Annotated in this window: 112 protein-coding genes (1 of these 112 cut by a window edge); 58 read left to right on the forward strand and 54 right to left on the reverse strand. The window is 59.2% G+C overall.

Going from position 1 to position 112,099, the window contains the following annotated elements:
- Window positions 1-226 precede the first annotated feature (226 nt).
- A complete protein-coding gene (locus BW956_RS11795) occupies window positions 227-1,054 on the reverse strand; it encodes an HDOD domain-containing protein (RefSeq protein ID WP_076462927.1) in 828 nt (275 codons plus the stop codon).
- 90 nt (window positions 1,055-1,144) lie between these two features.
- Between BW956_RS11795 and BW956_RS11800 the strand changes: the two genes are divergently transcribed.
- On the forward strand, window positions 1,145-1,804 hold the full coding sequence (locus BW956_RS11800) for a tRNA-uridine aminocarboxypropyltransferase (RefSeq protein ID WP_076463172.1): 660 nt from the start codon (window positions 1,145-1,147) through the stop codon (window positions 1,802-1,804).
- Window positions 1,805-1,831: 27 nt separating this feature from the next.
- Here the strand turns inward: BW956_RS11800 and secB are convergent, their stop codons facing one another.
- Genes secB through BW956_RS11815 form a run of 3 tightly spaced genes read right to left on the reverse strand, consistent with a single transcriptional unit; the run spans window position 1,832 to window position 3,013 of the window.
- Complete coding sequence (gene secB / locus BW956_RS11805) at window positions 1,832-2,311, reverse strand: protein-export chaperone SecB (RefSeq protein ID WP_010325049.1); 480 nt, start codon at window positions 2,309-2,311, stop codon at window positions 1,832-1,834.
- Between the two features lie 28 nt (window positions 2,312-2,339).
- Entirely contained in the window at window positions 2,340-2,594 is a 255-nt protein-coding gene (gene grxC / locus BW956_RS11810; protein WP_010325048.1) for a glutaredoxin 3, read from the reverse strand.
- Window positions 2,595-2,599: 5 nt separating this feature from the next.
- The gene (locus tag BW956_RS11815) at window positions 2,600-3,013 is read right to left on the reverse strand and encodes a rhodanese-like domain-containing protein (protein WP_076462928.1); all 414 of its coding nucleotides are present in this window, start codon (window positions 3,011-3,013) and stop codon (window positions 2,600-2,602) included.
- A gap of 168 nt (window positions 3,014-3,181) precedes the next feature.
- Between BW956_RS11815 and gpmI the strand changes: the two genes are divergently transcribed.
- From gpmI to BW956_RS11830, 3 genes are read left to right on the forward strand one after another with little or no spacing between them, the layout of a single operon-like run.
- On the forward strand, window positions 3,182-4,732 hold the full coding sequence (gene gpmI, locus BW956_RS11820) for a 2,3-bisphosphoglycerate-independent phosphoglycerate mutase (RefSeq protein ID WP_076462929.1): 1,551 nt from the start codon (window positions 3,182-3,184) through the stop codon (window positions 4,730-4,732).
- A 2-nt stretch (window positions 4,733-4,734) separates the two neighbouring features.
- A complete protein-coding gene (locus tag BW956_RS11825) occupies window positions 4,735-5,868 on the forward strand; it encodes a murein hydrolase activator EnvC family protein (protein ID WP_076462930.1) in 1,134 nt (377 codons plus the stop codon).
- A gap of 23 nt (window positions 5,869-5,891) precedes the next feature.
- Entirely contained in the window at window positions 5,892-7,187 is a 1,296-nt protein-coding gene (locus tag BW956_RS11830; protein WP_010325044.1) for a S41 family peptidase, read from the forward strand.
- 79 nt (window positions 7,188-7,266) lie between these two features.
- Here the strand turns inward: BW956_RS11830 and slmA are convergent, their stop codons facing one another.
- Genes slmA through coaBC form a run of 5 tightly spaced genes read right to left on the reverse strand, consistent with a single transcriptional unit; the run spans window position 7,267 to window position 11,898 of the window.
- Window positions 7,267-7,866 carry a nucleoid occlusion factor SlmA gene (slmA, locus tag BW956_RS11835; protein WP_076462931.1) on the reverse strand — a complete coding sequence of 200 codons (600 nt, stop codon included), beginning with the start codon at window positions 7,864-7,866 and terminating at the stop codon, window positions 7,267-7,269.
- A complete protein-coding gene (gene argB / locus BW956_RS11840) occupies window positions 7,863-8,783 on the reverse strand; it encodes an acetylglutamate kinase (protein ID WP_076462932.1) in 921 nt (306 codons plus the stop codon). The genes slmA and argB overlap by 4 nt, the downstream gene beginning before the upstream one ends.
- A gap of 27 nt (window positions 8,784-8,810) precedes the next feature.
- Complete coding sequence (locus tag BW956_RS11845) at window positions 8,811-10,199, reverse strand: phosphomannomutase/phosphoglucomutase (protein ID WP_076462933.1); 1,389 nt, start codon at window positions 10,197-10,199, stop codon at window positions 8,811-8,813.
- A gap of 35 nt (window positions 10,200-10,234) precedes the next feature.
- Window positions 10,235-10,690, reverse strand: a complete 456-nt coding sequence (gene dut / locus BW956_RS11850; protein ID WP_010325040.1) for a dUTP diphosphatase — start codon at window positions 10,688-10,690, stop codon at window positions 10,235-10,237.
- A complete protein-coding gene (gene coaBC / locus BW956_RS11855; protein WP_010325039.1) occupies window positions 10,687-11,898 on the reverse strand; it encodes a bifunctional phosphopantothenoylcysteine decarboxylase/phosphopantothenate--cysteine ligase CoaBC in 1,212 nt (403 codons plus the stop codon). The genes dut and coaBC overlap by 4 nt, the downstream gene beginning before the upstream one ends.
- Window positions 11,899-12,012: 114 nt before the next feature.
- On the opposite strand from coaBC, the gene radC reads away from it, so the two are divergent.
- The 8 genes from radC to BW956_RS11895 all read left to right on the forward strand — a co-directional run bounded on the left by radC (window position 12,013) and on the right by BW956_RS11895 (window position 17,736).
- Window positions 12,013-12,687, forward strand: a complete 675-nt coding sequence (gene radC, locus BW956_RS11860) for a RadC family protein (RefSeq protein ID WP_076462934.1) — start codon at window positions 12,013-12,015, stop codon at window positions 12,685-12,687.
- 199 nt (window positions 12,688-12,886) lie between these two features.
- Entirely contained in the window at window positions 12,887-13,123 is a 237-nt protein-coding gene (gene rpmB / locus BW956_RS11865) for a 50S ribosomal protein L28 (RefSeq protein ID WP_010325037.1), read from the forward strand.
- A 12-nt stretch (window positions 13,124-13,135) separates the two neighbouring features.
- Window positions 13,136-13,306 carry a 50S ribosomal protein L33 gene (gene rpmG / locus BW956_RS11870; RefSeq protein WP_010325036.1) on the forward strand — a complete coding sequence of 57 codons (171 nt, stop codon included), beginning with the start codon at window positions 13,136-13,138 and terminating at the stop codon, window positions 13,304-13,306.
- Between the two features lie 114 nt (window positions 13,307-13,420).
- On the forward strand, window positions 13,421-14,311 hold the full coding sequence (locus tag BW956_RS11875; protein ID WP_076462935.1) for a DMT family transporter: 891 nt from the start codon (window positions 13,421-13,423) through the stop codon (window positions 14,309-14,311).
- A gap of 39 nt (window positions 14,312-14,350) precedes the next feature.
- Entirely contained in the window at window positions 14,351-15,163 is an 813-nt protein-coding gene (mutM, locus tag BW956_RS11880; protein WP_076462936.1) for a bifunctional DNA-formamidopyrimidine glycosylase/DNA-(apurinic or apyrimidinic site) lyase, read from the forward strand.
- A 23-nt stretch (window positions 15,164-15,186) separates the two neighbouring features.
- Window positions 15,187-16,089 (forward strand): alpha/beta fold hydrolase, encoded by a 903-nt coding sequence (locus BW956_RS11885; protein WP_076462937.1) that lies wholly within the window; start codon window positions 15,187-15,189, stop codon window positions 16,087-16,089.
- A gap of 73 nt (window positions 16,090-16,162) precedes the next feature.
- Window positions 16,163-16,693, forward strand: a complete 531-nt coding sequence (locus BW956_RS11890) for a phosphatase PAP2 family protein (protein WP_083703045.1) — start codon at window positions 16,163-16,165, stop codon at window positions 16,691-16,693.
- On the forward strand, window positions 16,693-17,736 hold the full coding sequence (locus BW956_RS11895; RefSeq protein ID WP_076462938.1) for an MJ1255/VC2487 family glycosyltransferase: 1,044 nt from the start codon (window positions 16,693-16,695) through the stop codon (window positions 17,734-17,736). The genes BW956_RS11890 and BW956_RS11895 overlap by 1 nt, the downstream gene beginning before the upstream one ends.
- A gap of 541 nt (window positions 17,737-18,277) precedes the next feature.
- Here the strand turns inward: BW956_RS11895 and elbB are convergent.
- The gene (gene elbB, locus BW956_RS11900; protein ID WP_010325030.1) at window positions 18,278-18,931 is read right to left on the reverse strand and encodes an isoprenoid biosynthesis glyoxalase ElbB; all 654 of its coding nucleotides are present in this window, start codon (window positions 18,929-18,931) and stop codon (window positions 18,278-18,280) included.
- Between the two features lie 190 nt (window positions 18,932-19,121).
- Here elbB and hemB point away from each other — a divergent pair, with 190 nt between their 5' ends.
- Window positions 19,122-20,132 (forward strand): porphobilinogen synthase, encoded by a 1,011-nt coding sequence (gene hemB / locus BW956_RS11905; RefSeq protein ID WP_175612005.1) that lies wholly within the window; start codon window positions 19,122-19,124, stop codon window positions 20,130-20,132.
- A 44-nt stretch (window positions 20,133-20,176) separates the two neighbouring features.
- Complete coding sequence (gene ppk1, locus BW956_RS11910) at window positions 20,177-22,366, forward strand: polyphosphate kinase 1 (RefSeq protein WP_076462939.1); 2,190 nt, start codon at window positions 20,177-20,179, stop codon at window positions 22,364-22,366.
- Here ppk1 and BW956_RS11915 read toward each other — a convergent pair whose 3' ends face one another.
- A complete protein-coding gene (locus BW956_RS11915) occupies window positions 22,367-23,200 on the reverse strand; it encodes an SDR family oxidoreductase (protein ID WP_076462940.1) in 834 nt (277 codons plus the stop codon).
- A gap of 49 nt (window positions 23,201-23,249) precedes the next feature.
- Here BW956_RS11915 and BW956_RS11920 point away from each other — a divergent pair, with 49 nt between their 5' ends.
- From BW956_RS11920 to BW956_RS11930, 3 genes are read left to right on the forward strand one after another with little or no spacing between them, the layout of a single operon-like run.
- Entirely contained in the window at window positions 23,250-24,167 is a 918-nt protein-coding gene (locus tag BW956_RS11920; RefSeq protein WP_010325026.1) for a hydrogen peroxide-inducible genes activator, read from the forward strand.
- Entirely contained in the window at window positions 24,154-26,232 is a 2,079-nt protein-coding gene (recG, locus tag BW956_RS11925; protein ID WP_076462941.1) for an ATP-dependent DNA helicase RecG, read from the forward strand. Before BW956_RS11920 ends, recG begins: the two co-directional genes overlap by 14 nt.
- Entirely contained in the window at window positions 26,219-26,755 is a 537-nt protein-coding gene (locus tag BW956_RS11930) for a DUF501 domain-containing protein (RefSeq protein ID WP_076462942.1), read from the forward strand. Before recG ends, BW956_RS11930 begins: the two co-directional genes overlap by 14 nt.
- Window positions 26,756-26,806: 51 nt before the next feature.
- Here the strand turns inward: BW956_RS11930 and BW956_RS11935 are convergent, their stop codons facing one another.
- Window positions 26,807-27,055 carry a YfhL family 4Fe-4S dicluster ferredoxin gene (locus BW956_RS11935; RefSeq protein WP_010325023.1) on the reverse strand — a complete coding sequence of 83 codons (249 nt, stop codon included), beginning with the start codon at window positions 27,053-27,055 and terminating at the stop codon, window positions 26,807-26,809.
- A gap of 32 nt (window positions 27,056-27,087) precedes the next feature.
- Window positions 27,088-27,570, reverse strand: coding sequence for a pantetheine-phosphate adenylyltransferase (gene coaD / locus BW956_RS11940; protein ID WP_010325022.1), 483 nt, complete (start codon window positions 27,568-27,570; stop codon window positions 27,088-27,090).
- Between the two features lie 269 nt (window positions 27,571-27,839).
- Here coaD and BW956_RS11945 point away from each other — a divergent pair, with 269 nt between their 5' ends.
- Entirely contained in the window at window positions 27,840-28,454 is a 615-nt protein-coding gene (locus BW956_RS11945) for a TetR family transcriptional regulator (RefSeq protein ID WP_076462943.1), read from the forward strand.
- Here BW956_RS11945 and rsmD read toward each other — a convergent pair.
- Window positions 28,425-29,057, reverse strand: a complete 633-nt coding sequence (gene rsmD / locus BW956_RS11950) for a 16S rRNA (guanine(966)-N(2))-methyltransferase RsmD (protein WP_175612006.1) — start codon at window positions 29,055-29,057, stop codon at window positions 28,425-28,427. The genes BW956_RS11945 and rsmD overlap by 30 nt on opposite strands.
- Window positions 29,041-30,213 carry a hypothetical protein gene (locus tag BW956_RS11955; RefSeq protein WP_076462944.1) on the reverse strand — a complete coding sequence of 391 codons (1,173 nt, stop codon included), beginning with the start codon at window positions 30,211-30,213 and terminating at the stop codon, window positions 29,041-29,043. The genes rsmD and BW956_RS11955 overlap by 17 nt, the downstream gene beginning before the upstream one ends.
- 653 nt (window positions 30,214-30,866) lie before the next feature.
- On the opposite strand from BW956_RS11955, the gene ftsY reads away from it, so the two are divergent.
- The 10 genes from ftsY to BW956_RS12005 all read left to right on the forward strand — a co-directional run bounded on the left by ftsY (window position 30,867) and on the right by BW956_RS12005 (window position 38,503).
- A complete protein-coding gene (gene ftsY, locus BW956_RS11960; protein ID WP_244894371.1) occupies window positions 30,867-32,195 on the forward strand; it encodes a signal recognition particle-docking protein FtsY in 1,329 nt (442 codons plus the stop codon).
- 14 nt (window positions 32,196-32,209) lie between these two features.
- The gene (ftsE, locus tag BW956_RS11965; protein ID WP_010324585.1) at window positions 32,210-32,875 is read left to right on the forward strand and encodes a cell division ATP-binding protein FtsE; all 666 of its coding nucleotides are present in this window, start codon (window positions 32,210-32,212) and stop codon (window positions 32,873-32,875) included.
- Window positions 32,868-33,860: a permease-like cell division protein FtsX gene (ftsX, locus tag BW956_RS11970; protein WP_076462945.1), complete on the forward strand. Its 993-nt coding sequence runs from the start codon at window positions 32,868-32,870 to the stop codon at window positions 33,858-33,860. The genes ftsE and ftsX overlap by 8 nt, the downstream gene beginning before the upstream one ends.
- 143 nt (window positions 33,861-34,003) lie before the next feature.
- The gene (rpoH, locus tag BW956_RS11975) at window positions 34,004-34,861 is read left to right on the forward strand and encodes an RNA polymerase sigma factor RpoH (RefSeq protein WP_010324583.1); all 858 of its coding nucleotides are present in this window, start codon (window positions 34,004-34,006) and stop codon (window positions 34,859-34,861) included.
- A gap of 93 nt (window positions 34,862-34,954) precedes the next feature.
- Window positions 34,955-35,356 carry a DUF423 domain-containing protein gene (locus BW956_RS11980; protein ID WP_076462946.1) on the forward strand — a complete coding sequence of 134 codons (402 nt, stop codon included), beginning with the start codon at window positions 34,955-34,957 and terminating at the stop codon, window positions 35,354-35,356.
- Window positions 35,334-35,534, forward strand: a complete 201-nt coding sequence (thiS, locus tag BW956_RS11985) for a sulfur carrier protein ThiS (protein WP_010324581.1) — start codon at window positions 35,334-35,336, stop codon at window positions 35,532-35,534. The genes BW956_RS11980 and thiS overlap by 23 nt, the downstream gene beginning before the upstream one ends.
- 55 nt (window positions 35,535-35,589) lie before the next feature.
- Entirely contained in the window at window positions 35,590-36,387 is a 798-nt protein-coding gene (locus BW956_RS11990; protein ID WP_076463177.1) for a thiazole synthase, read from the forward strand.
- Between the two features lie 45 nt (window positions 36,388-36,432).
- Window positions 36,433-37,125: a tRNA (guanosine(46)-N7)-methyltransferase TrmB gene (trmB, locus tag BW956_RS11995; protein WP_076462947.1), complete on the forward strand. Its 693-nt coding sequence runs from the start codon at window positions 36,433-36,435 to the stop codon at window positions 37,123-37,125.
- Between the two features lie 18 nt (window positions 37,126-37,143).
- Window positions 37,144-37,578 carry a heme-binding protein gene (locus BW956_RS12000; protein ID WP_076462948.1) on the forward strand — a complete coding sequence of 145 codons (435 nt, stop codon included), beginning with the start codon at window positions 37,144-37,146 and terminating at the stop codon, window positions 37,576-37,578.
- Window positions 37,579-37,585: 7 nt separating this feature from the next.
- Window positions 37,586-38,503, forward strand: coding sequence for a DMT family transporter (locus tag BW956_RS12005; protein WP_076462949.1), 918 nt, complete (start codon window positions 37,586-37,588; stop codon window positions 38,501-38,503).
- 7 nt (window positions 38,504-38,510) lie between these two features.
- On the opposite strand, the gene BW956_RS12010 is transcribed toward BW956_RS12005, so the two are convergent.
- Window positions 38,511-39,008, reverse strand: coding sequence for a Spy/CpxP family protein refolding chaperone (locus BW956_RS12010; protein WP_076462950.1), 498 nt, complete (start codon window positions 39,006-39,008; stop codon window positions 38,511-38,513).
- A gap of 136 nt (window positions 39,009-39,144) precedes the next feature.
- Between BW956_RS12010 and BW956_RS12015 the strand changes: the two genes are divergently transcribed.
- Window positions 39,145-39,876, forward strand: a complete 732-nt coding sequence (locus BW956_RS12015) for a response regulator transcription factor (protein ID WP_076462951.1) — start codon at window positions 39,145-39,147, stop codon at window positions 39,874-39,876.
- Entirely contained in the window at window positions 39,873-41,153 is a 1,281-nt protein-coding gene (locus tag BW956_RS12020; RefSeq protein ID WP_076462952.1) for a sensor histidine kinase, read from the forward strand. Before BW956_RS12015 ends, BW956_RS12020 begins: the two co-directional genes overlap by 4 nt.
- Here the strand turns inward: BW956_RS12020 and astA are convergent.
- Complete coding sequence (gene astA, locus BW956_RS12025; protein WP_076462953.1) at window positions 41,125-42,159, reverse strand: arginine N-succinyltransferase; 1,035 nt, start codon at window positions 42,157-42,159, stop codon at window positions 41,125-41,127. The two genes, BW956_RS12020 and astA, sit on opposite strands and share 29 nt — an antisense overlap.
- Window positions 42,160-42,272: 113 nt before the next feature.
- Between astA and BW956_RS12030 the strand changes: the two genes are divergently transcribed.
- Entirely contained in the window at window positions 42,273-42,425 is a 153-nt protein-coding gene (locus tag BW956_RS12030; protein WP_083703048.1) for an entericidin A/B family lipoprotein, read from the forward strand.
- Window positions 42,426-42,472: 47 nt separating this feature from the next.
- Here BW956_RS12030 and glnK (BW956_RS12035) read toward each other — a convergent pair whose 3' ends face one another.
- The 3 genes from glnK (BW956_RS12035) to glnK (BW956_RS12045) form a co-directional block, all read right to left on the reverse strand.
- Complete coding sequence (gene glnK / locus BW956_RS12035) at window positions 42,473-42,811, reverse strand: P-II family nitrogen regulator (protein WP_010324571.1); 339 nt, start codon at window positions 42,809-42,811, stop codon at window positions 42,473-42,475.
- A 138-nt stretch (window positions 42,812-42,949) separates the two neighbouring features.
- On the reverse strand, window positions 42,950-44,224 hold the full coding sequence (locus BW956_RS12040; RefSeq protein WP_010324570.1) for an ammonium transporter: 1,275 nt from the start codon (window positions 44,222-44,224) through the stop codon (window positions 42,950-42,952).
- Between the two features lie 45 nt (window positions 44,225-44,269).
- Window positions 44,270-44,608 (reverse strand): P-II family nitrogen regulator, encoded by a 339-nt coding sequence (gene glnK / locus BW956_RS12045; protein WP_010324569.1) that lies wholly within the window; start codon window positions 44,606-44,608, stop codon window positions 44,270-44,272.
- Window positions 44,609-44,890: 282 nt separating this feature from the next.
- On the opposite strand from glnK (BW956_RS12045), the gene BW956_RS12050 reads away from it, so the two are divergent.
- Complete coding sequence (locus tag BW956_RS12050) at window positions 44,891-45,172, forward strand: accessory factor UbiK family protein (protein WP_010324568.1); 282 nt, start codon at window positions 44,891-44,893, stop codon at window positions 45,170-45,172.
- Window positions 45,173-45,210: 38 nt separating this feature from the next.
- Window positions 45,211-46,725 (forward strand): YifB family Mg chelatase-like AAA ATPase, encoded by a 1,515-nt coding sequence (locus BW956_RS12055; protein WP_076462954.1) that lies wholly within the window; start codon window positions 45,211-45,213, stop codon window positions 46,723-46,725.
- Here the strand turns inward: BW956_RS12055 and BW956_RS12060 are convergent.
- Window positions 46,694-47,884, reverse strand: a complete 1,191-nt coding sequence (locus BW956_RS12060; RefSeq protein WP_076462955.1) for a putative bifunctional diguanylate cyclase/phosphodiesterase — start codon at window positions 47,882-47,884, stop codon at window positions 46,694-46,696. The two genes, BW956_RS12055 and BW956_RS12060, sit on opposite strands and share 32 nt — an antisense overlap.
- A 256-nt stretch (window positions 47,885-48,140) precedes the next feature.
- Here BW956_RS12060 and rep point away from each other — a divergent pair, with 256 nt between their 5' ends.
- Entirely contained in the window at window positions 48,141-50,156 is a 2,016-nt protein-coding gene (gene rep, locus BW956_RS12065) for a DNA helicase Rep (RefSeq protein WP_076462956.1), read from the forward strand.
- Here the strand turns inward: rep and BW956_RS12070 are convergent.
- The 5 genes from BW956_RS12070 to BW956_RS12090 all read right to left on the reverse strand — a co-directional run bounded on the left by BW956_RS12070 (window position 50,131) and on the right by BW956_RS12090 (window position 58,655).
- On the reverse strand, window positions 50,131-52,011 hold the full coding sequence (locus BW956_RS12070) for a sensor histidine kinase (protein WP_076462957.1): 1,881 nt from the start codon (window positions 52,009-52,011) through the stop codon (window positions 50,131-50,133). The genes rep and BW956_RS12070 overlap by 26 nt on opposite strands.
- A gap of 9 nt (window positions 52,012-52,020) precedes the next feature.
- Window positions 52,021-54,249, reverse strand: a complete 2,229-nt coding sequence (locus BW956_RS12075; protein WP_076462958.1) for an EAL domain-containing protein — start codon at window positions 54,247-54,249, stop codon at window positions 52,021-52,023.
- Between the two features lie 145 nt (window positions 54,250-54,394).
- Window positions 54,395-56,617, reverse strand: a complete 2,223-nt coding sequence (locus BW956_RS12080; RefSeq protein ID WP_076462959.1) for a bifunctional diguanylate cyclase/phosphodiesterase — start codon at window positions 56,615-56,617, stop codon at window positions 54,395-54,397.
- A gap of 110 nt (window positions 56,618-56,727) precedes the next feature.
- Window positions 56,728-58,107: a TRAP transporter large permease gene (locus BW956_RS12085; protein ID WP_076462960.1), complete on the reverse strand. Its 1,380-nt coding sequence runs from the start codon at window positions 58,105-58,107 to the stop codon at window positions 56,728-56,730.
- Complete coding sequence (locus BW956_RS12090; RefSeq protein WP_076462961.1) at window positions 58,104-58,655, reverse strand: TRAP transporter small permease subunit; 552 nt, start codon at window positions 58,653-58,655, stop codon at window positions 58,104-58,106. Before BW956_RS12090 ends, BW956_RS12085 begins: the two co-directional genes overlap by 4 nt.
- A 135-nt stretch (window positions 58,656-58,790) precedes the next feature.
- Here BW956_RS12090 and BW956_RS12095 point away from each other — a divergent pair, with 135 nt between their 5' ends.
- From BW956_RS12095 to BW956_RS12105, 3 genes are read left to right on the forward strand one after another with little or no spacing between them, the layout of a single operon-like run.
- Window positions 58,791-59,396 carry a YjaG family protein gene (locus BW956_RS12095; protein WP_076462962.1) on the forward strand — a complete coding sequence of 202 codons (606 nt, stop codon included), beginning with the start codon at window positions 58,791-58,793 and terminating at the stop codon, window positions 59,394-59,396.
- A 2-nt stretch (window positions 59,397-59,398) separates the two neighbouring features.
- A complete protein-coding gene (locus BW956_RS12100) occupies window positions 59,399-59,659 on the forward strand; it encodes a hypothetical protein (protein WP_010324558.1) in 261 nt (86 codons plus the stop codon).
- A 13-nt stretch (window positions 59,660-59,672) separates the two neighbouring features.
- Entirely contained in the window at window positions 59,673-60,173 is a 501-nt protein-coding gene (locus BW956_RS12105; RefSeq protein ID WP_076462963.1) for a hypothetical protein, read from the forward strand.
- Here the strand turns inward: BW956_RS12105 and BW956_RS12110 are convergent.
- Window positions 60,159-61,100: an NADP-dependent oxidoreductase gene (locus BW956_RS12110; RefSeq protein ID WP_076463179.1), complete on the reverse strand. Its 942-nt coding sequence runs from the start codon at window positions 61,098-61,100 to the stop codon at window positions 60,159-60,161. The genes BW956_RS12105 and BW956_RS12110 overlap by 15 nt on opposite strands.
- A gap of 115 nt (window positions 61,101-61,215) precedes the next feature.
- On the opposite strand from BW956_RS12110, the gene cysZ reads away from it, so the two are divergent.
- Window positions 61,216-61,974: a sulfate transporter CysZ gene (gene cysZ / locus BW956_RS12115; protein ID WP_076462964.1), complete on the forward strand. Its 759-nt coding sequence runs from the start codon at window positions 61,216-61,218 to the stop codon at window positions 61,972-61,974.
- Here the strand turns inward: cysZ and phoR are convergent.
- The 9 genes from phoR to BW956_RS12160 form a co-directional block, all read right to left on the reverse strand.
- A complete protein-coding gene (phoR, locus tag BW956_RS12120; protein WP_076462965.1) occupies window positions 61,971-63,272 on the reverse strand; it encodes a phosphate regulon sensor histidine kinase PhoR in 1,302 nt (433 codons plus the stop codon). The two genes, cysZ and phoR, sit on opposite strands and share 4 nt — an antisense overlap.
- A 41-nt stretch (window positions 63,273-63,313) precedes the next feature.
- Window positions 63,314-64,009 carry a phosphate regulon transcriptional regulator PhoB gene (gene phoB, locus BW956_RS12125; protein ID WP_010324553.1) on the reverse strand — a complete coding sequence of 232 codons (696 nt, stop codon included), beginning with the start codon at window positions 64,007-64,009 and terminating at the stop codon, window positions 63,314-63,316.
- Window positions 64,010-64,109: 100 nt separating this feature from the next.
- On the reverse strand, window positions 64,110-64,982 hold the full coding sequence (ubiA, locus tag BW956_RS12130; protein ID WP_083703070.1) for a 4-hydroxybenzoate octaprenyltransferase: 873 nt from the start codon (window positions 64,980-64,982) through the stop codon (window positions 64,110-64,112).
- A 28-nt stretch (window positions 64,983-65,010) separates the two neighbouring features.
- Entirely contained in the window at window positions 65,011-65,553 is a 543-nt protein-coding gene (locus BW956_RS12135) for a chorismate--pyruvate lyase family protein (RefSeq protein ID WP_076462967.1), read from the reverse strand.
- A gap of 585 nt (window positions 65,554-66,138) precedes the next feature.
- A complete protein-coding gene (gene phoU / locus BW956_RS12140; protein WP_076462968.1) occupies window positions 66,139-66,897 on the reverse strand; it encodes a phosphate signaling complex protein PhoU in 759 nt (252 codons plus the stop codon).
- Between the two features lie 29 nt (window positions 66,898-66,926).
- Window positions 66,927-67,760, reverse strand: a complete 834-nt coding sequence (pstB, locus tag BW956_RS12145) for a phosphate ABC transporter ATP-binding protein PstB (protein ID WP_010324549.1) — start codon at window positions 67,758-67,760, stop codon at window positions 66,927-66,929.
- 37 nt (window positions 67,761-67,797) lie between these two features.
- Window positions 67,798-69,483, reverse strand: coding sequence for a phosphate ABC transporter permease PstA (gene pstA, locus BW956_RS12150; protein WP_076462969.1), 1,686 nt, complete (start codon window positions 69,481-69,483; stop codon window positions 67,798-67,800).
- Window positions 69,484-69,507: 24 nt separating this feature from the next.
- Window positions 69,508-71,772, reverse strand: a complete 2,265-nt coding sequence (locus BW956_RS12155; RefSeq protein WP_076462970.1) for an ABC transporter permease subunit — start codon at window positions 71,770-71,772, stop codon at window positions 69,508-69,510.
- A gap of 140 nt (window positions 71,773-71,912) precedes the next feature.
- Window positions 71,913-72,881 (reverse strand): PstS family phosphate ABC transporter substrate-binding protein, encoded by a 969-nt coding sequence (locus tag BW956_RS12160; protein WP_076462971.1) that lies wholly within the window; start codon window positions 72,879-72,881, stop codon window positions 71,913-71,915.
- 238 nt (window positions 72,882-73,119) lie between these two features.
- On the opposite strand from BW956_RS12160, the gene BW956_RS12165 reads away from it, so the two are divergent.
- On the forward strand, window positions 73,120-73,521 hold the full coding sequence (locus tag BW956_RS12165) for an acyl-CoA thioesterase (protein ID WP_076462972.1): 402 nt from the start codon (window positions 73,120-73,122) through the stop codon (window positions 73,519-73,521).
- 48 nt (window positions 73,522-73,569) lie between these two features.
- On the opposite strand, the gene BW956_RS12170 is transcribed toward BW956_RS12165, so the two are convergent.
- Window positions 73,570-74,904, reverse strand: coding sequence for an SLC13 family permease (locus tag BW956_RS12170; RefSeq protein ID WP_076462973.1), 1,335 nt, complete (start codon window positions 74,902-74,904; stop codon window positions 73,570-73,572).
- A gap of 188 nt (window positions 74,905-75,092) precedes the next feature.
- On the reverse strand, window positions 75,093-76,925 hold the full coding sequence (ilvD, locus tag BW956_RS12175) for a dihydroxy-acid dehydratase (protein WP_076462974.1): 1,833 nt from the start codon (window positions 76,923-76,925) through the stop codon (window positions 75,093-75,095).
- Between the two features lie 135 nt (window positions 76,926-77,060).
- Here ilvD and ald point away from each other — a divergent pair, with 135 nt between their 5' ends.
- From ald to BW956_RS12205, 6 genes are all read left to right on the forward strand, one after another.
- A complete protein-coding gene (ald, locus tag BW956_RS12180; RefSeq protein WP_076462975.1) occupies window positions 77,061-78,182 on the forward strand; it encodes an alanine dehydrogenase in 1,122 nt (373 codons plus the stop codon).
- Between the two features lie 49 nt (window positions 78,183-78,231).
- Entirely contained in the window at window positions 78,232-78,465 is a 234-nt protein-coding gene (locus BW956_RS12185; RefSeq protein WP_010324541.1) for a hypothetical protein, read from the forward strand.
- Window positions 78,466-78,490: 25 nt separating this feature from the next.
- Complete coding sequence (locus BW956_RS12190; RefSeq protein ID WP_010324540.1) at window positions 78,491-78,682, forward strand: YgaP family membrane protein; 192 nt, start codon at window positions 78,491-78,493, stop codon at window positions 78,680-78,682.
- Between the two features lie 97 nt (window positions 78,683-78,779).
- Window positions 78,780-79,121: a PepSY domain-containing protein gene (locus BW956_RS12195; RefSeq protein WP_010324539.1), complete on the forward strand. Its 342-nt coding sequence runs from the start codon at window positions 78,780-78,782 to the stop codon at window positions 79,119-79,121.
- Window positions 79,118-79,798, forward strand: a complete 681-nt coding sequence (locus tag BW956_RS12200; RefSeq protein WP_076462976.1) for a response regulator transcription factor — start codon at window positions 79,118-79,120, stop codon at window positions 79,796-79,798. Before BW956_RS12195 ends, BW956_RS12200 begins: the two co-directional genes overlap by 4 nt.
- 2 nt (window positions 79,799-79,800) lie before the next feature.
- A complete protein-coding gene (locus BW956_RS12205) occupies window positions 79,801-81,183 on the forward strand; it encodes an ATP-binding protein (protein ID WP_076462977.1) in 1,383 nt (460 codons plus the stop codon).
- On the opposite strand, the gene argA is transcribed toward BW956_RS12205, so the two are convergent.
- The 3 genes from argA to BW956_RS12220 all read right to left on the reverse strand — a co-directional run bounded on the left by argA (window position 81,167) and on the right by BW956_RS12220 (window position 84,583).
- The gene (gene argA / locus BW956_RS12210; RefSeq protein ID WP_076462978.1) at window positions 81,167-82,549 is read right to left on the reverse strand and encodes an amino-acid N-acetyltransferase; all 1,383 of its coding nucleotides are present in this window, start codon (window positions 82,547-82,549) and stop codon (window positions 81,167-81,169) included. The two genes, BW956_RS12205 and argA, sit on opposite strands and share 17 nt — an antisense overlap.
- Before the next feature lie 66 nt (window positions 82,550-82,615).
- Window positions 82,616-83,881, reverse strand: a complete 1,266-nt coding sequence (locus BW956_RS12215) for an inorganic phosphate transporter (RefSeq protein WP_010324535.1) — start codon at window positions 83,879-83,881, stop codon at window positions 82,616-82,618.
- 24 nt (window positions 83,882-83,905) lie between these two features.
- Window positions 83,906-84,583, reverse strand: coding sequence for a TIGR00153 family protein (locus tag BW956_RS12220; RefSeq protein WP_010324534.1), 678 nt, complete (start codon window positions 84,581-84,583; stop codon window positions 83,906-83,908).
- Between the two features lie 157 nt (window positions 84,584-84,740).
- On the opposite strand from BW956_RS12220, the gene BW956_RS12225 reads away from it, so the two are divergent.
- Both BW956_RS12225 and glnE read left to right on the forward strand, forming a co-directional pair.
- Window positions 84,741-85,382, forward strand: a complete 642-nt coding sequence (locus BW956_RS12225) for a CYTH domain-containing protein (RefSeq protein WP_076462979.1) — start codon at window positions 84,741-84,743, stop codon at window positions 85,380-85,382.
- Window positions 85,379-88,288: a bifunctional [glutamate--ammonia ligase]-adenylyl-L-tyrosine phosphorylase/[glutamate--ammonia-ligase] adenylyltransferase gene (glnE, locus tag BW956_RS12230; RefSeq protein ID WP_076462980.1), complete on the forward strand. Its 2,910-nt coding sequence runs from the start codon at window positions 85,379-85,381 to the stop codon at window positions 88,286-88,288. Before BW956_RS12225 ends, glnE begins: the two co-directional genes overlap by 4 nt.
- A gap of 70 nt (window positions 88,289-88,358) precedes the next feature.
- On the opposite strand, the gene BW956_RS12235 is transcribed toward glnE, so the two are convergent.
- Window positions 88,359-89,354, reverse strand: coding sequence for a branched-chain amino acid aminotransferase (locus tag BW956_RS12235; protein ID WP_010324531.1), 996 nt, complete (start codon window positions 89,352-89,354; stop codon window positions 88,359-88,361).
- Window positions 89,355-89,558: 204 nt separating this feature from the next.
- On the opposite strand from BW956_RS12235, the gene BW956_RS12240 reads away from it, so the two are divergent.
- A complete protein-coding gene (locus tag BW956_RS12240; RefSeq protein WP_076462981.1) occupies window positions 89,559-90,467 on the forward strand; it encodes a mitochondrial fission ELM1 family protein in 909 nt (302 codons plus the stop codon).
- Here the strand turns inward: BW956_RS12240 and BW956_RS12245 are convergent.
- The 4 genes from BW956_RS12245 to BW956_RS12260 are packed head-to-tail and all read right to left on the reverse strand — an operon-like array spanning window position 90,464 to window position 94,442.
- Window positions 90,464-91,513: a glycosyltransferase gene (locus tag BW956_RS12245; protein WP_076462982.1), complete on the reverse strand. Its 1,050-nt coding sequence runs from the start codon at window positions 91,511-91,513 to the stop codon at window positions 90,464-90,466. The genes BW956_RS12240 and BW956_RS12245 overlap by 4 nt on opposite strands.
- Before the next feature lie 3 nt (window positions 91,514-91,516).
- The gene (locus BW956_RS12250; protein ID WP_076462983.1) at window positions 91,517-92,218 is read right to left on the reverse strand and encodes a YrbL family protein; all 702 of its coding nucleotides are present in this window, start codon (window positions 92,216-92,218) and stop codon (window positions 91,517-91,519) included.
- Window positions 92,215-93,261 (reverse strand): glycosyltransferase family protein, encoded by a 1,047-nt coding sequence (locus BW956_RS12255; RefSeq protein WP_076462984.1) that lies wholly within the window; start codon window positions 93,259-93,261, stop codon window positions 92,215-92,217. The genes BW956_RS12250 and BW956_RS12255 overlap by 4 nt, the downstream gene beginning before the upstream one ends.
- Before the next feature lie 56 nt (window positions 93,262-93,317).
- Window positions 93,318-94,442: a glycosyltransferase family 4 protein gene (locus tag BW956_RS12260; RefSeq protein ID WP_083703053.1), complete on the reverse strand. Its 1,125-nt coding sequence runs from the start codon at window positions 94,440-94,442 to the stop codon at window positions 93,318-93,320.
- Between the two features lie 85 nt (window positions 94,443-94,527).
- Here BW956_RS12260 and BW956_RS12265 point away from each other — a divergent pair, with 85 nt between their 5' ends.
- A complete protein-coding gene (locus BW956_RS12265) occupies window positions 94,528-95,367 on the forward strand; it encodes a polysaccharide pyruvyl transferase family protein (RefSeq protein ID WP_076462985.1) in 840 nt (279 codons plus the stop codon).
- A gap of 5 nt (window positions 95,368-95,372) precedes the next feature.
- Here the strand turns inward: BW956_RS12265 and BW956_RS12270 are convergent, their stop codons facing one another.
- Genes BW956_RS12270 through lpxL form a run of 6 tightly spaced genes read right to left on the reverse strand, consistent with a single transcriptional unit; the run spans window position 95,373 to window position 101,377 of the window.
- Window positions 95,373-96,293 (reverse strand): glycosyltransferase family 2 protein, encoded by a 921-nt coding sequence (locus tag BW956_RS12270; RefSeq protein WP_076462986.1) that lies wholly within the window; start codon window positions 96,291-96,293, stop codon window positions 95,373-95,375.
- Window positions 96,294-96,327: 34 nt separating this feature from the next.
- On the reverse strand, window positions 96,328-97,227 hold the full coding sequence (locus BW956_RS12275) for a GT-D fold domain-containing glycosyltransferase (RefSeq protein WP_076462987.1): 900 nt from the start codon (window positions 97,225-97,227) through the stop codon (window positions 96,328-96,330).
- A gap of 17 nt (window positions 97,228-97,244) precedes the next feature.
- On the reverse strand, window positions 97,245-98,237 hold the full coding sequence (locus BW956_RS12280; protein ID WP_076462988.1) for an NAD-dependent epimerase/dehydratase family protein: 993 nt from the start codon (window positions 98,235-98,237) through the stop codon (window positions 97,245-97,247).
- 23 nt (window positions 98,238-98,260) lie between these two features.
- Window positions 98,261-99,301, reverse strand: a complete 1,041-nt coding sequence (locus BW956_RS12285) for a glycosyltransferase (RefSeq protein WP_083703054.1) — start codon at window positions 99,299-99,301, stop codon at window positions 98,261-98,263.
- The gene (locus tag BW956_RS12290) at window positions 99,267-100,460 is read right to left on the reverse strand and encodes a hypothetical protein (RefSeq protein ID WP_076462989.1); all 1,194 of its coding nucleotides are present in this window, start codon (window positions 100,458-100,460) and stop codon (window positions 99,267-99,269) included. The genes BW956_RS12285 and BW956_RS12290 overlap by 35 nt, the downstream gene beginning before the upstream one ends.
- The gene (gene lpxL / locus BW956_RS12295) at window positions 100,457-101,377 is read right to left on the reverse strand and encodes an LpxL/LpxP family Kdo(2)-lipid IV(A) lauroyl/palmitoleoyl acyltransferase (protein WP_076462990.1); all 921 of its coding nucleotides are present in this window, start codon (window positions 101,375-101,377) and stop codon (window positions 100,457-100,459) included. Before lpxL ends, BW956_RS12290 begins: the two co-directional genes overlap by 4 nt.
- Window positions 101,378-101,550: 173 nt before the next feature.
- Between lpxL and BW956_RS12300 the strand changes: the two genes are divergently transcribed.
- Genes BW956_RS12300 through waaA form a run of 3 tightly spaced genes read left to right on the forward strand, consistent with a single transcriptional unit; the run spans window position 101,551 to window position 105,817 of the window.
- Complete coding sequence (locus BW956_RS12300; protein WP_076462991.1) at window positions 101,551-102,720, forward strand: nucleotide sugar dehydrogenase; 1,170 nt, start codon at window positions 101,551-101,553, stop codon at window positions 102,718-102,720.
- 33 nt (window positions 102,721-102,753) lie between these two features.
- The gene (msbA, locus tag BW956_RS12305; protein ID WP_010324990.1) at window positions 102,754-104,550 is read left to right on the forward strand and encodes a lipid A export permease/ATP-binding protein MsbA; all 1,797 of its coding nucleotides are present in this window, start codon (window positions 102,754-102,756) and stop codon (window positions 104,548-104,550) included.
- 4 nt (window positions 104,551-104,554) lie between these two features.
- Window positions 104,555-105,817, forward strand: a complete 1,263-nt coding sequence (waaA, locus tag BW956_RS12310; RefSeq protein WP_076462992.1) for a lipid IV(A) 3-deoxy-D-manno-octulosonic acid transferase — start codon at window positions 104,555-104,557, stop codon at window positions 105,815-105,817.
- A gap of 29 nt (window positions 105,818-105,846) precedes the next feature.
- Here the strand turns inward: waaA and cyaY are convergent, their stop codons facing one another.
- A complete protein-coding gene (gene cyaY, locus BW956_RS12315; RefSeq protein ID WP_010324988.1) occupies window positions 105,847-106,179 on the reverse strand; it encodes an iron donor protein CyaY in 333 nt (110 codons plus the stop codon).
- A 144-nt stretch (window positions 106,180-106,323) separates the two neighbouring features.
- Between cyaY and lptM the strand changes: the two genes are divergently transcribed.
- From lptM to BW956_RS12345, 6 genes are read left to right on the forward strand one after another with little or no spacing between them, the layout of a single operon-like run.
- Window positions 106,324-106,440: an LPS translocon maturation chaperone LptM gene (lptM, locus tag BW956_RS12320; protein WP_139327178.1), complete on the forward strand. Its 117-nt coding sequence runs from the start codon at window positions 106,324-106,326 to the stop codon at window positions 106,438-106,440.
- Between the two features lie 7 nt (window positions 106,441-106,447).
- Window positions 106,448-107,704, forward strand: coding sequence for a diaminopimelate decarboxylase (gene lysA, locus BW956_RS12325; protein ID WP_076462994.1), 1,257 nt, complete (start codon window positions 106,448-106,450; stop codon window positions 107,702-107,704).
- Between the two features lie 15 nt (window positions 107,705-107,719).
- Window positions 107,720-108,550, forward strand: a complete 831-nt coding sequence (gene dapF / locus BW956_RS12330) for a diaminopimelate epimerase (RefSeq protein ID WP_076462995.1) — start codon at window positions 107,720-107,722, stop codon at window positions 108,548-108,550.
- Complete coding sequence (locus BW956_RS12335) at window positions 108,547-109,245, forward strand: DUF484 family protein (RefSeq protein ID WP_076462996.1); 699 nt, start codon at window positions 108,547-108,549, stop codon at window positions 109,243-109,245. The genes dapF and BW956_RS12335 overlap by 4 nt, the downstream gene beginning before the upstream one ends.
- A 1-nt stretch (window position 109,246) precedes the next feature.
- Window positions 109,247-110,158: a tyrosine recombinase XerC gene (gene xerC, locus BW956_RS12340; RefSeq protein ID WP_076462997.1), complete on the forward strand. Its 912-nt coding sequence runs from the start codon at window positions 109,247-109,249 to the stop codon at window positions 110,156-110,158.
- Entirely contained in the window at window positions 110,151-110,885 is a 735-nt protein-coding gene (locus BW956_RS12345; protein WP_010324982.1) for an HAD family hydrolase, read from the forward strand. Before xerC ends, BW956_RS12345 begins: the two co-directional genes overlap by 8 nt.
- A gap of 65 nt (window positions 110,886-110,950) precedes the next feature.
- On the opposite strand, the gene BW956_RS12350 is transcribed toward BW956_RS12345, so the two are convergent.
- On the reverse strand, window positions 110,951-112,099 hold the 3' portion of the coding sequence (locus BW956_RS12350) for a methyl-accepting chemotaxis protein (RefSeq protein WP_076462998.1). It continues 708 nt past the right edge of the window; the window shows 1,149 of its 1,857 coding nt (coding positions 709-1,857); the start codon falls outside the window, past its right edge — the gene reads right to left on this strand; the stop codon is at window positions 110,951-110,953.

Genomic DNA, 112,099 nt, shown 5'->3' on the forward strand with positions numbered 1-112,099 from the left:
CGTCGGACCGCCCCCTGTGAGAGCCGCTCATCGCCATGCCAGGCATTGAATTAAGTGAAAACCCCGGTCTCGTTGAGATCGGGGTTTTTGCGTTATGGCGAACGGGAAAGCATAGGCAACAGCCTGCTTCTCTATACGTGAAGTCTGTCTGGACCGGTTACCGGGGAGTGTAGGCTTGGCTAGAGGACGGCTGGGCAATGGTGGGGGCTACCATTACCCTCAGAGGTCAGTTTAAAGCGTCGATCAACGACTCTTTGATATTGAGGTAGTCGTAATCGGTGAGGGCAAGGCAGGCCAGAGCCAGGTTGACGCGCGGTGCCAGGTCGCTGGGCTGGATACGCCAGTAATAGCGAAACTCGGCACTGATGTCCTGGGCCAGGGTGAGCAGGGCCAGCAGGTCACGGGTACGTTCATCGACCTTGATTCTGTCACTGAGTACTTCTTCCAGCTGTGGCTGGTGGCGAATGCTGTCCGCAATATACTGCGGCAGGAACCAGCGCTCGGCCATGCGGCTGCCAACCTGGTAGTGGCTGAAGCCATATACCTGCTGCTGCAGTACTTCCATCTCCCGTGCGTTATAACAGGGTGCTTTCCTGAGTGTGTCACGAAAATCAGGGAAGGCTTGCACCATCAGGGGCAGGCCACAGTCATGCAGCATCCCCAGCGTATGGATATCATCCCGACTTAACTTCAGGTTCATCCGTGTATGCAGACGCAGAGACAGGTCCGATACATCCTTGGCGGTATCCCAGAAGCGCTCCATACGCCCTGTCTTCTTCAGCGTATTGCGCATGATGGTCAGGCGGACAAGGTTGAACACCTGGCCTGTTCCGAGAAGGTTGATCGCGTGCTCGACGGACGTAACGGGTGCCTTCAGACCATAAAAAGGGCTGTTGATTGTCTTCAGGATGAGGGCGTAAAGCGCCACGTCCTGTTTGATCAGGGCACTGATCTTTTTGAGGTCAGGGTCTTTATGTCGGAACAGCTCAGCCAGCTTCAACAGGATTTCGGGCTGGGGGGGGATGAGTGAACGGAAATTATCTACGTTTGTCATGCAAGTAGGTCATCCAGAAGTGACTGGCTTGTTTGGCTACAGACGGAACAGTATAGTGCCGCCTTTATCGAGTTGCAGCAGGTCCTGGTCGTGAAAATCGAAAACCCTCCCCGTAAGCCGTTTGTTGCGCGTGGCTCAGGCGTCAAACGCTGTGATGACTGCCGCTTGCCGGAAGAGGTATGTATCTGTGAATGGCGGACTCAGGTGGATGCTGGCTGTCATTTCTGGCTGCTTACACATCGTTATGAGTTCTACAAACCGACCAATACCGGGCGCCTGATACAGGATACCATTAATTATACCCGGGTATTTGAATGGTCCCGTACCGAGCCCAGCCAGGAACTTCTGGATGCACTCGATGACAGCCGCTATGCCCCCTGTATCGTGTTTCCGGCAGGCGAGGACTATCAGGAGCGGATGCTGGATGACGTAAGCCGCACGGACGGCCGTATCCCGGTGTTTATCATTCTGGATGGTACCTGGCGTCAGGCCCGGCGCATGTTCCGTCATAGCCGCTTTCTGCAGCATCTGCCGGTAATAGAACCGAAGACGGACCGTTTGAGCCGCTACAAACTGAGACGTTCCAAAATAGACCATCATCTGTGTACGGCGGAGGTGGCGATTGCCTTGCTTGAGCAGGTTGGGGATCTGGATGCGGCGGCGCATCTGGAGGGGTATTTTGATCGCTTCAACGCCAATTACATTGCAACCCGTCGGCGTTGGGCAAAGCGGGAGTCGGACGAGTCCTGACCCCCGCTCAGGGCAATCAGAGGCGCCTTAGTGGGCTTCTGCGTTGCCTTCCTGAGCTGCACGCTGCTGCATCTGCTGAGCATAGAGCGCGTCAAAATTGACCGGAGCCAGCATCAGCGGAGGGAAGCTTGCCTTGGTGACAAAGTTGTCAACGGCTTCACGAGCGTATGGGAACAGCAGGTTCGGGCAGAATGCACCCAGAGTGTGATGCAGTTCCGGGCCTTCGATACCGGCGACCAGGAAGATGCCTGCCTGCTGAACTTCAACCAGGAATGCGGTCTCTTCAGCGTTTTTGGCAGTGACGGTCAGGGTCAGCACAACTTCGTGGTGGTTTTCGTCCAGCGCGTTGGTGCGGGTGTTCATTTCCAGGTTCACTTCCGGCTGCCAGGGCTGAGTGAAAGCCTTGGCGCCTGCCGGCGTTTCCAGAGATGCATCTTTCACGTATACGCGCTGCAGAGCGAACTGGGGCTGATTGGCTTGCTGGTTAGCGGTTTCAGTATCAGACATTGATAAATTCCTTGGGTTTTATTGTTTCTCAGGCGCTGAGCAGGGCATCAAGCTTGCCTTCACGTTCCAGTGCGAACAGCTCGTCGCAGCCACCGACATGTGTTTCGCCGATAAAAATCTGCGGCACGGTCCGGCGTTCACTGCGCGTCATCATCTCCTGACGCAGTGCCGGGTTGGCATCCACGTCGATGGCGGTGTACTCCACCTGCTTGCTGTCGAGCAGCGCAATGGCACGGGTGCAGAAAGGGCACCAGCGCGTCAGGTAAATAGTCGTATCAGCCATGGGGGTCACTTTACGATTGGCATGTTCTGGTTTTTCCACTCGGTCATGCCGCCGGAAAGGCGCACAACCTGCTCAAAACCGGCTGCCTTGAGTTTCTTGGTTGCGGTACCCGCAGCCTGGCCCAGGTTACACACCACGACGACAGGCTTGCTTTTGTACTTGTCCAGCTCATTGAGTCGGCGGTCAAGGTCGGCCAGCGGGATATGGTGCGCGCTGGTGATATGCCCGGTATCCCACTCCTTGCGAGTGCGAATATCCAGAACCACCCCGGACTCCTTGTTGATCATGCGGGTGGCTTCTGCCGGCGTTACGGACTTGCCGGATTTGCGTTTTTCGGTCGCCAGCAGGAGCAGAAGGGTCAGTACCCAGGCTCCGACCAGATAGTAATGCTGTATAGCGAATTCGATCAGGCGTTCCATAAGTGTTCCGATCAGGTGCACGGATATAAGAAGATAGCAAGTATACATGCCCACTGTGACAGCGATAAGAGCAGTGGGGCAAAACAGCGGCACAGTGTTAGCTAATCGACGGCCAGAGCGTTAAAATGGCTGCCTGTTTTTTAACCGACCCGGACAGATAAGCACACCATGACTGATGCTCGCGCAACCAAGGCACTGATTATTCTTGATGGCTTCGGCGTGGAGGTTACCCCCTCCTCGGCGGTGGAAGCGGCCCAGACCCCGACCTGGGATCGTCTGCTGGCTGAAAACCCCAACTCCCGTATCGAAACCTCCGGTATGGCCGTAGGCCTGCCTGAAGGGCAGATGGGCAACTCCGAAGTGGGTCACATGAATATCGGTGCCGGCCGCACCGTGTATCAAAACTTCACCCGTATCTCCAAGTCGATCGAGGATGGCGATTTCTTCGAAAACCCGGCTCTGTGCCAGGCGATGGATGCAGCCATTGCCGCTGATCGAGCGGTACATGTCATGGGCTTGCTGTCACCGGGCGGTGTGCACAGTCATGAAGAGCATATCTTCAGCCTGCTGGAAATGGCGGTCAAACGTGGTGCCAAGCAGGTCTACCTGCATGCGATTCTGGATGGCCGCGACATGCCGCCGCGCTCTGCAGAGCCTTCACTGAAGGCGGCTGAGGCGGTTTTCGAACGCCTGGGAACCGGTGGTATTGCCACGGTTGTTGGCCGTTACTTTGCGATGGACCGCGACAACCGCTGGGATCGCGTTGAGCAGGCCTACAACGCCATGACGCTGGGCCAGGCTGAAGTCACAGCGACCAGCGGGCCGGCAGCTCTGGAAGCGGCCTATGGTCGTGACGAAAACGACGAGTTTGTAAAAGCCACCGTAATCACGGATGCAGAGGGCCAGCCGCTGGCCAGCGTGCAGGACGGTGATGCCCTGATCTGTGCCAACTTCCGCCCGGACCGTGCCCGCGAGATCACCCGCTGCTTCGTCGAAGATGACTTTGACGGGTTTACGCGTCAGGCGCGCCCGGCACTGAGCGGCTACGTGATGATGACCGAGTATGCGGCCAGCATCCCGGCTCCGGTGGCCTACCCGCCGGAAGCGATTCACAACGACCTGGGTGAATACCTCTCATCTCTGGGCCGCACCCAGCTGCGTATTTCGGAGACCGAGAAGTACGCCCATGTCACCTTCTTCTTTAACGGTGGCCAGGAAGCGGTTTACCCAGGTGAAGACCGTATTCTGGTGCCTTCTCCTCAGGTAGCAACCTATGACCTGCAGCCGGAGATGAGTGCGCCTGAAGTCACCGAGAAACTCTGTGACGCTATCCGCAGCCGCAAATACGATCTCATTGTCTGTAACTATGCCAATGGTGACATGGTAGGTCACACTGGCAGCTTTGACGCTGCCGTGAAGGCGGTGGAAACCGTGGATCAGAGCCTGACTCAGGTGCTGGCAGCCCTGGCGGATGTTGATGGTGAAGTGCTGATCACAGCGGATCACGGCAATGTGGAAATGATGCAGGACCCGGAGAGCGGTCAGCCGCATACCGCGCACACCATCTGGCCTGTTGCCCTGATCTATGACGGCCCGCGTGCCGAAAGCCTGTCCCTCAAGAATGGTGCCCTCTGTGATCTGGCACCGACATTGCTGGATCTGATGGGGCTGGAAGCACCCGCCGAAATGACCGGCCACAGCCTGGTTGCGAAGGACTAAGGGTGCGGGCCCTGTGCCTGCTGCTTCTGTGCTGGCTGTTTGCTGGCACTGCCCTGGCAGCGCCGGATCCGGCTGCGACTGAACAGCAGCTGGAAGCAGTCAAGCAGCAGATCGGCAAACTGCAGAAGGCTCTGTCTCGACGTGAGCAGAAGCTGGTAGCGGCCGAGCGTGAACTGAAGCGCCATGACAAGCGTATCGGCGAAGTAAGGGCTCGCCTGCAGGAGTTGGGCTCTGAGCAGCAGAGCCTGGAAAGCCGGCGTGACACGCTGGGGCAGGATGAAGACCGTCTGTTGGCGGCGCTTCAGGCCCGCGAAAACCAGGTACGGGCGCTGCTGCGAGAGCAGTATCGCCTGGGTCGACAGCCCGCCATCAAGCTGTTGCTGTCTCAGGAAGATCCTCAGGAACTGTCGCGCATGCTGAAATATTACGATCAGCTTACAGCGACCCTGAATGAGGAACTGGTTGAATACCGTGAGGCATTGAATGCGCTCACCGAAACCCAGTCAGCCATCGCGCAAACGGATACCGCCTTGCTGGGGACGCGCGAGCAGCTCGAACAGCAGCGCCAGGAATTGGCCAAGGCACGTGAGGCCCAGGCGAAAACGCTGGCCAGCCTGCGCAAGCAGCAGAGCAGCGATCGCAGCCGTCTGGGCCAGCTGGAGCAGGATCAGGTGGAGCTGGCAGCGGTATTGAAGGAGATCCGTCGTTCGCTGGAAGAGGTTCGCCTGCAGCAGGACGGCCTCAAGTTTAATCAGCGCAAGGGCAAACTGGGCTGGCCGGTAACAGGGCGGGTCAAACGTGCTTTTGGCAGCCAGGTCGGCAATGTCGACTATGAAGGCCTGCTGATCGATGCTGCTGTCGGTACGGAAGTTAAAGCGGTTCACCACGGCCGAGTGGTGTTCGCGGATTGGCTGCGCGGCTATGGTCTGGTATTGATTATTGATCATGGAGGTGGTTACCTGAGCCTCTACGGACACAATGACAGCCTGCTGCGGGAACCGGGCGAGTGGATCGGCGCCGGAGAAACCCTGGCGCTGGCTGGCAACAGTGGCGGGAGTACCGAAACCGGGCTCTACTTTGCCATTCGTTACAAGGGCCGCTCAATCGACCCCATTGCCTGGTTGCAGCGACGCTAACCTACTTTGCAGGGAATCAGATCATGAAGTTTTTCAGTCGCACACCGCTCACCACTGCCTTGCTGGGTTGCGTCCTGGGGCTGTCAACGCCCATTCAGGCCCAGGAAGAGGCTGCTGTCGAAACCAAACCCTTGCCGCTGGCCGAGTTGCGCATGTTTGCCGATGTGTTTGATCGTATCAAGCAGGCCTATGTGGAGCCGGTGGATGACCGGGAACTGCTGGAAGATGCCATTCGCGGCATGCTGACCGGTTTGGATCCGCACTCGGCCTATCTGGAACCCGAAGCGTTTGAAAGCCTGCAGATTCACACCAGTGGCGAGTTTGGCGGCCTGGGCATCGAGGTGGGACTGGAAGACGGTTTTATCAAAGTGATCGCGCCCATCGATGACACTCCCGCCCAGCGCGCAGGCGTAAAGGCCGGCGACCTCATTATGCGGCTGGACGATACGCCGGTGCAGGGCATGGATCTGAGTGAAGCTATCGACCTCATGCGCGGTGAAGTGGGTACACCGATCCGCCTGACCATCATGCGTGAGGGCCGTGACCAGCCACTGGAGCTGGAGATCGTGCGCGATGTCATCAAGGTGCGCAGCGTGCGCCATGAACTGCTGGAGCCGGGCTATGGCTACCTGCGGGTGTCCCAGTTCCAGTCACACACCGGCGAAGATCTGGTCGAAGCGATTGCCGAGATGCAGCAGGACGAGGCGCTGAAGGGACTGGTACTGGATTTGCGTAACAATCCGGGGGGTGTGTTGCAGGCCGCCGTAGCGGTCAGTGATGCCTTCCTGGACGAAGGGACCATCGTCTATACCGAAGGACGTCTGCCCAACTCCGAACTGCGCTTTAACGCCAGTGCCGATACCGCAGCACCGGATACACCGCTGGTGGTGTTGATTAACGGCGGCAGTGCGTCGGCTTCGGAAATTGTGGCCGGTGCGTTGCAGGACCATCAGCGTGCGCTCGTAATGGGCACCGACAGTTTCGGCAAGGGCTCGGTACAAACCGTGCTGCCGCTGGGGCAGGAGCGAGCCATCAAGCTCACCACCGCACGCTATTTCACGCCGGGCGGCCGTTCCATACAGGCACAGGGCATCAAACCTGATCTTCATGTCGATGAAGCCAAACTGACCCTGTTGGCAGAAGACGGGCGCATCAAGGAACGGGACCTGGCCGGTCATCTGGAAAATGCAGCAGGTGAGGCAGCGCCTGAAGCCTTGCCCAGCGATGGCTTGTCCGCACGCGACTTCCAGCTGTTTGAAGCCCTGAACCTGCTCAAGGCGATGCAGATCCTGCAACGAACTTCAGCCGTGAGCGAATAAATGAAAGCCACGAGCGAATAAACAAAAAAGGGGCCATCAGGCCCCTTTTTAATGTCTTAATGCTGCTGTATCACCAAGCTCAGGCAGCTCTGAACAGGCCGCTGCCCAGGCGCGCCCATTGTTCGGGCCAGTGTTCGGTCGGGCGACGTTTGAACTCCGAGCGGACAAACTGGCGAATCCGGCCTTCAGCCGCGGCCAATGCCAGGTTGGCGGCAGAGCCGGCCGGAATCTCGGTACGCAGGCCTTCCTTCAATTCCGCTTCACGCATCACCTGCTTGAGCTGGGTTTCCAGGCGCTCAAACAGCTGGTTAATGCGAACCCGCAGACGGTCGGTTTCACCTGAGAGGGCGTCACCGGTGAGGATGCGGGCCATACCCGGATTCTTCTCCACAAATGCCAGCAGCAGGGTCAGAATCTGCTCACACTGGCGGGTCGCGGGGGTATCCGAGTTGATAATGCGCTTGATGCGGGAAAACAGGGTCTCCTCGATAAAGCCGATCAACCCTTCAAACATGCGCGCCTTGCTGGGAAAGTGTCGGTAAAGGGCGGCTTCTGACACGCCGACCTCCCGTGCCAGCGCAGCAGTGGTGATGCGCTGACCCGGGTTGTTCTCCAGCATGCGAGCCAACGCCTGCAGGATCTGCTCCCGCCGCGAGATTTTCTGCTCTTTATCGCTCATGCGGACGCATCTACTCCGATGTCATCGTTGCTGATCAGGGTACCCACGCCTTCGTCAGTGAAGATCTCCAGCATGCAGGCGTGCTCGACACGGCCATCGATGATGTGGGCGCTGCGCACGCCGCTCTTCACGGCACCAAGGGCACAATCGATCTTGGGCAGCATGCCGCCGTAGATGGTGCCATCGGCGATCAGCGCGTCCACCTGCTCAGTAGTGAGGCCGGTCAAAACCTGACCTTCCTTGTCCAGCAGGCCGGCGATATTGGTCAGCAGCATCAGCTTTTCTGCCTTGAGGACTTCGGCAACCTTGCCAGCGACCAGATCGGCGTTGATGTTGTAGGCGTGGCCGTCTTCCCCCACACCGATGGGCGCGATGACCGGGATGAAGTCGGAGTGGACCAGCATATCCAGCACCTGGACGTTAACACTTTCTACTTCGCCCACATGGCCGATATCGATGATTTCGGGGGCTTCCATCTCGGGCGTTTTGTGCTTCACCTTGAGCTTGCGGGCACGCAGCAGTTCACCGTCCTTGCCGGTAAGGCCGATCGCCTTGCCGCCGGCGGTGTTGATCAGGCCCACAATCTCCTTGTTGACCATGCCGCCCAGCACCATTTCCACCACATCCATGGTCTTGGAGTCGGTGACGCGCATGCCATTGATGAAGTGGGACTCGATCTTCAGCTGCTCAAGCAGGCTGCCGATCTGCGGGCCGCCGCCGTGCACGACAATCGGGTTGATGCCGATCAGTTTCATCATCACGATGTCACGGGCGAAACTGGCCTTGAGCTTTTCGTCGATCATGGCGTTGCCGCCGTACTTGATGACGACGGTTTTGCCAACAAAGCGCTGGATATAGGGCATGGCCACGGACAGCACATCGGCGGTCGACATGGCTTGGGTACGGGACAGAGGCATGATATCTCCTTGTATCGTGCTGGCGGTTCAGGCGTCTGGAATCAGCAGCGTGGAATCAATGGCGCTCAGACGCGACTGGAACTCGGACTTGATTCGGTTAAGGGCAGCCTGGCTTTCGGCTTCAAAGCGCAATACCAGCATAGGCGTGGTATTGGAGGCGCGCATCAGGCCCCAGCCGTCGGCGTAATCGACACGGACACCGTCGATATGGCTGACACTGCCACCCGGGAACTCGGCCTGTTGCAGGGCTTCGACCAGGGTGAATTTGTTGTCTTCACGCACTTCGATGTTGATCTCGGGCGTGCTGATGTCTTCCGGATAGGCGGTGAAAATGGCATCGGCATCTTCACTGCGGGCCGACAGGATCTCCAGCAGGCGTGCGGCACTGTAGAGGCCATCGTCAAAGCCGTACCAGCGCTCCTTGAAGAAGATGTGGCCACTCATTTCACCGGCCAGCAGGGCCCCTGAGGCCTTCATCTGGCGCTTGATCAGGGAGTGTCCGGTCTTCCACATGGTGGCCTTGCCGCCGGCCTGTTCAATCACCTGCGGCAGAAGGCGGGAGCACTTCACGTCGAACAGAATCTCGGCGCCCGGATTACGGCTCAGCACATCCTCGGCAAACAGCATCATCACCCGGTCGGGGTAGATGACATGGCCGCTGGGCGTGATCACCCCGACGCGGTCGCCATCGCCGTCAAAGGCCAGGCCCAGATCGGCCTGGTGCTCGGCTACAGCGGCGATCGCATCCTGCAGGTTTTTCAGCTTGCCCGGGTCGGGGTGATGGTTGGGGAAGGTACCGTCCACATCACAGAACAGCGGAATAACCTCGCAGCCCAGCTGTTCGATCAAGGCGGGGGCCAGGTTACCGGGAATGCCGTTACCGCAGTCCACCACGACCTTCATGCCACGCTTGAGTTTAACGTCACCCAGAATCTGCTGCAGATAGGCCTGTTCCACCTCGTGCGATGCCGACTGGCCCTGGCCGTCAACATAGTCGCTGCTCTCAATACGGTTGGCCAGCGCCTGAATCTGATCGCCGGACAGGGTCTCGCCGCCCAGCATCATCTTGAAACCGTTGTAGTCGGAGGGGTTGTGGCTGCCGGTAATCATGATGCCGGTCTGGTCGGCCTGCTGATGGGCCGCGAAGTAGAGTACCGGGGTGGGCACATAGCCGGTGTCCAGCACCTGGCAGCCGCTGTCGGTGAGGCCTGCAATCAGCAGTTCCTTAAGGCGCGGGCTGGACAGGCGACCATCGGCGGCTACCACCACCTGAGTGATGTTGCGTGCAGCGGCTTCGGCGGCAAAGGCACGGCCGATATGATACACGGTGGGCTCGGTCAGCGACTGGCCGACAATGCCGCGGATATCGTAGGCACGAAAGATATCGCGGTCGAACTGGTCAAGCGGATAAGGCATGAGCAGGCTTTCCTGTAGTCTGTAAGTACTTACAATCAGTGACGGCCGGAGGAGCCGAAGCCACCGGCTCCGCGCTCGGAATCACCAAATTCATTCACGATTTCGAACTCGGCCTGGACCACGGGTACCAGTACCATCTGGGCAATGCGCTCACCCGGCTCGACAGTAAAGGTGGTCTGGCCGCGGTTCCAGCAGGATACAAACAGCTGGCCCTGATAGTCGGAGTCGATCAGGCCGACCAGGTTGCCCAGTACGATACCGTGCTTATGGCCCAGACCCGAGCGCGGCAGGATCATGGCGCACAGGCCCGGATCTTCGATATGGATCGCCAGGCCGGTGGGGATCAACTCGGTCTGGCCCGGCTCCAGTGTCAGCGCCTCATCGAGGCAGGCGCGCAGGTCGAGGCCGGCGGAGCCGTCGGTGGCGTAGGCGGGCAGCGGAATGTCGCGGCCGATGCGGTCGTTCAGGATTTTGACTTGCAGTGCTTTCATTGCGTGCTCTGATGGTATTGCTGTGCGATCTGTTCAATCAGCTGGCGGGCCAGCTGACGCTTGGAAGTCTGGGGCAGGCTGATCTCGTCATCGGCACTGACCAGGGTGACGGCGTTGTCATCGCTGTTAAACCCGATCTCCGGGTTGGAGACGTCGTTGGCGACGATCAGGTCGAGCTGTTTGCGCGCCAGTTTGCTGCGGGCATAGCCCACCACATCCCGGGTCTCGGCGGCAAAGCCCACGGTGTAGGGGCGGTGTTCCTGCAGGCCGGCGACGGTGGCGACAATATCCGGGTTCTTGACCAGCCGCAGCTCCATGATCTCTTCGCTGCCTTTCTTGATCTTGTGCTCGGCAACGGACACCGGGCGGTAATCGGCAACGGCCGCGGCGGCGATAAACAGGTCACACTGGTCGATACCGTCCAGGCTGGCGGCCAGCATCTCCTCGGCGGTCTCCACGGACGTGACTTCTACACGCGCCGGAGCGGGCAGGTTCACCGGGCCGCTGATCAGGCGCACGCTGGCGCCGGCATCGGCGGCGGCTTCTGCCAGAGCGTAGCCCATCTTGCCGGAGCTGTGGTTGGAGATATAGCGCACCGGATCCAGCGGTTCGCGGGTCGGACCGGCGGTAATGCAGACACGTTTGCCGGCGAGTGCGCCGTGCTGGAACTGTTCGGCGGCCAGCTCAGCCAGCTCGCCCGGCTCCAGCATGCGACCGGGGCCGGTATCACCACAGGCCTGGGCACCGACACCGGGGCCAAACAGCTTGATGCCCTGGGAGGTGAGCTGGTGCACGTTGTCCTGAGTGCGCGGGTCGCGCCACATGGCCTGATTCATGGCCGGAGCCAGACAAATAGGCGCTTCAGTGGCCAGGCAGAGCGTGGTAAGCAGGTCGTCACCCATACCGGCACAGAAACGGGCCATGAAGTCGGCACTGGCAGGCGCGACCAGAATCATGTCGGCCCACTTGGCCAGTTCGATATGGCCCATGCCGGCTTCGGCTTCAGGGTCCAGCAGCTGCAGGTGCACCGGGTGGCCGGACAGCGCCTGCAGTGTCAGCGGCGTAATGAACTCGGTAGCCGCCGGGGTCATGACGATACGAATATCGGCGCCGGCACCCTTCAGCAGTCGGGTCAGCTCGGCACTCTTGTAGGCCGCGATTCCGCCGGTAATGCCGAGCAAAATGCGCCGGTTAGTAAGTCTATGCATACCCTGAGTATCCGGTTGTTTCTCATCTTGGGACAGGGCGCTAAGATACCACTTCGGCTGGCCAAAGCGTAGGGAGGTTCAGCCAACATACAGTCACTCACAGGGAGGTGAGACATGGCAATCAGGGATTGGCCGGCCGAGGAACGGCCGCGTGAAAAGCTGCTCGCGCGCGGTGCTCAGGCACTGTCGGATGCGGAATTACTGGCCATTTTTCTGCGTACCGGGGTGCAGGGTTGCAGTGCCGTGGATCTGGCACGACAGCTGTTGGAGCACTTTGGCGGCTTGCGACCACTGCTGGAATCCAGCGAACAGGATTTTTGTCTGGCGCACGGGCTGGGGCCGGCCAAGTATGTCCAGCTGCAGGCGGTGCTGGAAATGTCGCGCCGGCACCTGGAAGCGCAACTGGTGCGGGACTCGGCGCTGGAGAGCCCGACACAAGTGCGACGCTACCTGACCAGTCGGCTGCGTCATGAGCCGCGTGAGGTGTTTGCCTGCCTGCTGCTGGATAACCGCCACCGGGTAATCCGTTTCGAAGCCCTTTTCTACGGCACCATCAATGCCGCCAGTGTGCATCCGCGCGAGGTGGTCAAACTGGCGCTGGCGCACAATGCAGCGGCCCTGATTCTGGCGCATAACCACCCTTCCGGTGTGGCCGAGCCGTCTCAGGCAGACCGGCAGATTACCACGCGCCTGGTCGATGCCTTGGGATTGGTGGATATACGGGTGCTGGACCATATCGTCATTGGCGATGGCGAAGCCGTGTCCTTTGCCGAACGAGGCCTTATTTAAAAACTGGTGAAAAAAGCAACAATTTGCTGGCGCCGGTGTACAGGTGGCTGTATAATGCGCGGCCTTCTGTCCCTTAATGGTACGGTATTTTGTCCAGAGTACGTTTTTGGATTGGACGCTCCGCCTGAGGCTACGCCGGTTGCGCAGCCAATAAACATCGGACAGAGGTAACTTAACCCTGTAAAAAAGGTTTTTCACAATGTCTCGAGTTTGCATGGTAACGGGCAAAGGCCCGGTAACCGGTAACAACGTTTCCCACTCAAAGCGTAGAACGCGTCGTCGTTTCCTGCCGAACCTGCACTGGCACCGTTTCTGGGTAGAAAGCGAAAACCGTTTCGTACGTCTGCGTGTTTCCTCCAAGGGCATGCGTATCATCGACAAGAAGGGTATTGATGTGGTTCTGACCGAACTGCGTGCCCGTGGCGAGAAAGTCTGAGGAGATTGAATCATGGCAGCTAAGAGCGCTCGCGAGAAGATCCGTCTGGTATCCTCTGCTGGTACTGGTCACTTCTACACCACTGACAAAAACAAGCGTAACACTCCGGATAAGTTCGAATTCAAGAAATACGACCCGGTTGTTCGCAAGCACGTGATCTACAAGGAAGCCAAGATCAAGTAATTGATTCTGGACTGGAGATCCCGGAACCCCGCAATGCCTCGTGCGCTGCGGGGTTTTTTTATGCCTGCGCGCTGTTAGGATAACGGTCATTACACTCCTGTGAGGCCCAAGACCATGTCACTGCCCCCCGGCGTTATTCGTTTTGTCCCGCTGATCTTTGTACTGCTCTGGAGTACCGGTTTTATCGGTGCCCGCTTTGGCCTGCCCTATATCGAACCCTTTTATCTGCTGCTGATTCGCACCCTGATTACCCTGGGCGTGTTTCTGGGGCTGATTCTGATCTTTCGAGCCAAGTGGCCCGCACCACGTCAGGCCATGCACCAGATGGTGACGGGAGCGCTGGTGCATGGCTGCTATCTGGGCGGTGTCTTTGCTGCCATCAAATGGCAGCTGCCGGCCGGTGTCACCTCGATACTGGTGGGGTTGCAGCCGGTGCTGACTGCAGTGCTGGCCTGGGGCGTAATGGGCCAGGCGCTGCAGGGGCGTCAGTGGCTGGGGCTGCTGCTGGGGTTGTTGGGCGTGATGCTGGTGCTGGGCACAGGGCTGCAGCCCGGGCAGTTTGAACTGCGCCCGGAAGCCGTAATATCGGCCTGCATTGCCCTGTTTGGCATCTCCATCGGAACCCTGTATCAGAAGCGCTTTGGCGCGGGCACGGACCTGCTGACCGGGTCTTTCTATCAATACCTCTCCACCGGCCTGATGATGGCGGTACTGACGCTGGCTTTTGAGCAGCATCAGATCATCTGGCACCCCGAGTTGATCGGTGCGCTGGCCTGGCTGGTGTTTGGCCTGTCGGTCACGGCGATTCTGCTGCTGATGCTGATGATTCGGGAAGGGGAAGTGGCACGGGTTGCCAGCTATTTCTACCTGGTGCCGCCGGTAACCGCGCTGGAGGCCTGGCTGCTGTTTGACGAACAGCTGTCGCCGCTGGCGGTGGGCGGTATGGTACTGGCCGTCGCCGGGGTGTACCTGGTGCTGCGTGTGCGGACGCCGAGCGCGAAGTGAAGCTGATATACTGCGCTGAACGACATCCGAGGAGAATACATGCCCGAGTTGCCTGAAGTTGAAACGACCCGCCGCGGAATTGCCCCTCATGTGGAGCATAAACGCATTACCGAGTTGCAGGTTCGCCAGCCGCGCCTGCGCTGGCCGGTACCCGAGCAGCTGGGGCAGTGGATTCAGGGTGATCAGGTACAGTCGGTGGAGCGCCGGGCCAAATACCTGCTGCTGCGCTTTGCCCGTGGTACTCTGATTCTGCATCTGGGCATGTCCGGCAGCTTGCGGATCCAGCCAGCCGGCAGCCCGGCGGGCAAGCATGACCATGTGGATTTCATTCTTGAAAGCGGCCAGTTGCTCCGGCTGACCGACCCGCGTCGCTTCGGTGCCGTGCTCTGGCAGGAAAACGGTACCTTGCACCCGTTACTGGCGTCGCTGGGGCCGGAACCGCTGGATAATGCCTTTGATGCCGAGTATCTGCAGGCCTGTTGCAAGGGGCGCAAGACGGCCATCAAGTCGCTGATCATGAATGCCGAGGTGGTGGTGGGGGTTGGTAATATTTATGCCAACGAAGCCCTGTACCGTGCCGGCATCAATCCGCGCCGTGCGGCCGGGCGCATTGCCGCAGCTCGATTGGCGTCTCTGGTGGATGCGATCAAGGTGGTGCTGGCGCAGGCGATAGAGCAGGGTGGCACCACACTAAAGGATTTTGTTGGCGGCGACGGCAAGCCCGGCTACTTCAAACAGGAGCTGGCGGTTTATGGCCGGGCAGGTGAGCCCTGTCTGAGTTGTGGCGAACCCCTGAGTGAAGTAAAACTGGGTCAACGCAGTACGGTTTTCTGCCGTCAGTGTCAGCGCTAGGCGCATAAACAACCGGGGTGATCATGAACTGCAAGACCGATTTGGATACCGACCAGCACCGCCGTGTGCTGAGAGAGAAGCTGGGCATCAGTCACCTGCTGGCGCAGCGCCAGTGTGCCGACATTGGCGATGTGCCACTGCATACCGAATATTATTTCCATGCCGATGATGCTCCGTTACTGGTGTTTGTGCCGGGAATAGGGACGTACTCCGAGCTCTACGCGGATCTGCTCAGTCGCTTCTCGAAGCTGGGCTTCAATGTGGTGGGGCTGGATCTGCGTGGCCATGGCTACTCCGGCGGCCCTCGTGGGCTCTACACGGTGGAGCAGTCTGTCAGTGACATCCAGGCAGTCATTGATCATTACCAGGCGTCCCCGGAGCAGCCGGTCTATCTGTATGGCTACTCCATAGGCGCACTGCTGGCGGTTGCGGCAGCGGAGGCCGATGCGCGTATTCAGGCGGTGGTCTGTGGCACCTTGCTGGTACCAGCGCTGGCGCCGGATATGGTGCACCATCTGGGCTGGTCCTGGATCTGGGGCAGTGCCCTGTTGATGCCGGGGGTAGCCTTGCCCATGCAGAGCTTTATCGATTACGAGCAGCTGCTGGCCGGCCATCCGGCCGGTGAAGAGATCAACGCTGATCCTCGGGTCGTGTTTGATTATCCGTTGGGGACGCTCTCCAGCCTGTTTACCTGTCACCTGGGGTCGCTGACTCGGCGCTATCCGTTTCGGGGCTTGATTGTGCATGGTGATCGGGATGAGGTGCTGCCGCTGAGTTATTCCCAACGTGTGCAGGCGACATTGACCCAACCGTTCGAGCTGGAAGCGGTGCCCGGTGAGGGGCATATGCTGCCCTGGGACCGACCCGGCCTGCTGGCGCACCTGATCGCCGACTGGCTGCATGCCGGGGCTGTCACCAAAGCTTAAAGGCGCAGTAACCGGCCTGTCACCCGCCAGCGGTCACAATGCCATCCTGTAGAATAATGACAGGGTGACTGCCATGAACCGTCTGCAGAAGCTAAACGCCTTTGATGCCCGCGCCTTTTACTGGTTTAACGGGTATGGTCGTTCAATACCGGTCATGACCAGCAGTCGCTGGATCTCACGGCTGGGTGATGGCAGCCTGTACCTCCTGTTGGGAGTCGCGCTGGCACTCTGGGAGCCCGAAGACGGGCTGGCCTTTCTGCAGGCAGGTCTGACGGCTTATGCGCTGGAGCTGCCGCTGTATCTGTTGCTGAAAAATACCATCCGGCGCGACCGCCCCTGTCACCTCGATGATGGCTTCAAGGCTGCTATCGAACCCTCCGATAAATTCAGTTTTCCCTCGGGTCACGCTGCGGCAGCATTCGTGTTCGCCACCCTGTTGGCCGAGTTCTATCCTTCATTGGCGGCGCTGGGTTTTGTCATGGCGGCGCTGGTCGGTGGCTCACGCGTGATGCTGGGCGTGCACTATCCGACTGATATCCTGGCGGGTGCCTTGCTGGGCATGAGCGCAGCCTTGCTGGGCATCGGCTTGTGGGAGGCCTTTTGATGCGAATTCTGTATGGCGTACAAGCGACGGGTAACGGCCATATCACGCGGGCGCGAGTGCTGCTGCCGGCATTGCAGGCGGCGGGTGCCGAGGTGGATATGCTGTTCAGTGGTCGTGATCAGGCACGCCTGTTCAACATGGAGCCCTTCGGTGATTATGCCCACCGTGAAGGGCTGACGTTCGTGACCGATGCGGGCCGTGTCCAGCGCTGGCAGACATTGACCCATAACCGTCCGCTGCAACTGGTGAAGGATATCCGGGCGCTGGATCTCAATGGCTATGACCTGGTGCTGACTGACTTTGAACCGGTAACGGCCTGGGCGGCACGTCGCAGTGGTGTGCCTTCGGTCGGCATTGCGCATCAGTATGCCTTCCTGCACCGCATACCCGGCACTGGTTTCATGCCCTGGCTCAAGCCCTGCATACGCTTCTTTGCCCCGGCCGACGAGATGATCGGTCTGCACTGGCATGCCTTCAATGCGCCCATACTGCCACCGATGATTGAACCGGTGCAGGGTACGCTCAGTGAGGACGAAACCAAGGTATTGGTGTATCTGCCGTTTGAAGCTCTCGATGAGATCATCTACTGGCTGTCCGGCTTCTCCGATTTCCGCTTCCGCGTCTATGCCGGTGTCGATCAGCCACGCCGGATCGGCAATATCGAGCTGTGCCCCTTCAGTCGTGAAGGCTTTCAGCAGGATCTGTACAGCTGTCGTGGTGTGATTGCCAATGCCGGTTTTGGTCTTTGCAGCGAGGCCATTCAGGCGGGTAAAAGTCTGCTGGTGAAGCCCTTGCGAGGGCAGGTTGAGCAGATTTCCAATGCGGCCGTGCTGGAGCAGATGGGGCTGGCCTGGGTGATGCCGCGGTTCGGCCAGGAACCGATTGAGCGTTGGCTGGAGCTGCCTTCAGGCGCTCCCATGCCCTGGCCGGATGTGGCCGGTACTCTGGCCCGCTGGATTACCACGGGGCGTCAGGTGCCGCTGGATAATCTTGCCCGTGAACTCTGGCATCCCCGCCCTGATATGAGTGTGTCACCCGCCTAACAGGCTGTCGAAAATCTATCTGCGTTGTCGAATGCTTCGTTAAAAACAGGCTCAAAATGCTCATTTAGCCTACTAAACTGCGCTTTTTCGCCTGTTTTTGCCTAGCCTCGGCTGCCTCGATAACGTTTTTCAACAACCTGCTAAAGCACCCTGACGCCAGATCAGGAGGGGGTTAATCTTCAGCAACGAGAATCAGACATTTGAGGCTATATCGGGTTTCAAAGGCTGGTGTGTGTTTGATAGCAGGTGAAACGGAAGACAGGCGTTTACGTAACGCCGAACGAAGAAAGAAGGTGGGGGCCAAATATCAGGGACGGATAGGAAATGTGGGGGCCGGAGCGAAAGGAGTGCAAAGATCCATCAAAGCACTCCTTCCTCTGGCTTCCTATCCGTGCGGTTAAACAGCATCCTGCCGGTGGAATCCTTTCGTCCTGTACCGCTACTGGGCCATCCTTGTATTCGTTCCCTGAACAGGAGATCCACACTGCTTATTATGCGCATCAGGAAAAATCTGGATATAGGAATTTTTCCTAATTTAAGATCAGGCTAGACTGATTACCTCATCAACCAGCTTGTTAATGCCGGATGCCGCTTCTGAAATAGAGCCAGCCAGCATATATGCCGGCGTGGTTACCACTTTCTGTTCCTGGTCGATGACAATTTCTTCAACGCTGCACAGCTGGTGTTTGCCGCCCATGGCTTCAATCGCACCGGCAACCCCTTCGTCACTGCCGACGGTACACTGGATGCCGGTACCCAGCAGCTTCGGTGTCATGGCCGGGGCAATGCAGATCAATCCCACCGGTTTGCCGGCCTCGTGAATGGCGCGGGCAAAACGGACCAGGTCTTCATTCAGCGAACACTCGGGGCCATTGACGGCAAAGTCACTGAGGTTCTTGGCGGCGCCAAAACCGCCCGGGATGATCAACGCATCGAAGTCGCCGGCATCGGCATCGGCCAGATCCTTTACCTCGCCACGGGCCAGGCGTGCGGCTTCCACCAGTACATTGCGGGTTTCGCCTTCAGCAATTTCGCCTGTCAGGTGGTTGATCACATGCAGCTGCTCGACATTGGGGGCAAAGCACTGATATTGGACGCCATGGTGCTCCAGGCGCAAAAAGGTCAGGACGGACTCGTAGATCTCGGAACCATCGAAAACGCCGCTGCCGGACAGGATCACTGCAATCTTTTTCATGCTGGTATGACTCCTTGATAGGTGGGTCTGCAAAGTGAGTCGGAACGTCTTGATACGTGCCATGTCGAAGAGGCTCAAGAGTACGTTAAGATGTAAGGCATTACCAAATGCATTGCGGCGCGAACAGGCCCTCTGTCATCTCGCTGTCATCTTTTTGTCGTCAAATGCACCCAGCTATAAGGAAAGAACCGTGGCGTTTACCAATAGTCAGCGTTATTACCCGGAAACCCGCATGCGTCGTATGCGTGCGGATGACTTTTCCCGTCGCCTGATGCGAGAGAACACGCTCAGCACCGACGACCTCATCTATCCGGTATTTGTGCTGGAGGGTGATGGGCAGGTGGAAGATGTCCCCTCCATGCCGGGCGTCCGCCGTTACAGCATCGACCTGCTGGTGGAAAAGGCGCGCGAGTGGCATGCCCTGGGCATTCCTGCGCTGGCGCTGTTCCCGGTAACACCACCCAGCGCCAAGAGCGAGCTGGCAGAAGAAGCCTATAACCCTCAGGGACTGGTACAGCGCACGGTACGTGCTCTGAAAGCGGCTCTGCCGGACTTGGGGATCATGACCGACGTGGCGCTGGACCCGTTCACCACCCACGGTCAAGACGGCATCATCGATGAAGATGGCTATGTGCTGAACGACCGTACCGTCGATACCCTGGTCAAGCAGGCCCTGTCCCACGCCGAGGCCGGCGCCGACATTGTTGCGCCCAGTGACATGATGGATGGCCGCATTGGTGTCATTCGTGAAGAGCTGGAAAGCCACGGCCTGGTTAATACCCGCATCATGGCGTACTCCGCCAAATACGCCAGCGCCTACTATGGTCCTTTCCGCGATGCGGTGGGCTCTGCCGGTAACTTGGGCAAGAGCAACAAGAACAGCTATCAAATGGACCCGGCCAACTCTGATGAAGCCCTGCATGAGGTCGCTCTGGATCTGGCTGAAGGGGCCGACATGGTGATGGTCAAGCCGGGCATGCCGTACCTGGATATCGTCCGTCGCGTCAAAACCGAACTCAAGGCACCCACCTTTGCCTACCAGGTCAGCGGTGAATACGCCATGCACATGGCCGCCTTCCAGAACGGCTGGCTGGATGAAGAGTCCGTTATTATGGAAAGCCTGCTGAGCTTCAAGCGCGCCGGTGCCGACGGCATCCTGACCTACTTTGCAGTCAGGGCGGCCGAAATACTCAATCGCTAATACCCCAGAGCAGATGGACGTCAGCCTGGAACTAGGAGGTCAAGATGAACGACAGCGTACAGGTACTTGAGGAAGAGCAGCTGGCGCAGCCAGAGCAGCAGGAAGCCACCGCCGCGCTGGTGGAAAGCCGTGAAATACTGCCCACGATCGACCCGATCGAGGAAGTGCCGGTCGACCTCAAGGCCCCCGAGCTGTACATCAACCGGGAGCTGAGCCATCTGCAGTTTAACGTGCGTGTGCTGGAGCAGGCGCTGGATGAAAGCTATCCGCTGCTGGAACGGCTGATGTTCCTGCTGATCTTCTCCAGCAACCTGGATGAGTTCTTCGAAATCCGGGTGGCAGAGCAGTTGCGTCAGCTCAAGTATGGGCGTGAAGCGGTGGGGCCGGATGCCATGCATCCGCAGAAGGTGCTCGACCGCATCAGCGAGATCTGTGCCATCAACGTTGATCGTCAGTACAAGATCCTCAACGACATCATGTTCCCGGCGCTGGAAGCGGAGAATATCCGTTTCCTGCGCCGCGCCAACTGGACCGAGGCGCAGCGAGCCTGGGTACAGGAATACTTTGAAGACCAGGTGCTGCCGGTGATCAGCCCGATTGGTCTGGACCCGTCGCATCCGTTCCCGCGCCTGGTGAACAAGAGTCTCAACTTTATTGTTGAGCTGGACGGCAAGGATGCCTTTGGTCGTGAAACCGGCATGGCCATCATTCCGGCACCGCGCTCGCTGCCGCGTCTGATCAGGCTGCCGGATGAACTCTGCGAGGGCGGTGATAACCTGATCTTCCTGTCCTCCATCATCCACGAATTTGCCGAGGAGCTGTTTCCGGGCATGAAGGTGGATGGCTGCTTCCAGTTCCGTATCACCCGTAATGCCGACCTCAGCTTCGACTTCGAAGAGATCGAGGACCTGGCCCGCGCACTGCGTGGTGAACTGCATTCGCGCAAGTTTGGTGACGCCGTACGTCTGGAAGTGGACAGTCGTACCCCCTCGGAACTGATCCAGTTCCTGCAGGATGAATTCAAGCTGGCAGACAGCCACGTCTACCGCGTTAACGGCCCGGTCAACCTGACCCGTTTGATGGCGGTGCGAGACCTGGTGGAGCGCCCCGAGCTGCGTTGGAAGCCGTTCTCACCCGGTATGCCCAACAAGCTCAAGAACAATGAAGATATCTTTGCCGTGCTGCGCAAAAACGATCAGCTGCTGCAGCACCCGTTCCAGTCGTTCACTCCGGTGGTGGACCTGTTGCGTCAGGCGGCCAAGGACCCTCAGGTGGTGGCGATCAAGCAGACGCTCTACCGCACCGGTGTTAAGTCCGACATCGTCAATGCGCTGGTAGAAGCGGCCCGCAACGGCAAGGAAGTCACCGTGGTCATCGAACTGCGTGCCCGTTTTGATGAAGAGAGCAACCTGCAGCTGGCCTCCCGCCTGCAGGAAGCCGGCTGTCTGGTGGTGTACGGCGTGGTGGGCTACAAGACCCACGCCAAGATGATGCTGGTGGTACGTCGCGAAGGGCCGGATCTGGTGCGCTACAGCCACCTGGGTACCGGCAACTACCACTCGGGTACCGCGCGTCTCTACACCGACTACAGCTACATGACCGCCGACGATGAAGTGGGCGAGGATGTGCACAAGATCTTCCAGCAGCTGACCGGCATGGGCAAGATCCAGAAGCTGCAGAAACTCTACAACGCGCCGTTTACCCTGCATGCCAAGATGCTGGAGCTGATCCAGAACGAGATCCGCAACGTCAAGGCAGGCAAGAAAGGGCATATCATCATCAAGGTGAACGGTTTGACCGAGCCCAAGCTGATCCGCGCGCTCTATGAAGCCTCTCAGGCGGGTGTGCAGATCGATCTGGTGATTCGTGGCATGTGCCGTCTGCGTCCGGGGCTGGAAGGTGTATCGGATAATATCCGGGTGCGTTCCATCATTGGTCGCTTCCTTGAGCACACCCGTATCTACTGGTTTGCCAACGATGGCGGCAAGCCGGTGGTGATCGGGTCCAGTGCCGACTGGATGGAGCGCAACATGCTCAACCGTGTCGAGACCGGCTTTGAGCTGTTCGGCAAGCACGCCGAGCGCATTCGCAACGAGCTGGAATACTACCTGCGCGACAACGTACAGGCCTGGGAACTGCATTCTGACGGCAGTTACAGCCTGGTGCAGCCCAAGGAAGGCGAGGAGCGTTTCAGCGCCCAGCAGATGCTGCTGGACGATCTGGCCGTGTCCTGATCAACGTTGCAGCAGTGCCCGGTAGCCGCTCTGGTAATCCGGGTACTGAAAGCGATAACCGCTGGCGCGCAGTCGGCGGTTACTGCAACGTTTGCTGCCCCCGCGGCGGACCTGTTCACGACGGGTAATGGTCACGCCCAGCTGCTCCGCTATCCACTCCATCACTTCATGAATTGGTGTCGGTGCATCGTCACTGGCCAGATAGACCGGTTTGAGCGCATGCCCATCCTGATGCAGCCGCAACAGGTGACGTAATACCCCCACACAATCATCCCGATGGATCCGGTTGCTGTAATGCAGCGGCTCGGCGGGCGCGGCAATACCCTCCAGCACCCGGCGCTGAAGGTGGTCACGACCCGGGCCGTAGATGCCACTGAAGCGCACAATGGTGGCGGGAATACCCGAATGCAGCGCCAACTGTTCGCTCTCCAGCAGACAGCGACCGCTGTCCGTGGTCGGGTCGGTGGCGGACTGTTCATCTACCCAGTCGTGTTCGTGCTGGTGGTAGATACCGGTGCTGCCGGTGACGAACAAGTGTCGTGGCGGTGATGGCAGAGCGGCCAGCAGGTTGCGCAGTCCGTCCACATAAGTCTGTCGATACACGCCGGGTTCACGGCTTTTGGCCGCTGCGGTGAAGAACAGGTAATCGCATTCGGGCAGGTTGGCCAGGCTGGCGGGGTCGGCCATATCCGCCGCAATGCCGTGGATGCCGTCCGGAAGCTGGTTTATAGTACGGCGAAGCCCGAACACCTGCGCCCCCTCGGCCGCCAGTTTCAGCCCGAGCCGGGTCCCGATATCGCCACAGCCGGCGATGAGCACGCGTTGTTCCTGCATAATGACCCCTAAGATACGATTTGTTTCATCCTAACAGAGGTACGTCCTGATGACGCTGACGGAGCTGCGATACATTGTCACCCTGGCGCGGGAACAGCATTTCGGCCACGCCGCCGAGCGCTGTTATGTCAGCCAGCCGACGCTGTCGATCGCCGTCAAGAAGCTGGAAGAGGAACTGGGCGTCGCCCTGTTTGAGCGCAGCAAGAACGCCGTCCGCGTGACACCGGTGGGTGAGAAGGTCGTGCGCCAGGCCCAGACGGTACTGGAGCAGGCCGAGGCCGTGAAAGAGCTGGCCCGCGAAGGCAAGGACCAGCTGGCCAGCCCGCTGCGTATCGGTGCCATCTACACCATCGGACCCTATCTGTTTCCCCAGCTGATTCCGCAGATCCAGCGCCTGGCGCCGGACATGCCGCTCTACATTGAAGAAAACTTCACCGATAACCTGCGCACCAAGATCCGTAATGGTGAGCTGGACGCCATTATCATCGCGCTGCCGTTCCATGAAGCTGATGTGCTGACCCGTCCGCTGTATGACGAGCCCTTCATGATGGCGATCCCTAAGGGGCATGAGCTGGCACAGCAGGACGAAATCGACTCGCGGCAGATGAATGAAATTCGCATGCTGTTGCTGGGCGAAGGCCACTGCTTCCGCGATCAGGTTCTGGAGGCCTGTCCCACTCTGAATCAGTCTTTCCATGATCAACACACGGTCACCGAGGGCAGCTCGCTGGAAACCATTCGAATGATGGTCGCGTCCGGGCTGGGTACCAGCGTGTTGCCGCTGTCGGCGATTCAGAACCACCCGGCAACGGATCTGGTCGAGATTCGCCCGTTCAAGCAGCCACAACCCATGCGCACCGTGGCGGTGGCCTGGCGTGCCAGCTTCCCGCGCCCCAAGGCGATTGATGTGCTGGTGGAAGCCATTCAACACTGCCAGGTAAAGGCCGAGAGTGATGTCAGCTCCTGAAGCAGGGGTTCCGGTTACTGAACTGAAAGGGGTCGGAACGGCCCTGGCTCTGAAGCTTGAGCGCCTGGGCATTCATACGGTGCAGGATTTGCTGCTGCACCTGCCGCTACGCTATCAGGACCGCACCCGCGTCGTGCCGATCGGCAGCCTGAGGCCGGGCGACGAGGTAATGATCGAAGCCAGCGTACGCGCCGCCGATATCCTGCAGGGGCGCCGTCGCAGTCTTATGTGCCGGGTACAGGATGGCAGCGGCACCCTGAGCCTGAGGTTCTTCCATTTTCGGGCGGCACAGAAAAACAGCTTCCAGCCCGGTGCTCGTTTGCTCTGCTTTGGTGAGGCCCGTCCTGGCCCGGGTGGTCTGGAGATGGTGCATCCCGAATACAAGCTGCTGAAGGGCGAAGAACCGGCCGTCATGTCCGAGGAGCTGACGCCGGTATACCCGCTCACCGAGGGCCTGACCCAGGGGCGTATTCGCAGCCTCATAACCTTGGCGCTGGAATGGATGAAGACAGAAGGCTTCCAGGATCTGCTGCCAAAAACATTGCTTGAACAATGGTTAATGCCAAGCCTGCCGGATTCGCTGCTGTATCTGCATCACCCCCCGGTCGATGTGGATCAGGAACTGCTGCTGGAAGGTAAGCACCCGGCCCAGCGACGTCTGGCGATGGAGGAGCTTCTGGCGCATCACCTGTCGCTGCAGAAAGCACGTCAGCGTGTGCAGCAGCAGGGCGCACCGGCACTGAAAGCCAGTGGCGAGTTCAGTCGGCCGTTTCTACAGCAACTGCCCTTTGAACTGACGGCGGCCCAGCTGCGCGTGGCGCGGGAGGTGGCCCGGGATCTGCAGCAACCGCTGCCCATGCTGCGTCTGGTGCAGGGGGACGTGGGCTCAGGCAAGACGGTGGTGGCCGCGCTGGCGGCCTTGCAGGCGGTCGAGAACGGGCTGCAGGCGGCAGTCATGGCGCCGACCGAAATCCTCGCTGAACAGCACCATATCAACTTCACCCAATGGCTGGAGCCGCTGGGCATCAAGGTGGCCTGGCTGGCCGGCAAGGTGAAAGGCAAGGCCCGAGAGGCACAGCTTGAAGCAATACGCACAGGTGAGGCCCCTGTGGTGGTGGGCACCCACGCCCTGTTTCAGGATGAAGTGGTGTTTGCAGATCTGGGCGTTGTGGTGATCGACGAGCAGCATCGTTTCGGCGTGCATCAGCGCCTGAGCCTGAAAGAGAAGGGGCGTAATGGTGAACGCAGTCCGCATCAGCTGATCATGACGGCTACGCCCATTCCGCGCACCCTGACCATGAGTGCCTATGCGGATCTGGATTGTTCCATCATCGATGAACTGCCGCCGGGACGCACCCCGGTGCAGACGGTGGTGATTGCCGACTCGCGACGTGACCAGGTGGTAGAACGTGTACGTCAGGCCTGCGCCGAAGGGCGACAGGCATATTGGGTGTGTACCCTGATCGAAGAATCGGAAGCCCTGCAGTGCGAGGCGGCTGAAGTGACCGCCGAGCGACTCAAGGAACTGTTGCCCCAGTTGCGTATCGGGCTGGTCCACGGGCGCATGAAGCCCGCCGAAAAGGCGGATATTATGGCGCGCTTTAAGGCCGCCGAGCTGGATCTGCTGGTGGCGACCACGGTGATTGAGGTGGGTGTTGATGTGCCCAATGCCAGCCTGATGATCATCGAAAACCCCGAGCGGCTGGGGCTGGCGCAATTGCATCAGCTGCGCGGGCGTGTGGGGCGCGGCAGTGTCGAAAGCTACTGTGTCCTCATGTACCATGCGCCGCTGTCAAAGCAGGGGCGAGAACGCCTGGGCGTCATGCGTGAAACCACCGATGGTTTTCGCATCGCCGAGAAGGACCTTGAGCTGCGGGGCCCGGGTGAAGTACTGGGCACGCGTCAGACCGGCATGATGCAGTTTCGCATTGCCGACCTGCAACGGGATGCAGACCTGCTGCCACGCATCCATCAGGTGGCGGCAGATCTGGGAACTCAATCGGCTCTGAACGAAGCCCTGATCCGGCGCTGGCTGGGAACTGGAGATGTATATGCACAGGTTTGATACCCGCCGGCAGGTGCCGACACCGCAACAGCTGGAACTGATCGAGCAGCAGATAGGCCGCGAGCCCCGCGGTATTGAAGCGGTGGCCTGCGCCACCGATACGGGGCTGCCTCTGGTACTTCAGATGCGTACCCTGGTGGCTGACCAGCCGTTTCCGACTTTGTACTGGCTGAGCGGGCGAGACTTATGCCGTGCTATCGGCCGGATTGAAGACTCGGGTTGGGTCAAACAAATTGAGCAGGCGCTGCAGGAAGATGATGAACTGCGCGCCACCTATCTGGCACAGCAGCAGCGTTACGTGGACAAGCGCTGGCAGCTGATGCGCGATGAGGATCGTCAGCGTATTGAGCAGCTGGGCTTCAGCGATCTGTTTGATCGTTACGGGATTGGCGGCATTGCGCAATGGGACAAGGTGCGCTGCCTGCACATGCAATATGCCCACTGGCTGGCTGAGGGCGACAATATCATTGGCGAACGGCTGGAACAGGAGTTCAGTCTCAGTAAGCAAGCATACCGGCTGTAAACGAAAAACGGCGACCCTGGGGTCGCCGTTTTACTACCTGCTGAAGGGCAATCAGCTGCCGGTCAGCTTGTGGTACTTGTCCATCAGCATGTCTTCACTTTCGACATGATCCGGATCTTTCGGGATACAGTCGACCGGGCAAACCTCAACACACTGAGGTGTGTCGTAGTGACCCACACACTCGGTGCACTTGCCAGGATCGATCTCATAGATCTCGTCTCCCGGGGAGATCGCCTCGTTAGGGCATTCCGGTTCACATACATCACAGTTGATGCATTCATCAGTAATCATCAATGCCATGACTGGCTACCTCACTCAATCTGACAGGTTCTTTATTGCTGGCTCAGGTGCTGCTCAAGCGCACGGGACACGGCAGGATGAACGAACTGGCTGACATCTCCGCCCAGCGATGCAATCTCCCGAATCAGAGTCGAAGAGATGAACGACAGGTGCTCGGCAGGTGTCAGAAACAGACTTTCTGCCTGAGGTGCCAGTTTGCGGTTCATATTGGCCAGCTGAAACTCGAATTCAAAGTCCGAAACAGCTCTCAGTCCGCGCAGGATAATGTTGGCTTCCTGATCACGCACCAGGTTGGCCAGCAGGCAATCAAAGCCGATAACCTCGACGTTTGGCAGATGGTCGAGGGCTGCCTTGGCCAGATCAACCCGCTGCTCCAGTGGCAGCATGGGCTTCTTCTTGGGGCTGGCAGCAACGGCGACCACGACGTGATCGAACAGACGCGCCGCGCGCCCTACCAGATCGGAATGGCCGTTGGTGATCGGATCAAACGTACCGGGGTAGATTGCCGTGTTCATAGCGGTTCAGCTGACCTTGTAATGGCGAATGGGCAACACTGTTGAGCGGGATGTTAGCCCAATTGGCACAGGGGCACAAATAGATTAGAGGAATGATAAGTATCAAAATGGTTATTAATAAATTATTTTTTATCCACAAAGGTTATATTGAATAGCTGTAAATATGACACTTGTATGAAGCTTGTCTTACAGCCCTTGCCAGCTTGATATGGTGGCTCTAGGGTCTATCTTCTTTTTATACCTTGGACAATGTAAATAAGGACATCACCATGGCGCGACGGACCCGAGAGGAGGCCGAACAAACACGACAGAGCCTGCTGGCAACGGCATTAAGGCTGTTCAGTGAGCAGGGCATTACCGCGACCACCCTGAAGCAGATAGCAGCGGAAGCCGGGGTAACCCATGGTGCCCTCTACTGGCACTTCAAAAATCGCGCGGACTTGCTGGAGCAGATCCATCTTGAGTACATGCTGCCCTTTGAAGCTCAGTATCTGGAACAACGCCAGGCGGTACAGCAGGACGCCCTGGCCGCACTGGAACTTTATTTTCTGGGCGTTCTGGACGCTTTCCGGCGGGACGTTCAGGCACAGCAACTGTATCGCGTCTTCTATATGCAGGCGCAGCCGTTGAGCGATCTGGCGCCGTTGCAGGAGCGCCTGATGGCCAATCGGGAGTTGTGGCTGGAGCAGCAGAAGTTCTTTATCAAGCAGGCCCGCAAGCAAAAGCAGGTGCGCAAGAAGACAGTGCCCGCAGAGCTGGCACAGTCGCTGCAAATATTGCTGGATGGGCTATTGATGCATTGGCTGAATGAGCCCGAAACAGACCTGGTCAGTGAGGGCAAGCGGCTGCTGGCTCTAGTCCAGCAGGGGCTGCCGCAGAAATAGCCGATAGGCCACCTGGCCGGCTTTCTTTTCCCGGTGTAACTGCCAGTTCTCCGGGATACCTTCCAACGGCAACTCCGCTTCGGTTTCGATATAGATCATGGCCTGTGACTGCAGCAACTGGCGTTGTTCCAGCAGTGTGCAAATAGGCGCAACCATCCCCTTGCGGAACGGCGGGTCGATAAAGACCAGATCATAGCGTGCCTCTTCTCCCGTTTTGCGCTGCTCCAGCCAGTCCAGTGCCGAGGCTGTCACACATTCCGCATTCTGTGCCTTGAGCACATTCAGGTTGCTGCGCAGCTGTCGGACGACCTCTGGTGCACGGTCCACAAAGGTGACGCTGGCTGCGCCACGTGACAATGCTTCCAGCCCCAGTGCACCACTGCCGGTAAACAGGTCCAGACACTGGGCGCCGGGCACATCCGTCTGCAGCCAGTTAAACAGGGTTTCGCGCACCCGGTCCGGTGTCGGGCGCAGGCCTTCAATGGCGGGGAAGTCCAGTTTGCGGCCGCGCCATTGGCCCCCGATGATGCGAAGACTGGTGCGGGAAAGCTCAGGGCCATTCTGCGGACGGCGGGCGCGTTGGTTGTTATTGCGACGGGGCATGAGGGTCCTCGGTGACCGGGAGAAAATTCAGCCGACGATAAGTATCAGAGCCTGCCAAACGCTGCAAGTGTTGCTGAATATCGCTGCGTGGCAACTGCTCCAGCTGCGAAACCAGCCTGTCGGGTGTTTCGGCCGGCAACCTGTGGCGGGCCAGTAACAGCAGCCAGGTACTGGCGTCTGCCGCCAATCGCCCCTCCCAGTATTCAGCCAGTTGCTGGCGCAGTTGATCATAGCGGTCCTGGTCGGGGCAGCTGAGTAACTGTTCCGGCTTCAGTGCCGTCTGTTGCAAAAGCAGATCAAGATCGGCGAAACCGTGCCAGGCTCGCCAGCGCAGGCGGAAGTTACCCTGACTTATTAATGACAGTTGTTCCTGTACACAGGCCAGAGCCAGCTGAGTACGTGCCAGACCTTCCAAATCGGCTGGCGCAGACCAACGCCAGTGATGCAGTACGCCCTGGCCCGCAGGGTCCGCGCTGGGCAGCGGTGTGGCGGTCACCGTAGTTGCCGGTCCGGTTTTGGCATCCGGTACGGCAGGCGCGGTGAGTGGCAGGAACTCGGGTGTTTGCAGGGTCATCAGCAGTCGCTCGGATGTTACCCACTCATCCAGCAGCGAGGCAGGGGTCACCTGCCATGGGCGCGGGAATGTCCCCGGCTGCAAGGCGGCCAAAGCTGCCTCATCGGGGGTATGCAGGTTCAGATAGCGAGTGGCCAGGCTGGTGTTGACCCGCTGTGTCCAGTCCATATCGACAGGGGCGGTCAGGTGCTGAAGCAGGGAGCGCAGTTGTTCATTATCAGGGGGAGCGGATGTCTGTATCAGCAGTTGCCACTCCGTATCGCTGTTACTGCTGACAATTTGCCACTGCTGTTGCTGAAGCCATTGCTGTGCTTCTGGAGTACTCAGGCGCTGCTTCATGACATCGGGTAAAAGCCTGTTTACCAGCCAACGTTCTGCCGTGTCGGGTGCCGGTAATGGCAGCAGCAGCTGCAGTTGATAGTCCTCACGAGACTGGCGCATCTGGTACAGGCGACGGTCTTCACTGATTTGCAGGTCCTGACCGCCAGGCAGGGGGCCCAGCAGTGACAGCAGCAGGATCACCCCGGGCAACAGGATGATGAGGAGCCAAAGCTGACGTCGATTGAGAAAGGGTCGGGACATTTTCCGGGTCCTGGATTGGGGGCTGCCGGGTTGGTCATGGGGGGCTCTGTGCTAAGATAGCCGCCCATTGGGTTTCAACTCGCAGGCCTGTCAGAACAGGCCCTCTACCGCGGATATTACAGACTATGGACGCGCTCTACACCTGGATGACTGAACAGGGCCTTGATCCTGCCATCTTGCCCTATCTGGCCGGTGCTCTGGCCATCGTATTTTTGTTGATTGTAGTACGCGCAATGCGTCGCCCGTCGGCAGCGGACGAACTGCCGCAATCCGAGCAGAAACCGACCGTTGCTACCGAGCCTGAAGCGAAACAGACTGCGGAAGTAGAAGAGGCTGCACGCCAAGCGGCAGCTGAAGCCGAGCAACAGGCCCGTGAAGAAGCCGAGCGCAAGGCAGCCGAGGAAGAGACTGCGCGTAAGGCAGCAGAAGCGGCTGAGCAGCAGGCCCGCGAAGAAGCCGAGCGAAAGGCGGCTGAAGAAGAGGCAGCGCGTCAGGCAGCAGAAGCGGCTGAACAACAGGCCCGTGAAGAAGCTGAGCGCAAGGTGGCCGAGGAAGAAGCGGCGCGTCGGGCAACAGAAGCAGCCGAACAGCAGGCGCGCGAGGAAGCCGAGCGCAAGGCGGCTGAAGAAGAAGCGGCGCGTCAGGCAGCAGAAGTGGCTGAGCAGCAGGCCCGTGAAGAGGCCGAGCGCAAGGTGGCCGAGGAAGAGGCAGCGCGTCAGGCAGCAGAAGCGGCTGAACAGCAGGCCCGTGAAGAAGCTGAGCGTAAGGCGGCTGAAGAAGCGGCCCGTAAGGCAGCAGAAGCAGCTGAGCAGCAGGCCCGTGAAGAAGCTGAGCGCAAGGCGGCTGAGGAAGAAGCGGCGCGTCAGGCAGCAGAAGCAGCCGAACAGCAGGCGCGCGAAGAAGCAGAGCGTAAAGCCGCTGAGGAAGAGGCAGCGCGTCAGGCAGCAGAAGCAGCTGAACAACAGGCTCGCGAAGACGCCGAGCGTAAAGCAGCTGAGGAAGAAGCAGCCCGCCAGGCCGAAGAAGCGGCAGCCAAAGCGGCGGCCGAAAACCCTGAAGAGAAAAAAGCCGGTTTCTTTGCTCGCATTAAAAATGGCTTGAGCCGAACCAAGGCCAATCTCACCGAGCAGCTGGGAGATCTCTTCCTCGGTGCCAAGGAGATCGATGATGATCTGCTGGAAGAGATTGAAACCACCCTGCTGATGGCGGATATCGGTGTCGAAGCCACGACCGAAATTATCAACCGCCTCACCGACCGTGTTGAGCGTAATCAGCTGAAAGATGCGGATGCGCTGAAAGAAGCACTGAAGGAAGAATTGGGCGATCTGTTGGGCGGTGTTGAGCACCCGCTGCGGTTGCCCGAGAAAAAGCCGGCCGTGATTCTGATGGTAGGTGTCAATGGCGTGGGTAAAACCACCACCATCGGCAAGCTGGCCAAGCGTTTCCAGGGCGAAGGCAAATCGGTGATGCTGGCAGCCGGGGATACCTTCCGTGCCGCTGCGGTTGAGCAGCTGCAGGTGTGGGGCGAGCGTAACAACGTGCCGGTGGTGGCTCAGCATACAGGGGCTGATTCAGCCTCCGTTATCTTTGATGCCCTGCAATCGGCGCAGTCCCGTGGCGTGGATGTGCTGATTGCCGATACGGCCGGTCGTCTGCAGAACAAGGACAACCTGATGCAGGAGCTGGAAAAGGTTGTCCGCGTGATGAAGAAGCTGGACCCGGATGCCCCGCACGAAGTGATGCTGGTGCTGGACGCGGGCACCGGCCAGAATGCGATCAGTCAGGCCAAACAGTTCAAGGATTCCGTCGGCGTGACCGGCATTACCCTGACCAAGCTGGACGGCACAGCCAAAGGTGGCATTATCTTCGCCATCGCCAAACAGTTCGGTCTGCCGATCCGCTTTATCGGTGTGGGTGAGCAGGTGGATGATCTGCGTCCGTTCGAAGCGGATGAGTTTGTCCAGGCACTGTTCGAAGACTGATTTAAGGAGCCGGTATGGCCGCGATTCGCTTCAGCAACGTGTTCAAGCGCTACAGCAGTGGTCAGGATGCCCTGCTGGGCGTCAACTTTGAGCTGGCGTCCGGGGAGATGAGTTTTCTGACCGGGCACTCAGGGGCGGGTAAAAGCACCCTGATGAAGCTGATCATGTTGATGGAGCGGCCCAGTCGTGGCCAGGTGTGGGTGGGGCAGCAGGATCTGTCCCGGCTGCATCGCTCCCAGATTCCGCTGCTGCGGCGCCAGGTGGGGGTGGTGTTCCAGAACCACCAGCTGCTGTTTGATCGCACCGTGTTCGACAACGTGGCGCTGCCACTGCAGATCAGCGGCTATGATCCGGCCGATGCCGCCCGCCGTGTGCGCGCTGCGCTGGATAAGGTAGGCCTGTTGGACCGGGAAAAACACAACCCGATCATGCTTTCCACCGGTGAGCAGCAGCGTGTGGGCATTGCCCGTGCCATCGTGCACAAGCCGCGTCTGCTGCTGGCGGATGAGCCCACCGGTAACCTGGACCCGGAACTGTCTGAAGACATCATGCGCCTGTTTGAGCAGTTCAACCAGATTGGCACTACCGTGTTGATTGCCAGCCATGACCATTCGTTGATTAACCGCATGCACCACCGCGTGCTGACGCTCAGAAACGGACGCCTGATAGCAGATGACTAATAAACGTAGCGCTCCCGACAATACGCCAAGACGCGGTGCCCGGCAGCACCGTGTTGAATCTGCCGACCGCCGTCGCAGCTGGCGCCGGCACCATGTCAGCGTAGCCAAAGGTGCCCTGTTGCGGCTGCGGCAAACGCCGGTGGCCTCGTTCATGACGCTGGCGGTACTGGCGATTGCCCTGGCACTGCCCGGCTTCCTGCTGGCTGCGCTGAGTAACCTGCAGGCACTGACGTCGGGCTGGGATACCCAGCCGCGCATCGCCCTGTATATGCAGACCGAACTCAGCGATGCCGCCATCGACCGTTTCAGCCGCGAGCTGCTGCTGCGTGACGACCTCAGTGGCGTGGAGCTGATCAGTCGGCAAAAGGGGCTGGAGGAGTTTCGCGAGTACTCCGCGTTCGCCGATCTGCTGGAGCAGTTGGATGCCAATCCGCTGCCGGCGGTCATCATGGTGACGCCCCTGTCTGATAACCCGGTGCAGTTGCCGCTGCTGAAAGAGGAGCTGGCGGCCATGTCGCAGGTTTCCGATGCGGTGCTGGACATGGAGTGGGTGCAGCGTCTGGATGCGGTGCTGGCACTGGCGCAGCGTGGCAGCTATGTGCTGGGTGGCCTGCTGGCACTGGCGGTGTTGCTGGTGGTCGGCAACACGGTACGCATGACCATTGAAAGCCGGCGCGATGAGATCCTGGTCAGTAAACTGGTGGGAGCTACCGACGCCTGGGTGCGCCGTCCCTTCCTCTATAGTGGTTTCTGGTTTGGCTTGCTGGGCGGTGTGCTGGCCTGGCTGCTGGTGCAGGTTGCCTTGTCGCTGCTGAGCGACCCGGCCCAGGCGCTTGCAGAGCTCTACCTGAACCGTTTCCAGCTGCAGGGGCTGGGGCTGGAAGGTTCGCTGTTGATGCTGGGGGCATCGGTCCTGCTTGGCCTGGCAGGGTCCTGGCTGGCGGTGGCACGTCATCTGCGCGAAATCGAACCGGGCGAAGTGTAAAATAACCGCAACCCTTGCCCTATACACTGAATCGCGTTAAATTTTTCAGTCCTTTGCGCGTACGCCGACGCTAAAAGCGGAACTTTAGCCGCCAGTTAGCGTCACAAGCATGAATTTAGTGAAAATTGCGAGGTCATTCCTGAATGGGCACAAGCTTGCAAGTTGTTGAACAGCTGTCACCGGGCCGCAATGTCGACGCCTATGTTCAAACTGTGAGTGCCATTCCCATCCTCACGGCTGATGAGGAGCGGGAGCTGGCAGAACGCCTGCATTACCAGAGCGATCTTGAAGCGGCACGCCAGTTGGTTATGTCGCACCTGCGTTTTGTGGTTCATATTGCCCGTAGTTACTCCGGATACGGTCTGCCGCTGGGCGACCTGATTCAGGAAGGCAATGTTGGCCTGATGAAGGCCGTTAAGCGCTTTGATCCCACCATGGGTGTACGTCTGGTGTCGTTCGCCGTGCACTGGATCAAGGCCGAAATGCATGAATTTATTCTGCGCAACTGGCGTATCGTTAAAATCGCCACCACCAAGGCCCAGCGCAAGCTGTTCTTCAATCTGCGTTCGCAGAAGAAGAAACTGAGCTGGATGACCAATGAAGAGGTGGAAGCGGTTGCTGAAGATCTGGGCGTTGATGCCAAGGTTGTGCGTCAGATGGAAGGCCGTCTGGCCTCCAATGATACCGCCTTTGATGCACCGGCAAGCGAGGATGAAGACGCAGCCTATCTGTCACCGTCTGCCTACCTCGAGGATCACTCCGCTGATCCGGCTACTCAGCTGGAAGAGGCTAACTGGGAGGAAGATTCCCAGCGCCGACTGCTGAGTGCGATGGAAGGTCTGGATGATCGCAGCCGTAACATTCTGGCGCGTCGCTGGCTGGCCGAAGAAAAGGCAACCCTGCACGAGCTGGCGGCCGAGTACGAAGTGTCGGCCGAGCGCATTCGTCAGTTGGAAAAGAATGCCATGAAAAAGATTCGCGGTGCGATGCTGACGGCCTGAGCCCGGCATCCACTGCTCTAAAAGCCGCCCTGTGCGGCTTTTTTCGTTTCGGGCCTTAGTCCGAGCCATTATAATGCCACCACGGAATACCGCATGTCCGCACGTCTTATTCTGATTCTGGCCGCCTTGATGGGGGCTTTGGCTGTGATGCTGGGCGCCTTTGCGGCCCATGGTCTGCGCGACCAGCTCAGTCCGCGTCTGCTGGAGGTGTTTCGCACCGGGGTCGACTACCAGTTCTGGCATGTACTGGCCTTGCTGGCGGTGGGTCTGTTGCAGCAACACCAGCGTCGCCTTGGCTTCAGCATCAGTGCCGGCGCTTTTTTGCTGGGTATCCTGCTGTTCAGCGGCAGTCTCTTCGTACTGGCCTTGAGTGGCGTGCATTGGCTTGGGGCCATCACCCCGCTGGGGGGAACCGCATTCATCATCGGCTGGCTGTGTCTGGCCGTGACATTGGTAAAACAAGGTAAAGAGCATGCAGATTCAGGTAAACGGTGAAGCACTGGAGATCAGTGAAGACGCCACGCTGAATGACCTGATTGAACAGCTTCAGCTGGTGGGCAAGCGCATTGCCATCGAGCTGAACCTGGAAATCATTCCGCGCAGCGAACATGCCAGCACCCGGCTCAAGTCGGATGACCAGGTCGAAATTGTACACGCGATCGGCGGCGGCTGAGCGATAGCGCTGCTGGATCAGGTCGCAACTCACATTCATTCTCGGGGTATAGATGATGTCAGAACTGGAAACGAACGACCCACTGGTAATTGCCGGACAGACCTTTAAATCGCGCCTGCTGGTGGGTACCGGCAAATACAAGGATATGGCCGAGACCGGCGCTGCCATCGAAGCCAGTGGTGCCGAGATCGTCACCATGGCGGTCCGCCGTACCAACCTGGGTCAGAACCCGGACGAGCCCAACCTGCTGGACGTGGTCAGCCCTGACCGTTACACCCTGTTGCCGAACACTGCCGGCTGCTACACCGCCGATGACGCCGTACGTACCTGTCGTCTGGCCCGTGAGCTGCTGGATGGCCATGATCTGGTCAAGCTGGAAGTACTGGGTGACCAGAAGACGCTGTACCCCAACATCATTGAAACCGTGAAAGCCGCCGAAACCCTGGTCAAGGATGGCTTCAAAGTGATGGTGTACACCAATGACGACCCCATCGTCGCCAAACAGCTGGAAGAGATCGGCTGTGTTGCCGTGATGCCGCTGGGCTCCCTGATCGGTTCCGGCCTGGGTATCCAGAACCCGCACAACATCCGTTTGATCATGGAAGAGGCCAATGTACCTATCCTGGTTGACGCCGGTATCGGTACGCCTTCAGAGGCCGCCATGGCGATGGAAATGGGTTGCGCCGGTGTGCTGGTGAATTCGGCCATTGCCGGTGCGCAGAATCCGGTGTTGATGGCCAAAGCGATGCAGAAAGCCGTGCAGGCCGGTCGTGAAGCGCACCTGGCCGTGCGCATGCCGCGCAAAGCCTACGCCAGCGCATCCTCGCCGCTGGATGGCCTGATCAGCAAATGAATTGAACCTGCGGGGCCTCTGGCCCCGCCAAGTAATAGACACAAGATGACAGACGAACAGAAACCGATTCGCCGGATCCGCAGCTTTGTTGTGCGTGCCGGCCGTATGACCGAAGGTCAGCAGCGTGCCATGGACGAGAACTGGCCCAAATACGGGCTGGAGCTGAAAGATGGCATGATCAACCCGGCAGATGTCTTCGGCCGTGAAGCACCTCTGGTGCTGGAGATCGGCTTCGGCATGGGCGATTCGCTGATCGAGATGGCACGCCAGGCGCCGGAAAAGAACTTCATCGGCATCGAAGTCCACCCTCCGGGCGTGGGACGTTTGCTGTCTCGTGCGGTTGAGGCCGGGCTGACCAATATCCGAGTCTACTGTGATGACGCGGTGGAAGTATTGGAGCAGTGCATCCCGGATGAGAGTCTGGAAACCCTGCAGCTGTTCTTTCCGGACCCCTGGCACAAGAAGCGCCATCACAAGCGCCGCATCGTGCAGCCTGAGTTTGCCCAGAAAATTCGTCAGAAGCTGGCCGTTGGCGGTTGTTTCCACATGGCGACCGACTGGGAAAACTATGCCGAGCATATGATGGAAGTGATGAGCGCTGCCGAGGGCTATCGCAACCGCCAGGGCGAGGGCGAGTATGCGCCTCAGCCGGAATGGCGTCCGGTAACCAAGTTCCAGCAGCGCGGTGAGCGTCTGGGTCATGGTGTCTGGGATTTGATGTTCGAACGTACTGCCTGAACCGACTGGAGTCCGATTATGACCACCCCTATCAGCGTACAACAGACCAGCCTCGATTACCGTGCCGCTCTGGCCGCCGTCACTGCTGCTGCCGAAGAGGCAGAGCGTCTGGGTGTGCGTGTCAGCATTGCGGTGGTGGCACGTTCCGGCCAGCCGCTGGCCCAGCTAAGCCTCAACGATGCACCGCCGCAAACGTCCCAGCTGGCGCTGCGCAAGGCGCGTACCTCAGCCGGCTTCAAGGTGCCCAGCAGCTTCTTCCGTAACAAGAACCCGGACGACGTGCATCTGCTGGCGGCCCTGGATACGCATCCGGACCTGCTCATGCTGGGCGGTGGCTTGCCACTGCTGCTGGATGGGGAGTGCATCGGTGCCGTAGGGGTGTCGGGCGCGTCTCAGGATCAGGATATCGCCTGTGCGCAGGCGGCATTGTCTGCATTGGCGCTTAAGGAATAGCTGACAGATGTCTGAAGCGAACACACAAGGGGCTGGTTCAGCCCCTTTTTTATTGATGGCGGTCGCCTCGGCTGTGCTGATGGGCACCATCGGCGTGATCTCGCGCTATGCGGGGCTGAGTGCGGAAACACTGACCTTCTATCGATTGGGCTTTGGTGCCCTGCTGATGCTGGGCTACCTGCTGGTAATCGGGCGCTTCAGCCTGCTGTTGTGCTGGCCGGGCTGGCGGGTGCTGATCAATGGCGGGCTGTTGGCGGCGTTTATCGTCTGTTATGTCCAGGCGATGCTCTATACCAGCATGGCCAATGCCATCATGATGGTGTATCTGTCACCGGTCACGGCTTCGGTGGTGGCGCATTTTTGCCTGGGTGAGCGCCTGCGCCCGGCGGGCGTCGGGTTGATTCTGCTGGCGCTGTTCGGCTTTGCCATGATGATGGAATTCCGCCTCGGCTTTGATAATCCGGACGATGCCACCGGCATGCTGTTTGCGACCCTGGCCATGCTGGCCTATGCCGGCTTTATCCTGATGAACCGTATCCTGCCCCTGCATGTACACAGCTATACCCGCTGCTGGTATCAGTTACTGGCCGGAGCCTTGTGCATGCTGCCGCTGATGTTGCAGCAGAATGAAAGCATTGTGGCGGTGCAATGGGGCTGGTTGCTGCTGGCGGGACTGTTGCCGGGCTTTCTGGCGATCCTGTTTGCCGTGATCGCGTTGCGGGAGCTACCGGCGGCCACCTTCGGCACGCTGGCGTATATGGAGCCGATTGCGGTGGTGACCTTCGGTTGGGTGCTGTTCGGCCAGTCACTCAACGCGCTACAGCTGTCCGGCTGTGGCCTTATTCTGGCGGCAGGGGTGGCTCAGGCGCTGTTGAACCAGCGCACTGAGCGACGTCAACGCGAGCGACTCCAAGTCGCGTCTTAACAGGCTGTTACAGAATTTCCTTGTCTGCGCCACGGTGACGGTGGTGCGGGCCGTCACCTCGGTGGTGTTTACCATCGCGGTGATGCTTGCCCTTGCGCTCGCGCATCTCAGCCAGCTTCTCTTCCTGCTCCGGTGTCAGAATGGCGTAGAGCTCAGCCTTGAAGTTGGCGCGACGCTCGACACGTTCGGCCAGTTGTTGCTGCATGTCGGCGATGCGTGCCTGCACCTGCTCGTTGTAATCCGCGGCATTGGGATCCAGCTGTGCCAGCCCTTTCATGCCTTTGCGCGGCTGCTCCGGGCGTTGCGCGGCCTGGTCGGCAAAGAGTGCCTTGACCGAGGCGGTCTGGGCTTCGTCCAGTTCCAGGTGTTTGGCCATACGCTCGACACGCTTGTCGGCGCGGTCGGCAGCACTGCAGTTCTCTTTCTGACCGGCATAGGCCAGGGCGCTGGTACCGGCAACCAGAGAGGCGGCGAGAACGGATACAATCATCTTGCGTGTTTTCATGGAAACTCTCCTGTGTTGATCTGGTGTCCAGTATTGCCAATGTCAGCGCAAAGTTGTGTGCACAAGGGGTAAAGTTAGGTAAAGCCTGCCTGACGCCCGTGATCAGCGGGCTAAAATGGCGCCAGGAGGATTGCTGATGCAAACAGATGCGCAAACATTGCTGTTGGTGGATGACGACCCTGATCTCTGTGCCATGCTGGCCGAATACCTGGGGCATGAAGGTTACAAGGTCGAGACCGTGCATTCCGGGGCTGCCGCGCTGGAAGTGCTGGAGCGGCTGACGCCGGACCTGATGGTGCTGGATATCATGATGCCGGGGATGAGTGGACTGGAGCTGTTGCAGCAGCTGCGCCCACGCAGTGCCGTTCCGGTCCTGATGTTGACCGGTCGCGGAGAGGCTATTGATCGAATTCTGGGGCTGGAAATGGGCGCGGATGATTATCTGTCCAAACCCTGCCACCCGCGTGAACTGCTGGCACGTGTGAAGGCGATTCTGCGCCGCTGTGACGGTGCTCAGCCGGCAGCAGAGCCGGAGCAGGACGGTACTTTTCCCGCTCACCGCCTGGTATCCGGAGAGCTGATGCTGGACCCGGGGCAGCGTGAGGTGCAGTTTGCTGGCCAGCCATTACAGCTGACCAGTGCCGAGTTCAATGTGCTGGCCTATCTGATGCAACATGCCGGCCGTGTTCTGAGTAAGGAAGAGCTGACCCGCTGGGTATTGCACCGCGAACTCAGTGCCTATGATCGTGCCATCGATGTTCACGTCAGCCGGGTGCGTCAGAAGCTGGCGGCGGTGATGGGAGATGATCAGGAAATGATCAAGACCGTGCGGGGCCAGGGGTATCAGTTCGTGCGGGGCATGGCATGAAGATTCGATGGTACCAGCGTCTGTTCTGGAAGATGTTTCTGGTGATCTGGCTGGTCAGTCTGGTGGGCATGGGCAGCGTCTTTCTGGTGCTGTCCAGCCGCTACGACAAGGATCATAAGCTGGAACTGCTGGAAGCCCGTGCCAGGGGACAGGCAATGCTGATGCTGGAACGCTACGAAGATGGCGTACCGGACTGGCACAAGCTGCCGGGGCGGCGCCATTCAATACCTGTCTGGCTGTTTGAGGCTGACAGCCGCGAACCACTGATGTCCGGCATACATGAGCCACCGCGACGGGCCCTCAGGCTTGCACTCACCACTGACAGTGGTCGTGAATACCTGGCCAAGGTGGGCTTGCCGCGTGAGGCCTTCTTCGTGGAGCGCATGCTCGGGCGCCTGTTCTCGTTGCAGATGGTACTGATTCTGCTGGTGTCGGGACTGGCGGGGCTGGTGCTTAGTGGATTGGTGGTGCGGCCGATTCGACGGCTCAGCCATCATGTGCGGGATCTGCATCAGGAACAGGATCTGACCCTGAGAGCCGATGCCGGCTTGAGTCAGCGGCGCGATGAAATCGGGGAGCTGACCCGTGAGTTTGATGCCATGGTGGCGTCTGTGGAGCAGACCCTGCTGGCGCAGCAGCGGTTGTTGCAGGACGTGTCCCACGAGCTGCGAGCTCCACTGGCGCGGCTGCAGGCGGCTGCCGGTCTGGTGGAGCAGCGGCTGGCGGAGGATGACCCGCTGATGCAGCGTATCAACCGGGAGTGCGAACGTCTGGATGCCCTGATCAGTGAAATCCTCAGTTTCAGCCGTCAGCAGAACAAAGAGCGTCCGGTGGAGTTTTCGCTCAACGAACTCTGTCAGGAATTGCAGGAAGAAGTGCGGTTACGCCAGCCTGCGAGGCCGTTCACACTGGATCTGCCGGATGTCGCCGTACATTACCGTGGCGCCCGTGAATTGTTGCGGCGTGCGTTACAGAATGGGGTGGAGAATATTCTGCGTCATACGCCTGAAGAGACGCCCGCCAGCCTTCAGTTGCAGGCCTTGCCTGGGGGCGGACTTCAGGTCAGTCTGAGCGATGCAGGCCCGGGCGTAGATGAAGCGCTTCTGCCTCGTCTGTTTGAGCCCTTTGTTCGGGACGACAGCACCTCTGCAGAGGGCTTTGGTCTGGGCATGAGTATCGCGCGCCGGGCCGTTGAGCAGCTGGGCGGCCAGATCAGTGCCCATAACCGGCCCGAGGGCGGCTTTGAGCTCAGGATTCAGTTACCGCCGGCAGGCTGACCAGTCGAACCCGGTCGCCAGTCTTGACCTCCAGGCAGGCGGCAACCTCGGAGGTCAGAGCCACCCGCCGACGCCCGGGCTGCAGGCGTGCCTGAGTACAGCGGAAATCCACACACTGGGTATTGCTGACCAGATAGGAGCGTGCGCCCTCGGGCACCGCCTGGTCATCAATCACCACCTCCAGCGTGCGGCTGCGCGCAATGGCATGCACCTCCTCGGGGCGTGCGGCCAGTGTCGGGCCGGCATCAAAAATATCCACGTAGTCTTCAAAGCGGAATCCCTGTGCCTTCAATAGCTTGCAGGCCGGGCGTGTATTGGGATGAACCTCGCCAATGATCGCCTGCGCCGCCGGGGGCAGCAGGTGGATATAGATCGGGTGCTTGGGCATGAGTTCGGCAATCACCACCTTGTTGCCGGAGCCGGTGAGGAAGTCTGCCTCACGGTAGTGCATGGAGAAAAAGTGCTGCCCCAGCCCCTCCCAGAACGGATTGCTGTCATCCTGGTCGGTAAAACCGCGCATTTCAGCAATGATGCGGTCGGCAAAGCGGGCGCGGTGCTGGGCGATAAACAGGAAGCGTGAGCGTGACAGCAGGCCGCCACCGCCCCGGCCACGAAAATCCGGCCGCAAGAACAGGGAGCAGAGCTCGCTGCTGCCGGTGTAGTCGTTGCACAGGTAGAGGGTGCGAAACTCGTTGTAGATCCCCAGCTGGTGCGAGGCATGCACAATGGTGCCGATATGGTAGTGATACCAGGGCGCATCCAGACCCACCGCCGCGGTAATGCCGCTGGTGCCCAGCACCTCACCGGTTTCGGTATCTTCCAGTACAAACAGATAGGTCAGCGGGGCCGGTTCGGGTGCGCTGCGAAAGGCACTCACCGCCTGCTCCAGCTTGCTGACCAGCAGGTCATGGTTATCCGGCAAAGAGGTAAAGCCGGGGCCGGATTCCCGGGCAATCTGGTGCAACAGGCTGTCGTCTGTCGATGCAATCGGGCGTACTCTCAGCATCCTGGCCTCCAGTGGTCACGATTATGACTGCAGTATAGATGAGCCGGGCCGGGGTAATAGCACTAAAAGCAGGCTAGAGGTATGATCTTGGCATGCCTGAATGAGGAGCAACCATGGGTAAGAAACTGATTACATTGATCGCCAGTGCAGGGCTGTTGCTGGCGGCCGGCGTGCAAAGCGGCTGCAGCACCATTGAGGGTGCCGGCAAGGATTTGACCAAGGCGGGTGAAAAGATTCAGGAAGTTGCGCGCGACGCGAAGAACTGAGGGACAAGGCCGACCTGAGGCAGGTCGGCCCAGTGCAAGGCTGGCCGTTACAGAGCGTCCGGGCCAGTCTCGCCAGTACGAATACGCACCACCTGCTCCAGCGGCATGACAAAAATTTTGCCGTCGCCGATCTTGCCAGTGTTGGCGGTTTTGCTGATTGCTTCGATGACCTGATCGAGCATGTCGTCATCAATGGCGACTTCGATCTTCACCTTGGGCAGGAAATCCACCACATATTCCGCGCCGCGGTACAGCTCGGTATGGCCTTTCTGGCGGCCGAAGCCTTTCACTTCAGTCACGGTTACACCCTGGATACCGATCTCGGACAGGGCTTCGCGAACGTCATCCAGCTTGAACGGTTTGATCACCGCTGTGACGAGTTTCATCATTCAACTCCTCGCAATATTGGGGCAGTCCCAGTGTACCCACCGTCGTTCGGTGGAGACTCCTTGGACGCCAGTATACCCATAATCAAAAGGCTGCGCATATTCTGCGCAGCCTGAAGGATGGAACCTCTGGTGTGTTTACTTCTTGGTGCCAGAGAATTCCGGGTAGGCTTCCATACCGCACTCGGCGAGATCGACGCCTTCGTACTCTTCCTCTTCGCTGACGCGGATGCCCATGACAGCCTTGAGGATCAGCCATACCACCAGGCTGGCAATGAAGACCCAGCCGAAGATGGATACGATACCCAGCAGCTGAGCACCGAAGGTTGCATCAGCGTTGCTCAGCGGCACTGCCAGCAGACCCCAGATACCGACCACACCGTGCACGGAGATGGCACCGACCGGATCATCCAGACGCAGCTTGTCCAGAGTGACGATAGCGATGACAACCAGAGCACCACCGATGGCACCGATCAGGGTAGAGGCCAGCGCGCTCGGCGACAGCGGGTCAGCAGTGATGGCAACCAGGCCAGCCAGTGCACCGTTCAGTGCCATGGTCAGGTCAGCCTTGCGGAACCACAGGCGAGCTACGATCAGGGCCGCGATGACACCACCGGCAGCAGCCGCGTTGGTGTTAACGAAGACTTCAGCAACTGCGTTGGCTTCACCGACGTCAGACAGTTTCAGCTCGGAACCACCGTTGAAGCCGAACCAGCCCATCCACAGGATGAAGGTACCCAGGGTTGCCAGCGGCATGTTACAGCCCGGAATCGCGTTGATTTCGCCATTCTTGCCGTATTTGCCCTTACGTGCACCCAGCACCAGGACACCAGCCAGAGCAGCAGATGCACCCGCCATGTGTACGATGCCGGAACCGGCGAAGTCAGAGAAGCCGGCTTCGCTCAGGAAACCGCCGCCCCAGGTCCAGTAGCCGGATGTCGGGTAGATGAAACCGGTCATGACAACAGCGAATGCCAGGAAGGCCCACAGCTTCATGCGCTCGGCAACGGCACCGGATACGATGGACATGGCAGTTGCCACGAACACGACCTGGAAGAAGAAGTCGGAGCGAGAAGAGTAGTAAGGCGCGTCATCGCCACCGGCCAGAACCGCGTCGACGGAGTTTTCACCACCGATCAGCGCGCCCAGGCTCGGCATAACGCCGCCGGCATCAGAGCTGTACATGATGTAGTAGCCACACAGCAGGTACATGGTACAGGCGATGGCGTAAAGCGCGATGTTCTTGGTCAGGATCTCGGTGGTGTTCTTGGCACGCACCAGACCTGCTTCGAGCATGGCGAAACCGGCCGCCATCCACATTACCAGTGCACCACACACCAGGAAGTAGAAGGTATCGACCGCATATTTCAGCTGGGTCACATCCCCGGCTGTCGAGTTGAGCAGTTCTTCCATTGTCTTATCCTCCAGAGATAAACGGAAACGCGGAAACAGGCCTGATTACAGGGCGTCGTGACCGGACTCACCGGTACGAATGCGCACAACCTGCTCCAGCGGTGTAACAAAAATCTTGCCGTCACCGATCTTGCCGGTGTGCGACGCCTTGCTGATCGCCTCCAGTACCTGGTCGACGATGTCATCGGCCACGGCCGCATCGATGCGAACCTTGGGCAGAAAGTCGACGATGTACTCGGCACCACGGTAGAGCTCGGTATGGCCCTTCTGGCGGCCGAAGCCTTTTACTTCAGTAACGGTAATACCCTGAACGCCGATGTCCGACAGGGCCTCACGTACATCATCCAGCTTGAATGGTTTGATGATCGCTGAGATCAGTTTCATCGTTGTGTCCTCTAGGCTAGCGTTGGTCCGAGCACCCCGTTTGCCGGATGCTGGCGCGTTGTAATTCCCTATAAGCGAAGCACGTGCCAACTTGTGATTTTTCTTTCTAAACAGTTAGTTAGTGACTGTTGGTGGGAGATAGGGGCAGGTTTGATGCACGGCGGGGCATGTTTTGGTGCACTGTTTTGGTGCGTGAACCCATTTGGTGCACAGGTCTGGTCTGACCTGAGCACCAAACTGGTTTATAGTGGAGCCTGATACGAGTCAGATGCGGAGACCCCGATGATCCACCAGAAACTGATCGACAGCCTGTCCGGCCAATTCGGCCAGCTGCTCAGCAACCGTCCTGATATTCCCGGTCAGCAGGAGCTGCAGGACCAGATGCGCACCATGCTGCAGGGCACCTTTGCCCGCCTGGACCTGGTGACACGTGAAGAATTTGATGCCCAGCAGGCCGTGCTTCTGCGCACCCGCGAGCGTCTGGAACAGTTGGAAGCACGCCTGCAGGCACTGGAAACGGACTCCGCACCTGCTGCCGAGGATAACGACAGCACGCCCGCTTAAGGGGCACTCGATTTACACTTCGACACAAGGATAGTGTCATGTCACTTGCAGTCATTCAGACCCGGGCCCAGCTCGGGATTGCCGCGCCTCCGGTGACGGTAGAGGTCCACCTGTCAGGTGGCCTGCCCTCCATGTCCATTGTCGGTTTACCCGAAACCGGCGTGAAAGAAAGCCGCGAACGGGTGCGCAGTGCCCTGATTACCGCCGGCTTCGAATTCCCTCAGCGGCGTATCACCATCAACCTGGCACCGGCAGACCTGCCCAAGGAAGGAGGGCGCTATGATCTGGCCATTGCCATCGGCATCCTGTCAGCTTCGGGGCAGTTGAAAGGCTGGAAAGCCACACCTGCGCTGGAAATGCTGGGGGAGTTGTCCCTGTCGGGCGAGATCCGCTCTGTACGCGGCGTACTGCCGGCTTCCGTCGCCGCCGGGCAGCTGCAGCGTGCTCTGGTGGTGCCCCGTGACAATGCCGAAGAAGCACTGATGGCAGGGGATACCGAGGTGCTGGCGGTGTCGCACCTGATTGAGCTGGTTGAGCACCTGATACGCCGACAACCCCTGCAGCCGGCGGTGGCCGAGGAGGTTGCTGCCGAAGCGGGTGCCATGCCGGATCTGGCCGAGGTGAAAGGGCAGTTTCAGGCACGGCGAGCACTGGAAGTAGCGGCTGCCGGTGGACATAACCTCTTGTTTTCAGGGCCACCTGGCAGCGGTAAAAGCATGCTGGCGGCACGTCTGCCGGGCTTGCTGCCTGAGCTGCAAAGTCGGGAACGGCTGGAGGTGGCCGCGATCGCCTCCGTATCCGGCTATGACGTGACCCCGGCCTGTGCCGGTATCCGCCCCTTCCGCTCGCCACACCACACCGCTTCGGCGGTGGCACTGGTGGGTGGTGGCAGTTACCCCCGGCCCGGTGAAATTTCGCTGGCGCATCAGGGTGTGCTCTTCCTTGATGAACTGCCGGAATTTCCACGTCGGGTACTGGAAGTACTGCGCGAACCCATGGAAACCGGCGAGATTCTGATCTCTCGAGCGGCCCGGCAAACCCGCTTTCCGGCTCGATTTCAATTGGTAGGCGCGATGAACCCCTGCCCCTGCGGTTATCACGATGATGGTACCGATCGCTGCTACTGTACGCCGGATCAGATTCGGCGTTATCAGCAGAAAATCTCCGGGCCGCTGCTGGACCGTATCGATCTGCAGCTGCATGTGCCGGCATTACCGCCGGATGCGTTGCTGGCACCGGCACAGCCGGGGGAAAACAGTGCCCACGTGAGGGCGCGGGTGAGGCAGGCGCATGAGGTGCAGTTGTCGCGCCAGGGCACCATGAATCGAGAACTGGGAGGCACTGAGCTGGAGCAGGTATGCGGTCTGGATGATGCCGGACGTGCGTTACTGACGCAGGTGATGCAGCGCTATCAGCTGTCGGCGCGCACCTGTCATCGCATTCTCAAGGTTGCCCGTACTCTGGCCGATCTGGCGGGTCAGCCTCGGGTAGAAGAACCCCAGTTGCTGGAAGCGCTGGCGTTCAGAGGCTGCTCTGCTTCTGGCGACGGCTGACCAGAGTCAGGAACTGGTCCAGCGGCACCGGGCGGCTGAAGAAGAAGCCCTGTACCTGGTCACAGTCGTGACGGATCAGGAATTCCAGCTGGGCGCGGGTTTCCACGCCTTCGGCGATCACCTGTTTGTTGAGGTTGTGCGCCAGGTTGATGATGGCGCGCACGATCTCCTCGTCATCCGGGTTGCCGGGAATGCCATCAACGAAAGACTTGTCGATTTTGAGCGTGGTGATCGGCAGCTTCTGCAGCAGGCTGAAGGAGGAGTAGCCGGTGCCGAAGTCATCCAGCGAGAACTCCACGCCGCGTCGGCTCAGTTGCTCGATGGTGTTGCGGACGTGCTCCTCGTCGTTACACAGCGCGGTTTCGGTCAGCTCGAACTCCATGGCCTGGCTGGACATGTTGTGTTCGTCGAGCAGGCGCTCGATGGTGCTGGCCAGATAGGTATCCTGAAACTGGCGGAACGACAGGTTGATGCCGATGCGGCCTTCCATGCCGGCTTCCTGAATGGCCGGCAGGGCGCGGCCCGCTTCCTGGATGATCCAGTAGCCCATGGGCACAATCAAACCTGAGGCTTCACACTGTGGAATAAAGGTATCGGGTGATTGCAGGCCTTTTTCCGGGTGTCGCCAGCGAATCAGGGCTTCGGCACCGCAGATCTCACCCTGGCGCAGGTCGATGCGCGGCTGGTAGAACAGCTCGAATTCCTCTTTCTGCAGGGCACGCCAAAGCTCTGGGTCATAGCCACTGAGTACCTGGTCGGTCAGGGGGGCCGGTTCCGGCTTGGCCGGGGTGCGGAAGTGCAGGCTGCAGTAGCGGATAATGCGGCGCACGGTATCCGGGTTGCTGCCACACAGCTGCAGATAATCATTGAGCGGATTGTCGAGCAGCTCCTCCCAGGCGTCCAGATCCGGCGTGTCTTTAAACAGGAATACGGCGGGCAAGGGCGACTGGTGTGTTCTCAGCTGTTCCAGGTCGGTTTTTGTTTGTTCTGGATCAGAGACATCAAGAAGGAGGATTGGCTGGTGTAGGTGCTGCAGAACGGAGACGGTTGATTTAATGGAGTCGAAGCAGTGTAGCTGGCCTTGCCACCAGGGATACAACCAGTCTTGCCAGCAGGCCTCAAGCGAGGGCGAGGAGCTGACGAGTACTAGCGTGGGCATCGAAACACCCGATCGAGACTGTGCGCATTCTGCCTGCATGGTACTTCCTCCCCTCGGGCGAATGGATGCTCAGGGAACTGAATTTCATCAGGGGGCCATGTCATAATAGGCGACAACAATGGATCGCCGAGCGAGGTTAGCACGCTTTGAGGGCGTACTGAACCTGGCGGTAGGTGCGTAAACGATCCATGTTTCTTCACACGCAGTATCAGGCTATCGGCAGCTTTACAGCCGGGTTTAATATTTTCGAGGTGTCATGAGCAAATTAAATCCACGTCAGCGGGAAGCGGTGCACTACATCGGAGGGCCGTTGCTGGTATTGGCAGGGGCTGGTTCCGGCAAAACCAGTGTCATCACCCGCAAGATCGCCTGGATGGTGCACGAGGCCGGATTTGAGGCCCGCCGCATCGCTGCCGTGACCTTCACCAACAAGGCCGCACGCGAGATGAAAGAGCGTGTGGGCCAGCTGCTGAAGGGCAAGGAAGGGCGCGGGCTGACCGTATCCACCTTCCATAACCTGGGGCTGTCGATCATCCGGCGCGAGCGCAAGCATCTGGGCCTGAAGTCCGGTTTCTCCCTGTTTGACGACCAGGACAGCAAGGCCCTGCTGCGCGACCTGCTGCTGCAGAATGACGAAGACACGGATCTGCTCAACGATATCCAGCATCGCATCTCCAACTGGAAGAACGATATGCTGACCCCGGATGACGTGCTGGCGCAGGCCCAGGGGCCGGACGATATTCTCACCGGCCGCGCCTATGAAGCCTATGAGCGCCACCTGCGGGCGTATAATGCCGTCGATTTTGACGATCTGATTCTGTTGCCGGTGCAGTTGTTCAACGATCACCCGGATGTGCTGGAGCGTTGGCAGCGGCGTATCCAGTACCTGCTGGTGGATGAATACCAGGACACCAACCTGTCGCAGTATCGCCTGGTGCGGCAGCTGGTGGGCCACCGCGGCGGCCTCACCGTGGTGGGGGATGATGACCAGTCGATCTATGCCTGGCGCGGTGCGCGGCCGGAGAACCTGGCCCAGCTGCAGGTGGACTTTCCCAGCCTCAAGGTGGTCAAGCTGGAGCAGAACTACCGCTCGACCAGTCGCATTCTTAAGGCAGCCAATACCCTGATTGCCAACAACCCCCATGTGTTCGAGAAGACGCTCTGGAGCGACATGGGCTACGGTGACCCCATCCGGGTACTGCACACCCGTAACGACGATGCCGAAGCCGAGCGGATCGCCACCGAGATTCTGGACCGTCATTTGCGTCAGCGCATCGGGTTCAAGGATTTTGCCATCCTCTATCGTGGCAACCACCAGTCGCGGCTGATCGAAATGAAGCTGCAGAACTATCAGATTCCCTACAAACTCAACGGCGGCACTTCGTTTTTTGCCCGGGCCGAGATCAAGGACCTGATGAGCTATCTCAAGGTGCTGATCAACCGTGATGACGACAACGCTTTCCTGCGCATCATCAATTTGCCGCGTCGCGAAATCGGTCCCAATACCCTGCACAAGCTGGGTGAGTATGCCTCGGCACGTGAGATCAGCCTGTTTGAGGCCTGTGGCGAGCTGGGACTGGAGCAGCAGCTGCAGCCGCAGGCCGTGGAACGCTTGCGTCGTTTCTGTGACATGATCGACCGGCTGTTTAATCGCTGCCGTGAGGGCGATCCGATAGCGGCGATTCACGACCTGATCGAGGAGATTGATTACGCCGGCTGGATTCGCCAGAACGCGTCCAGCGATGTGGTGGCCGAGAAGCGCATGCAGAATGTCTATTTCCTGATAGAGTCGCTGGGCAAAACGCTGGAGCGATTGCAGGAGGATGATGAAAACGCTGGCATTGAGGAAGCGATTGCCCGGCTGGTGCTGCTCGACATGCTGAACCAGCAGGATGAAGACGATGATACCGACAAGGTACAGCTGATGACGCTGCATGCCTCCAAGGGCCTGGAGTTCCCTCATGTGTTCCTGCTGGGCATGGAGGAGGAGCTGCTGCCGCACCGTAACAGCATCGAGATGGACACCATCGAAGAAGAGCGTCGTCTGGCCTATGTGGGCATCACCCGTGCCCGGGAGACCCTGACCATGACGCTGGCCAAGCAGCGGCGCCAGTTTGGTGAATGGCAGGAATGCATGCCCAGCCGTTTTCTCGATGAGCTGCCGGCGGACGATCTGGAACACGAAGGACGCGGTGATGATCGACCCGAGCAGAACCGCGCCCGGGGGCGTGCCACCCTGAACAGCCTCAAGGGGATGTTTGACGACCTCTGATATCCAGTGGCAGCCGCAGGGTGAAACAGGTGCCCCGGCCGGGTGTGCTATGGATGCTGATGCCGCCTTGCAGCACTTGGGTGATCCACTGATGCACCAGGTGCAGGCCCAGCCCGGTATGGCCCTCGCTGCGGCCACTGGTGACGAAGGGATCAAACAGGGTATTCAGCCGCTCCGCCTCGATACCCCGGCCGTTGTCCTCCACCTGAATCTCCAGTTCTGTGCCCTCCAGTAAGCGTCCTCTCAATTCGATCCTGCCAGGAGTGTCAGTATCAAAGCCATGTTGCAGGGCGTTTTCGATCAGGTTTTGCAACACCTGCGACAGTATCCCGGGATGGCTGAACAGCTGGCACTCCGGCAAGGTGATATCGAGCTTAACGGGACATTTTTTCAGTTGCGGGCGCAAACTGTTGGCCAGGTCGTCGGCGCAGGTTTGCAGGCTGAAGTTGACCGGCTCGTCCAGGCTGCGGTCAACGGCCAGGCGTTTGAAGCTGCGCACCAGGTCCGCCGTACGCTGGAGGTTGTGATGGGCCAGCTGCAGCCCCTCCTCGGCATGCTTCAGGTAATCCTGCATTTCACCCTGGGTGAGTTGCCCCTGCGCGATGGAGTCTTCCAGTTGATGCAGGGATTCTTCCATGGAGGTGACGGTCACCAGGGTGCCGCCTGTCGGGGTATTCAGCTCATGGGCCACGCCAGCAACCATCATCCCCAGGGATGACAGCTTGCGCGTTTCCACCAGTTCGTCCTGAAGTCGCTGCTGGCGCTCCAGTGATTCGCTGAGTTGCCGGTTGGTCTGGCGCAGCTCTTCCTGTTCTGCTTTCAATTCCTGCAGCAGGGTCAGTCTGCTCTCTTCCCCACGGGCTACACGCCATAAAAATGCACCGCCAATCAGCAGAACCAGTGCGCTGACTGCCAGGGTTGGCATAAGGATCTGATAGCGTATACCAGCCAGCTGGTTGGCATTACCGGACAGGATCAGGTGCCAATGGCGATCCTCGGATTGCAGTGGCTCAATGCGGCTATGGCTCCAGATACGGTTTTCCGACAACACGCCCCTGCGACTGGCCTGCTGTTGCACCTGCTGCCATATACGAGGGGCTGTGTGGGCCAGTGTAAGCCTGTCCTGGCCGAGAACATGTCCCCATTCCCGGGCGGGGTCAGGGTGGAGTAGCCAGTAGCCATCCTGATTCACCAGTTCCAGCCGCTGGTTTTTTGTCTGCAGGGCACGCAACTCGTTGAACAGACCGGACAGGGAAAAGTTGATTACCAGCACCCCCGCATGCAGGCCGGATGCCCGCGAAGTGCGCATGGCGGTGCGCAGAGTCGGCTCGAGAGGCATGACCAGCACGCCATGCTCGATGTTGAGATCCAGTGGTGAGAAATACAACTCTCCGGGTGCCAGCTTGAGTGCATCACGGAAATAGTAGCGGCTGGATTTGTTCTGCAGTTCTGATTCTGGCGTACGTTGGGCGCCGTTTGGCGTCAGGTTAACCCTGACCTGCTCCTGCCCGTACTGGTCCAGCCAGCGCACTTGTGCAATCAACCCCGAGGTATCGCTGAAGCGGGTAAAGTGCCGGGCCAGCAGCCGTTTGTTGGGCGGTCGGTCTCCGGCCAGGGCCTCTTCCAGCGCGATACTGCTGCGCAGCATGCGGGTGAGCTGGCCCAGATACCCCAGCTCGCGGTGAATACGACTGCTGAGGCGATCAATCAGGGCCGTTTGCGCACTGATGGCGGGCTGTAATTTGAGGGCATAGAGCTCGGTATAGGCAAGCCAGGCCGAGGTGGTTGTGATCAGCACCAACGGCAGGAACAGCACCAGCCAGATAAGAAAACGCCTGCGCAGCTGTGGTTTCATGGCAGGCTGTCAGTTGTGCTGAAACAGGCTGGTGCGATGGTGCTCTTGTGCCCACTGCAATGCCTCTGCAACCGGCATGGGGCGGGCAAACAGATAGCCCTGGCCCAGCTGACAACCCCTGGCCTGCAGCAGTTGCAGTTGTTGCCGGGTCTCGATTCCCTCGGCGACCACGTCAAAGCCGAAACGCTCACTCAGGCGCAGAATCATCTCGACCACGTGCGTGGCTTCTTCCGATTCGCCCAGACGCCTGACGAAGGTCTGGTCAATTTTCAGCGTGCTGGCGGGCAGGTCCGTGATGTGTGCCAGTGATGAATAACCGGTACCGAAGTCATCAATGCTGATGCCAATGCCCAGCTGGCGCAGAAGCGCCAGCTGCTCTGCCGTCTGCTCATATTCTTCCATCACCTGGGTTTCGGTGATTTCCATATCCAGAAGGTGGTGTTCAATCCCGGATTGCTCAATGCGAGTCAGCAGGACCTCCATATAGCTGGTATTCAAAAGGTCCAGTGTCGAGGTGTTGAAAGCAACGGGTAAGGGTGTGTCCTGGGCAATCAGCTGTTGAATCACGTCCAGTGTCATGTCGAGTACCTGAAGGTCCAGTTCGGTAATCAGGCCGGCGGTTTCGGCCAAAGGCACAAATACCCCCGGTGATACACTTGAGCCGTCGTCGGTGGTCCAGCGCGCCAGCGCTTCAAAGCCTTTCAGTTGCCCGCTTTTGAGGCAGACTTTGGGCTGCAGGGCCAGGCTGAAGGCCTGGTTTTCCAGTGCTGATTTGAGTTTGTCGAGCAGGGTCTGGCGTTTCCGCACGGACTGTTCCTGGCCCGGGTTATAGAAGGCAAAACGTTTGCCATCCCGTGCGGCGGACGCGACTGACAGCTCGCCCAGGCGCAGCAGCTGCTCGGGAGGACACCCCGGGCAGTCGCTCAGTTTCACCAGGGCGGCGATATGCTGAATACGGTGGGTTGCACCCTCAATAATCAGGGGCGCCTGCAATGTTTCCGGCAGTTCGGAGGTAAAGCTGTCGATGGGGGCGAGCAGCGCAAAATCGTATCGATCCAGTCGGGCGATGAGCGTGGGATGAGTGGACAGGGCGCGGAGACGTTCGATCAGTGCGCTCAGCACCTTGTCACAGAAGGATTCACCAAATACCAGAGCAGCTTCATTCAGTTCGTGCAGTTTCACAGCCAGCAGCTGATGTTGCTCTGCTTCGGCCTGACTCAGGTCCCGAATCACCCGTTTCAGGTAGTTGCGGTTGGGGATATCCAGCAAGGGGTCCTGATAGGCGAGCTTGTTCAGCCGTTTGTAGAGCGACAGGTTACGGAAGCCGCTGTCGATGTTCTCGCAGAACACTTCCAGCAGGTTGATTTCGGACTGTTCCAACTGGCGGCCTGTTTTGATCAGTACCAGATAATGACTGTCGTTCAGGTCTGACTGAGCGAAGTTGAGCAGAGTGTGGGTAGGGGCAAAAACATGCTGATGGGTCTCCAGGGCCTGTGTCAGAGAGCGGCGCATATCCGGGTCTCTAAGCTGATGCAGCGTGTAGTTGCTCAGGCTGCCAAAACTGCCGGTGGCCGCAACAATGCGGGAGCTTTCCAGGTCGCCTCCGGCCGGTTGCAGGGCACAGACAATGCCGCCTTCTTCCACATCCAAAAGAATGCTCAGATGCATCAACACGGCTTGTGTGTATTGATGCAGGTCGCGCTGGCGGCTGAGTGACTGCGAGGCTTCAATCAGAATTTGCAGGCCCTGCCGCGCCTTCTCCAGCTGGCGTGCACGCTCCCAGGTACGGATGTTGCCGTTGAGGATGGAGATCAGATGGTCGTGGTCCAGTTCGGATTTGCACCAGTAGTCATCAATATCGAGATGGCTCATGACATCGGTGCGGGGGGCCATGCCAGGCTGGCCGGTCAGCAGCACGATCCGCACCAGGTGATTGCCAATGGTCTCGCGAATGGTACCCACCAGTTTCAAGCCGGCATCATCGTCCTCCATCACCACATCCAGCAGAATAACGCTGATATCAGGGTGGTCAGGCAGGATGCGGGCGGCCTCCATGGCTGAGCGCGCCTTTAATACTTCAACAGGGCGCTGCTCGACTCTGAGTGTCGACAGGGCGTGGCACAGGGAAGACTGGTAGCCGCCATCGTCTTCTACACTGAGGACTTTCCAGGGCCGCACCGAATGTTCGGGTGGTGACTGGCTGCTGGCCTTGAACTGAAACAGTTGGTTCCTTGGCATCGGGGGTACCTTGTTTTCCAGTAATGTCTATTGTTGATGGATACCTGTGTTTGCTTCTTCTAGTCGTTATTTATAGACAGTGTTTGCCCCTTTTGCACGCTGTGCAATAAATGGGTGCAAATACTTGCACGATTTTGGTGCGTGTCTAGTCTGGTGCCCGGGGGTGACCGAGTGCCCAGGCAAGTGCCTTCTCGGGTGGCATGGGGCGGGCAAACAGATAGCCCTGGCCCAGCTGGCAGCCTCGGCTGGCGAGGTATTGGCGCTGGCTTTCGGTTTCGATGCCTTCGGCAACAACCTGGAAGCCGAAAAAGGCGCTCATGCGCAGGATCATATCGACCAGGTGTTGTGCTTTGGGCGAGGTTTCCATGCGGGCAATGAAGGTGCGATCAATTTTGAGCACTGAGGCTGCCAGGTCAGTGATATGGGCAAGCGAGGAGTAGCCGGTGCCGAAGTCATCAATGCTGACGCCCATGCCGGCATCCAGCAGCTGACGCATCTGCTTTGAAATCACCTCGTATTCGGCCATGGCCTGGGTTTCAGTGACTTCCAGTTCCAGCCGGTTGAAAGGCACGCCGGATGTCCTGATCAGCGTCAGCATTTCGTCGAAATAGCCGGGTCTTAGCAGATCAATGGAGCAGGTATTGAAAGCGATGGGAAGGTCGATGCCTTGCTGTCGCAGCTGCCGGCTGGCGTCCAGTGTTTTCGCCAACACGCTCAAATCCAGCTCGCTGATCAGACCAGCCGATTCGGCGACCGGAATGAACTGGTCGGGGGGGATATAAGAGCCATCAGCCTGTTGCCAGCGTACCAGCGCTTCAAAACCGGCCAGGTGCCCGGTCGCCAGGGCTATCTTGGGCTGCAGAGCAATGCTGAGTTGATCGTATTTGAGGGCTCTGCGCAGATTCAGCAGCAGTTGGTAGCGTTCGCGCATCTGCTGTTCCTGCACGCCATCGTACATCAGCAGACTTTCTCGTGCGTGACGGCGGGTATCCAGTGAAAGCTCGGCAAGACGCAGGATCTGTTCCGGGGTATGGGCGTCACAGACGGATAGCGGCAGCTGCAGTGCCCGTGCCGGAATCAGGTGTTCGCTGTCATCAATGAGGACCGGTGCGTCCAGCAGTTGGTTCAGCGCCTCAGTGGACGGTGCTGACTGGCTGGGCAGCAGCAGTGCAAAACTGTTGCGGTCGATGCGTGCCAACAGCTGAAGTGCCTTGAGCTCGGTCGCCAGTCGGTCGGCCATGCTGCGCAAAACGCTGTCGCTGAACAGTTCGCCAAAATTGAGAGTAGCTTCGTTGAGTTCGTTCAGCTTGATAACAATCAGCGTATGTTCGCTGCGTGCCTGCGCGGGCAGTTCCCTGAGGGTCTGCTTGAGCGCATTCCGGTTGGCCATGCCCAGTTGAGGGTCCTGATAGGCCAGATGGCTCAGCTGGTCATAGAGCGACAGGTTGGTGAGCCCGGTACCGATGTTTTCACAGAAAACATCCAACAGGTTCTGCTCGGCTGCCGATAGCGGCTGCTGGGTTTTCAGCACGGCTAGGTAGCAGCCGGGTGGTGTGTCAGCCTTACTGAACAACAGAACGGAGAGGGCGCCCTGTTGCTGATGACGGCCCTGTAAGCATGCCTGGCGTATCAGGTCTGCCAGCATCGGTTCTGACTGCAGGTAAGGCTGGAGTGAGACAGGCCCCTGAGCTGAATAGTTGCCCTTGCTGGCCAGGATTTCCATGTCCTCCGGCAGGCGGGTGCCTGAGAGGCTGTGGCAGATCAGACCGCCATCCAGGCTGGGCAGCAGCAGCTCCAGTTGATCCAACAGCGCACTCAAGTACGGCTTAAGGCTGCGAAGCTGGCTCAGTGCCTGTGAGGCCGTAACGATCTGTTGTAACCCCCTGCGCGCATTCTCCAGTTGAGAGGTGCGCTCCCAGGTGCGTAGATTGCCGGTGATGACAGACGTAAGATGCTCGTGGGTCAGGTCGGATTTGCACCAGTAATCGTCGATATCATAGTGCTTGAGTACGTCAGGGCGGGGCGCCATGCCGGGCTGACCGGTGAGCAGTACGATACGTACCTGGCTGTTGCGGATGACATTGCGGATGGTGTTAACAAGACGCAGGCCGGCATCGTCCTGCTCCATGACCACATCGAGCAGAACAATGCTGATATCGGGGTACTCAGGCAGCAGACGCGCCGCTTCAAGTGCTGAGCGCGCTTTTAATACCTGGAGCGAGCGCCCGTCAACCTGGATCAGCGACAGGGCATGAACCAGTGAAGCCTGGTAGCCGGCGTCATCCTCGACACTCAATACCTTCCAGGGCTTTGCGGCAGCAGCGGGGGCCTGCTCCGGCTGGAATACAAATGGCTCTTGAGCCGACATGCGCATAATCCTTTCGTGAGTTGCATGCTTGTACTTCACATCCGGTCGCTAACAGCTTGGTTCAGCCCCCTGTCTTTGTAAACCCCGATATATTCCTAAAATATATCTCCCTAGCCGTACACCAGCTCCGGCAGCCAGGTGGCCAGGCCGGTCTGCCAGGCCAGCAATCCCAGTACCAGCAGCTGGATCAGGATGAACGGCACTACGCCCTTGTAGATCTGCGTGGTCGACACATGCGCCGGTGCTACCCCGCGCAGATAGAAGAGCGCAAAGCCGAATGGCGGCGTGAGGAACGAGGTCTGCAGGTTGATCGCTAGCATCACGCCGAGCCAGACCGGGTCCAGCCCCATACTGAGCAGAATGGGCGCGACAATCGGCACCACCACAAAGGTGATTTCGATGAAGTCGAGGAAGAAACCCAGCAGGAATACGATCAGCATGACGATGGCCATGGCACCCACGACACCACCGGGCAGGTCATGCAGGAAGTCGCGCACCAGATCGTCACCACCGTAACCGCGGAACACCAGCGAGAAGATGGATGCACCCACCAGAATGATGAACACCATGGAGCTGACCTGGGTGGTCGAGCGCATCACCTCGTTCAGTGTTTTCAGGTTAAAGGCGCGACGCATCACGGCCAGGCCAATGGCACCCACAGCGCCGACAGAGGCGGCTTCGGTGGGGGTGGCGAAGCCGCCCAGAATGGAGCCCAGTACCAGACCGATCAGTACCACCGGTGGAACCAGTGCCTTGAGGGCTCGCAGCCACAGGTTGGTGATCTGGTTCAGCTCCTCTTCGGGAATGGCCGGCACCGCCTGAGGACGGGTGATGGCGACAAACACCATGTAGGCGATGTAAGCCGCGACCAGCAGCAGGCCCGGAATCAGTGCGCCGAGGAAGAGATCACCTACGGTGACGGTTTCCGGCGAGAAGATACCCTGGTCGATTTGTGACTGCTGATAGGCGTTGGAGATAACGTCGCCCAGCAGCACCAGCACGATGGAGGGCGGAATAATCTGGCCCAGAGTACCCGAAGCACAGATGGTGCCGGTGGCGACCGCCGGGTCATAGCCGCGCTTGAGCATGGTGGGCAGTGACAGCAGGCCCATGGTGACCACGGTCGCACCGACGATACCGGTACTGGCCGCCAGCAGCATGCCGACCAGGGTCACCGAGATACCCAGGCCGCCACGCATGGAGCCGAACAGCGCAGCCATGGTGTCCAGCAGTTCTTCGGCGATACGGGATTTTTCCAGCATCACGCCCATGAACACGAACAGGGGCACGGCGATCAGCGTCTCGTTGTTCATCACGCTGAAAATACGGTTGGGCACCGCTTCAAGGAATACACTGTCGAAGTGCCCGGTCATGGCACCGATAGCGGCAAACAGCAGGCCGGTACCGGCCAGTGAAAAGGCGACGGAGTAACCCATCAACAGGACAACCACCGCACCGACAAAGAGCAGCAGGGGCAAAAACTCAATCACAGGGCGTGCTCCTCTTCGGCAGGCGGCAGGTGGCTTTTACCCGCGAGGACCATCAGGCTGCGCAGCAGCTCGGCAATGGCCTGCAGGATCATCATGGCCGGCATGGCCAGCAGGGCTGTCTTGAGGATATAGCGGTAGGCCAGGCCACCGGCCTCCTGAGAGCCTTCCTTCAATTCCCAGGAAGTTGCAACATACTCCCAGGAGATCCAGAACAGGAAGATGCACACCGGCAGCAGCAGGAAGAGGGTGCCGAAGAGGTTAATCCAGGCTTTGCCCTTTTCGCTCAGCGGGCGGTAGATAATATCGACGCGGACATGGCCATCGTGTTTGAGGGTGTAGGCGGCACCCAGCAGGAACACGAAGCTGTGCATGTAGACAACTGATTCCTGCAGCGCGATATTGCCCTGCTCAAATACATAGCGCATAACCACGACAACAAAGGTCGCAATGACCATGAGTAAGGTCAGCCAGGCGATCAGGCGGCCGGTCCATTCGCTGAATCCGTCCAGAAACCGAATCAGGCCCGTCACGGGATGGGGTTGACTCATTGTTCTTCTCGTTATCGAAATGAATAATCGCGCCTGAGTATATCAGGTATAACTCAGGGGTCAGCAGCCAGGCCCCTACTGCTTGCGGCGTCAAAGCCGTACAATGCACATACAGACACCAAGTGGAGATTTCCCATGACCGAACTGCTGAACCTGGAGCCCGAACTGGAGACGTTTGAGCCCTGGCAGCTGACCGCTTTCTCGGCGGCACTGACCGAGCGCATGTACCCCAACTTCGCACTCTTTTCGCGTTTGGTGGAGTTCGGTGATGCCGCCAAGCTGCGTCAGGTGCTGGACGGTGTCTGGGACAGCCTGACCGGGCGTGCCGGCAAAATGAACTTCGAGGTGCAGCAGGAAGCCGTAGAAGCCAATATGCCGGACCTGGAAGAGTTCGACATGTACGGTGCCTTGCCGGCACTGGATGCCGTGGTCGCCCTTAACGCAACGCTGAGCTGCATTCTGGAGAAGGACCTGACGGCTGCAACCAGTATTGGTCAGCTCTCCCGCGAGTGTGTAGCCACCTTCCTGGAAGTCACTGAAGGGGATGACCAGCTGTCGGATGAAGAACTGGTCAAACTGATCAATACCCATGATCTCATGCTGGCCGAAGATGACTTCCGTGAAGAAGTGATCGAGCGCCTGCGGGGCCAGAAAACACCCACAGCCGAGTTTGTCTCGTCACTGCGTGAACTGGCACGTAACGAGGGTGTCAGTAACATCGGTATCAGCGACGAAGACTGAACATGCTCAAACTGGGACTGATTTTACTGGTAGTACCGGCGGTACTGTTGATGGGCGGGTACATGTACGACCTGTCTCTGGCCGATGCCTGTCTGGATCAGGGCGGCTCCTGGAATTATGAGCTGGCCGAATGCGATGCCGCAGGTGCCAGCCATCCCTTTGTACCCTTTATGGTGCGTCACCCCCTGTGGGTGAACGGCGGCATGCTGCTGTCGGTGGTGGGGCTGTTCATGTGTATCGCCGGCCTATACCGTCGCCGTTAAAACGGAGTTTTCAATGCTGAAAAAAATTATTCTGGCGCTGGTGCTGATTCCAACGCTGGTGGGTGTGTTTTTGTGGCAGGTGCAGCCGGCCTGGTGGGTGGAAGCCAAGGCGGAATGGCTGGCCGATTTTAACGCCGAACGGGAAGAGCTGGCGGCGACCTGGCGCAACGATGGCCTGGACTTTGGGCGTGAGAATGCTCAGGCGGCCTGTCTGGACAAGGCGCTGAATGACTTTGATGGCTGCACCGGTTTTCAGTGCACCGTCAATCATGGGCGTTTCCTCAATGCCTGCCTGGAAACGGCCGCCGCGACCGAGAACTTTTGCGAGGGTGTGCCCGCATTTCGGGAAGAGCCCACCGAAGATGACAAGAGCTGGGCCAAGTATGCCTGCTGGGATCGTAACATTCGGGGTGAAGGCTGCCGTTTGTTGATGCGTCAGCAGCAGCTGTTCTGCTCGGATGGTAAAGCGGCCGACGCCAGCGACGCGGCCGCACCTGCATCAGCGGACGGATAACACCAGTTTGCCGCGGATGTGGCCCTGGGCACTGAGGCGGTGTGCCTCGGCGGCCTGATCCAGTGGCAGGCTGTCCGAGATGTTCAACATGACCTTGCCGCTGGATGCCAGCATAGCCAGCTCATGCAGCTGTGCGGCATCGGGGCGGGCCCGGATACCACTGACTTTCAGTCCCTTGGCTTCGCCGGCTGCAATCACTTCGGCTGCCGTTACCGAGGGCAGTGTCACCATACGGCCATGCGGATTGAGGCATTCCAGCGCCTTGATCGCGGCCTCGCCTCCCACACCATCGATGATCAGATCGGCATCATGGATCAGGTTTTCCACCTGCTGGCGGGTGTAATCAATGACATCGTCACAGCCCAGGCTTTGCAGGAATGCCTTGTTGGTGCCGGATGCGGTGCCGATCAGGTGAGCGCCTTTCCACTTTGCCAGCTGCGCCGCCAGGTGGCCGACCCCGCCGGCTGCCGCCAGTACCAGAACGGTCTGGCCGGATTTGAGTTCGCCCGCTTCAAACAGGGCCTGCCAGGCCGTCAGGCCAGCCAGGCCAAGACCCGCCGCTGACACCGGGTCCAGCGCCGCCGGACGCAGGCAAACCTGGTCGGCAGGTGCGATCAGGTATTCGGCATAGCAGCTGGCCGGATGCGGGAACTTGATAAAGCCCAGCACTTCGTCACCTGCGCGAAACTGCTCCACACCCTCTCCGAGGGCTTCCACGCTGCCGGCAAACTCCCAGCCGGGGCAGAAGGGCAGGGCGTCGATAAAACTGCTGGCGCCACCGCCGGAACAGGTTTTCCAGTCGATCGGATTGACCCCGGCGGCACGGTTGTGAATCAACACTTCACCGGGCCCCGGCGCTGGGCAGTCGATCTCCTCAAGGCGCAACTGCTCAGGGCCGCCAAAGTCATGGATGCGAATGGCTTTCATGTTAACCTCTCCGGTCTTGTTGGCCTGCCTGCGGGCAGGGCCGGTCATTCAGTTGTCATGCTGCAAGAGTAAATGGATCTGGCCTGACCTGGCAAACTTTCGTTGAGGAGGAAAGATGAAAGGAAACCCTGTACGTGGCGCCAGTTACCTGCTGCGCGGAGCGGCCATGTTGCCCCAGCCCGGCTTGCGCCGTTTTGTGCTGGTGCCGCTGGTGGTGAACGTGTTGCTGTTTATCGGGGCCATCTGGTTATTGGTAGACCAGTTTAGCGTACTCATTGATTATTGGCTCGGTTTTGTGCCGGATTGGCTGGACTTCCTGTACTGGCTGTTTTGGCCACTGTTCGCCCTGCTGGTGCTGGTCGGGGTCTATTATGGCTTCTCCATTGTGGCCAACCTGATTGCGGCGCCCTTTAACGGCTTCCTGTCGGAAAAGGTCGAAAAGCGCCTGCGCGGTGATCCCATCACCGATGAAGGCTGGATGGAAGTGCTGGCCATGATCCCCCGTTCACTGCAGCGAGAGCTGCAGAAGCTGGCCTATTACCTGCCACGCTTTCTGCTGATTCTGGTCATCACCTTTATTCCGGTGGTCAACCTGATGGCACCACTGCTCTGGTTCCTGTTTGGGGCCTGGATGATGTCGATCCAGTACTGTGACTACCCGATGGATAACAACAAGGTGAGCTTCCCGCAGATGCGTCAGCTGATGAAAGCCAAGCGCGTCACCTCAGTGGGCTTTGGTGCGCTGGTGCAGGTGGGCATGCTGATACCGGTGCTCAACCTGTTCGTGATGCCGGCAGCGGTTATCGGTGCCACCCTGTATTGGGTTGAAGAGTACGCTGGCGAGAGCCGTGAGCTCAGGGACGTGCGGAATTAATCCGCGTCCCTGACCGGTACCACCATGTCGGGCGGGAAGTGGCAGGTAAAGGTGCTGCCCTCGCCCGGTGTACTGTCGATGGTGAGGTGGCCATCATGGCGTACCAGCACGTGCTTAACGATGGCCAGCCCCAGGCCAGTGCCCCCGCTGGCCGATGAGCGGCTTTCATCGATACGGTAGAAACGTTCGGTCAAACGCGGGATATGCATGGGCTCTATACCGATGCCATCGTCGGTGACAGAGAAGTGCCCGCCCTCCGTATCGGCCCACCAGCGCAGGGTGATGGTGCCGTTATCCGGTGTATAGCGCACCGCATTGAACACCAGATTGGAAAAGGCGCTCTGCAGCTCGTTTTCCTGCCCCAGCAGGTCGTAATTTGAATCCACTTCCACCACAAACGAATGGCCACGGTCCATGGACAGCGCCTGGGCATCTTCATGCATCTGGCGGATCAGTGACTGCACGAAAATCGGGTGCTCATCGCTGATGTGCTGGCTGGCCTCCAATCGCGACAACAGCAATAGATCAGTGACCAGGCTTTCCATGCGGCGTGCCTGCTGCTGCATCTGGTTCATGCCGCGCGCCAAGGGACGGGGCAGGTCCTGATCCAGGAAGGTCTCAAGGTAGCCGCGAATCACCGTCAGCGGGGTACGCAGTTCGTGAGAGGCGTTGGCGACGAAGTCCTGACGGGTCTGTTCCAGACGCACCAGACGGGTGATGTCGCGGGCCACCAGCAGGCGGTCGCCTTCACCGAAGTGACTGATCTGGTATTGCAGACGGATATCGCCATTGACCGGTGACGGCAGCTCCAGAGGTTCCTGATAGTGCCCCTTGCGGTAGTAACGGACAAAACGCGGGTCACGCAGCAGGTTCATCAGCGGTTTGCCACGGTCAGAGGCGGCGCGAAGACCCAGTAAACGGTCGGCGGAGCGGTTCCACCATTCCAGATTGTTCTGGTTGTCGACGATGACAATGGCATCTGTCAGGGCGGCGGAGGATTGCTGGAAACGGGAGATAATGCCGCGCAGGTACTGTTCGCGGGAGCGGCCACGCTTCTGGGTGCGAGCCAATTCATCAAAAAGATCGCCCCAGGCACCCTTGGCCTCCGGCGGCTCCGAGCCATCTTCGCGTTGTAACCATTCGCTAAGCTGGCTGAAACGTTGAGCGTGGTAAATGCTGCGAACCAACAGGCCCACGGCCAGGCCGGCCATGGGATAACCAAACAGAGCGCCCAGCGCCAGCGAAGCCAGCGCACACAGCAACAGGTTGATCAGCATTGCATGTCGAGATACATGCATAAGCGGGCTCCATCCGGTGGAAAATCAACGGTGCACAGGTATCAGGCGACCTGTGCCGAGAAACGGTAGCCGGTGCCACGGACCGTTTGTACCAGATAGTCGTGGCGGCTGCCCAGTGCCTTGCGCAGACGGCGGATATGCACGTCGACGGTGCGTTCTTCGACGTAGACATTACCGCCCCAGACCATGTCCAGCAACTGGCTGCGGGAATAGGCGCGGTCCGGGTGGGTCATGAAGAACTGCAGCAGGCGGAACTCGGTCGGCCCCAGCTCCAACGGTGCTTCGTCAGCCGTGACGCGGTGTGACACCGGGTCCAGAGTCAGGCCATCAACGGTGACCGGCTCTTCAACACCCTTGGGCGTAGTGCGGCGCAGAACCGCCTTGAGGCGTGCAACCAGCTCACGCGGGGAAAAGGGTTTGGTGATGTAGTCATCGACACCCGTCTCCAGGCCCTGGATCTTGTTGTCTTCGTCGGTCTTGGCAGTCAGCATGATGATCGGGATATCCGCGGTCACCTCTTCCTTGCGCAGACGGCGGGCAAACTCGACACCGGTGGTGCCGGGCATCATCCAGTCCAGCAGAACCATATCAGGCTTTTGGTCGATGATCTGGGCGTGCGCATCCTGAGCATTGTCGGCTTCGGAACATTCGTAACCGGCCATTTCCAGGGCCACGGCAATCATTTCGCGGATCGGCGCTTCGTCGTCGACGATCAGTACGCGTTTTGATGCAGACATCGTTTCTGCCTCATTTACAGAAGTTATCGGAGGCTAGTATTACAAGACGTTTCGGTTACATTAATATGACAAATCCGGTTTTTGTCCAGTCACGCTCTTATTACAATGCGTAGTCTGCCGCCAGGCCCACCAGTACTGCCAGCTCGGCATAGTGGTTGTTGAGGAAGGCGCGGAAGCAGGGCATGCGTTCGCGATGGCGAATCAGCCACTGCTGGAAGATGAAGAAGCCCAGCGCCACGACCAGTCCCAGATGGAACCAGATCCCCAGCTGCTCGATGGCGCCCACCCACAGCAGCAGGCCCAGCGCGGCCAGTTGCAGTAGCCCTACCATCAGTTTGTCCAGACGCCCGAAGAGTACGGCGGTGGATTTCACCCCAATTTTGAGGTCGTCATCCCGGTCCACCATGGCGTACTGGGTGTCGTAGGCCACGGTCCAGAGCAGCTTGGCGGCGTACAACAGCCAGGCGGTCAGCGGCAGCTGTTCCTGTACGGCGGTAAAGGCCATGGGAATGGCCCAGCCAAAGGCAGCCCCCAGCACCACCTGCGGCAGGTGGGTATAGCGTTTCATGAACGGATAGACGAACGCCAGTGCCAGCCCGCCAAAGGACATCAGGATGGTCATCGTATTGGTAAACAGCACCAGTACAAAGGACGCCAGCATCAGGCCGACAAACAGCCAGATTGCTTCACGCTCTGTCACCCGGCCCGAGGGCAGGGGGCGTTGGTGGGTACGTTTGACGTGGCCATCGATGTGGCGGTCGGCAAAATCGTTGATAACACAGCCGGCAGAGCGGGTCAGGAATACGCCCAGACAGAAAATCAGCAGCAGGTGCAGCGGTGGCAGACCTTCAGCGGCGATCCACAGCGCCCAGAGCGTGGGCCAGAGCAGCAGGTAGGTGCCGATCGGCTTGTCTGCCCGCATCAGGTGAACATAGGCCTGCAGGCGTGCTTTCAATGGACGTTCGGCTGACATCTCCACGGTGGAACTCCGGCTCACAAGATCAGAGCGGGTATTGTACGTGCTCCATGGCCGGTAGAAAAACCTCACACACCAGCAAGGGTTTGTTGTGCAGGCGGAACACCGAGCGTCGTGCCCAGTATCCCTGGCCGTTTTCGTCGCGCATGGGCGCCGAGACCAGCGGACTGCGGCTGAGGCTGGGGTCACGGAACATCAGCGAGCCCAGCGAGCGGCTGCCGATCAGGCGCAGGCGGCGTTCCCGACCGGTCAGGGTGCTGGCGGGCAGAACGGAGCGGGCGTAGACCCAGGGCACGCCATTGCGGCCCAGCAGCTCCACTTCGCGGATCAGGGCGATCTGGCGTGGCGGCATGCCCAGCGCACGGGCCTCGTCGGCACTGGGGCAGGCCCAATGCTGTGACAGCACGCGCACGGCAAACTCGCCTTGGGCAGCGCGGGTCAGGCGTTGTGTCAGGGAGCCTTCATCCTGCAGCCAGGGGCGCCAGTGGTGCGGCACCTTGCGTGGGCAGGCGGCGGGGAGCCAGCGATGTGCAGTCTGGGGTTGGATCAGGGCGGTGCGGGCAGACACGTACAGACTTCCGTGAGATCGAAAGCGCAAGAGTGTATCACCTTGGCGGATTTGCTGCCTGGGGAGCGCTGCAATCTTGCTGGGGTTCGCTCACGGAGTGAGCTCCCACAAACGGCGCAAATGAGAGAGTTTATAACGATGAAAAATCGCACACAGAGTGGGCTCCCACAAAAGCTTGTGCAGGAAATATCGTCTTCAGAGTGGGCTCCCACACAGGGTTGTAGCAAGTGTGATTGTGCAGGACAGGTCGCGCACAGAGTGCGCTCTCACAACAGTTTCAATCGGGCATGAGGGTGCAGGATAGATTACGAATAGTGCTCGGTCCCATAGCCGGCTGAGGTGGGCACAACACAGTGTAGGAAAGCTCGCTCACTGAGTGGGCTCCCACAAAAGCTTATGCAGGAAAGATTGTTCTCAGAGTGGGTTCCACACAGGGCTGAGGCTGAAGGGAGAGTATAGGCAAGGGTGCCTAAATAGGATTAAGCAGGCTGGGTGAATAGGAAAAAAGCGCTCCCTCAGGGCTGGTGGCCAGCCCCTTGTGGGAGCGCACTCTGTGCGCGAATGCCTGTGTCGGCACCGACGGGCTTACTGCTCGTCGGCATCCTCAGAGTCATCGCCATGCGTTTCTTCGCGCACGGTTTCCTTGATCTGCTTCAGGCTCTGGTGGCGCACGTCGGTGCCGCTGACCTGATAGATCAGGTGCTCGGACAGGTTACGGGCGTGGTCACCAATGCGCTCAAGGCTGCGCAGTGCCCAGATGACGTTCAGCACGTTGGAGATGGCACGGGCATCTTCCATCATGTAGGTCACCAGAGAGCGCATGGCGGTGCGGTATTCCTGGTCCACACTGCGATCCTGCTTGGCGACGCGGTACGCCATTTCCAGGTCGTTGCGGGCGAAGGCGGTCAGCACGTCCTTGACCATGTCACGGACCAGGTTGCCGATATGACGGACTTCCTGGAAACCGCGCTGGTTGGCGCCGTTGTCGGCCAGTTCGATCGCCATCTTGCAGATGCGGGTCGCTTCGTCACCGATGCGCTCCAGATCAGACACGGCACGGCTGATCGATACGATCAGGCGCAGGTCGCTGGCGGCCGGCTGACGGCGGGCGATGGTAGTGGTGCACTGCTCATCGATCATCAGTTCCATCTCGTTGGTCTGCTGGTCGATGCGGCGGGACTGTTCCGCCAGCTCCACATCACCGTTCAGCAGCGCCTCAACGGCGTCGGATACCTGACGTTCCACAATGCCACCCATGGTCAGCATCTGAGTGCGGATTTTCTCCAGCTCCTCATTGAACTGCTGCGAAATATGGGTCGAGTAGTTGTCGTTTTCGAGTTCCACGGTTGCTATCTCCGTTGCTGGCCCTGGAATTAACCGTAACGGCCGGTGATGTAGTCTTCAGTCTGTTTCTTCTCGGGGTTGGTGAACAGCGCATCGGTGGCACCAAACTCGATCAGGTCACCCATATACATGAAGGCGGTGTAATCGGATACACGGGCCGCCTGCTGCATGTTGTGGGTTACGATAACGATGGTGAAATCGTTTTTCAGCTCGTGGATCAGTTCCTCGATCTTCAGTGTGGAGATCGGGTCCAGTGCAGAAGCGGGTTCGTCGAGCAGCAGGACTTCCGGTTTTACCGCCACGGTACGGGCAATAACAAGACGCTGCTGCTGACCACCGGACATGCCCAGTGCGCTTTCGTGCAGACGATCCTTCACCTCATCCCAGAGTGCCGCAGAGCGCAGCGCCCATTCCACGGTTTCGTCGATCACGCGCTTCTTGTTGATGCCCTGGATACGCAGGCCGTAGGCCACGTTCTCATAGATCGACTTGGGGAAGGGGTTCGGCTTCTGGAACACCATGCCCACACGGCGGCGCAGGTCGGCCACGTTAACGGTACGGTCGTAGATGTTTTCGCCGTCCAGCAGCATTTTGCCGGTGATGCTACAGCTGTCCACCAGGTCGTTCATGCGGTTGAAGCAACGCAGCAGGGTGGATTTACCGCAACCGGACGGCCCGATGAACGCGGTTACGCGGTTCTTCGGGATATCCATGTTGATGCCGTGCAGGGCTTCCTTGTCGCCATAGCTCAGGCGCAGATCCTGCACCTGCAGGGTGATCTGCTCGTCGTCCAGGTTCAGCTGACGGTCGTCACGCTGCATGGAAGAGATATCGATAGCGTGGGTTTTGGCTTCGCTAGTCATGTTGTAAACCTTCAATTCAGAATTCGTGAGCCGTCAATTACATTTCAAGCGCTTTGTATTTTTCGCGCAAGTGGTTGCGGATCGCAATGGCCGAGAAGTTCAGCAGGGCAATAACCACAACCAGCAGGAATGCAGTGGCGTATACCAGCGGGCGTGCCGCTTCTACGTTGGGGCTCTGGAAGCCGACGTCGTAGATATGGAAGCCCAGGTGCATGAATTTCTGGTCCAGGTGCAGGAACGGGTAGTTACCGTCCAGCGGCAGGCTCGGTGCCAGCTTGACCACACCCACCAGCATCAGCGGGGCAACTTCACCCGCCGCACGAGCAATCGCCAGAATCACACCGGTCATCATCGCCGGGCTGGCCATCGGCAGCACTACCTTCATCAGGGTTTCGAACTTGGTCGCACCCAGGGCCAGAGAACCTTCACGTACGGAGCGCGGAATACGGGCCAGGCCTTCTTCGGTGGCCACGATCACCACCGGCACGGTCAGCAGCGCCAGCGTGATGGATGCCCACATCAGACCACCGGTACCGAAGGTCGGGGCCGGTTTGGCTTCCGGGAAGAACAGGTCATCGATGCTGCCGCCCAGGAAGTAAACGAAGAAACCGAGACCAAATACACCGTAGACGATGGAGGGTACACCGGCCAGGTTGTTTACCGCGATGCGGATCAGGCGGGTGATAAAGCCCTGGGTCGCGTATTCACGCAGGTAGACCGCAGCGACTACGCCGAACGGGGTGACCAGCACGGACATCAGAATCACCATCATCACGGTACCGAAGATGGCCGGGAAGATACCGCCCTCGGTGTTGGCTTCACGCGGCTCGTCGGAGAGGAACTCCCACAGCTTGGCGCCGTAGTGAACCAGTTTGTCGCCGGTGCCCATGTTGTTGGGCAGGAAGGCACGTACCACCTTGGCAATGTCGATCTCCACTTCACGGCCGTCGGCAATTTCGGCGGTGAAGCTGTCGCGGTTGATGCGACCGTAGAGCTCGATCAGGTCCTGCTGCAGCACTTCATAGTCGGCGTTCAGCTCGGCACGACGGGCTTCGATTTCAGCATAGGCATCGGCATCGGTGGACTGTTTCAGCTCCAGCGAACGCTCTTTCAGACGCAGGCGCTCGATCTCGTAGTTGATGCTGCCGATCTTGTGTTTTTCGATCTCCAGGATCTGGTCACGGATATCAAGTACACGGTCGATACGGCGCTGGAACTCGTCCCAGACCTCCATATAGGCGTCGGACTTGTCATAGCCGTCGTGGCGGGCCACGGTTTCGCCGTTCTCGCGCACTTCGCGCAGGTAACCGTAAAAGTTGCCCCACTCCAGGCGCTCGGCGGCCATGATCATTTCCGGGTAGGTCTTGTCGACGACCCAGTCATCCATGGCCCAGAAGAAGTCGGCCGGCAGGAAATCACGGTTACCGACCTTGAGCAGGTCACGGCGCATGGCTTCGACACCGTCTTCAACCTGGACGCCGGCGCCACGCAGCTGCTCGGCCGGCACCATTTCCTGTTGCACCATCTCGCCCATGATGCGGCGATTCTGGTCATGGGTGTAAGTGGCCTGCAGCACATCGGCGGGCCAGAAGTGAGCCAGACCGCGGATCGCGATCAGACCCAGCAGGCCGACGACCATGATCACACAGATCGCCACGGCACCGGCGTTGAGCCAAACCCAGGGAGAGCCGGATTTGGTCCATTCACTGACTGAATAACGCATTTATCTAATCCTCACTCTCAGCGATCACAGGGAACCGTATTTCTTGCGCAGGTGCTGACGGATCCCTTCCGCCAGGGTGTTCACACAGAAGGTGAACAGGAACAGCACAAAGGCAGCCAGGAACAGGGTGCGGTAGTGAGTACTGCCGACCTCGGATTCCGGCATTTCCACCGCGATGTTGGCGGCCAGGGTACGCATGCCTTCGAAGATGTTCACATCCATGATCGGCGTGTTGCCGGTGGCCATCAGTACGATCATGGTTTCACCCACGGCACGGCCCATACCGATCATCAGCGCCGAGAAGATACCCGGGCTGGCAGTCGGCAGTACCACGCGGGTCAGCGTCTGCCAGGCAGTGGCGCCCAGTGCCAGAGAGCCATAGCTCAGGTGCTTGGGCACGGCGAAGATGGCATCTTCGGTGATCGAGAAGATGGTCGGGATCACGGCAAAGCCCATGGCGATACCGACAACCATGGCGTTACGCTGGTCGTAGGGGATGCCCACTTCGTTGCTCAACCAGGTCGGCATATGGCCGCCAAAAAAGGCTTCTTCCACTGGACCGGCCAGACCCAGGCCCAGCCAGGTTGCCAGAATAACGACCGGCACCAGCAGCGCGGCATCCCAGCCTTCCGGAATCAGGAAGCGGATCTTGTTGGGCATGTTGTTCCAGGTGAAGCCGAACAGCACGATGGCGATAGGGATCACCAGCAGACACACGAAGATACCCGCCAGGTTGGCTTCCATGAACGGCGCCAGCCAGAGACCGGCGAGGAAGCCCAGGATAACGGTCGGCAGTGCTTCCATCAGCTCGATGAACGGCTTCACCTTGCGGCGCATGGCCGGCACCATGAAGTAAGCGGTGTAGATGGCGCCACAGATCGCCAGCGGGGTGGCCAGCAGCATGGCGTAGAAGGCTGCTTTCAGGGTGCCGAAGGCCAGCGGCATCAGGCTGTATTTCGGCTCGAAATCGTTGTTGGAAGCAGAGGACTGCCAGGTGTACTCAGGCTCTTCATAGCCTTCGTACCAGACTTTCTCCCAGTACGCGCTCCAGGAAATTTCCGGGTGCTCGTTATCAACGTGCCAGAAGCTCAGGCGGTCACCGTGCTGCACCAGCAGTGCGTTGGCACGCGGCGCCAGAGCGATGGCATCAGCAGCACCGTCAAACAGCGGTTCACTCAGAACCTGGCGGTTGGCGGTACTGTTATAGATGTTCAGCATACCGTCAGCGGACAGGGTAATGATGCCCTTGCGGCGCTGTTCGGTGGTCAGGTTGGTGATATCACTGGCGTGATGGTCAAAATCACGGATATGGGTCAGCTGATATTCGTTGGCATCATCGCGCACGAAGAACCACTGGGACAGACGGCCCTTGCTGTCACCGATGATCAGGGAGTTGCCGCCCAGCAGCAGTTCAAAGCTGGTCAGGTTGCCCTTGCTGGCTTCCAGCAGCTGGCTGACTTCCGGTTCGTTACCCAGTGTCATCACGCCAATCTTGCCCTGCGGCAGACTGGCCAGCAGCCAGCGATGATCAGGTGTCATCACCAGTTTGTTGGGTGCATTGCTGAACGACGGCAGGTTACGACGGCTTTCTTCGATCTCCACCTCGCCGGTGAGGAAGTTTTCCGTCATTTCCAGGCTCAGCTCGCTCAGTGTGCTTCCGCTCTGAGCAATCAGCGCCCACTCGTCCGAGTTGCCGTTGATGGCCAGGTGCTGGATCGGGCCGTCTGCTACTTGCAGCGGGGCTTCACCGACCGGGTACACCAGCTCGGGTGTCAGCACGCGCTGGCCATTGGGGTAGCTGGCCTTGTAGTTGTGCTTGATCACCTTGGCGCTGCCGTCGCTGAGGCCAAAGGCAAAGGTCTGACTGGCTTCGGAGAGCAGGCTGAAACTGGTAATTTCGACACCTTCCGGCAGCGCCAGCTGCTCGGTCAGGCGCACCTGACCACTGGTGGTGTCAAAGAAGATCATTTCACCCGCATCGCTGACACGAAAACCGATCTCGGCCTGTTCTTCGACGGCGAGATAGAGTGTCGAACCTGTGCCAGGCACGGCATAGCTGACTTCCTGCTCGCCACCCCAAGGCGCTACTTCCGCAGAACGGAACAGCGGGGCAACTTCATACAGCAGGTAGAAGAAGATCATCACAACGGCGAGGATCACGCTGATACCGCCGATAGCGATGCTGCTGGCGGCCAACTTGTCCTTCAGCATGCGCGCCTGGCGGAGGCGGCGCTGAGCCGGGGTGTTGAAGTCCAGCTCCGGCACAGTGTTGGTTTGCTCAATACTCATGTCGAGGGTCCTGAGAAGTGTCGAACTTGGTATGGCGGGTACAATAAGTCAAACATGTGACAGCTCTGTTACATCTGTAACAAAACAAAAAGGGGAGTCCTAAGACTCCCCCTCGATGACTCAGGTCGGGTGCGTAATGCTTACAGACCCAGATCCTTCATCTGCTTTTCAACAACCTTGGCCGGCAGCGGGATGTAGCCGTCTTTCACGACCACTTCCTGACCGATCTTGGACAGTACCAGCTTCAGGAACTCACGCTCCAGCGGCTGCAGGTCCTGACCCGGCTTCTTGTTGATGTAAACGTACAGAGAACGTGCCAGCGGGTACTTGCCAGCGATGGCGTTTTCCGGAGTCGGCTCTACGAAGTCAGTACCTTTCTTGGACAGCGGCAGGGCACGAACAGACGCAGTCTTGTAACCGATGCCGGAGTAGCCCAGAGCGTTAACAGAAGTAGAAACAGACTGAACAACAGAAGCAGAACCCGGCTGTTCGTTTACGCTGTTTTTGAAGTCACCTTTACACAGAGCGACTTTCTTGAAGTAACCGTAAGTACCGGATACAGAGTTACGACCGAACAGCTGGATGCTCTGGTCAGCCAGAGAACCGCTTACACCCAGATCGCTCCACTTGTTGGCATCGGCAGCAGAGCCACACTTGCGAGTAGAGGAGAATACAGCGTCAACCTGGTCGATGCTCATGCCCTTGATCGGGTTGTCCTTGTGTGCGAACACAGCCAGGGCGTCGATGGCAACGGCAACCGGAGTCGGCTTGTAACCGTATTTCTTCTCGAAGGATTCGATTTCCTTGTCCTTCATCTTACGGCTCATCGGACCGATGTTGGATGTACCTTCGGTCAGAGCGGGCGGCGCAGTAGAAGAACCGGCAGCCTGGATCTGGATGTTGACGTTCGGGTAGTTACGCTTGAACTCTTCAGCCCACAGCGTCATCAGGTTGGCCAGAGTGTCGGAGCCAACGCTGGACAGGTTACCGGATACACCAGAGGCTTTCTGGTAAGTCGGCAGGTTCGGGTCCAGCAGGTCACTTGCCTGAGCGGTGAAGCAGGTGGCAGTCATTGCCACAGCAGCAAACAGCTTTTTCATCGGTTTCATCATCGGCTCCTGGTTAGGAATCGGGTTAGTGATTTGACATGCGTGCACTATAGGGGTGGTTTATGACGGAAAAGTGACAATGGACGAATGAGTTTGACGGATTTGTCCAGATTAGGAGACGGCTGCGATTGGGTTCGACCTAGGTATTATGTGCGATGCACAATCGGGGTATCATTTACCCTGAATAACCCAATGCACACGTGACAAGTGGCAGAGTAACCAGAAGAGATCAGTCACAATGACAATAAATGATGATCAGGTTCAGCAGCCGGAGGGCGAGCTGAGTCTGCAGCTTCCGGCCGGTCAGCAGGCCGTTAACATGTTTGGCGACGTATACGGTGGCTGGGTGGCATCCCAGCTGGTACTGGCCTGTGAAATCCGTGCCGGGCAAGAAGCAGAAGGCCGTGTGGCGACCGTATCGGTGGGGCCGATGAGCTTCATGTCACCGGTGATGCAGGGCACGATACTGAGCTTTTACACCCAGGTGGTAGAGCGCGGTCACAGTTCGCTGCGTATTCAGGTGGAAGCCTGGGGACGTTGCCCGGATGGTCAGGCGCCGCGCAAGGTGAGCCGCACCGAATGTGTGCAGGTAGCCATCGATCCTCAGGGCCGTATTCGCGCCTTGCCAAGGCAGAGCTGAGCGAGTGCGGGACTAGCCTGCACCCGCCCAGAGGGCAACCGCCTTGCCTTACAGCAGTGCCCAGGCGCCGCCGGCAATCACGGCGGTCATCATGATGTTCAGCACGACACCGGCACGCATCATTTCCCGCTGTGGCAGGTAGCCCGAGCCATAGACGATGGCGTTGGGCGGTGTTGCCACCGGCAACATGAAGGCGCAGGACGCGGCAATGGCGATCACCACGGCCATTACATCCTGTGGCAGGCCCATGCTGCCGGCAATACCGACAAAGATGGGGACCAGCAGGGCGCTGCTGGCGGTGTTGCTGGCAATCTCGGTTAGCATCACCACGAAGGCCGCCACGACCAGCAGGAACAGGGGTGCCGATGCACCCGCCATGAGTTCGCTGAGACCGCCGGCCAGGAATGCGCTGGCGCCGGTTGCCTTGAGCATGGCCGACAGGGTCAGGCCGCCCCCGAACAGCAGCAACACACCCCAGTCCGCCGACTTTTCGATCTGTTTCCAGTTCACCAGCTGCAGCATGCACAGCAGCAGGATGGCATTGAGCGCGATAATGGAATCCAGTCCCTTGCTGATACCGATCAGCCCCGCCAGCGGTTTACTGAACAGCCACATGGCCACGGTCAGCGCAAACACACCCAGGGTCAGCCACTGCTGGGTATTCAGCGGGTCGTGACGATGCACTTCACGGAAACGGTGGCTCAGCTCCGGCTTGCAGAGGAAATACAGCGCCACAATCATCAGCGGCAGTGACAGGATCACCGTGGGGATGCCGAACTTGAGCCAGTCGGTGAAGCTCAGCCCGACTTCTGCGGCTGCAATGGCGTTGGGTGGTGAGCCGACCAGGGTGCCGATGCCGCCAATGTTGGCGGAGTAGGCGACACCGAGCAGTACAAACCAGTAGGTGCGCTGGTTGTCCTCATAGGGCAGCTGGCGCAACAGGCCCAGTGCCAGCGGCAGCATCATCGCCGTGGTGGCGGTATTGGAAATCCACATGGACAACCCGGCCGCAGTCAGGAACAGCAGCAAGGCGGCTGCGCCCAGATGGCCACGGGCCAGGCGGACCACATGACCGGCAATATATTTGTCCAGGCCCTGTGCATTGAGTGCCGCGGCCAGGCCAAAGCCGCCGAGGAACAGGAAAATAATCGGGTTGGCAAAGTTCTTCAGTGCATCGGCGACACCGAAAACGCCGGTCACCACGGTCAGTACCGGCACCAATAGCGCAGTGACCGTGATGTTAAACGTCTCGGTCATCCACAGAATGGCAATCACGGCCAGTATGGCCAGGCCTGTGCGCAGTTCGGCTTCCAGTGGTGCCAGAAACCAGATACCGGCAGCGCTGAGGACTGCCAGCAGAAAAGTGATCCACTTGCCGGACATCTATCTCTCCCAGGGCGAGTTTGAAAAGCGCGAATTCTACACTCGCAAGTGCGCACGGACTACTTTAGTCGAAGCGATTTATTCAGTGTAGCCAGAGAGAGGTCTGAGCACCTTGAGGTGACGGCAAATGGCGAGGGAAAAATCGGCCGGTGATAGGCTCACCGGCCGGCAGTGTAACGAGGGCAGGATCAGTCGAGCTGATCCAGATCGCGTACGGCGCCCTTGTCAGCGGAGGTGGCCAGCTTGGCGTAGGCCTTGAGCGCAGCGGATACCTTGCGCGGACGTTCCTGAGCCGGCTTCCAGCCCAGCTTGTCCTGTTCGGCACGGCGCTTGGCCAGCTCTTCGTCGGATACCAGCACTTCAATGGTGCGGTTGGGGATGTCGATACGGATCCGGTCGCCATGCTGGACCAGACCGATAGCACCACCTGCAGCGGCTTCCGGAGACACATGGCCGATGGACAGGCCTGATGTACCGCCGGAGAAACGACCATCGGTCAGCAGCGCACACTCTTTGCCCAGACCCTTGGATTTCAGGTAGGAGGTCGGGTACAGCATTTCCTGCATGCCCGGGCCACCTTTCGGGCCTTCGTAACGGATGATGACGACTTCACCGGATTTCACCTGGTCGTCGAGGATCTGTTTAACCGCATCGTCCTGGGACTCAACTACGTGTGCAGGGCCTTCAAAAACCAGAATGGACTCGTCCACACCGGCGGTTTTGACGACGCAGCCATTCAGCGCGATGTTGCCGTGCAGAACGGCCAGACCACCTTCCAGAGAGAAAGCGTGTTCGATGGAGCGGATGCAGCCGTGCTCGCGGTCACCGTCCAGTGTCGGCCAGCGGGTCGACTGGCTGAAGGCGGTCTGGGTCGGGATACCGGCCGGTCCGGCCTTGTAGAACTCGATCACCTCGGGCGTCGGGTTGCGCATGATATCCCACTGATCCAGCGCTTCTTTCATGGTCGCTGTGTGGACGGTCGGGACATCGGTGTGCAGTTTGCCGGCACGGTCCAGCTCGCCCAGAATCGCCATGATGCCACCGGCGCGGTGTACATCTTCTATGTGGTATTTCTGCGTATTCGGCGCCACCTTGCACAGCTGGGGCACAACGCGGGAGAGGCGGTCGATATCCTTCATGGTGAAGTCGATCTCCGCTTCCTGGGCGATGGCCAGCAGGTGCAGGATGGTGTTGGTGGAACCGCCCATGGCGATATCCAGCGTCATGGCGTTCTCGAATGCCTTCAGACCCACCGCACGGGGCAGGATGCGCTCGTCGTTGCCTTCGTAATACTTCTTGGCCAGCTCAACGATGGTGCGGCCGGCACGCAGGAACAGCTGTTTGCGATCAGAATGGGTCGCGACCACGGTACCGTTGCCCGGCAGGGCCAGACCCAGGGCTTCGGCCAGACAGTTCATGGAATTGGCGGTGAACATGCCGGAGCAGGAACCACAGGTGGGGCAGGCAGAGCGCTCGACGGCGTCGACCTGTTCGTCAGACGCATTGGGGTCTGCAGCCAGTACCATGGCATCGACCAGATCCAGTTTGTGCTCGGCCAGTTTGGTTTTGCCCGCTTCCATCGGCCCGCCGGTAACAAAAATGACCGGGATATTCAGGCGCATGGAGGCCATCAGCATCCCCGGCGTGATCTTGTCACAGTTGGAGATACACACCAGTGCATCGGCACAGTGAGCGTTGACCATGTACTCCACGGAGTCGGCGATGATGTCACGGCTCGGCAGCGAGTAGAGCATGCCGTCGTGGCCCATGGCGATGCCGTCATCCACGGCGATGGTGTTGAATTCCTTGGCGACGCCGCCTGCCGCTTCAATTTCGCGTGCGACCAGCTGACCCATGTCCTTCAGGTGTACGTGTCCCGGTACGAACTGGGTGAAGGAGTTGGCAACGGCGATGATCGGCTTGTGGAAATCGTCGTCCTTCATGCCGGTGGCGCGCCACAGGGCGCGGGCACCTGCCATGTTACGGCCGGCGGTAGAGGTCTTGGAACGATACTCTGGCATGGGGCTCCCCTCGGAATTCGGGTTTTTCAAATAAGCCCGAGTATATCAGATAAAGTCCCGTCGCCGAGGGGCGCTGAAGGCTGTCGCGATCAACTACACTGGAAAGCATGAACAGGCTGGAAAAGGAGTCTCACAATGCGTGTCGGTATCCCCAAAGAGATCAAGAACCATGAATACCGTGTCGGCATGACCCCCATGGGCGTGCGTGAGCTGGTCGAGCAGGGCCATCAGGTCCAGGTCGAGCAGAATGCGGGGGCTGCTGCCGGTTTTGCCGACAGTGCCTATGAGCAGGCTGGCGCCGTGCTGGTGGATGATCCGCGTGCCGTCTTCTCCTGGGCCGACCTGATTGTGAAGGTCAAGGAGCCGCAGCTGAGTGAATGCGCCTGGCTCAGTGCCGATCAGGTGCTGTTTACCTATCTGCACTTGGCAGCCGACCGGCCCCAGACCGATGCTCTGCTGGCCAGCGGCTGTACCGCCATCGCCTATGAAACCGTGCAGGATGCGCATGGCGGCCTGCCGCTGCTGGCGCCCATGAGCGAGGTGGCCGGGCGCATGGCCGTCCAGGCCGGTGCCCACTGCCTGGAAAAGGCCCGCGGCGGCCGTGGTGTGCTGTTGGGCGGCGTGCCGGGTGTGAGCCCCGGGCGAGTGTTGATCATTGGTGGCGGTGTGGTCGGTGAAAACGCGGCGCGCATCGCTCTGGGCATGGGGGCGCAGGTCTGTTTGCTGGACAAGTCGATCTCGCGCCTGAAACAGCTGGATGAACAGTTCGATGGCCGTCTGGTGACCCTCTATTCCACCCAGGAAAATATTGAGCAGCAGCTTTCGCAGTCGGATCTCGTGATCGGTGCCGTGCTGCTGCCGGGGGCAGCCGCGCCGAAACTGGTGACACGCAAGATGCTGGCGGTGATGGCACCGGGCGCGGTGCTGGTGGATGTGGCGATTGACCAGGGCGGTTGTTTCGAGACCAGCCATGCTACCACGCATGCCGACCCGGTGTTCGAAGTGGACGGGATTGTCCACTATTGTGTTGCCAACATGCCGGGTGCAGTGGCGCGGACATCGACGCTGGCACTGACCAATGCTACTTTGCCCTATATTGAGCGACTGGTGGAGGATGGCTGGCGCCGTGCGCTGCAGGATGTGCCCGGCTTTGTATCCGGTCTGAATGTGCACTCAGGCCGTATTACCTGTGCCGGCGTGGCACGGGCCTTTGATCTGCCGCATGCAGACCCGTTGAAGGAACTCGGCGGTGCTTGATTGCACCCTTCGACCATTCTAAGCTCGGCAACCATATAAGGAGATTCTGATGCAACAGAAGGCAAGTATCCACTCAGACCCCTGGCTCAGGCGCTGCATGAAGCTGGGTATTCCGCTGGCTATTCTCTGCGTGCTCAGCCTGTGGCTGGGGCAGACGATGGGCAGTCCGGCACTGGGGTGGATTTTTGTCCTGACACTGCCGCCAGTGCTGTTGCTGGGACTTACCTACAACCTGCGTTACCTCCTGCTGTGGCAGCGTGCCCGGCAGTCTGACTCAGGTTAATCACCGAAAGCGAGGGAGCTCTCTCATGGAACAGAATATCGGTATTTTGGATCAGCTGGTACGTGTACTCATCGGTCTGGTGTTCATTATTATGATCTACTTCGGCCCGCAGACCTGGTGGGGGCTGATTGGCGTGCCCATCATTGCGATCGCCATCTCGGGTACCTGCCCACTGTATAGCCTGCTGGGATTCCGCACCTGCCGTCGCTGTGACTGAATTCAGACAGTATTCATGCCCGGCCCTATAGCATTTCGCTAATTTGAACCCCTGTGCCCTTAGCGGGCACGGGGAATGGACAAGGACGTCTTTTATAATGGAGATCAATCAGGTGTCTGCGCGTACGCCTCGTCTCATCTTCGGTTGCTGCGGTATCTGCAGCCTGTTGGCAGGTCTGGCCTGGGCAGATGTGGATAACCTGGCCCCGCCGGCAGCCGGTACGAGTGCTCTCAAGGGGAGCGGCGTTAATCTGGTGCAGGCGTCCGAAATCGCCCGTGAGCAACTGGGTGGCGAAGTCATTCGCGCCGAGTTGACCCGTTTTCAGGGTGGACGTGTCTATAAGGTGCGCCTGCTGGAACAAGGACGCGTGCGAGATGTCTTGATTGATGCTGCCAACGGAACCCTGTTGCAGCCTGAACAGCCGGAGCAAGCTGAATGAAAGCGTTGATTGTTGAAGATGATGCCGATCTGCGGCGCCAGCTCAAGCAGATGCTTGAGCAGAAAGGTTACACCGTCGAAGAAACCGAGAGTGGCCGTGAGGCCAGCTATCTGGGTGAAGAATACGAATATGATGTGGCAGTGGTGGATATTGGCCTGCCGGAAGTGTCCGGACTCGACGTAATCCGTCACTGGCGTGAAGCGGGCATTAGCCTGCCGGTGCTGATTCTGACTGCCCGTGGCGACTGGCAGGATAAGGTTGAAGGCCTGGAAGCCGGTGCTGACGATTACCTGGCCAAGCCGTTCCACAGCGAAGAGTTGATGGCACGTCTGAATGCATTGGTACGCCGTGCCTCCGGGCATGCCAGCCCGGTACTGAAGTTTGGCCCGCTGGAACTGGACACCAGTGCCCGTGTGGTGACCTTGAATGATGCAGAGGTCCGCCTCACCAGCTACGAGTACCGTACGCTGGAATACCTGATGCTGAATGCGGGCAAAACCATTTCCAAGGCCGAATTGACCGAGCATCTGTATCATCAGGACTATGACCGCGACAGCAATGTATTGGAAGTGTTCGTGCGTCGCCTGCGTCAGAAGATCGATCCTGAGCAGACACTGCAGCCGATCAAAACGGTGCGCGGCTTGGGTTACCGTTTTGCGCTGGAGGCGTCTGCCTGAGCGTGTCTGAAGCCGCCGTTCCGCTTTCCCTGCGTGGCCGACTCCTAAGGGCGTCGGCCATTATTTTGCCGCTGGTGATTGTGTTGGCGGGCCTGGCCCTGCTCAAGGCGTTCAACTCCAGTCTGGAAAGTGCCGAAGCGTCTCAGGCCCGGTTGCAGGTATATCTGCTGCTGGGTGCTATCGAAGTCGACAGCGAAGGCCGTATGAACCTGCCTGACCATCTGCTGGACCCGGGCTTCAGCCGTGTCAGTTCCGGCGTTTATGGATTTATACATGGTCAGGACGGCAGCCTGTTCTGGCGTTCCCGTTCCAGTCAAACCCTTCCTCCCGAACTGGTGCAGCGCCTGCCCAGCCGAGCCCTGCAGCCGGGGCAATCCCTGTTCAGTCACCTGCCGGAGCAAAAGCTCTACCTGTTTCAATACCCGGTAGTCTGGGAAAGCGGTAACGGCGAAACACGTTTCCTGATATCAGTCTTGCGCAGCGATGAGCAGGTGCGCAACGAAATGAAAACCTTCAGCCTGCAGCTGTTGGGCTGGCTCAGCGGTATCTGCCTGGTCGCGTTGCTGGCGCAGTATTACATCATGCGCTGGGGCCTGAGGCCGCTGGATCTGCTGGCCAATGATCTCAAACGAATTGAGGCCGGCGATGCTGAGCGCCTCGAAGGGCGTTACCCGGTGGAAGTACAGGATGTCACCTCAGGTCTGAACCGGCTGCTGGAAACCGAGCGGCGTCAGCGTGAGCGCTACCGCAATACCCTTGGAGATCTGGCGCACAGCCTGAAAACACCGCTGGCGGTGATTCGCGGTGCAGGTATAGAGCCTCAGGATGAGCAGGAATATCGCCAGCAGGTGGAAGAACAGGCCTTGCGCATGCAGCAGATCGTGCAGTATCAGCTGGCGCGCGCCGTAAAAAGTCAGGGCCAGAATCTGGCACGGGCGATACCGGTTCAGCCCGTCGTTGAGCGTCTGTTGGGGGTCATGGCCAAGGTTTATGCCGACACGCCCCGTGAAGTACTCAAACAGCTGGAGCCGGGCATCGGCTTCAGCGGCGATGAGCGCGACCTGATGGAGCTGCTGGGCAACCTGATTGATAATGCCTACAAGTATGGCTTCCGCCGTGTAGGCGTCATGGGGCGCCTGGAAGGGGATGAGCTGATTCTTGAGATCAGTGATGATGGCAGCGGGGTGGCACCGGAGCAGCGTCAGGTGATTCTGGAGCGCGGCGCCCGTCTGGACACCCGGCAGCCCGGCCAGGGCATAGGCCTGGCCGTGGCGGTGGATATTATCAGCAGCTACGATGGTGCGCTGGAAGTGCAGGAATCGCGCTGGCAGGGCGCCTGTTTCCGCCTGACCCTGCCGGGGGCTCCGCTCAACCTAAAGACTTGATGAATACCTTGGAATTACGCTGCAGGTTGTACAGCGCCTGCTTGCCGGCGGGCAAGCGGTCCTTGTCGGCGGCATTGAAGCCTCGCTCCACAAACCAGTGGGCAGTACGGGTGGTGAGCACGAACAACTGGTCCAGCCCCAGCGCCTGGGCCTGATCTTCAATGGCATCCAGCAGGCGGTCACCCCTCTGGCCGCCCCGATAACTGTTATCGATGGCCACACAGGCCAACTCGCCGATCCGCTCTTCGCTGAAGGGATAGAGGGCAGCACAACCGATAATGGCACCATCGCGTTCTACCACCGTAAACCGCTCAATCTCCGCTTCCAGCAGTTCGCGGGAGCGACGTACCAGTACCCCTTTCTCTTCCAGCGGCGCAATCAGTTCCAGAATCCCGCCTACATCCTCGATGCTGGCCTGACGGACCTGCTCGTAGGAGTGGCTGATCACCATGGTGCCCTGGCCATCGCGCGTGAACAGCTCGTTCAGCAGGGCGCCGTCCTCGCTGTAGCTGATCAAATGGCAGCGGTTAACACCCTGCTCACAGGCGGTTGCGGCAGACTCCAGCAGGTTGGCGGTTTCGGTGAATGGCAGTTCCGGGTCGTCGATCTGGGCGTGGTACTGCTGTACCAGGCGCCGTGCGGTCTGGGCCAGCAGTTCGCTGCGCAGCTCGCCACGGCTATCAAGAATACCGCTGTTGGCACCCAGCAGGATCAGCTTGTCGGCCTTGAGTGCAATTGCCGCCTGGGTGGCCACCTCTTCCACCGGCAGGTTGAACACCTCGCCGGTAGGTGAAAAGCCCAGGTTGGACAGGAGCACGATCTGGTTCAGGTCCAGCATGCGGCGAATGCCGTCATGGTCGATGCGGCGCAGCTCGCCGGTATGGCCCATATCGACACCGTCCAGCACTCCCACAGGCCGTGCAGTCACAAAGTTGCCGCTGCACACTCGGATGCGAGCACCATGCATGGGGGTGTTGGCCAGTCCCATGGACAGGCGGGCTTCGATATCGGTGCGCAGACAGCCCACGGCTTCGATCACGCAGTCGAGAATTTCCGGCGTGGTGATCCTCAGATCGTGGTGCAGTCGGGTTTCCAGGCCACGTGCCTGCAGGCGCTGTTCGGCCTGAGGGCGAGCCCCATGGACCAGTACCAGACGTACGCCCAGACTGTTGAGCAGGGCAATGTCGTGCACGATATTGGCGAAATTGTCGTCGGCAATGGCTTCACCGCTCAGCATCAGCACGAAGGTCTTGCCCCGGTGTGCATTGATGTAGGGTGACGAGTGACGGAACCAGTTGACGTAATTGGTGGAGGCGTTGGTGGCGCTCAAGGTCGACTCCCGATCGGGCTTAGCATCAACCTGCATTGTGCAATCTTTGGCGCGGCGGGTCCATGTCCGCGGACGGCCCGCAATGCGGGCCGTCCATTCGGATCAGGAGAACATGCCCTTGAGCATGAAGAAGAACATGATGGCCAGAATGGCACCGGCCGGCAGAGTCACGATCCAGGACACGAAAATAGTGCCTACAACCTTGAGGTTCAGGGCTGCCAGGCCACGGGCCAGACCTACACCCAGTACCGCACCCACCAGGGTATGTGTAGTGGAGATCGGCAGACCTGTGCCTGATGCCACAACAACGGTGGTCGCGGCTGCCAGTGTTGCGGCAAAGCCACGGCTGGGCGTCAGCTCGGTGATGTTCTGACCGACCGTCGCGATTACCTTGTGGCCGTACATCACCAGACCAGCAACGATACCGCCGCCGCCAAGCAGCAGAATCCAGGCCGGCATGGCGCTCTTCTGAGCCACTTCACCACCGGAGCTGACAACACCGACAATAGCTGCCAGCGGGCCAACAGCGTTGGCGACATCGTTGGAGCCGTGGGCAAAAGCCATGGCACAAGCAGTGAACAGCATCAGAACACCGAACACCTTTTCCACGCTGGTGAAGTGGAAGTCACGGTCAGCACTGGGATCGATCTGGATCTTGCGCTGCATCATCACGCCCAGGCCCATGGTAAAGAGGCCAAAGATGACGGAGATGCCGGCACTCTGGAACCAGCTCAGGTGCAGGCCGATATGCTTGAGGCCCTTGGTAAAGGTCACCATGGCGATAATGAAGCCCACCAGGAAGATGTAGTAGGGCACATAACGCTTGGCGTTGGTAAAGGGGTCTTCGGTATCCAGGATCAGTTTCTGCACGCTCCTGAACAGGAAGAAGGCTATAAACCCTGCCGTCACGGGTGAAACCACCCAGCTGGCAACGATTGTGCCCACCTTGGTCCAGTGCACCGCATCCATGGAGATACCCACGGCCGCGAATCCGACAATGGCACCGACGATGGAGTGCGTAGTGGATACTGGCCAGCCGAAGTGAGTGGCCACTAGCAGCCAAATGCCCGCAGCCAGGAGAGCTGCCATCATGCCGTAGACAAGCAGCTCGGGGTTGGCCGTGAGTAACGAAGGTTCAATTATGCCTTTACGGATGGTTGAGGTAACCGCTCCGCCCGCCAGATAGGCGCCGGCAAATTCAAACAGGATGGCGATGATGATCGCCTGTTTCAGGGTCAGTGCGCGGGAGCCGACCGAGGTTCCCATGGCGTTGGCCACGTCGTTGGCACCTACACCCCAGGCCATAAAGAAGCCGAAGACGCAGGCCATGATGATCATGATGTGGCCGTACTGAGCAATGATATCCATGTGATGTAACCTTGTTCAGTCTGTTTAACGGGCAAGCAGCTGCTGCAGACGGTTGCCGACCTGCTGCGACAGGTTGGCCAGATCGCCAACCCACTGAATGATCTGGTACAGGAACATGACATCGATCGGGTAGAGGTCACGTTCTACTGCAAACAGGGAGGAACGCAGCTGACGCTCATGGGTATCAGCGTCGTGTTCCAGCTCGTCCAGTTCGGTGATCAGACGCTCGACGATATCGACTTCGTGACCACGGAAACCGGCATTCAGCAGCTCATCCAGCTCGTTGAGCGCGCTGACGGCCTGCTCACTGGCTTTCAGTGCCGTGCGCAGCAGATCCAGCAGCCCCGCCTGAATCGGCTCGGGGATCTGCATCTGGCGACCCAGCATCAGACCGGAAATATCCTTGGCGCGGTTGGCCAGCTTGTCCTGCAGGCGCAGCATCTCGAGCAGATCGGTACGCGGCACTGGCAAGAACAGGCTGGCGGGCAGACGCTGGCGAATATCACGCTTGAGGTCGTCTGCCTCATGTTCAAATGAAGTGATGCGTTTTTGAGCGGCCTCGGCGGCCTCCCAGTCATCGGCAATCACGGCTTCAAAAAACGGAATCAGTTCAGCGGCGCCTGCCTGCGCCTTGACGATGTGCTCCTGCATCGGCTTGAACGGAGATCGTGCAAACATTTGCAGAATCGGACTGTTGACCATGGAAATCTCGTAGCAGGTTGGCTAAAAAACAGGCGCAAGTATACGTGCTGAAGTCATGGATCTGTAGTCGTATCGTCATAAAAAATACCCATGGCTGATGTCCGTCAGCTCACATCCTTGGGTAGACTGGTACAAAGCAAGCTGGGAGGTGCATACGATGGCGACTGAAACCGAATTGAAACTACGACTGGACAGCGAGGATGTCGCGGCACTCCGGCAGCATCCACTGCTGCAGCAGGCAGACCACCGTGCGCCCCAGACCCTGTTCAACACCTATTACGACACCCCCGCACTGGATCTGGCCAAGGCGCGTGTTGCCCTGCGCATTCGACGTCAGGGTGAGCGCTATATCCAGACCCTGAAAACCCGCGGGCAAAGCATCAATGGTTTGCATCAGCGTGGTGAGTGGGAATGGGATCTCGATGCGGCGCAGCTGGATCCGACCCGACTGAGTGCCGATATCTGGCCCGCAGCGCTGCCAGCGGCGGCCGATCTGACCCTGCTACCGGTCTTTACCACCGACTTTGAACGTGAGATCTGGTTGCTGGACTATGCAGGTGCTCATATTGAAGTTGCCCTGGATCGAGGCGCAGTGCTGTATTCGGGTGAGGGCGCACATTTGGAAGACCCGATCATGGAACTGGAGCTGGAACTTAAGTCCGGGGACGCGGATGCTCTGCTCAAGCTGGCCGATGCCCTGGCATCAGAATTGCCCCTGCACCCCTTCGACCTGAGCAAGGCTCAGCGTGGCTACGCCCTTTTTCGGCAAGCCCAGGCAACCACCGAGGATAGCGAATGACTTTGATGGCAAGCGTTCTGGCTGAAGTGCCGGAGCAACTGAATGACCTTCTGCAGCGTAATCTGGCCAAAATCGAGACCGCTCTGGCTGAAGTAACACTCTCCGAAGCCCTGCAGCGACAGTTGGTGCGTGCGCTCATTGGCAGCGACTATGTCGCGACCCAGCTGCAGGCTCACCCGGAGTGGCTGCAAGACCTGCTGGCAACGGGCGACCTGGCCAATGACTATGAAGAGGCAACCTATGCCGAGCGACTGACACAGCGTCTGGCCGGTGTGGACGATGAAAAGGTCCTGCACCGCGAGCTGCGCCAGTTTCGTCAGCGCGAAATGGTGCGACTGGTCTGGCGTGACCTCAACCGCCTGACGGACATGCGTGGCACCACCCGTGAACTGTCCTGGTTTGCCGATGCCTGTATCGATGCCGCGCTGGAATGGCTGTACCAGCAGGCGTGTCAGCGCTGGGGCACGCCGCATTCACGACCGGATGCCGAGGGCAAGCGCCACCCGCAACGCATGGTGGTGCTGGGCATGGGCAAGCTGGGTGCCCATGAGCTGAACCTGTCATCCGATATCGATCTGATCTTTTCATTCCCCGCCAATGGCGAGACCGATGGCGAGCGCAAGAACCTGGATAACCAGGATTTCTTTATTCGTTTGGGACAGAAACTGGTGCAGGCGCTGGATAACCAGACCATCGATGGCTTTGTGTTCCGCGTGGACATGCGCCTGCGCCCCTTCGGCTCAGCCGGTCCCCTGGCGTGCAGCTTTGCGGCGATGGAGGGCTACTATCAGGACCAGGGTCGTGAGTGGGAACGCTACGCCATGATCAAGGCACGGGTGGTGGCCGGTGACAAGGCGGCGGGCGCCGAGCTGATCAGCCTGCTGCGACCCTTCGTGTATCGCAAGTACATTGACTTCAGTGCCTTTGAATCCCTGCGCGACATGAAGGCGATGATCAACCGTGAAGTGCGACGCAAGGGTTTGACCCAGAACGTTAAGCTGGGTGCTGGCGGCATTCGTGAAGTGGAGTTCATCGCGCAGGCGTTCCAGCTGATTCGTGGTGGCCGTGATGCCGAGCTGCAGCAACGGGAACTGCTCAACATTCTGCCGCAGCTGCCGGAAAAAGTAGGTATGCCTGAAGATGCGGTTAAAGAGCTGGTGGATGCCTATACCCTGCTGCGCAATGTCGAGCACGGCATCCAGGCCATTGCCGACAAACAGACGCAGGAACTGCCGGGCGATGACGAAGGCCGTGCCCGTCTGGCCTTTGCCCAGGGAGAGGCAAGCTGGGATGCGCTGGCAACGGCCCTGGATCAGCACCGCCAGAGTGTATCGCGACATTTTGCCGATGTGATCGCACCCGCGGATGAAGGCGAAGAGCAGGATGATGATCTGCGCTCCGAATGGCTAACGCTCTGGCATGGCCTGATGGACGATGAAGATGCCATCGGCTTCCTGCAAGAACAGGGCTATGATCAGGCGCCTGAGGCACTCAAGGCGCTGCAGGACCTCAAGTCGTTGCGTACGGTGCAGATGCTGCAGCAGGTCGCCATGGAGCGACTGGAAGCGGTACTGCCATTGCTGCTGACGGCAGCAGGGCAGGTCGACAATGCCGCAATCACGCTGGAGCGGGTACTGGTACTGGTGCAGGCGGTGCTGCGGCGCTCTGCCTACTTTGTGCTGCTCAGTGAAAACCCTGCCGCGCTGCAGCAGCTGGTGCGGCTTTGTTCCGCCAGTGCCTGGTTCGCCGAGCAGCTGTCAAAACAGCCGGTATTGCTGGATGAACTGATCGATCCGCGCACGCTCTATGCACCGCCCAACCAGGAAACCCTGAGGGCTGAATTGCGGCTGCAGCTGCTGCGCATACCGGAAGATGATATCGAGCAGCTGATGGAAACCCTGCGCTACTTCAAGCATGCGCACATGCTCAAGGTGGCAGCTTCCGACATCACCGGCGTGCTGCCGCTGATGAAAGTGAGCGATTACCTCACCTGGCTGGCCGAGGTGGTGCTGGAAGCGGTGCTGGAGATCGCCTGGCGTAACCTCACCGAGAAGCACGGTGTGCCGCAGAAAGCGCCGGGTGTGCCCTGCGACCCGGACTTCGTGATTGTCGGTTATGGCAAGGTGGGGGGCATCGAACTGTCCTACGGTTCGGATCTGGATCTGGTCTTCCTGCACGACGCTTCACCCAACCTGGAAACCGATGGTGACCGCTCTATCGGCAACAGTGTCTTCTTCAACCGCCTGGGCCAGCGCATTATCCATATCCTCAATACCTTTACGCCCTCCGGCATGCTGTACGAGGTGGATATGCGCCTGCGGCCTTCCGGAAACTCCGGCCTGTTGGTCAGCTCGCTGAAAGCCTTTGATGACTATCAGCAGAAGGACGCCTGGACCTGGGAGCATCAGGCGCTGGTCCGTGCCCGAGTGGTGGCCGGCAGTCCGGCACTGGCAGAGCGCTTCGAGCAGTTGCGCCAGTCCATACTCTCGGCGCCTCGTGATGAAGCAAAACTACGTGAAGACGTAGTGGAAATGCGCGAGAAGATGCGTCAACACCTGGGCTCCAAGGCGACAGGGGGCACCGAAGATCGTGTCTTCCACCTGAAGCAGGATCGAGGCGGCATCGTTGATATCGAGTTCATGGTGCAGTACCTGGTGCTGCGTCACGCCCAGGATAAGCCCGAGCTGCTGCGCTGGACCGACAACATCCGCATTTTGGACAGTATCGAAGCCGAAGAACTGCTGTCGGCGGAGGAGGCAGAGCTGCTGCGCGAAGCCTACAAGGCCTACCGCGCAGCAGGCCACCGCTTGAGCCTGCAGAACCAGTCCGGTGTGCTTGGGGATGAAGAGATGACCGAGTATCGCCGTGGTGTGGCCGAGATCTGGCAACGTGTGATGCTGGACTGAGGTGCGCAAACGCCAGACGCAAAAAAGCCGACCTGAGGGTCGGCTTTTTTAATCGGTAAAAGGCGTGGAGTTAAATGGTTTCCAGCCAGCCGTGCTTATCGTCTGCCTTACCCCACTGGATATTGTTCAGCGCGGTGCGCAGCTTGACGGTGGTTTCACCGATGCCGCCATTGCCGACCTGATATTCCTGGCCGTTGTGAATCAGGGTGCCCACGGAGGTCAGAACCGCCGCGGTACCGGACAGTGCTGCTTCACAACCCGGACGTGCACTGCGCTCAAGCAGCTCATCGATGGTCAGCTCGCGTTCCTGCACATCCATGCCCATGTCGCGGGCCAGGGTCAGGATGGAGTCACGGGTAACCCCGTGCAGGAAGCTGGAGTCCAGCGCCTTGGTGATCACTTCATTGCCGTCAATCAGCAGGAAGTTGGCGGCACCGGTTTCCTGTACGTCACCGCCCGGGCAGAACAGAACCTGGTCGGCCTGGTGCTCGGCGCGGGCTTTCATGATCGGCTGCAGTGCGCTGGCGTAGTTGCCACCGGACTTGACCATGCCCATGTGCGGCGGGCAGCGCATGCCCTTGTCGTCCAGCAGGACGCGCAGCGGCTTGTCACCACCGGTGAAGTAATCGCCCACCGGTGACAGCAATACGTACAGGCAAGAGGTCAGTGAAGGTACGGCCGCCTTGCCGATAATCGGCTCGGTACCGATATGGGTCGGGCGGATGTACATGGAACCCGGAGGCGCCGGCACTTCGCTCTTGAAGCGGGTGAGGATGTCACGGGTCATGGCTTCCAGCATGTCTTCATCAAAAGACGGCAGGGCCAGCAGTTCTGAGCTCTGGGCCAGGCGGCGGATATTGCGGTCCATGCGGAATACCTTCACCGAACCGTCTTCGTGGCGGAAGGCTTTCAGGCCTTCAAAACAGGTGCTGGAGTAGTGCAGCACATGGGCGCCGGGGTGCAGCTGCAGGCTGTCGCTGGGGACCACTTCCGGCTCGCTCCACTGAGAACCATCAAACCAGGTGATTGCCATCTCGGGCATGAAAACGGAACCAAAAGCAGACATAAAACCTTCCTAACAAACTGGATAGAAACAGGCCGGTGGGCGACGCACAAAGCTCCCAGGCGCGGTGCATCCCTAGATTGTATGCTTTCGCCCGAAAAATGGAATTGCCCAGAAGATAAATACTGTTGCGAACTTCGTAGCAGTTGTTCGGCAATGATACCATAGCGCCTTCAGGGGTCAGAAGTTGCAGGTGGGAAACGCCGGGTGAACAGTGAAGCAGAACCGCTTGATATCTGGATAGTCAGTGATGGCAAACCGGGTCATCTGAACCAGTCACGTGGGCTGGCGGAAGCGATAGCCCGCCATCGCCCGGTCCGTATCACCGAGCAGGCACCCATGGGGCGTTTTGAAGCCTGGCGTCTGTGCTTTGGTATGGGCGTGCCACAACTGGATGAGCGCCCGGCGCTGATCATCGGTGCCGGCCATGCGACCCACATGACACTGCTGGCTTTGCGCCGTCTGCACCGTGCCCCCGCCGTGGTGCTGATGAAACCCTCGATTCCGATGGGATTCTTCGATCTTTGCCTGATCCCCGAGCATGATCAGCCGCCACAACGCCCCAATATCCTGCCCACTCGCGGTGCACTGAATCGCATGCGACCGGGTGACAAGGTCGCCAACAGCGGTGTCATGCTAATCGGTGGCCCTTCCAAACATTTCAGCTGGAATGAATCCCGCGTGCTTGAACAGGTAGAAGCCTTGCTGCAACAGGTGTCTGCCGATTGGACGGTCGGTTCATCCCGGCGCACCCCCGAGAGTACCGAGCAGGCGCTGGCTACATTGGCAGGCGAACGTTTTGTCCCGGCAGCCAATACCGGCCCCGACTGGCTGCCACAGCAGCTGGCGCGTACAGAAACCTGCTGGGTGACTCAGGACAGCGCTTCCATGGTGTATGAGGCGCTGACAGCCGGATGCAAGGTGGGGGTGTTGACGCTGGATGAACAGGCCGATAACCGTATCAGCCGTGGCGTAGATACCTTGCGGGAACAAGGTATCGTCAGTGCCGCGCCGGATTGGCAGCTGGAGGCTATCACCTCGACCGCAGCCGACTTCAATGAAGCGGAGCGCTGTGCCGAGGTGATCCTGAAGAAAGGCTGGCTGGGCAGCGACTAGCGTCGGCTCAGCAGCTCGCGATAGAGCTCATCATAGGCGCTGACGATGTGCTGCTTGCTGTAACCCTTGGCGTACACCTCTGCGGCACCCTCCACCAATTTAGTGCGCAGCTCGTTACTGTCCAATACCGAGCGAATCGCCTGCGTCAGTGCTTTGGCATCATCAATGGGGGTCAGCAGGCCGCTTTCGCCGTCGGTGATCACTTCTCCCGGCCCCTGAGAGCGGGTTGCCACAATCGGGCAACGGTGTGCCCAGGATTCCATCACGATCGATCCCAGTCCTTCATGACGGGACGGACAGACAAACAAATCCGCCGTGCGCATCAGCGCGGTCACATCGCTACGCCAGCCGAGGAAACGGACGCGCTCGTCCAGTCCCAGCTGATGACACAACTGCTTCAATGATTGCTCTTCCGGACCAGACCCGGCCAGCCAGAGAATGGCATCGGGAATTTCGGTCAGGCTCTGCAGCAGCACATCAAAGCCCTTGTTCACGTGCAGACGGCCTGCCGCCAGGATCAGCGGGCGATCCGTGGGCGTGTTGAAGCTGTCACGGGGCAGGGGGTCAACGTCGCGTTCATCGGCAAAGTTGGGAATATGGAACACGCGATCCGCCGGGAAGCCCCCGTCGATCATATGCTGGCAGATGCCCTTGCTGATGCCGACCCAGTAGTCCGAGTGCTGGTAATACTTGAGCTTGTAGTAGTGGCCCAGGCGGTTGATCAGAATGTAGTCGTCTGAGTTGGGTGTGTAGCCGCTGGCGCGGTTCATCCAGGTCATGACGATATCTGGCGCAAAGGCCTTGAGTTCACTGCGAAAGCGCAGACGGTCGGGCAGGTCCAGCGGCGATCCGAAACGGTAGCCCTGGGTATCAACACCGGCCTGAGTGAGTGCGTCGATGCGGTCCTGATGGTTACGGATAAACGCCCGTACCTGCATATTGTCCAGCTCGTTCAGGCCCGCCACCATACGGACAAAAAAGTTCTCCGCGCCGCCCTGGGCAGCGCCGGCCAGTACTTGTGCTACGCGCATCTTGGAATCGGTCATCTGTCAGCCTTTGTGGTTATCCTGGGGGTGATGGGCGGTGGCCATGCCGTGATAGCCGGGTTGTTCGCCGCGTGCCTTTTTAGCCAGTGTCTGCTCGATACGTTGCTGCAGGTTGGCCAGCTTGCGCTCTACCTTGGCAGCTCTAAGCGGCGCAGGCAGACGGTTGAACGGAATCAGATTGGGGCTGCCGAGACCGTCGATGACGACAATGCGGCGCACCTTGCCTTCGCTGTCCTTCTGCACCAACAGGTTGTGCAGCAGCAGGTCGCGTGAGGGGATCTGCAGGCTGCGCCATTGTTGGCAGAAATGCTCAACCGCTGCCTGACAGTCCGGGGTGTAGCCTTCGCCCCAGATCTGGGCTTTCAATGTCTGTGAAATCTGGCCATCGGCATCCCGCACCAGCTCGAGAACGAGGCCCGGGCCAAGGTCCGAGTCTTCAAACCCGTAGCAGCGGCTGATCAGCTCAAACACCGGCTCACCGTGCTGCTGCGCCAGGCCTGTGATCACCTCGTGCTCTTCACGGTTGTCATCGAAATAGTGCAGCGGCAGCAGCGACTTGGGAAAGCCTTTCTTGCGGCGCAGGTCCTCCAGCGTGAAGTCCGGTCGGCGTACCTTGATGCAGCGATCAGCATGCTCGGGGTGGACGAAGCAGAGGCGGTTGCCACCCTGGGCAAAGGCCTGCTCGTCGGCCAGCGTCAAACTCATTTCAGGCTGCCGTCCAGGTTGATGTCCTGTGCCCAGCAGTAGTCATGGCTGAACGGAGTCAGGGTGCTGGCTTCGGCGATGTACTGGGCGTAGAGCGTCGAGTTCATCTCCTGATGGAAGAAGCGACGCGCGGCGCTGGCCCAGGCTTGACGCTTGGCATCATCGGCGTGGAATTCACGAATCTTGGCGATCAAATCTTCTTCTTCATCGAAGTAGACCACTGTTTCCGGCGGCAGCAGTTCGTCGAAGGCGCCGGAACTGTGGCTGAACTGCAGGATGCCGTTACCGGCCAGCTGTGCCATACGGGCCGAGGAGTACCAGTGCAGGCCTTCCTGACGATTGAAATTGAGGCCCATCTTGCTCTGCATCAGAGCGCGGTCGTAGTCGCGACCCCAGACCGGCGCTTCGCCGAAGCTGCCAAAGGTCTTGAAGGTCATAATCGGGTCCAGCTGCTCTTTCATGCGGCCGACCATTTCCAGACGCTTGGTGAAATCCTTGCTGTTGCTGCAGAAAATCAGGTCGATCGGCAGCTCGGCATCGGTTTTGACCGAGTTGTCGAAGCATTCTACCGAGGGCTCGACCGGGTTGGGCATGTGGTAGATACGGGCGCGGGAGCCTGCAAACTGGCTCAGTTCACGGCGACCGGTGGAGACGAATACGGCATCGGCGACTTCGGCGCGGTGATGGATGCGTTCCACGTTGGACGGTACGAACAGCGGGTCATTATTGCAGTGGGCAATAAAGCAGTTGGGCTGGCGCTTGCGAATTTCGGCCAGGGTCGCGTTGGTAATCATGTCGCAATGGCCGGCGATGACCAGGTCTGGCTCGAATGAGTCCACGGTTTCCAACAGACGCTGGTTGGCCTTTTTCTTACCCAGATCGCGAATGCCGAAGGGCGCTTCGAAAGACGCCACATCACGGTCACTGAACCCCTGTACCAGATGGTCGTTCTTGACCAGGCCCGAGGTAAGCTTCTGCGCCCAGCTGACACGGGTATGGCCGTAGCGTTTGAGCTGTTGGTAGGCGATGTGGAGAATTCTCATAGTTAAGCCAAATCCTGAGGGTTCAGTGGGGCTGAAGTCATCGCTTCGCCGTGTAATTAGTTGTGCTGCGCCACCGGCTGGTCCAGCAGACGGTAGTATACCCCGAGCGTCGCCTCGGCCTGCGCCTTGAGGTAGAAGGCGTCGGGCAGACAGATTTCGCCGGGCGGCTGGTTCAGCAGCTGATCAATACGCTCGACAAAGGCGTCTATGTCATCCGCCGGAACAAGCCCGTCGGGGAAGGCCGCATGCAGGGATTCACTGGCACCGCCGCGGTCATAGGCGATTACCGGACAGCCGGTTGCCAGCGCTTCGGGCACGGTGCGGCCAAAGGGCTCGGCCTTGCTGGACAGGTGGCAGGTCAGGTCACAGAGATTGTAGAACGCCTGAATATCGCTGCGATGGCCGGTGAAGGTGATCGCCTGCTCGATTCCCAGGGTGCGACAGCGCTGTTCCAGCTCCTCGCGGTAGCTTTCCTTGTTGGCTTCGGCACCGCCAAGGATGATGCCGTGGCAGTCATCGCGCTTCTGCAGCAAGCGGTGCATTACTTCAATGAAGTCCAGCTGGCCTTTCCAGCGCGACAGCCGGCCCGGCATCAACAGCAGTTTTTTGCCCTCGAACTGCGGAAACTCGTCGCGCAGGCCATCGGTATCGGGGTTGTGGTTGAACGTATTCGGATCCAGGCCGCGGTAGATGCGGGTGATTTTGTCTTCAGGTACCTGATAGTTGTCGCGGATGTACTGCTCGACACAGTCGGAGATGGCGATTACCTGCTCGGCCTTGGCCATGATGGCGCTGTAGGCGTTGACCGAATACATGCCATGGAAGGTGCTGACCAGACGCGGGCGCGTGGCCGGATCCATCTTGCGCCAGGCCAGCCAGGTGATCCAGGCCGGTGCGCGTGAGCGCACGTGAAGAATGTCGGCATTCAGCTCGGTGAGCAGGCGGCGCAGTGGGCGCACTTGCGTCAGTGACCAGAGTGACTTGCGGTGAATCGGCAGCTGGATATGGCGCGAGCCCTCCTGCTCCAGTCGCTCAACCTGACGGCCGCCGTTGGAGACCACAATCGATTCATGACCAAGGCGCACCAGTTCGCGGGCAAATTCCACGGTGCCACGCTCGACGCCGCCCGACTCGAGAGCCGGTAATAACTGAACAACCTTCAACGGGCGTGCTAGGGGCATGGGTGCGCTCTGTACCTGAATGAATGAACCCGATTAGAATATCAAACTTCACCTCTGTTGTGTCTCGTCATCACCGGAACCCCACATGTCCCTGTTGAACACCTGGAAGCTCGAAAAAAGTCGCGATCGCCTCAACTACGCCATCCACGGCCTGTTGCATGGTCAGCGTATTCGCACCTATTGGTGGGGTTCAAAAAAGAACTTCGGTGACCTGATTACCCCGGCACTTCTACTGGCGTACGGCTACACACCGGTGTACGAGAAGAAACACCGTGCCGAGCTGCTCAGTACCGGCAGCATTCTGGACGGGGTCAAGGACAGCTTCAGTGGTCAGGTGCTGGGCTCGGGGCTGATTCGAGACCATCAGGTGCGTCTGCCCAAAGCGCAGTTTCTGGCGGTGCGAGGTGAGCTGTCGCGGGATCGGCTGGGGCTGGATGAGTCCCTGCCGCTGGGCGATCCGGGGCTGCTGGCGGAAAAACTGCTGAAATCACCGGTGACCAAACAATACCGATTAGGTGTGATTCCCCATTACGCCGATAAGCAGGATACGCGGGTGCTGGCGCTGCTGAAGCAGCAGGGCGATGCCGCCTGCCTGATTAATCCCGAGGCTTACCCCGAGGCCGTGATTCGTCAAATCGCCGCTTGCGAGCGTGTCATCTCATCCTCGCTGCATGGCGTCATCGTGGCCCATGCACTGGGGATTCCTGCGGTGTGGATGCAGTTGTCAGAATCGGTTGCCGGGGGCGGCTTCAAATTCCACGATTACGCCTCCTCCGTGGGTATCGAGCTGCAGCCGGTTGAGCTAAAGGCGAGCATGTCGCTGTCCGATATGGATGATCTGGCCAGCCTGGCGGATGCGGAAAAGCTGGCGCAGCGGAAAGCTGCTTTGGATGATTTGTTCGCGTCCCTGCGAACCGGCAAGTAGCGCGCTTACTCGCTCTCGTAACGTCCCAGTGACAGGTTCACCATCACCTTGTTGCCCAGGTTAATGTTGGCCTTGATCAGCATGGGCAGAAACTGCAGCAGGAACAGGTTGATCACGCGGCGCTTGTAGCCGATGCGGATCAGGTAGTGTGACCAGTGCTTGATCGAGTGCTTGATCCGCTTGTGCTGGGCAAAGCCGGAGCCGCTGACCTCCAGCGGATGGTGTTTGAACAGCCCGCGCCCCTGAGCGATACGTAATCCGGCCGCCTGCCACCAGGGCTCGATATTGGTTTCCAGATTGTCGAACTCGGTGAATTCGCGCTGCAGGAAATGTTCGCGCAGAAACTCGGTGCGATACAGGCAGGGGTTGTTGGTGAAGTTGGCAATACCCGAGTCAGCGACAAAGAAGGTGCGGTTCAGGTGCTCGACGCGCTCGATCTCGTCGTATTCACGGTCCGGCTCGTTGAACAGGTAGGTGGCGTTGAGGTTGGCCTGCTCGGCACTCTTGCGACCTTCCCAGACCTTCAGCAGCCAGTAATTCGGATCGCCATAGTGGTGTTGGTGACGCAGGCGTACACAGGCGATATCCGTTTCTACTGCCGCCATGGCCGCTTGCAGCTCCTGCTCGCAGGTGGCTTCATCTTCCACCAGCATGAAATCGTTTTCCAGAAACAGGAAGTAACGGCCGCTGGCCGCCTTGATCAGCTCCTGAAACGGTTTGGCGATGCCGATGTTGCGCTTCGCCTGCAGCACGGTGAAGCCGTATTTCTCGGCAATGCGGCGATCTTCGCCGGTGCATTCATTGAAGAAAATCAGCTTTTCTTTGGCCATATCCAACAGGCCCTGGCGCTGATAGCTCTCCAGCGAGTGCTTGAGGGTGCGGGGCTGGCGCCATGACAGCATGGCCAATGTCAGATCGTGTTGCATGGGCGTTCCTGCAGACAGGGGTGAATTGGACATATCAGGCCGACGGCTCGGTGGTGCGCAGTGCGGGCAACGGGTGATTCTCGTCACCGAACAACTTGCGCTTGGCGCGGCGGAAGGTGCCCGGCATCTGGCCAAAGTCGATGGCCTGATAACCGCGCTGGGCCAGGTCATAGGCCAGTACCGTAGCGGTGGGGCCGAGTACCGGCATGATCAGGTATTCCGCCGGATCATATTCGCTGATGCGGGCGATAATATCATCGTATTCGGCAAAGGCGTTCTTGGCCGGTGCATAGAGGAAATCCACCGAGGTGGCGTTATTGAACAGTTCTTCCTCAAAGGTAAAGCGGCTGTTTTCGCCCACTACCAGCAGTACCTTGCGGCCCTGCCACACCTGTTTGATCAGCTGTACCCGCTCCACCAGTGCAGCTTCCGATTCATCCGGCAGGACGCGGAAAGCGCCCATGGAAGGATAGCTGCGCTGGCCATCCAGCAGTGCCAACACCTCGCGACCGATACGGATAATGAATTTCTGCCAGATGCGGCCCAGGCCTTCGTAATCCCGTACCGGGTGAATGCCGATCAGGATGTTGGGCTCATCGCTGCCCAGCACCTGCTCCAGACGTGCATTAAGCTCAGGGTTAACGTCCTGAAAGGATTTGTGGCGCTCGCCCACCATCAGCTTGAGCTCGCCATCGCCAAAGCGGCAGATACTGCTGCGGTGCTCGATCAAATGGCGCAGGGTCTGCTCTTCGCTCCATACCTCCGGGTAATCGCGCACGAAGGCTTCGATATCATCCCGAAACAGCTCAATAATGCGGTCATCGAAAAACTCACGGAAGCGGGTACGGCCTGCCGAGGTGAGCATGAAAGGCGCACCGATAATGGCGATCTGGCGGTAAATGGCGCGCAGCAGGCGCTTGCGGGATGCGGACATGTCAATTCCTTGGGCGGTTAGCAGTCGTGATAACGGCGGAACCAGTGAACAAAGCGGTCGATGCCAGCCTCAATCCCGGTATCCGGGGTGTAGTCGAGGCTTGCTACCAGGTCATCGATATCGGCATAGGTAGCCGGCACATCGCCCGGTTGCATCGGCATCATCTCCTTCACGGCATCACGCCCGCAGGCACGCTCAATGGCAGCGATAAAGTCCAGCAGGCTGACCGGGTGATGATTGCCAATATTGTACAGCGAATAGGGCGCTTCTGCGTGGGAGCCGGGGGCTGGAGTGCGAGCGGGCGGGCGTTCAAGCAGGCGGTCGATACAGGCCACGATGTCGTCCACGTAGGTGAAATCCCGCTTCATGTGACCGCCGTTGTAGACGCGAATCGGCTCGCCGGCGAGGATAGCGCGGGTAAAACCGTAATAGGCCATATCCGGACGCCCCCAGGGGCCGTACACGGTGAAGAAGCGTAGCCCGGTGGTGGGTATGTCGTACAGATGGCTATAGCTGTAGGCCAGTAGCTCGTTGGACTTTTTGGTTGCCGCGTAGAGGCTGACCGGGAAATCGGTACGGTCGTGTGTGCTGAACGGGCTTTTGCTGTTCATCCCGTATACCGAGCTGGAAGAGGCGAATATCAGGTGTTTGACCTGTTGCTGGCGGCAGCCTTCCAGAATATTCATGAAGCCGGTCAGATTACTGTCGACATAGGCATGCGGGTTATCCAGCGAGTAGCGTACCCCGGCCTGGGCGGCCAGGTTGATCACCACATCAAAGGTTTGCCGTGTAAACAGCCGAGCCATGGCGTCACGGTCGGCAATATCCAGTTGAAGCCAGTGCAAGCCCGGATAGGCCTGTTGAAGCTGGGCGATGCGGTCGTGCTTCAGCTGGGGTGTGTAGTAGTCATTGAAGTTATCGACGAGAGTGATATCAAGCCCTCGCTTCAGCAGGGCCAGGCTCAGGTGAAAGCCGATAAAGCCTGCGCCGCCGGTCAGTAGTATCCGCATCCTGTTTCAGCTCCCTGTGAATGTCAGTTGCGGTGTGCTTCGGCCAGCCGCAGGAACAGGTCCTTGTACTGCTGCAGAATCACCGGTTGGGAAAATTCGTCACGGAATTTCTGTGCGCCCTTTTCCGTGAGTCGGGCAGCGAGAGTTTCATCTGCCAACAGCCGGTTCACGGCTTCGGCGCACTGGGCATGGTCGTCGATATCGAACAACAGGCCGTTCTCTTCATGATCAATCAGCCAGGCTGGGCCTGTACTGGCCGCCGCTACGATGGGAGTGTTGGTGGCCCAGGCTTCGAGTACCACATTGCCCAAGGGCTCAAAGCGGGACGGGAACAGACAGATATCAGCCAGTTCAAACAGGTTGCGCACATCCTTGCGCAGGCCCAGAAAACGTACACGGTCGGCCACGCCCTCAGATTCCGCCAGCGCTTCCAGCTCAGAGCGCAGTTCACCGCTGCCTGCGATCAGCAGGGTGGCATTGGGAATCTGCTTCATGGCTCGAATGGCGGTGTCCTGTGCCTTCTTTTCGTGAAGGCGCCCCAGCGTGAGCAGGACCTTGTGATCGGCCGGAATCTCCGGCAAGGGGTCGGTAACGTTGAGTGTTTCGGGCAGTTCACCGAAGTTGGAAATCATGCTGACGCGGTCCGCCGGCCAGCCGTTTTCCGTGACATGGCGCACCAGGTCCGGGGTGTTGACGATCAGATGGTCGCATTTCCGGTAATTGTTGATGTCGTAGTAGCCGCCCAGGCGGCCAATCACCACGGCATTGCTGGGCGGGCACTTGCGAGAGGCCCGATTCACCCAGGTCAGGATGACATCTGGATCAAAACGGCTGACATGCTGTTTCAGGCGCGTATTGTAAAGCAGCGGCTTGCTGATTTTTCCCATCGGCAGAGTGCGGTAGGTGACTCCGGCACTGTCCAGTCGGCGCTGCCGAGAGGGTTGCTCTTCAATGATCAGTTCCTGCTTGAAGTCCGGGTCGGTGGCAAAGGCTGCGGCCACTTTCTCGAAGTAGGTTTCGGCACCGGCTTCAGACTGGGACAGGAGTATTTGTGTCAGCTTCATGTTGTTGTTTTGCCTGGTTGATGCTGTCAGCGGAGCGAAAAAGCATACCCGATAGTGCCAGGGGGAACCATGTCAGCAGCCAGAGGAAGTCAGGATGAGTAAGCAGTGAATGGCCGATGCTGAATCCGGTCGCGGCGCAATAGACAAACACGGGCGGCCAGAAGGCGGCCAGCTGGCCTGCATGACGATAAAGTGCCCAAAGGCAGGCTGCCAGCAGAGCCACACCGATCAGCCCGCCATAGAACAGCTGTGACAGCCAGAGACTGTGCGGGTTGGCGTAATGGAACCCCTGAGCCTGAACGTCAAAGTCATATCGGTTGCCACAGCCCAGCAGCAAGGAACACTGCTCCGACATTGTGCCGGCAACGTTGCGCCAGATGTCAACGCGCACGAATTCGGCGGTAAAACGATCGATCATCAGAACCAGAACCAGGCCGCCAGCAGCCAGCATCAGGACCCAGCAGGCCAAAGCAGTGAAGGCTCTCAGCCTGAACAGGTAGTAGCTGTGTGCCAGCAACAGTGCCAGAATGGGGGTGCGGCTTTGCAAGGGAATGGTCAGCAGAATCAGGCCGCAGACCAGCATGCTGGCGAGCCAGGGGTTGGTGACCTGGCTGCTGATCAGAATGAAGCCGAACAGGCCAACCGCCAGCGCCAGATAGACCGCATTGAGGGGGCCGGTCAGCTGGTCCAGGCGAGGGAAGTCTCGGGCCCAGCTCTCCAGTCCGACGCTGGCAATCAGCGTGTACAGGCTGTGTGCCTCCACCACCAGGCTGATCAGCAGCCCCCAGGCGGCAATCCACTTGAGACGTTCAGGCTGTGCCATCACCTGTTGGGTAATGGCGGCGAACGCCAGAATATAGACAACATATTTGAGGTGTTTGGCGCTGTCGCCGGGGTCGGCATTGTTCCAGAAAGAGCTTAGCGCCACGTAGAGCAGGTAGCCCCCCAGCAACAGGCAGGCGCGGGTCGGACGCAGCTGTCGGCGTGCCACCAGCACCACTGCCGGCAGCATCAGAAATAGATAGAAAAAGTTGTTGGTCAGCTTGGTGTTCTCAGCCCCCAGCAACAGGGCGATAAACAGCAGGTATGCGGCCAGCAGGAATCGGCCCCACCGGTTGTTGGCGTCCGGCAGGCAGTGTGCTGGCTGCTGAACTGTCACTTGTACAGGCGTCCCTTGCCGTCAGGCTGGGTCTTGAAACGACGATGCACCCACATGTACTGGCTCGGGTCCTTGCGGATTGCTCGTTCCAGTTCGTCGTTGATGCGCTGGGCGTCGGCTTCATCATCGCCGGAAGGAAAACCGTCCACCACCGGGAACAGTTCCAGCTCGTAACTGCCATCGGGCAGGCGGTGCTGGGCCAGCATCAAAATGGGCGAGCCGTTCAGCTTCGCCAGGCGAGAGGTTGCGGTGATCGTTGCGGCCGGTACATTGAAAAAGCGGGCAAATACTGACTGCTTGCGGCCGAAATCCTGGTCCGGGGCATACCAGATAATGTGGTTCTTGCGCAGTGCCTTGATCACCGAACGAATATCGGAGCGCTCGATGGGCTGGCCGAAATAGCGACGACGGCCGCGGGTGATAATCTCTTCCATCAAGTCGTTATTGTGACGACGGTACATGGCGTCGACCGGATAAAAACGGGAGAACAGCAGACCACCCAGGTCCAGGGTGGAGAAATGTGCGCCCAGCAGCAGCACGCCCTTGCCCTGTTCCAGCGCAGCATCCAGATGCTCGCGGCCCTTGAAATGAATACGATCATCGAACAGGCGCTTGGGGCTCCACCAGGCCATGGCGGTTTCGAACATGCCGATACCGTTGTTTTCAAAGATGCGCCGTACCAGTCGTGCCTGCTCTTCCCTGTTCAATTCGGGGAAGCAGAGGCGCACATTCACTTCGGTTACATGGCGGCGCTGGCGGTTAAAACGATGCAGGAAACGGCCCAGTATGCGGCCCAGCAAAATCTGTGCGCTCAGTGGTAACCGGTTCAACAGCCACAGCAGACCGGTACCCAGCCAGATATGCCAGTAGCGGGGTGCCAGAAATTTCGTGTGTGCAGAGGTCGTTTTTGTCGTCACGGTGCAGGGTCTTCAGAATGGCGATGGGGTTATTGTAAGGTCCTGCCTGAGCACGGGCAAACCATGTTGGCCTGATGTGGGTCTTGGCAAGGGGATCATTTCCCGTGCATTGTGGGACCCTGTGGTATGATGGTCGATTCGACCTGACACGATAACCGTGAAAGAGAACCGTGATGAAGATAGCCGTAGCCGGGACCGGATATGTCGGTCTTTCCAACGCAGTCCTGTTGGCACAGCACAACGAAGTGGTTGCGCTGGACATAGTGCCCGAGAAAGTGGCGCAGCTGAACCGGGGCGAAGCGCCCATCGAAGACGTCGAGATCAGTGAATTTCTTGCCTCCGGCAAACTCAACCTGACGGCGACGCTGGACAAGGAAGCGGCCTACAAGGATGCGGACTTTGTCGTGATCGCCACGCCGACCGACTATGACCCCCAGACCAACTACTTCAACACCGGCAGCGTCGAGGCCGTGGTGAAGGATGTGATGGCGCTGAACCCGAACGCGGTCATGGTGATCAAATCCACGGTTCCGGTTGGCTTTACCGCCGAACTTAAAGAGCGCATGGGCAGTGACAATCTGATGTTCTCGCCCGAGTTCTTGCGTGAAGGCAAGGCTCTGTATGACAACCTTTACCCGTCACGCATCATCGTCGGTGAGCGCTCTGAGCGTGCGCAGCAGTTTGCCGACCTGCTCAAGCAGGGCGCGGTGAAAGAAGAGGTGGCGGTACTGTTTACCGACTCTACCGAAGCCGAAGCGATCAAACTGTTCGCCAATACCTACCTGGCCATGCGCGTCGCCTACTTTAACGAGCTGGACACCTACGCTGAAAGCCATGGCCTGAACACGCGTCAGATTATCGAGGGCGTGGGCCTGGATCCACGTATCGGCACCCACTACAACAACCCCTCATTCGGTTACGGCGGTTACTGCCTGCCGAAGGATACCCGTCAGCTGCTGGCCAACTACGATCAGGTGCCCAACAACCTGATTCGCGCCATCGTCGACTCCAACACCACGCGCAAGGACTTTGTCGCCAACGCCGTGTTGAGCCGCAACCCCTCCGTGGTTGGTATCTACCGCCTGGTGATGAAAGCCGGCTCCGATAACTTCCGTGCCTCCGCCATTCAGGGCGTGATGAAGCGCATCAAGGCCAAGGGCGTTGAAGTGGTGGTGTACGAGCCCGTGCTGGAAGAGGACGAGTTCTTCCATTCGGAAGTGATCAAGGATCTGGACGCGTTCAAGCAGCGTTGTGACGTAATTATCGCCAACCGCTTGACCGACGACATCGAAGATTGCTGTGACAAGATCTACACCCGAGACCTGTTCGGCGTGGATTCTTGATGTTCGACAAACCGACATGCCCGGTGGAACGCGATGCAGCCTAACGCAGTGAAAGCGCCTGTACCTGAACGTGACAAGGGACGTCTTGAATCCGCCAGCGTATGGAAACTCTATCGGCGTTTGCTGACCTATGCCCGCCCGCTGTGGCTGGCGTTTCTGGTCAGTTTTATCGGTTTTGCCATCTATGGCCTGGGTCAGGCGCTGTCGGCCAAATGGCTGGAAATGGTGGTGGATACCGTTCAGGCCAACGAATATGACAAGCGCTGGTTTCTGGCACTGGCGGTGCTGGGGATCTTCCTGTTGCGGGGCGTGGGAGCCTTTATCGGCAACTACTGCATCGCCTTTGTCGGACGTGAAGTGATTCACACCCTGCGTACCGAAGTGTTCGAGCGCCTGCTCAAACTGCCGTCGCACTACTATGCCCGCAATTCCAGTGGTGAGCTGCTGGCCAAACTGACCTACAACGTGGAGCAGGTTACCGGCGCGGTTACCAATGCGCTCAAGACACTGTTTCGCGAAGGTTTGACGGTCGTTGGCCTGCTCGGGTACATGCTGTTCCTGAATTGGAAGCTGACGCTGATTTTCATTGCGGCCGGGCCACTGATTGCACTGGTGGTGTCCGTTGCTGCCAAGCGTATGCGTCGCCTGAGTCGGCGTATCCAGCAGTCGGTAGGCGATATTACCGAATCGGCCTCGGAGTCGATCAAGGGCTATCAGGTGGTACGGATCTTCGGCGGCGAAGAGGCGGAGAAAGACCGTTTTCAGCAGGCCAGTCTGAAGAACAAGCGCCAGTTCATGAAACTGGTAGTAACCCAGTCACTGAACACGCCGATTATCCAGTTCCTGGTGGCATTGGCGTTGTCGGCACTGCTGTTTCTGGCCATGCACCCGGACGTGATGGGTACACTGACCACCGGTGGTTTTGTCGCCTTTCTTACTGCAGCAGGCATGATCACCAAGCCGCTGCGCCAGTTGACCAATGTGATCTCGATTGTACAGAAAGGGGTCGCGGCGGCCGAAAGCCTGTTTGAAGTGCTGGACGAGCCGGCAGAACAGGACCAGGGCTCCCGTGACGTGGAAACGATCGGGGATATCGAATTCCGCCACCTCAGTTTCAGCTACCCGGGGACCGAGCGGGCCGCCTTGAACGACCTGTCTTTGCTGTTACCCCAGGGGAAAACCGTGGCGCTGGTGGGGCGTTCCGGCAGTGGCAAGTCCACACTGGCCAGCCTGTTGCCACGCTTCAATGATGGCTGGAGTGGTGAGCTGTTGTTGAACGGCCTGCCGCTGCAGGACTTCAAGCTCGATGGTCTCAGGGATCAGATTGCACTGGTGAACCAGAACGTGGTGTTGTTCAACGGTACCATTGCCGAGAACATTGCCTACGGCAGCATGGCGGATGCCAGTGAAGAAGCCATTCTGGCGGCGGCCGAAGCAGCTCATGTCACCGAGTTCGTCAACAAGATGCCGGAAGGCATTCATACGCTGGTGGGCGAAGACGGTGTCATGCTGTCGGGCGGTCAGCGTCAACGCATCGCCATTGCCCGTGCCATCCTCAAGGATGCACCTATCCTGATTCTGGATGAGGCCACTTCGGCACTGGATACCGAGTCCGAGCGCCACATTCAGGCAGCGCTGGAAGAGGTGATCAAGGGGCGCACCACGCTGGTGATCGCACACCGCCTTTCCACCATCGAACGTGCCGATATCATTGTGGTGATGGAAGACGGCCAGATCGTCGAGCAGGGGTCGCACTCCGAACTGCTGGAGCAGCAGGGGGCTTACGCCCGTTTCCATATTTTGCAGACCGACGCGGACTCGGGAGCCTGAAGCCTTGGCTCGGCATCTCTATACCCTTCTGTTTTACCTGCTGACCCCGGTATTGCTGCTGCGCCTCTGGTGGCGTGGCCGCAAGGCGCCGGGGTATCGTCGCAACTGGTTACAGCGTCTAGGCCTGGGCGCCCCTATCGAACAGCCGGTGATCTGGGTGCATGCCGTTTCAGTGGGCGAAACTGTTGCGATCGCACCGCTGGTGCGACGCTTGCTGGAACGCTACCCCGACCACCGCATTCTGCTGACCAATATGACTCCGACGGGGGCCGAACAGGTGCGCAAGTTGTTTGGCGATGCTGTCGAACAACGTTTCTGTCCCTGGGATCTGCCACTGGCGTTGACCGCTTTCCTGCGCCGGATCCGCCCTGAACTCTGTATTGTGGTGGAAACCGAACTCTGGCCCAATCTGGTTAACCAGTGTGCCCGTGCCGGAGTGCCGGTCGTGCTGGCCAACGCCCGCCTGTCGGCCCGTTCGGCGCGGGGCTATGAGAAGTTTTCCGCCCTGACCCGTCCCATGTTGCAGCAGCTCAGTCTGATAGCGGCGCAGGGGCAGACCGATGCCGACCGCTTCATCGCGCTGGGCATGCCGCCCGAGCGGGTGGATGTCACTGGCAGTATCAAGTTTGATCTGCAGCCGGACCCAACGCAGGTGTCTGCAGGGCAGGCGTTACGGGCACAATTGGGCCCTAAGCGGCCGGTGTTGATCGGGGCCAGCACCCATGCCGGCGAAGACGAAATCCTGTTGCAGGCCTGGCAGCAGTTGCAACAGGCCCAGCCGGACCTGGCACTGATACTGGTGCCGCGCCACCCCGAGCGTTTTGATCAGGTAGCCGAACTTTGTAGCCGCTTCAGTGAGTCTGTTGTAAGGCGCAGTGCAGACCAGGTGCCTGATGCCAAAACGCAGATCCTGCTGGGCGATACCATGGGCGAGTTGATGCTGTTCTATGCTGCGGCTGACCTGGCCGTAGTGGGAGGCAGTTTCAGTGGCACCGGGGGGCACAATCCGCTTGAGCCGGCGGCGCTCGGGTTGCCGGTGGTGATGGGACCGGACTGCTTCAACTTTCAGGCGATCACCGATGCCCTGATTGAAGCCGGTGGTCTGACGCGCGTGGAGAGTGACGCAGAGCTGGCGCCCTGTCTTGAACGTCTGCTGGCGGATAGGGCACTGCGCCAACAGCAGGGTGCGCAGGCGGAAGCCTTTGTTGCGGCCAATCGTGGCGCGCTGGAGCGGCTTGAAACCGCTGTCGCACGCCTCTTGTCCTGATTTCCTGTCCGGATCTCCTCAGCGGGTGCTTACTGGGCCAGGGGGCTGAAATCCAGTGTTTCGCCCGCCTGGTCAGCGAACGCAGCGGTCAGTACCTCACTCAGGCTGGCACCGTCGGAGTCACGCAGCCACTGGCTTTGATCAGTGTTGTAGTCAAAGTGGAAGCCGCCGTTACGGGTCGCGACCCACAGCTGCTTCACCGGTGGCTGACGGGTGAAAATGATCTGGCTGCCATTCTCGCAGGTCACTGTCATCATGCCGCCCTGGCCTTCGTAATCGAGATCGCCTTCGGCGTCGTCCAGCACCTCTTCGATCTGCTCCAGGGTTTCGTCTACCTGAGTCATGAACTCGGATTCGGTCATTTCGGCATTTCTCCGCAGGTTGAATTTCAGTCGATGAGTATAACTCAGCCGCGGGCGGTACTCAGCCCTTCTGGCTACGGGTATAATCGGGTCATTCATTGCCCGGCACAGGTCCGGGCCTAACCAGACATGAAGGGATTGATGATGCTGAAACGCTGTTGGCCGCTGCTCCTGATGGGAGCACTGATCATCTCGGGTTGTGGCCAGAAAGGCCCGCTGTATCTGCCCGACGAATCGGCCCAGCAACATCAATCGGAGTGAGATTTTGATGGACAATTTTGAGTACCACAACGGCCGTCTGCACGCCGAAGAAGTGCTGTTGAGCCGTGTTGCCGACGAGTTTGGCACCCCCACGTACGTGTATTCCCGCGATGCCCTTGAGCGCGCTTACCTGGATTATGCCCAGGCACTGGAAGGACGAGATGCGCTGGTGTGCTATGCCGTCAAGGCGAATTCCAACCTGGCCGTGCTGAACGTGCTGGCCCGCCTGGGCGCCGGTTTCGATATCGTGTCGGCAGGTGAGCTGGAACGTGTACTGCGTGCCGGTGGCGATCCGGCCAAGGTGGTGTTCTCGGGTGTGGGCAAACAGCCTGCCGAGATCCGTCGCGCGCTGGATGTGGGTATCTTCTGTTTCAACATCGAATCCGATGCCGAGCTGGACCGCGTCAATACCGTGGCGGCCGAGATGGGCGTCAAGGCGCCGGTGTCCTTCCGTGTGAATCCGGATGTGGACGCGGGCACCCATCCCTATATTTCGACCGGCCTGAAAGAGAACAAGTTCGGCATCGGCATCGATACCGCTGCTGAGGTCTATCGTCGTGCTGCGGCCATGGACAACGTCGAGGTTGTGGGTATGGACTGCCATATCGGCAGTCAGCTCACCGAGATCAGCCCCTTCCTGGATGCGCTGGATCGCCTGCTGCAGCTGCTGGATACATTGGCTGACGAAGGTATCCAGATCCATCATCTGGATCTGGGTGGTGGTTTGGGCGTGTGCTACACCGACGAGCAGCCGCCGGCCCCGCAGGAATACATTGCTGCAGTACTGGAAAAGCTGGGTGAGCGTGAACTCAAGCTGATCTTTGAACCGGGCCGCTCCATTGCTGCCAACGCCGGTGTGATGCTGACCCGTGTCGAATTCCTCAAGCAGAATGGTGACAAGAACTTTGCCATCATCGACGGTGCCATGAACGACCTGATTCGTCCGTCCCTGTACAGCGCCTACCAGGAGATCATTCCGGTGGAGCTGCGGGAAGAGGGTGAAACCAAGGCATGGGACCTGGTGGGCCCGGTCTGTGAGACCGGTGACTTCCTGGGCAAGGATCGTCAGCTCAACCTGCAGCCGGGCGACCTGCTGGCTGTGTGCTCTGCCGGTGCCTATGGCTTCGTCATGGCGTCCAACTACAACACCCGTCCGCGTCCGGCCGAGGTAATGGTGGATGACAACCAGGCGTATCTGGTACGTGAGCGTGAAACCCTGAATGACCTGATGCGTGGCGAACAGCTGCTGCCGGAACAGGGCTGAGCGGAGACACGGGGTATGCAGGTACGTTTCACCAAAATGCACGGGCTGGGCAACGATTTCATGGTGATCGATGCCCTGTCACAGCGGGTCAAGCTGACGCCGAAAATCGTGCGTAAGCTGTCCGATCGCAATCTGGGCATCGGTTTTGACCAGCTGTTACTGGTCGAACCGCCCAGCCGTCCGGATATGGACTTCCGTTACCGCATCTACAATGCCGATGGCTCAGAAGTGGAGCATTGCGGAAACGGTGCGCGCTGTTTCGGTCGCTTTGTCCGCGATCGTCGCCTCACCATGAAAGACGAAATTCGGGTGGAAACGGCCCGTGGCCAGGCGGTTATCTATCTGCTCAAGGACCGTCAGGTCGATGTGGATATGGGCTCGCCAGAGCTGGTGCCGGCGGAAATCCCGTTTCAGGCCGAGCAGCAGGCCGTCATCTACCCGATCGACGTGGATGGCCAAACGCTGGAGCTGAGTGCAGTCTCCATGGGTAACCCCCACGGTGTGCTGGTGGTGGATGATGTGGACACTGCGCCCGTTGAAACTCTGGGGCCGGCGCTGGAATCTCACCCGCGCTTCCCGCAAAAGGCCAACATCGGTTTCATGCAGGTGGTGAGCCGCAACGAGATTCGTCTGCGGGTCTATGAACGCGGTGCCGGTGAAACCCTGGCCTGTGGCACGGGTGCCTGTGCGGCTGTGGTAGCAGGTCGACTGCGTGGCCTGCTGGATGAAGATGTGCTGGTGCACCTGCCGGGCGGCGAACTGCGCATTCGCTGGGCCGGAGAGGGGAAAGCCGTACGGATGATCGGGCCGGCAACAACGGTATTTGAAGGACAGATCTATCTATGAATGACGCGAGCGAAGTACTGGAACAACCCGCCCTGAGTGCCGACCAGGTAGCCGAATACCTGGCGCAGAACCCGGATTTTTTCACCGAGCACACCTGGCTGTTGGAAAAGCTGTATGTCCCGCATCAGCGTGGCACTACGGTGTCGCTGGTGGAGCGCCAGACTTCGCTGTTGCGCGAGCGCAATCAGCAGTTGCATGGCCATATGGCCGAACTCATTGATGCCGCCAAGTACAACGACGTACAGTTCGACAAGACCAAGCGCATGGTCCTGGCCCTGCTGGAAGCGGCGACGCTGGATGATGTGGCTGTCGCCATTGAAGAGAGCCTCTGCCGCGACTTCTACGGTGATGAAACCGAGCTGCTGCTGTTTAGCGAAAAAGCTCTCAAGAGCAACGGTATTCGTACCCTGGCCCGTGCTGAAGACTCGCTGGTGCAGCCGCTGATCGAAACCAACCTGCCCAGCTGTGGCCAGTTGTCCGAAGCGATGAATCGCTTCCTGTTCCAGGACCGCAGCGTCAAGGTGCAATCCGCTGCCGTGGTGCCGCTGGTCAAGGGTGAAACCCTGGGCCTGCTGGCGATCGGCAGTCACGATGCCAACTACTTCCAGAGCAGCCAGGGCACCCTGTTCCTGAGTTATGTCGGTGAAGTACTCAGCCGCGTGCTGTTCCGGATCCTGCGGGAGCAGGAGGCCTGAGATGAAACAGCCGGCCGTGAGTGACTGGCCGACCCATTTCCTGCATTACCTGCGGGTGGAGCGTCAGCTGTCCCCGCATACCCTCAGCAATTACCGCCGCGACCTTGAGCGTCTGCAGCAGCTCCTGAGCGACCATCAGCTGGCCAATTGGCAAACGCTGGATGAAGCCGCCCTGCGTTACGCCATTGGCCAACTGCATGCCGAAGGCCTGTCCGGACGCAGTCTGCAGCGCCTGCTGTCCGCCTGCCGCGCCTTTTACCGTTTTCTTTCCCGTGAAGGTTGGTGCACACGTAATCCTGCATTGTCGGTACAGGCACCCAAAGCCCCACGACGCCTGCCACAAACCCTGGATACCGAACAGGTGGGTGCGCTGCTGGATGTAAAAGGTGACGAACCCCTGGATATTCGTGATCGTGCCATGATGGAGCTGATCTACTCGTCGGGGTTGCGCGTATCTGAGCTGGTTGGCATTGAGCTGCGCGACCTGGATCTGGCGGAGGGCGAAATCACCGTGCTGGGCAAGGGCCGCAAAACTCGACGCCTGCCGGTGGGGCGTCTGGCGGTTGAGGCAGTCCGTGCCTGGCTGCCGGAGCGCAACAAGCTGGCTGCGCCCGATGAAACAACCCTGTTTGTGGGTCAGCGCGGCCGACGTCTCACCACGCGAGCGGTGGAGCAGCGATTACAGCAGCGGGGCGCCGAACAGGGCACTCAGGGACGGGTATATCCACACCGTTTACGCCACAGTTTTGCCAGTCATATGCTGGAATCCAGCGGTGACCTGCGCGCGGTGCAGGAGCTGCTGGGGCACGCCAACATCAGTACCACTCAAATCTATACCCATCTGGATTTTCAGCACCTGATGGAGGTATATGAACAGGCTCACCCACGTGCGAGGCACAAACGCGATGATTAAATGCGTCACTTTCGATCTGGATGACACCCTTTGGGCGGTGGATCCGGTGATCCGCCAGGCCAACCAGAGCCTGTGGCAGTGGCTGGAGATGAATGCTCCCCTGTTTACAGCCATGCATGAAGTCAGTGACATGGCCGAAGGGTCAGAATTGCGCCGCTCACTGTTGGAGAAGCACCCCGAAATTGCGCATAGTCTCAGCCTGATACGCATCAAGCTGCTGGAGCGTGGCTGCGTCGCGGCCGGTTACAGCGAAGCCGAGGCGATCAACCTGGCCGAACGCGCTTTTGAGGTGTTCATGCAGGGGCGCCATCAGGTCGAACTGTTCGAGCATGCGCAGGCAGCGCTGGAGCAGCTGCGCCAGCAGGGTTATCTGATCGGTGCGCTCAGTAATGGCAATGCAGATGTCAGCCAGACACTGGTTGGGCACCTGTTTGATTTCCAGTACAACGCGGATACCGTGGGCTCGGCCAAACCTGAGCCGGAGATGTTTCAGCAGGCACTGCACCATACCGGACTGCGACCGGAACAGGTGGTGCATGTGGGCGATCACCCGATCAATGATGTGCAGGCTGCCCGTCAGCTGGGCATCTGGACCGTCTGGGTGAACCTGCCCGGGCAGGAGTGGCCGCAGCCGGCAGTGGCCGATCATACAGTGCAATGCCTGTCGCAGTTGCCCGCGGCGGTAGAAGGCTTGAAAGGCAGGGCTGCGCAGCGCGCGACTCTGTAAAGAATCGGTCAACCTGATGGCGTAAGCGGCACCCTCCCGGAGACAGGAGGGGCCGTATGTCACACTCAGGTACGGAAGCTGGACACGGCGTCCTGCAGCTCCGATGCCTGCTGCGCCACCATCTGGCTGGCATCCGCGTTCTGGCCAACCTGGCGGTTGGCATCTTCCATAATGCTGCGAATGTGGTCGATGTTGCGGGTGATTTCCGCCGCTACCGAGGCCTGTTCTTCGGTAGCCGAGGCCACCTGGGTGGTCATATCGACGATGCTGGCAGCGCCGTTGGTGATGGTATCCAGCGCGCCAATGGTTTCGCTGGCACGTTCGGCGCTGGCTTCACTGTCCGCTACACTGGCCTGCATCAGCTGGCTCACATTCTGGGTCTGGTCCTGAAGGCTGTGCACCAGTTTCTCGATTTCCGATGCTGAGGTCTGTGAGCGTGCCGCCAGGGTGCGCACCTCATCGGCCACCACCGAGAAGCCACGGCCCTGTTCACCGGCACGCGCGGCCTCAATGGAGGCGTTCAGTGCCAGCAGGTTAGTCTGCTCGGCGATATCCTTGATCACATCCAGCATGGTGCCGATTTCACCGCTGTTTTGATGCAACTGCTCGACCACATCAGCGGTCTGGCGTGCCTTGGTAGCCAGCTCGTTCAGGGCATCAATGCTGCCGGCGACACGTTCGGTGCTGTCGGAGGCATCCTGTTGCGCCTGACGGGCGGTATGTGCGGTGGTTTCGGTGCTGCCGGCGATCTCCTGCATGGAGCTTTCCATCTCCTGTACCGCCGTCGCAACCTGCATTACCTGCTCCTGCTGGGTGTTGAGGCCGGATGAGGTGTCCTGACTGGTCGCCGACAGCTGTTCAGCGGCGGCTGCCAGTTGGGACGAGGTACCCGCCACACGCGCGATCAGGTCGCGGAAGCTGTCCATCATCAGGTTGAAGTCACGTGCCATTGCAGCTACTTCGTCCTTGCCGCTGGCATCGGTGCGCAGGGTCAGGTCATGCTCGTCGCTGGCGCGCTTCATGGTGTCCGCCAGCGTCTTGATGGGCTGCAGTATGCTGCGACCCAGCAGCAGGGCAGGTACGGTAGTGAGTAGGATAAACGCCAGTACAGCGATCAGAGCGATCAACTGCAGGCGGTTTTCCTGAGTTTCAATCAGCTGGTTGAGTTCCTGCTGCAGCTGCTGCTGGATATCGTCCGTACTTTTCACGGCCGC

It is taken from the genome of Marinobacterium stanieri (assembly GCF_900155945.1).
In the GTDB taxonomy this organism is placed as follows: Bacteria; Pseudomonadota; Gammaproteobacteria; order Pseudomonadales; family Balneatricaceae; genus Marinobacterium; species Marinobacterium stanieri.

What these genes read in the sequence shown, in the direction of transcription:
- rep (WP_076462956.1), top strand. Translation starts at nt 48,141, where the DNA reads ATGAGCAAATTAAATCCACGTCAGCGGGAAGCGGTGCACTACATCGGA.
- phoR (WP_076462965.1), bottom strand. Translation starts at nt 63,272, where the DNA reads ATGCATGTATCTCGACATGCAATGCTGATCAACCTGTTGCTGTGTGCG.
- trmB (WP_076462947.1), top strand. Translation starts at nt 36,433, where the DNA reads ATGACAGACGAACAGAAACCGATTCGCCGGATCCGCAGCTTTGTTGTG.
- BW956_RS12075 (WP_076462958.1), bottom strand. Translation starts at nt 54,249, where the DNA reads ATGCCAAGGAACCAACTGTTTCAGTTCAAGGCCAGCAGCCAGTCACCA.
- BW956_RS12265 (WP_076462985.1), top strand. Translation starts at nt 94,528, where the DNA reads ATGTCCCTGTTGAACACCTGGAAGCTCGAAAAAAGTCGCGATCGCCTC.
- lptM (WP_139327178.1), top strand. Translation starts at nt 106,324, where the DNA reads ATGCTGAAACGCTGTTGGCCGCTGCTCCTGATGGGAGCACTGATCATC.
- BW956_RS12215 (WP_010324535.1), bottom strand. Translation starts at nt 83,881, where the DNA reads ATGGATATCATTGCTCAGTACGGCCACATCATGATCATCATGGCCTGC.
- ilvD (WP_076462974.1), bottom strand. Translation starts at nt 76,925, where the DNA reads ATGCCAGAGTATCGTTCCAAGACCTCTACCGCCGGCCGTAACATGGCA.
- BW956_RS12250 (WP_076462983.1), bottom strand. Translation starts at nt 92,218, where the DNA reads ATGAGTTTGACGCTGGCCGACGAGCAGGCCTTTGCCCAGGGTGGCAAC.
- BW956_RS12110 (WP_076463179.1), bottom strand. Translation starts at nt 61,100, where the DNA reads ATGAAAGCCATTCGCATCCATGACTTTGGCGGCCCTGAGCAGTTGCGC.
- BW956_RS12040 (WP_010324570.1), bottom strand. Translation starts at nt 44,224, where the DNA reads ATGGAAGAACTGCTCAACTCGACAGCCGGGGATGTGACCCAGCTGAAA.
- BW956_RS12270 (WP_076462986.1), bottom strand. Translation starts at nt 96,293, where the DNA reads ATGCAACACGATCTGACATTGGCCATGCTGTCATGGCGCCAGCCCCGC.
- argA (WP_076462978.1), bottom strand. Translation starts at nt 82,549, where the DNA reads ATGCAGGTTGATGCTAAGCCCGATCGGGAGTCGACCTTGAGCGCCACC.
- argB (WP_076462932.1), bottom strand. Translation starts at nt 8,783, where the DNA reads ATGCCTCTGTCCCGTACCCAAGCCATGTCGACCGCCGATGTGCTGTCC.
- BW956_RS12235 (WP_010324531.1), bottom strand. Translation starts at nt 89,354, where the DNA reads ATGTCTGCTTTTGGTTCCGTTTTCATGCCCGAGATGGCAATCACCTGG.
- BW956_RS12300 (WP_076462991.1), top strand. Translation starts at nt 101,551, where the DNA reads ATGAAGATAGCCGTAGCCGGGACCGGATATGTCGGTCTTTCCAACGCA.
- BW956_RS12160 (WP_076462971.1), bottom strand. Translation starts at nt 72,881, where the DNA reads ATGAAACCGATGAAAAAGCTGTTTGCTGCTGTGGCAATGACTGCCACC.
- BW956_RS12225 (WP_076462979.1), top strand. Translation starts at nt 84,741, where the DNA reads ATGGCGACTGAAACCGAATTGAAACTACGACTGGACAGCGAGGATGTC.
- BW956_RS12105 (WP_076462963.1), top strand. Translation starts at nt 59,673, where the DNA reads ATGCTGAAAAAAATTATTCTGGCGCTGGTGCTGATTCCAACGCTGGTG.
- mutM (WP_076462936.1), top strand. Translation starts at nt 14,351, where the DNA reads ATGCCCGAGTTGCCTGAAGTTGAAACGACCCGCCGCGGAATTGCCCCT.
- pstA (WP_076462969.1), bottom strand. Translation starts at nt 69,483, where the DNA reads ATGCGTTATTCAGTCAGTGAATGGACCAAATCCGGCTCTCCCTGGGTT.
- ubiA (WP_083703070.1), bottom strand. Translation starts at nt 64,982, where the DNA reads ATGTCAGCCGAACGTCCATTGAAAGCACGCCTGCAGGCCTATGTTCAC.
- BW956_RS12005 (WP_076462949.1), top strand. Translation starts at nt 37,586, where the DNA reads ATGTCTGAAGCGAACACACAAGGGGCTGGTTCAGCCCCTTTTTTATTG.
- recG (WP_076462941.1), top strand. Translation starts at nt 24,154, where the DNA reads ATGTCAGCTCCTGAAGCAGGGGTTCCGGTTACTGAACTGAAAGGGGTC.
- BW956_RS12100 (WP_010324558.1), top strand. Translation starts at nt 59,399, where the DNA reads ATGCTCAAACTGGGACTGATTTTACTGGTAGTACCGGCGGTACTGTTG.
- astA (WP_076462953.1), bottom strand. Translation starts at nt 42,159, where the DNA reads ATGCTGAGAGTACGCCCGATTGCATCGACAGACGACAGCCTGTTGCAC.
- BW956_RS12080 (WP_076462959.1), bottom strand. Translation starts at nt 56,617, where the DNA reads ATGTCGGCTCAAGAGCCATTTGTATTCCAGCCGGAGCAGGCCCCCGCT.
- elbB (WP_010325030.1), bottom strand. Translation starts at nt 18,931, where the DNA reads ATGAAAAAGATTGCAGTGATCCTGTCCGGCAGCGGCGTTTTCGATGGT.
- cysZ (WP_076462964.1), top strand. Translation starts at nt 61,216, where the DNA reads ATGAAAGGAAACCCTGTACGTGGCGCCAGTTACCTGCTGCGCGGAGCG.
- BW956_RS12255 (WP_076462984.1), bottom strand. Translation starts at nt 93,261, where the DNA reads ATGAGAATTCTCCACATCGCCTACCAACAGCTCAAACGCTACGGCCAT.
- BW956_RS12220 (WP_010324534.1), bottom strand. Translation starts at nt 84,583, where the DNA reads ATGGTCAACAGTCCGATTCTGCAAATGTTTGCACGATCTCCGTTCAAG.
- BW956_RS11815 (WP_076462928.1), bottom strand. Translation starts at nt 3,013, where the DNA reads ATGGAACGCCTGATCGAATTCGCTATACAGCATTACTATCTGGTCGGA.
- BW956_RS11895 (WP_076462938.1), top strand. Translation starts at nt 16,693, where the DNA reads ATGCGAATTCTGTATGGCGTACAAGCGACGGGTAACGGCCATATCACG.
- BW956_RS11885 (WP_076462937.1), top strand. Translation starts at nt 15,187, where the DNA reads ATGAACTGCAAGACCGATTTGGATACCGACCAGCACCGCCGTGTGCTG.
- coaBC (WP_010325039.1), bottom strand. Translation starts at nt 11,898, where the DNA reads ATGCATAGACTTACTAACCGGCGCATTTTGCTCGGCATTACCGGCGGA.
- phoB (WP_010324553.1), bottom strand. Translation starts at nt 64,009, where the DNA reads ATGTCTGCATCAAAACGCGTACTGATCGTCGACGACGAAGCGCCGATC.
- slmA (WP_076462931.1), bottom strand. Translation starts at nt 7,866, where the DNA reads ATGAGCGATAAAGAGCAGAAAATCTCGCGGCGGGAGCAGATCCTGCAG.
- pstB (WP_010324549.1), bottom strand. Translation starts at nt 67,760, where the DNA reads ATGACTAGCGAAGCCAAAACCCACGCTATCGATATCTCTTCCATGCAG.
- dut (WP_010325040.1), bottom strand. Translation starts at nt 10,690, where the DNA reads ATGAAAGCACTGCAAGTCAAAATCCTGAACGACCGCATCGGCCGCGAC.
- BW956_RS12015 (WP_076462951.1), top strand. Translation starts at nt 39,145, where the DNA reads ATGCAAACAGATGCGCAAACATTGCTGTTGGTGGATGACGACCCTGAT.
- BW956_RS12030 (WP_083703048.1), top strand. Translation starts at nt 42,273, where the DNA reads ATGGGTAAGAAACTGATTACATTGATCGCCAGTGCAGGGCTGTTGCTG.
- BW956_RS12195 (WP_010324539.1), top strand. Translation starts at nt 78,780, where the DNA reads ATGGAGATCAATCAGGTGTCTGCGCGTACGCCTCGTCTCATCTTCGGT.
- BW956_RS12280 (WP_076462988.1), bottom strand. Translation starts at nt 98,237, where the DNA reads ATGCGGATACTACTGACCGGCGGCGCAGGCTTTATCGGCTTTCACCTG.
- cyaY (WP_010324988.1), bottom strand. Translation starts at nt 106,179, where the DNA reads ATGACCGAATCCGAGTTCATGACTCAGGTAGACGAAACCCTGGAGCAG.
- ftsE (WP_010324585.1), top strand. Translation starts at nt 32,210, where the DNA reads ATGGCCGCGATTCGCTTCAGCAACGTGTTCAAGCGCTACAGCAGTGGT.
- BW956_RS11890 (WP_083703045.1), top strand. Translation starts at nt 16,163, where the DNA reads ATGAACCGTCTGCAGAAGCTAAACGCCTTTGATGCCCGCGCCTTTTAC.
- BW956_RS12000 (WP_076462948.1), top strand. Translation starts at nt 37,144, where the DNA reads ATGACCACCCCTATCAGCGTACAACAGACCAGCCTCGATTACCGTGCC.
- BW956_RS12165 (WP_076462972.1), top strand. Translation starts at nt 73,120, where the DNA reads ATGACAATAAATGATGATCAGGTTCAGCAGCCGGAGGGCGAGCTGAGT.
- BW956_RS12345 (WP_010324982.1), top strand. Translation starts at nt 110,151, where the DNA reads ATGATTAAATGCGTCACTTTCGATCTGGATGACACCCTTTGGGCGGTG.
- xerC (WP_076462997.1), top strand. Translation starts at nt 109,247, where the DNA reads ATGAAACAGCCGGCCGTGAGTGACTGGCCGACCCATTTCCTGCATTAC.
- BW956_RS12055 (WP_076462954.1), top strand. Translation starts at nt 45,211, where the DNA reads ATGTCACTTGCAGTCATTCAGACCCGGGCCCAGCTCGGGATTGCCGCG.
- BW956_RS11930 (WP_076462942.1), top strand. Translation starts at nt 26,219, where the DNA reads ATGCACAGGTTTGATACCCGCCGGCAGGTGCCGACACCGCAACAGCTG.
- BW956_RS11920 (WP_010325026.1), top strand. Translation starts at nt 23,250, where the DNA reads ATGACGCTGACGGAGCTGCGATACATTGTCACCCTGGCGCGGGAACAG.
- radC (WP_076462934.1), top strand. Translation starts at nt 12,013, where the DNA reads ATGGCAATCAGGGATTGGCCGGCCGAGGAACGGCCGCGTGAAAAGCTG.
- rpoH (WP_010324583.1), top strand. Translation starts at nt 34,004, where the DNA reads ATGGGCACAAGCTTGCAAGTTGTTGAACAGCTGTCACCGGGCCGCAAT.
- rsmD (WP_175612006.1), bottom strand. Translation starts at nt 29,057, where the DNA reads ATGCCCCGTCGCAATAACAACCAACGCGCCCGCCGTCCGCAGAATGGC.
- BW956_RS12260 (WP_083703053.1), bottom strand. Translation starts at nt 94,442, where the DNA reads ATGCCCCTAGCACGCCCGTTGAAGGTTGTTCAGTTATTACCGGCTCTC.
- BW956_RS12185 (WP_010324541.1), top strand. Translation starts at nt 78,232, where the DNA reads ATGCAACAGAAGGCAAGTATCCACTCAGACCCCTGGCTCAGGCGCTGC.
- lysA (WP_076462994.1), top strand. Translation starts at nt 106,448, where the DNA reads ATGGACAATTTTGAGTACCACAACGGCCGTCTGCACGCCGAAGAAGTG.
- msbA (WP_010324990.1), top strand. Translation starts at nt 102,754, where the DNA reads ATGCAGCCTAACGCAGTGAAAGCGCCTGTACCTGAACGTGACAAGGGA.
- BW956_RS12190 (WP_010324540.1), top strand. Translation starts at nt 78,491, where the DNA reads ATGGAACAGAATATCGGTATTTTGGATCAGCTGGTACGTGTACTCATC.
- BW956_RS12090 (WP_076462961.1), bottom strand. Translation starts at nt 58,655, where the DNA reads ATGAGTCAACCCCATCCCGTGACGGGCCTGATTCGGTTTCTGGACGGA.
- BW956_RS12170 (WP_076462973.1), bottom strand. Translation starts at nt 74,904, where the DNA reads ATGTCCGGCAAGTGGATCACTTTTCTGCTGGCAGTCCTCAGCGCTGCC.
- BW956_RS11935 (WP_010325023.1), bottom strand. Translation starts at nt 27,055, where the DNA reads ATGGCATTGATGATTACTGATGAATGCATCAACTGTGATGTATGTGAA.
- BW956_RS12245 (WP_076462982.1), bottom strand. Translation starts at nt 91,513, where the DNA reads ATGACCGATTCCAAGATGCGCGTAGCACAAGTACTGGCCGGCGCTGCC.
- BW956_RS12050 (WP_010324568.1), top strand. Translation starts at nt 44,891, where the DNA reads ATGATCCACCAGAAACTGATCGACAGCCTGTCCGGCCAATTCGGCCAG.
- ftsX (WP_076462945.1), top strand. Translation starts at nt 32,868, where the DNA reads ATGACTAATAAACGTAGCGCTCCCGACAATACGCCAAGACGCGGTGCC.
- secB (WP_010325049.1), bottom strand. Translation starts at nt 2,311, where the DNA reads ATGTCTGATACTGAAACCGCTAACCAGCAAGCCAATCAGCCCCAGTTC.
- glnK (WP_010324569.1), bottom strand. Translation starts at nt 44,608, where the DNA reads ATGAAACTGATCTCAGCGATCATCAAACCATTCAAGCTGGATGATGTA.
- BW956_RS11845 (WP_076462933.1), bottom strand. Translation starts at nt 10,199, where the DNA reads ATGCCTTATCCGCTTGACCAGTTCGACCGCGATATCTTTCGTGCCTAC.
- BW956_RS12060 (WP_076462955.1), bottom strand. Translation starts at nt 47,884, where the DNA reads ATGCCCACGCTAGTACTCGTCAGCTCCTCGCCCTCGCTTGAGGCCTGC.
- rpmB (WP_010325037.1), top strand. Translation starts at nt 12,887, where the DNA reads ATGTCTCGAGTTTGCATGGTAACGGGCAAAGGCCCGGTAACCGGTAAC.
- BW956_RS11915 (WP_076462940.1), bottom strand. Translation starts at nt 23,200, where the DNA reads ATGCAGGAACAACGCGTGCTCATCGCCGGCTGTGGCGATATCGGGACC.
- glnE (WP_076462980.1), top strand. Translation starts at nt 85,379, where the DNA reads ATGACTTTGATGGCAAGCGTTCTGGCTGAAGTGCCGGAGCAACTGAAT.
- BW956_RS12335 (WP_076462996.1), top strand. Translation starts at nt 108,547, where the DNA reads ATGAATGACGCGAGCGAAGTACTGGAACAACCCGCCCTGAGTGCCGAC.
- thiS (WP_010324581.1), top strand. Translation starts at nt 35,334, where the DNA reads ATGCAGATTCAGGTAAACGGTGAAGCACTGGAGATCAGTGAAGACGCC.
- BW956_RS11875 (WP_076462935.1), top strand. Translation starts at nt 13,421, where the DNA reads ATGTCACTGCCCCCCGGCGTTATTCGTTTTGTCCCGCTGATCTTTGTA.
- BW956_RS12010 (WP_076462950.1), bottom strand. Translation starts at nt 39,008, where the DNA reads ATGAAAACACGCAAGATGATTGTATCCGTTCTCGCCGCCTCTCTGGTT.
- gpmI (WP_076462929.1), top strand. Translation starts at nt 3,182, where the DNA reads ATGACTGATGCTCGCGCAACCAAGGCACTGATTATTCTTGATGGCTTC.
- BW956_RS12095 (WP_076462962.1), top strand. Translation starts at nt 58,791, where the DNA reads ATGACCGAACTGCTGAACCTGGAGCCCGAACTGGAGACGTTTGAGCCC.
- rpmG (WP_010325036.1), top strand. Translation starts at nt 13,136, where the DNA reads ATGGCAGCTAAGAGCGCTCGCGAGAAGATCCGTCTGGTATCCTCTGCT.
- BW956_RS12285 (WP_083703054.1), bottom strand. Translation starts at nt 99,301, where the DNA reads ATGAAGCTGACACAAATACTCCTGTCCCAGTCTGAAGCCGGTGCCGAA.
- BW956_RS12020 (WP_076462952.1), top strand. Translation starts at nt 39,873, where the DNA reads ATGAAGATTCGATGGTACCAGCGTCTGTTCTGGAAGATGTTTCTGGTG.
- grxC (WP_010325048.1), bottom strand. Translation starts at nt 2,594, where the DNA reads ATGGCTGATACGACTATTTACCTGACGCGCTGGTGCCCTTTCTGCACC.
- BW956_RS11830 (WP_010325044.1), top strand. Translation starts at nt 5,892, where the DNA reads ATGAAGTTTTTCAGTCGCACACCGCTCACCACTGCCTTGCTGGGTTGC.
- BW956_RS11955 (WP_076462944.1), bottom strand. Translation starts at nt 30,213, where the DNA reads ATGTCCCGACCCTTTCTCAATCGACGTCAGCTTTGGCTCCTCATCATC.
- glnK (WP_010324571.1), bottom strand. Translation starts at nt 42,811, where the DNA reads ATGAAACTCGTCACAGCGGTGATCAAACCGTTCAAGCTGGATGACGTT.
- BW956_RS11990 (WP_076463177.1), top strand. Translation starts at nt 35,590, where the DNA reads ATGTCAGAACTGGAAACGAACGACCCACTGGTAATTGCCGGACAGACC.
- coaD (WP_010325022.1), bottom strand. Translation starts at nt 27,570, where the DNA reads ATGAACACGGCAATCTACCCCGGTACGTTTGATCCGATCACCAACGGC.
- BW956_RS11945 (WP_076462943.1), top strand. Translation starts at nt 27,840, where the DNA reads ATGGCGCGACGGACCCGAGAGGAGGCCGAACAAACACGACAGAGCCTG.
- BW956_RS11980 (WP_076462946.1), top strand. Translation starts at nt 34,955, where the DNA reads ATGTCCGCACGTCTTATTCTGATTCTGGCCGCCTTGATGGGGGCTTTG.
- ppk1 (WP_076462939.1), top strand. Translation starts at nt 20,177, where the DNA reads ATGAACGACAGCGTACAGGTACTTGAGGAAGAGCAGCTGGCGCAGCCA.
- BW956_RS12275 (WP_076462987.1), bottom strand. Translation starts at nt 97,227, where the DNA reads ATGTCCGCATCCCGCAAGCGCCTGCTGCGCGCCATTTACCGCCAGATC.
- BW956_RS12155 (WP_076462970.1), bottom strand. Translation starts at nt 71,772, where the DNA reads ATGAGTATTGAGCAAACCAACACTGTGCCGGAGCTGGACTTCAACACC.
- BW956_RS12200 (WP_076462976.1), top strand. Translation starts at nt 79,118, where the DNA reads ATGAAAGCGTTGATTGTTGAAGATGATGCCGATCTGCGGCGCCAGCTC.
- BW956_RS12070 (WP_076462957.1), bottom strand. Translation starts at nt 52,011, where the DNA reads ATGAAACCACAGCTGCGCAGGCGTTTTCTTATCTGGCTGGTGCTGTTC.
- ald (WP_076462975.1), top strand. Translation starts at nt 77,061, where the DNA reads ATGCGTGTCGGTATCCCCAAAGAGATCAAGAACCATGAATACCGTGTC.
- dapF (WP_076462995.1), top strand. Translation starts at nt 107,720, where the DNA reads ATGCAGGTACGTTTCACCAAAATGCACGGGCTGGGCAACGATTTCATG.
- BW956_RS11795 (WP_076462927.1), bottom strand. Translation starts at nt 1,054, where the DNA reads ATGACAAACGTAGATAATTTCCGTTCACTCATCCCCCCCCAGCCCGAA.